This is a genomic window from Rossellomorea sp. H136, assembly GCF_056838065.1.
In genome coordinates, this window is the sequence record NZ_CM166371.1 from 862,961 (window position 1) to 978,303 (window position 115,343).

109 protein-coding genes, 5 pseudogenes and 1 riboswitch (2 of these 115 running past the window's edge) are annotated in these 115,343 nt (G+C 40.4%); of the genes and pseudogenes, 81 read left to right on the plus strand and 33 right to left on the minus strand.

The genetic code is table 11. The features are described from left to right. Window positions 1-172, plus strand: partial view of an McrC family protein gene (locus ACYH0O_RS04325; RefSeq protein ID WP_482631309.1) — the end only. The gene continues 1,100 nt to the left of window position 1, outside the view; 172 of the gene's 1,272 nt are visible here — the last part of the coding sequence; its start codon lies off the left edge, out of view; its stop codon occupies window positions 170-172. A 315-nt stretch (window positions 173-487) separates the two neighbouring features. Here ACYH0O_RS04325 and ACYH0O_RS04330 read toward each other — a convergent pair whose 3' ends face one another. Continuing rightward, window positions 488-742 (minus strand): helix-turn-helix domain-containing protein, encoded by a 255-nt coding sequence (locus ACYH0O_RS04330; RefSeq protein ID WP_482631310.1) that lies wholly within the window; start codon window positions 740-742, stop codon window positions 488-490. 271 nt (window positions 743-1,013) lie between these two features. Here ACYH0O_RS04330 and ACYH0O_RS04335 point away from each other — a divergent pair, with 271 nt between their 5' ends. Next, window positions 1,014-1,337 (plus strand): nucleoside triphosphate pyrophosphohydrolase, encoded by a 324-nt coding sequence (locus tag ACYH0O_RS04335; protein ID WP_482631311.1) that lies wholly within the window; start codon window positions 1,014-1,016, stop codon window positions 1,335-1,337. 454 nt (window positions 1,338-1,791) lie between these two features. Here ACYH0O_RS04335 and ACYH0O_RS04340 read toward each other — a convergent pair whose 3' ends face one another. Continuing rightward, window positions 1,792-3,444 carry a Sau3AI family type II restriction endonuclease gene (locus ACYH0O_RS04340; RefSeq protein ID WP_482631312.1) on the minus strand — a complete coding sequence of 551 codons (1,653 nt, stop codon included), beginning with the start codon at window positions 3,442-3,444 and terminating at the stop codon, window positions 1,792-1,794. A 764-nt stretch (window positions 3,445-4,208) separates the two neighbouring features. Further along, window positions 4,209-4,655 carry a hypothetical protein gene (locus ACYH0O_RS04345; protein ID WP_482631313.1) on the minus strand — a complete coding sequence of 149 codons (447 nt, stop codon included), beginning with the start codon at window positions 4,653-4,655 and terminating at the stop codon, window positions 4,209-4,211. Between the two features lie 433 nt (window positions 4,656-5,088). Here ACYH0O_RS04345 and dcm point away from each other — a divergent pair, with 433 nt between their 5' ends. Further along, window positions 5,089-6,351, plus strand: a complete 1,263-nt coding sequence (gene dcm / locus ACYH0O_RS04350; protein ID WP_482631314.1) for a DNA (cytosine-5-)-methyltransferase — start codon at window positions 5,089-5,091, stop codon at window positions 6,349-6,351. 36 nt (window positions 6,352-6,387) lie between these two features. Here dcm and ACYH0O_RS04355 read toward each other — a convergent pair whose 3' ends face one another. Next, a complete protein-coding gene (locus tag ACYH0O_RS04355; RefSeq protein WP_482631315.1) occupies window positions 6,388-6,810 on the minus strand; it encodes a very short patch repair endonuclease in 423 nt (140 codons plus the stop codon). A 429-nt stretch (window positions 6,811-7,239) separates the two neighbouring features. Further along, a complete protein-coding gene (locus tag ACYH0O_RS04360) occupies window positions 7,240-7,959 on the minus strand; it encodes a hypothetical protein (protein ID WP_482631316.1) in 720 nt (239 codons plus the stop codon). 246 nt (window positions 7,960-8,205) lie between these two features. Between ACYH0O_RS04360 and ACYH0O_RS04365 the strand changes: the two genes are divergently transcribed. The 4 genes and pseudogenes from ACYH0O_RS04365 (at window position 8,206) to ACYH0O_RS04380 (ending at window position 11,824) form a co-directional block, all read left to right on the plus strand. Beyond that, on the plus strand, window positions 8,206-8,703 hold the full coding sequence (locus ACYH0O_RS04365; protein ID WP_482631317.1) for an HNH endonuclease: 498 nt from the start codon (window positions 8,206-8,208) through the stop codon (window positions 8,701-8,703). A 1-nt stretch (window position 8,704) separates the two neighbouring features. After that, window positions 8,705-9,931 carry a DGQHR domain-containing protein gene (locus ACYH0O_RS04370; RefSeq protein WP_482631318.1) on the plus strand — a complete coding sequence of 409 codons (1,227 nt, stop codon included), beginning with the start codon at window positions 8,705-8,707 and terminating at the stop codon, window positions 9,929-9,931. 119 nt (window positions 9,932-10,050) lie between these two features. Next, window positions 10,051-10,544: pseudogene (locus tag ACYH0O_RS04375) on the plus strand (DUF819 family protein); the annotation flags it as partial. A 120-nt stretch (window positions 10,545-10,664) separates the two neighbouring features. Beyond that, a protein-coding gene (locus ACYH0O_RS04380) for an IS3 family transposase (protein ID WP_482629156.1) occupies window positions 10,665-11,824 on the plus strand; the annotation gives its coding sequence in 2 pieces (ribosomal slippage) (window positions 10,665-10,944 and window positions 10,944-11,824; 1,161 coding nt in all). Window positions 11,825-11,922: 98 nt separating this feature from the next. Here the strand turns inward: ACYH0O_RS04380 and ACYH0O_RS04385 are convergent. After that, window positions 11,923-12,060: a hypothetical protein gene (locus ACYH0O_RS04385; RefSeq protein ID WP_482631319.1), complete on the minus strand. Its 138-nt coding sequence runs from the start codon at window positions 12,058-12,060 to the stop codon at window positions 11,923-11,925. A gap of 546 nt (window positions 12,061-12,606) precedes the next feature. Here ACYH0O_RS04385 and ACYH0O_RS04390 point away from each other — a divergent pair. The 5 genes from ACYH0O_RS04390 to ACYH0O_RS04410 all read left to right on the plus strand — a co-directional run bounded on the left by ACYH0O_RS04390 (window position 12,607) and on the right by ACYH0O_RS04410 (window position 17,435). After that, the gene (locus ACYH0O_RS04390) at window positions 12,607-13,731 is read left to right on the plus strand and encodes an AlbA family DNA-binding domain-containing protein (RefSeq protein ID WP_482631320.1); all 1,125 of its coding nucleotides are present in this window, start codon (window positions 12,607-12,609) and stop codon (window positions 13,729-13,731) included. An 885-nt stretch (window positions 13,732-14,616) separates the two neighbouring features. After that, window positions 14,617-15,477: a hypothetical protein gene (locus tag ACYH0O_RS04395; protein WP_482631321.1), complete on the plus strand. Its 861-nt coding sequence runs from the start codon at window positions 14,617-14,619 to the stop codon at window positions 15,475-15,477. Between the two features lie 77 nt (window positions 15,478-15,554). Next, complete coding sequence (locus tag ACYH0O_RS04400) at window positions 15,555-15,788, plus strand: hypothetical protein (RefSeq protein ID WP_482631322.1); 234 nt, start codon at window positions 15,555-15,557, stop codon at window positions 15,786-15,788. Next, complete coding sequence (locus tag ACYH0O_RS04405; protein WP_482631323.1) at window positions 15,739-17,091, plus strand: replicative DNA helicase; 1,353 nt, start codon at window positions 15,739-15,741, stop codon at window positions 17,089-17,091. The genes ACYH0O_RS04400 and ACYH0O_RS04405 overlap by 50 nt, the downstream gene beginning before the upstream one ends. Window positions 17,092-17,153: 62 nt before the next feature. Beyond that, complete coding sequence (locus ACYH0O_RS04410) at window positions 17,154-17,435, plus strand: hypothetical protein (protein ID WP_482631324.1); 282 nt, start codon at window positions 17,154-17,156, stop codon at window positions 17,433-17,435. A 147-nt stretch (window positions 17,436-17,582) separates the two neighbouring features. On the opposite strand, the gene ACYH0O_RS04415 is transcribed toward ACYH0O_RS04410, so the two are convergent. Both ACYH0O_RS04415 and ACYH0O_RS04420 read right to left on the minus strand, forming a co-directional pair. Next, a complete protein-coding gene (locus ACYH0O_RS04415; RefSeq protein WP_482631325.1) occupies window positions 17,583-17,855 on the minus strand; it encodes a DUF3986 family protein in 273 nt (90 codons plus the stop codon). Between the two features lie 788 nt (window positions 17,856-18,643). Continuing rightward, entirely contained in the window at window positions 18,644-20,296 is a 1,653-nt protein-coding gene (locus tag ACYH0O_RS04420; protein WP_482631326.1) for a M14 family metallopeptidase, read from the minus strand. A gap of 760 nt (window positions 20,297-21,056) precedes the next feature. On the opposite strand from ACYH0O_RS04420, the gene ACYH0O_RS04425 reads away from it, so the two are divergent. Further along, window positions 21,057-22,079, plus strand: a complete 1,023-nt coding sequence (locus ACYH0O_RS04425; RefSeq protein WP_482631327.1) for an aldo/keto reductase — start codon at window positions 21,057-21,059, stop codon at window positions 22,077-22,079. Between the two features lie 2 nt (window positions 22,080-22,081). After that, a complete protein-coding gene (locus ACYH0O_RS04430) occupies window positions 22,082-22,492 on the plus strand; it encodes an SRPBCC family protein (RefSeq protein ID WP_201712986.1) in 411 nt (136 codons plus the stop codon). A 180-nt stretch (window positions 22,493-22,672) separates the two neighbouring features. Here the strand turns inward: ACYH0O_RS04430 and ACYH0O_RS04435 are convergent, their stop codons facing one another. Both ACYH0O_RS04435 and ACYH0O_RS04440 read right to left on the minus strand, forming a co-directional pair. Then, on the minus strand, window positions 22,673-23,557 hold the full coding sequence (locus tag ACYH0O_RS04435; RefSeq protein ID WP_482631328.1) for a hydroxymethylglutaryl-CoA lyase: 885 nt from the start codon (window positions 23,555-23,557) through the stop codon (window positions 22,673-22,675). Window positions 23,558-23,576: 19 nt separating this feature from the next. Then, on the minus strand, window positions 23,577-24,224 hold the full coding sequence (locus ACYH0O_RS04440; protein WP_482631329.1) for a GntR family transcriptional regulator: 648 nt from the start codon (window positions 24,222-24,224) through the stop codon (window positions 23,577-23,579). Between the two features lie 162 nt (window positions 24,225-24,386). On the opposite strand from ACYH0O_RS04440, the gene ACYH0O_RS04445 reads away from it, so the two are divergent. The 7 genes from ACYH0O_RS04445 to ACYH0O_RS04475 are packed head-to-tail and all read left to right on the plus strand — an operon-like array spanning window position 24,387 to window position 31,319. Then, window positions 24,387-25,589 carry a CaiB/BaiF CoA transferase family protein gene (locus tag ACYH0O_RS04445; protein WP_482631330.1) on the plus strand — a complete coding sequence of 401 codons (1,203 nt, stop codon included), beginning with the start codon at window positions 24,387-24,389 and terminating at the stop codon, window positions 25,587-25,589. Window positions 25,590-25,600: 11 nt separating this feature from the next. Further along, the gene (gene leuC / locus ACYH0O_RS04450) at window positions 25,601-27,025 is read left to right on the plus strand and encodes a 3-isopropylmalate dehydratase large subunit (RefSeq protein WP_482631331.1); all 1,425 of its coding nucleotides are present in this window, start codon (window positions 25,601-25,603) and stop codon (window positions 27,023-27,025) included. Next, window positions 27,025-27,630, plus strand: a complete 606-nt coding sequence (leuD, locus tag ACYH0O_RS04455; RefSeq protein WP_482632493.1) for a 3-isopropylmalate dehydratase small subunit — start codon at window positions 27,025-27,027, stop codon at window positions 27,628-27,630. The genes leuC and leuD overlap by 1 nt, the downstream gene beginning before the upstream one ends. Before the next feature lie 45 nt (window positions 27,631-27,675). After that, window positions 27,676-27,927 carry a hypothetical protein gene (locus ACYH0O_RS04460; RefSeq protein WP_482631332.1) on the plus strand — a complete coding sequence of 84 codons (252 nt, stop codon included), beginning with the start codon at window positions 27,676-27,678 and terminating at the stop codon, window positions 27,925-27,927. Between the two features lie 3 nt (window positions 27,928-27,930). Beyond that, complete coding sequence (locus ACYH0O_RS04465; protein WP_482631333.1) at window positions 27,931-29,436, plus strand: sodium:solute symporter family protein; 1,506 nt, start codon at window positions 27,931-27,933, stop codon at window positions 29,434-29,436. A gap of 7 nt (window positions 29,437-29,443) precedes the next feature. Further along, a complete protein-coding gene (locus ACYH0O_RS04470) occupies window positions 29,444-30,688 on the plus strand; it encodes an MFS transporter (RefSeq protein ID WP_482631334.1) in 1,245 nt (414 codons plus the stop codon). 34 nt (window positions 30,689-30,722) lie between these two features. Beyond that, window positions 30,723-31,319, plus strand: a complete 597-nt coding sequence (locus ACYH0O_RS04475) for a flavin reductase family protein (RefSeq protein ID WP_482631335.1) — start codon at window positions 30,723-30,725, stop codon at window positions 31,317-31,319. Window positions 31,320-31,518: 199 nt separating this feature from the next. Here ACYH0O_RS04475 and ACYH0O_RS04480 read toward each other — a convergent pair whose 3' ends face one another. Then, complete coding sequence (locus ACYH0O_RS04480) at window positions 31,519-31,800, minus strand: hypothetical protein (protein ID WP_482631336.1); 282 nt, start codon at window positions 31,798-31,800, stop codon at window positions 31,519-31,521. 263 nt (window positions 31,801-32,063) lie between these two features. Between ACYH0O_RS04480 and ACYH0O_RS04485 the strand changes: the two genes are divergently transcribed. From ACYH0O_RS04485 to ACYH0O_RS04565, 17 genes are all read left to right on the plus strand, one after another. Then, entirely contained in the window at window positions 32,064-33,311 is a 1,248-nt protein-coding gene (locus tag ACYH0O_RS04485) for an MFS transporter (RefSeq protein WP_482631337.1), read from the plus strand. A 1,007-nt stretch (window positions 33,312-34,318) separates the two neighbouring features. After that, window positions 34,319-36,106, plus strand: a complete 1,788-nt coding sequence (locus ACYH0O_RS04490; RefSeq protein WP_482631338.1) for a sensor histidine kinase — start codon at window positions 34,319-34,321, stop codon at window positions 36,104-36,106. Next, window positions 36,081-37,673 carry a response regulator transcription factor gene (locus ACYH0O_RS04495; RefSeq protein WP_482631339.1) on the plus strand — a complete coding sequence of 531 codons (1,593 nt, stop codon included), beginning with the start codon at window positions 36,081-36,083 and terminating at the stop codon, window positions 37,671-37,673. The genes ACYH0O_RS04490 and ACYH0O_RS04495 overlap by 26 nt, the downstream gene beginning before the upstream one ends. Beyond that, on the plus strand, window positions 37,670-39,007 hold the full coding sequence (locus ACYH0O_RS04500) for an ABC transporter substrate-binding protein (RefSeq protein WP_482631340.1): 1,338 nt from the start codon (window positions 37,670-37,672) through the stop codon (window positions 39,005-39,007). The genes ACYH0O_RS04495 and ACYH0O_RS04500 overlap by 4 nt, the downstream gene beginning before the upstream one ends. Window positions 39,008-39,194: 187 nt before the next feature. After that, window positions 39,195-40,160, plus strand: a complete 966-nt coding sequence (locus tag ACYH0O_RS04505) for an ABC transporter permease (protein ID WP_395940606.1) — start codon at window positions 39,195-39,197, stop codon at window positions 40,158-40,160. 15 nt (window positions 40,161-40,175) lie between these two features. Further along, window positions 40,176-41,054, plus strand: coding sequence for a carbohydrate ABC transporter permease (locus ACYH0O_RS04510; protein ID WP_148967672.1), 879 nt, complete (start codon window positions 40,176-40,178; stop codon window positions 41,052-41,054). A 29-nt stretch (window positions 41,055-41,083) separates the two neighbouring features. Then, the gene (locus ACYH0O_RS04515) at window positions 41,084-42,697 is read left to right on the plus strand and encodes an ABC transporter substrate-binding protein (protein WP_482631341.1); all 1,614 of its coding nucleotides are present in this window, start codon (window positions 41,084-41,086) and stop codon (window positions 42,695-42,697) included. A 64-nt stretch (window positions 42,698-42,761) separates the two neighbouring features. After that, window positions 42,762-44,267 carry a glycoside hydrolase family 32 protein gene (locus ACYH0O_RS04520; RefSeq protein ID WP_482631342.1) on the plus strand — a complete coding sequence of 502 codons (1,506 nt, stop codon included), beginning with the start codon at window positions 42,762-42,764 and terminating at the stop codon, window positions 44,265-44,267. Window positions 44,268-44,271: 4 nt separating this feature from the next. Continuing rightward, window positions 44,272-45,234, plus strand: coding sequence for a carbohydrate kinase family protein (locus ACYH0O_RS04525; RefSeq protein ID WP_482631343.1), 963 nt, complete (start codon window positions 44,272-44,274; stop codon window positions 45,232-45,234). Between the two features lie 798 nt (window positions 45,235-46,032). Continuing rightward, window positions 46,033-46,506 (plus strand): PTS N-acetylgalactosamine transporter subunit IIB, encoded by a 474-nt coding sequence (gene agaV, locus ACYH0O_RS04530; RefSeq protein ID WP_482631344.1) that lies wholly within the window; start codon window positions 46,033-46,035, stop codon window positions 46,504-46,506. Window positions 46,507-46,514: 8 nt separating this feature from the next. Next, window positions 46,515-47,300 carry a PTS N-acetylgalactosamine transporter subunit IIC gene (agaW, locus tag ACYH0O_RS04535; RefSeq protein ID WP_482631345.1) on the plus strand — a complete coding sequence of 262 codons (786 nt, stop codon included), beginning with the start codon at window positions 46,515-46,517 and terminating at the stop codon, window positions 47,298-47,300. After that, complete coding sequence (locus ACYH0O_RS04540) at window positions 47,290-48,165, plus strand: PTS system mannose/fructose/sorbose family transporter subunit IID (protein WP_482631346.1); 876 nt, start codon at window positions 47,290-47,292, stop codon at window positions 48,163-48,165. The genes agaW and ACYH0O_RS04540 overlap by 11 nt, the downstream gene beginning before the upstream one ends. A gap of 22 nt (window positions 48,166-48,187) precedes the next feature. Next, the gene (gene agaF / locus ACYH0O_RS04545; protein WP_482631347.1) at window positions 48,188-48,610 is read left to right on the plus strand and encodes a PTS galactosamine/N-acetylgalactosamine transporter subunit IIA; all 423 of its coding nucleotides are present in this window, start codon (window positions 48,188-48,190) and stop codon (window positions 48,608-48,610) included. 74 nt (window positions 48,611-48,684) lie between these two features. Further along, window positions 48,685-53,073: a discoidin domain-containing protein gene (locus ACYH0O_RS04550; RefSeq protein ID WP_482631348.1), complete on the plus strand. Its 4,389-nt coding sequence runs from the start codon at window positions 48,685-48,687 to the stop codon at window positions 53,071-53,073. A 345-nt stretch (window positions 53,074-53,418) separates the two neighbouring features. After that, window positions 53,419-54,888, plus strand: a complete 1,470-nt coding sequence (locus ACYH0O_RS04555; RefSeq protein ID WP_482631349.1) for a spore germination protein — start codon at window positions 53,419-53,421, stop codon at window positions 54,886-54,888. A gap of 19 nt (window positions 54,889-54,907) precedes the next feature. Then, window positions 54,908-55,993, plus strand: a complete 1,086-nt coding sequence (locus tag ACYH0O_RS04560) for a GerAB/ArcD/ProY family transporter (RefSeq protein WP_482631350.1) — start codon at window positions 54,908-54,910, stop codon at window positions 55,991-55,993. Then, window positions 55,986-57,071, plus strand: a complete 1,086-nt coding sequence (locus tag ACYH0O_RS04565) for a Ger(x)C family spore germination protein (protein WP_482631351.1) — start codon at window positions 55,986-55,988, stop codon at window positions 57,069-57,071. The genes ACYH0O_RS04560 and ACYH0O_RS04565 overlap by 8 nt, the downstream gene beginning before the upstream one ends. A gap of 448 nt (window positions 57,072-57,519) precedes the next feature. On the opposite strand, the gene ACYH0O_RS04570 is transcribed toward ACYH0O_RS04565, so the two are convergent. Further along, window positions 57,520-58,386 (minus strand): RNA polymerase sigma-70 factor, encoded by an 867-nt coding sequence (locus ACYH0O_RS04570; protein WP_482632494.1) that lies wholly within the window; start codon window positions 58,384-58,386, stop codon window positions 57,520-57,522. Further along, window positions 58,386-59,672 (minus strand): protoporphyrinogen/coproporphyrinogen oxidase, encoded by a 1,287-nt coding sequence (locus tag ACYH0O_RS04575; RefSeq protein WP_482631352.1) that lies wholly within the window; start codon window positions 59,670-59,672, stop codon window positions 58,386-58,388. Before ACYH0O_RS04575 ends, ACYH0O_RS04570 begins: the two co-directional genes overlap by 1 nt. A gap of 445 nt (window positions 59,673-60,117) precedes the next feature. Here ACYH0O_RS04575 and ACYH0O_RS04580 point away from each other — a divergent pair, with 445 nt between their 5' ends. Then, window positions 60,118-60,633: an SRPBCC domain-containing protein gene (locus ACYH0O_RS04580; RefSeq protein WP_149154127.1), complete on the plus strand. Its 516-nt coding sequence runs from the start codon at window positions 60,118-60,120 to the stop codon at window positions 60,631-60,633. Window positions 60,634-61,041: 408 nt separating this feature from the next. Further along, window positions 61,042-61,650, plus strand: a complete 609-nt coding sequence (locus ACYH0O_RS04585) for a hypothetical protein (protein WP_482631353.1) — start codon at window positions 61,042-61,044, stop codon at window positions 61,648-61,650. A 339-nt stretch (window positions 61,651-61,989) separates the two neighbouring features. Here the strand turns inward: ACYH0O_RS04585 and ACYH0O_RS04590 are convergent, their stop codons facing one another. Both ACYH0O_RS04590 and ACYH0O_RS04595 read right to left on the minus strand, forming a co-directional pair. Beyond that, entirely contained in the window at window positions 61,990-62,343 is a 354-nt protein-coding gene (locus ACYH0O_RS04590) for an ABC transporter (protein WP_482631354.1), read from the minus strand. A 10-nt stretch (window positions 62,344-62,353) separates the two neighbouring features. Next, window positions 62,354-62,791, minus strand: a complete 438-nt coding sequence (locus ACYH0O_RS04595) for a hypothetical protein (RefSeq protein ID WP_482631355.1) — start codon at window positions 62,789-62,791, stop codon at window positions 62,354-62,356. Between the two features lie 196 nt (window positions 62,792-62,987). Between ACYH0O_RS04595 and ACYH0O_RS04600 the strand changes: the two genes are divergently transcribed. The 5 genes from ACYH0O_RS04600 (at window position 62,988) to ACYH0O_RS04620 (ending at window position 67,830) form a co-directional block, all read left to right on the plus strand. After that, window positions 62,988-63,683, plus strand: coding sequence for a response regulator transcription factor (locus tag ACYH0O_RS04600; protein ID WP_482631356.1), 696 nt, complete (start codon window positions 62,988-62,990; stop codon window positions 63,681-63,683). Further along, window positions 63,673-65,061: a sensor histidine kinase gene (locus ACYH0O_RS04605; protein ID WP_482631357.1), complete on the plus strand. Its 1,389-nt coding sequence runs from the start codon at window positions 63,673-63,675 to the stop codon at window positions 65,059-65,061. Before ACYH0O_RS04600 ends, ACYH0O_RS04605 begins: the two co-directional genes overlap by 11 nt. A gap of 75 nt (window positions 65,062-65,136) precedes the next feature. Then, window positions 65,137-65,236, plus strand: a riboswitch (purine riboswitch). A gap of 54 nt (window positions 65,237-65,290) precedes the next feature. Then, window positions 65,291-66,286 carry an adenosine deaminase gene (gene add / locus ACYH0O_RS04610; protein ID WP_482631358.1) on the plus strand — a complete coding sequence of 332 codons (996 nt, stop codon included), beginning with the start codon at window positions 65,291-65,293 and terminating at the stop codon, window positions 66,284-66,286. Between the two features lie 219 nt (window positions 66,287-66,505). Next, window positions 66,506-66,847 carry a PadR family transcriptional regulator gene (locus ACYH0O_RS04615; RefSeq protein ID WP_427598305.1) on the plus strand — a complete coding sequence of 114 codons (342 nt, stop codon included), beginning with the start codon at window positions 66,506-66,508 and terminating at the stop codon, window positions 66,845-66,847. Further along, entirely contained in the window at window positions 66,844-67,830 is a 987-nt protein-coding gene (locus ACYH0O_RS04620; protein WP_482631359.1) for an HAAS signaling domain-containing protein, read from the plus strand. Before ACYH0O_RS04615 ends, ACYH0O_RS04620 begins: the two co-directional genes overlap by 4 nt. 101 nt (window positions 67,831-67,931) lie before the next feature. Here the strand turns inward: ACYH0O_RS04620 and ACYH0O_RS04625 are convergent, their stop codons facing one another. The 8 genes and pseudogenes from ACYH0O_RS04625 to ACYH0O_RS04660 all read right to left on the minus strand — a co-directional run bounded on the left by ACYH0O_RS04625 (window position 67,932) and on the right by ACYH0O_RS04660 (window position 75,524). Beyond that, window positions 67,932-68,282 (minus strand): hypothetical protein, encoded by a 351-nt coding sequence (locus tag ACYH0O_RS04625; protein ID WP_482631360.1) that lies wholly within the window; start codon window positions 68,280-68,282, stop codon window positions 67,932-67,934. 322 nt (window positions 68,283-68,604) lie between these two features. After that, complete coding sequence (locus ACYH0O_RS04630; RefSeq protein ID WP_482632495.1) at window positions 68,605-69,273, minus strand: Type 1 glutamine amidotransferase-like domain-containing protein; 669 nt, start codon at window positions 69,271-69,273, stop codon at window positions 68,605-68,607. A gap of 748 nt (window positions 69,274-70,021) precedes the next feature. Next, on the minus strand, window positions 70,022-71,383 hold the full coding sequence (pbp4b, locus tag ACYH0O_RS04635; protein WP_482632496.1) for a penicillin binding protein PBP4B: 1,362 nt from the start codon (window positions 71,381-71,383) through the stop codon (window positions 70,022-70,024). Between the two features lie 99 nt (window positions 71,384-71,482). Continuing rightward, window positions 71,483-71,720: pseudogene (locus ACYH0O_RS04640) on the minus strand (PTS transporter subunit EIIC); the annotation flags it as partial. A gap of 54 nt (window positions 71,721-71,774) precedes the next feature. Then, window positions 71,775-72,806, minus strand: a complete 1,032-nt coding sequence (locus tag ACYH0O_RS04645) for a C40 family peptidase (protein WP_482631361.1) — start codon at window positions 72,804-72,806, stop codon at window positions 71,775-71,777. A 27-nt stretch (window positions 72,807-72,833) separates the two neighbouring features. Further along, window positions 72,834-73,919 (minus strand): dipeptide epimerase, encoded by a 1,086-nt coding sequence (locus ACYH0O_RS04650; protein WP_482631362.1) that lies wholly within the window; start codon window positions 73,917-73,919, stop codon window positions 72,834-72,836. Between the two features lie 15 nt (window positions 73,920-73,934). Then, window positions 73,935-75,101 carry a DUF819 family protein gene (locus tag ACYH0O_RS04655; RefSeq protein ID WP_482631363.1) on the minus strand — a complete coding sequence of 389 codons (1,167 nt, stop codon included), beginning with the start codon at window positions 75,099-75,101 and terminating at the stop codon, window positions 73,935-73,937. Between the two features lie 105 nt (window positions 75,102-75,206). Beyond that, window positions 75,207-75,524, minus strand: a complete 318-nt coding sequence (locus tag ACYH0O_RS04660; protein WP_482631364.1) for a DUF3870 domain-containing protein — start codon at window positions 75,522-75,524, stop codon at window positions 75,207-75,209. Between the two features lie 510 nt (window positions 75,525-76,034). Here ACYH0O_RS04660 and ACYH0O_RS04665 point away from each other — a divergent pair. From ACYH0O_RS04665 to ACYH0O_RS04685, 5 genes and pseudogenes are all read left to right on the plus strand, one after another. Then, window positions 76,035-76,271, plus strand: a complete 237-nt coding sequence (locus tag ACYH0O_RS04665; RefSeq protein WP_482631365.1) for a hypothetical protein — start codon at window positions 76,035-76,037, stop codon at window positions 76,269-76,271. A gap of 125 nt (window positions 76,272-76,396) precedes the next feature. Continuing rightward, entirely contained in the window at window positions 76,397-76,726 is a 330-nt protein-coding gene (locus ACYH0O_RS04670; protein WP_482631366.1) for a hypothetical protein, read from the plus strand. Window positions 76,727-77,494: 768 nt separating this feature from the next. Then, window positions 77,495-78,055 (plus strand): GNAT family N-acetyltransferase, encoded by a 561-nt coding sequence (locus ACYH0O_RS04675; RefSeq protein ID WP_482631367.1) that lies wholly within the window; start codon window positions 77,495-77,497, stop codon window positions 78,053-78,055. A 43-nt stretch (window positions 78,056-78,098) separates the two neighbouring features. After that, window positions 78,099-78,427: pseudogene (locus ACYH0O_RS04680) on the plus strand (M20/M25/M40 family metallo-hydrolase); the annotation flags it as partial. A 481-nt stretch (window positions 78,428-78,908) separates the two neighbouring features. Continuing rightward, window positions 78,909-79,406: a DinB family protein gene (locus ACYH0O_RS04685; protein ID WP_482631368.1), complete on the plus strand. Its 498-nt coding sequence runs from the start codon at window positions 78,909-78,911 to the stop codon at window positions 79,404-79,406. A 538-nt stretch (window positions 79,407-79,944) separates the two neighbouring features. On the opposite strand, the gene ACYH0O_RS04690 is transcribed toward ACYH0O_RS04685, so the two are convergent. The 4 genes from ACYH0O_RS04690 to ACYH0O_RS04705 form a co-directional block, all read right to left on the minus strand. Then, entirely contained in the window at window positions 79,945-81,135 is a 1,191-nt protein-coding gene (locus ACYH0O_RS04690; RefSeq protein ID WP_482631369.1) for an MFS transporter, read from the minus strand. A 222-nt stretch (window positions 81,136-81,357) separates the two neighbouring features. Next, window positions 81,358-81,663, minus strand: coding sequence for a hypothetical protein (locus ACYH0O_RS04695; protein ID WP_482631370.1), 306 nt, complete (start codon window positions 81,661-81,663; stop codon window positions 81,358-81,360). Window positions 81,664-81,677: 14 nt separating this feature from the next. Beyond that, a complete protein-coding gene (locus ACYH0O_RS04700; protein WP_482631371.1) occupies window positions 81,678-82,301 on the minus strand; it encodes an HNH endonuclease family protein in 624 nt (207 codons plus the stop codon). Window positions 82,302-82,924: 623 nt separating this feature from the next. Next, on the minus strand, window positions 82,925-83,200 hold the full coding sequence (locus tag ACYH0O_RS04705) for a hypothetical protein (RefSeq protein WP_482631372.1): 276 nt from the start codon (window positions 83,198-83,200) through the stop codon (window positions 82,925-82,927). Between the two features lie 1,306 nt (window positions 83,201-84,506). Here ACYH0O_RS04705 and ACYH0O_RS04710 point away from each other — a divergent pair. The 13 genes from ACYH0O_RS04710 to ACYH0O_RS04770 all read left to right on the plus strand — a co-directional run bounded on the left by ACYH0O_RS04710 (window position 84,507) and on the right by ACYH0O_RS04770 (window position 93,641). Next, window positions 84,507-85,016, plus strand: a complete 510-nt coding sequence (locus ACYH0O_RS04710; RefSeq protein ID WP_482631373.1) for a MepB family protein — start codon at window positions 84,507-84,509, stop codon at window positions 85,014-85,016. 160 nt (window positions 85,017-85,176) lie between these two features. Further along, window positions 85,177-85,341: a hypothetical protein gene (locus ACYH0O_RS04715; protein ID WP_482632660.1), complete on the plus strand. Its 165-nt coding sequence runs from the start codon at window positions 85,177-85,179 to the stop codon at window positions 85,339-85,341. Window positions 85,342-85,467: 126 nt separating this feature from the next. Then, on the plus strand, window positions 85,468-86,022 hold the full coding sequence (locus ACYH0O_RS04720) for a cysteine hydrolase family protein (protein WP_482631374.1): 555 nt from the start codon (window positions 85,468-85,470) through the stop codon (window positions 86,020-86,022). 125 nt (window positions 86,023-86,147) lie between these two features. Further along, window positions 86,148-86,291 (plus strand): hypothetical protein, encoded by a 144-nt coding sequence (locus tag ACYH0O_RS04725; RefSeq protein ID WP_482631375.1) that lies wholly within the window; start codon window positions 86,148-86,150, stop codon window positions 86,289-86,291. A gap of 259 nt (window positions 86,292-86,550) precedes the next feature. Next, window positions 86,551-87,282, plus strand: coding sequence for a class I SAM-dependent methyltransferase (locus tag ACYH0O_RS04730; RefSeq protein WP_482631376.1), 732 nt, complete (start codon window positions 86,551-86,553; stop codon window positions 87,280-87,282). A 515-nt stretch (window positions 87,283-87,797) separates the two neighbouring features. Continuing rightward, a complete protein-coding gene (locus ACYH0O_RS04735; protein WP_426892513.1) occupies window positions 87,798-88,076 on the plus strand; it encodes an ArsR/SmtB family transcription factor in 279 nt (92 codons plus the stop codon). A gap of 59 nt (window positions 88,077-88,135) precedes the next feature. After that, a complete protein-coding gene (locus ACYH0O_RS04740) occupies window positions 88,136-88,525 on the plus strand; it encodes a VOC family protein (protein ID WP_482632497.1) in 390 nt (129 codons plus the stop codon). A gap of 148 nt (window positions 88,526-88,673) precedes the next feature. Next, complete coding sequence (locus tag ACYH0O_RS04745) at window positions 88,674-89,021, plus strand: hypothetical protein (RefSeq protein ID WP_482631377.1); 348 nt, start codon at window positions 88,674-88,676, stop codon at window positions 89,019-89,021. 422 nt (window positions 89,022-89,443) lie between these two features. Next, a complete protein-coding gene (locus ACYH0O_RS04750) occupies window positions 89,444-89,896 on the plus strand; it encodes a VOC family protein (RefSeq protein ID WP_482631378.1) in 453 nt (150 codons plus the stop codon). Between the two features lie 877 nt (window positions 89,897-90,773). Next, window positions 90,774-90,905 (plus strand): hypothetical protein, encoded by a 132-nt coding sequence (locus ACYH0O_RS04755; protein WP_482631379.1) that lies wholly within the window; start codon window positions 90,774-90,776, stop codon window positions 90,903-90,905. After that, window positions 90,905-91,822 carry a DMT family transporter gene (locus ACYH0O_RS04760; RefSeq protein WP_482631380.1) on the plus strand — a complete coding sequence of 306 codons (918 nt, stop codon included), beginning with the start codon at window positions 90,905-90,907 and terminating at the stop codon, window positions 91,820-91,822. Before ACYH0O_RS04755 ends, ACYH0O_RS04760 begins: the two co-directional genes overlap by 1 nt. Window positions 91,823-92,400: 578 nt before the next feature. Next, on the plus strand, window positions 92,401-92,865 hold the full coding sequence (locus tag ACYH0O_RS04765) for a hypothetical protein (protein WP_482631381.1): 465 nt from the start codon (window positions 92,401-92,403) through the stop codon (window positions 92,863-92,865). After that, window positions 92,778-93,641: an ATP-binding protein gene (locus ACYH0O_RS04770; protein WP_482631382.1), complete on the plus strand. Its 864-nt coding sequence runs from the start codon at window positions 92,778-92,780 to the stop codon at window positions 93,639-93,641. Before ACYH0O_RS04765 ends, ACYH0O_RS04770 begins: the two co-directional genes overlap by 88 nt. Before the next feature lie 435 nt (window positions 93,642-94,076). Here ACYH0O_RS04770 and ACYH0O_RS04775 read toward each other — a convergent pair whose 3' ends face one another. Further along, the gene (locus ACYH0O_RS04775; RefSeq protein WP_482631383.1) at window positions 94,077-95,615 is read right to left on the minus strand and encodes a metal ABC transporter solute-binding protein, Zn/Mn family; all 1,539 of its coding nucleotides are present in this window, start codon (window positions 95,613-95,615) and stop codon (window positions 94,077-94,079) included. A 302-nt stretch (window positions 95,616-95,917) separates the two neighbouring features. Between ACYH0O_RS04775 and ACYH0O_RS04780 the strand changes: the two genes are divergently transcribed. The 3 genes from ACYH0O_RS04780 (at window position 95,918) to ACYH0O_RS04790 (ending at window position 100,066) form a co-directional block, all read left to right on the plus strand. Then, window positions 95,918-96,604, plus strand: a complete 687-nt coding sequence (locus ACYH0O_RS04780) for a response regulator transcription factor (protein ID WP_482631384.1) — start codon at window positions 95,918-95,920, stop codon at window positions 96,602-96,604. After that, on the plus strand, window positions 96,579-98,663 hold the full coding sequence (locus tag ACYH0O_RS04785) for a sensor histidine kinase (protein WP_482631385.1): 2,085 nt from the start codon (window positions 96,579-96,581) through the stop codon (window positions 98,661-98,663). The genes ACYH0O_RS04780 and ACYH0O_RS04785 overlap by 26 nt, the downstream gene beginning before the upstream one ends. Window positions 98,664-99,634: 971 nt before the next feature. Further along, a complete protein-coding gene (locus ACYH0O_RS04790) occupies window positions 99,635-100,066 on the plus strand; it encodes a VOC family protein (protein WP_482632498.1) in 432 nt (143 codons plus the stop codon). A 232-nt stretch (window positions 100,067-100,298) separates the two neighbouring features. On the opposite strand, the gene glpT is transcribed toward ACYH0O_RS04790, so the two are convergent. Next, the gene (gene glpT, locus ACYH0O_RS04795) at window positions 100,299-101,663 is read right to left on the minus strand and encodes a glycerol-3-phosphate transporter (RefSeq protein ID WP_482631386.1); all 1,365 of its coding nucleotides are present in this window, start codon (window positions 101,661-101,663) and stop codon (window positions 100,299-100,301) included. A gap of 433 nt (window positions 101,664-102,096) precedes the next feature. On the opposite strand from glpT, the gene ACYH0O_RS04800 reads away from it, so the two are divergent. The 10 genes from ACYH0O_RS04800 to ACYH0O_RS04845 all read left to right on the plus strand — a co-directional run bounded on the left by ACYH0O_RS04800 (window position 102,097) and on the right by ACYH0O_RS04845 (window position 108,556). Further along, window positions 102,097-102,384 carry a hypothetical protein gene (locus ACYH0O_RS04800; protein ID WP_482631387.1) on the plus strand — a complete coding sequence of 96 codons (288 nt, stop codon included), beginning with the start codon at window positions 102,097-102,099 and terminating at the stop codon, window positions 102,382-102,384. Next, a complete protein-coding gene (locus ACYH0O_RS04805) occupies window positions 102,381-103,418 on the plus strand; it encodes an ATP-binding protein (protein WP_482631388.1) in 1,038 nt (345 codons plus the stop codon). Before ACYH0O_RS04800 ends, ACYH0O_RS04805 begins: the two co-directional genes overlap by 4 nt. A gap of 293 nt (window positions 103,419-103,711) precedes the next feature. Then, complete coding sequence (locus ACYH0O_RS04810) at window positions 103,712-103,888, plus strand: hypothetical protein (protein WP_482631389.1); 177 nt, start codon at window positions 103,712-103,714, stop codon at window positions 103,886-103,888. A 664-nt stretch (window positions 103,889-104,552) separates the two neighbouring features. After that, complete coding sequence (locus tag ACYH0O_RS04815) at window positions 104,553-104,984, plus strand: VOC family protein (protein ID WP_482632499.1); 432 nt, start codon at window positions 104,553-104,555, stop codon at window positions 104,982-104,984. 183 nt (window positions 104,985-105,167) lie between these two features. Next, window positions 105,168-105,413 (plus strand): ArsR/SmtB family transcription factor, encoded by a 246-nt coding sequence (locus tag ACYH0O_RS04820; protein WP_482631390.1) that lies wholly within the window; start codon window positions 105,168-105,170, stop codon window positions 105,411-105,413. Window positions 105,414-105,417: 4 nt separating this feature from the next. Continuing rightward, window positions 105,418-105,900, plus strand: a complete 483-nt coding sequence (locus tag ACYH0O_RS04825; protein WP_482631391.1) for an SRPBCC family protein — start codon at window positions 105,418-105,420, stop codon at window positions 105,898-105,900. Window positions 105,901-106,101: 201 nt separating this feature from the next. After that, window positions 106,102-106,482 carry a glyoxalase superfamily protein gene (locus ACYH0O_RS04830; RefSeq protein WP_482631392.1) on the plus strand — a complete coding sequence of 127 codons (381 nt, stop codon included), beginning with the start codon at window positions 106,102-106,104 and terminating at the stop codon, window positions 106,480-106,482. 22 nt (window positions 106,483-106,504) lie between these two features. Next, window positions 106,505-107,443: a metallophosphoesterase gene (locus ACYH0O_RS04835; protein WP_482631393.1), complete on the plus strand. Its 939-nt coding sequence runs from the start codon at window positions 106,505-106,507 to the stop codon at window positions 107,441-107,443. 353 nt (window positions 107,444-107,796) lie between these two features. Beyond that, a complete protein-coding gene (locus ACYH0O_RS04840; RefSeq protein ID WP_482631394.1) occupies window positions 107,797-108,228 on the plus strand; it encodes an SRPBCC domain-containing protein in 432 nt (143 codons plus the stop codon). A gap of 1 nt (window position 108,229) precedes the next feature. After that, on the plus strand, window positions 108,230-108,556 hold the full coding sequence (locus tag ACYH0O_RS04845) for an ArsR/SmtB family transcription factor (protein WP_482631395.1): 327 nt from the start codon (window positions 108,230-108,232) through the stop codon (window positions 108,554-108,556). A 214-nt stretch (window positions 108,557-108,770) separates the two neighbouring features. Here the strand turns inward: ACYH0O_RS04845 and ACYH0O_RS04850 are convergent, their stop codons facing one another. After that, window positions 108,771-109,187, minus strand: a complete 417-nt coding sequence (locus ACYH0O_RS04850) for a VOC family protein (RefSeq protein ID WP_482631396.1) — start codon at window positions 109,185-109,187, stop codon at window positions 108,771-108,773. A gap of 189 nt (window positions 109,188-109,376) precedes the next feature. Between ACYH0O_RS04850 and ACYH0O_RS04855 the strand changes: the two genes are divergently transcribed. Then, on the plus strand, window positions 109,377-110,090 hold the full coding sequence (locus tag ACYH0O_RS04855; protein ID WP_482631397.1) for a MerR family transcriptional regulator: 714 nt from the start codon (window positions 109,377-109,379) through the stop codon (window positions 110,088-110,090). A 213-nt stretch (window positions 110,091-110,303) separates the two neighbouring features. Here the strand turns inward: ACYH0O_RS04855 and ACYH0O_RS04860 are convergent, their stop codons facing one another. Then, window positions 110,304-110,849, minus strand: coding sequence for a helix-turn-helix domain-containing protein (locus ACYH0O_RS04860; RefSeq protein WP_482631398.1), 546 nt, complete (start codon window positions 110,847-110,849; stop codon window positions 110,304-110,306). Window positions 110,850-110,975: 126 nt separating this feature from the next. Here ACYH0O_RS04860 and ACYH0O_RS04865 point away from each other — a divergent pair, with 126 nt between their 5' ends. The 3 genes and pseudogenes from ACYH0O_RS04865 to ACYH0O_RS04875 all read left to right on the plus strand — a co-directional run bounded on the left by ACYH0O_RS04865 (window position 110,976) and on the right by ACYH0O_RS04875 (window position 112,900). Next, window positions 110,976-111,227: a PLDc N-terminal domain-containing protein gene (locus tag ACYH0O_RS04865; protein ID WP_482631399.1), complete on the plus strand. Its 252-nt coding sequence runs from the start codon at window positions 110,976-110,978 to the stop codon at window positions 111,225-111,227. Next, a pseudogene (locus tag ACYH0O_RS04870) lies at window positions 111,211-112,115 on the plus strand (ABC transporter ATP-binding protein). The gene ACYH0O_RS04865 and the pseudogene ACYH0O_RS04870 overlap by 17 nt, the downstream one beginning before the upstream one ends. Continuing rightward, on the plus strand, window positions 112,112-112,900 hold the full coding sequence (locus ACYH0O_RS04875) for an ABC transporter permease (protein WP_482631400.1): 789 nt from the start codon (window positions 112,112-112,114) through the stop codon (window positions 112,898-112,900). Before ACYH0O_RS04870 ends, ACYH0O_RS04875 begins: the two are co-directional and overlap by 4 nt. A gap of 308 nt (window positions 112,901-113,208) precedes the next feature. On the opposite strand, the gene ACYH0O_RS04880 is transcribed toward ACYH0O_RS04875, so the two are convergent. After that, complete coding sequence (locus tag ACYH0O_RS04880; protein ID WP_482631401.1) at window positions 113,209-114,231, minus strand: DUF3231 family protein; 1,023 nt, start codon at window positions 114,229-114,231, stop codon at window positions 113,209-113,211. A gap of 345 nt (window positions 114,232-114,576) precedes the next feature. Then, window positions 114,577-114,720: pseudogene (locus tag ACYH0O_RS04885) on the minus strand (DUF3231 family protein); the annotation flags it as partial. 613 nt (window positions 114,721-115,333) lie between these two features. Here ACYH0O_RS04885 and ACYH0O_RS04890 point away from each other — a divergent pair. Continuing rightward, a protein-coding gene (locus ACYH0O_RS04890; RefSeq protein ID WP_482631402.1) for a nitrilase-related carbon-nitrogen hydrolase crosses the window boundary here: on the plus strand, window positions 115,334-115,343 show its 5' portion. Its footprint extends 1,829 nt past the window's final position; 10 of the gene's 1,839 nt are visible here — the first part of the coding sequence; it begins with the start codon at window positions 115,334-115,336; its stop codon lies off the right edge, out of view.

Here is a 115,343-nt window from a genome sequence, read left to right on the forward strand (position 1 = left end):
TGCAGAAAGATGTATTCTCCTGTATCCAAAAGTACAAGAGGAATTCACGCCGCCGAAGTGGCAGGTACCGGATGTTTTCCCGGAGAAGTATATTGAGATTGGGATGGTAAGGTTGAATCGGGTGGAGAATACGGTAGCGGATTTAGACGAGATTCTCACAATATATGTATGAAAACGTGGTAGGGGGAGATTAGATAGTAACATGTTTTGGAATCTGTACAATGACATGTGAAGTTAGATGTCTATAGAAAAGAAAGCAGCAGTTTACTAGCGCCGTAAGCTGCTGCTTTCTTTTTTAGCTTCCTTAATAACTTCCTTCACATCAGCTCCTCTGTAAACAGTCGTCCTTCTATTATGATCGGTAAAATAAATCTCCCCATATTCCTGTTCACGGGTAAAGCCGAGAATCATAAAGTTGTAGGTTTGCTTTTCTTTGAATAGAATCAATTCTTTTTTATTGGTGTAAATCCCCCCATATAAAAGTTAATCACTGGTCTTCTGAAGGCATATCCATATGTACATCTATAAGAAGCTGATCTATACTGATTTTTCCTTTTTTTAAAATTTTCGAAAGGGTTCTGCATGTAGGTGATCTTTCTCCATGCTCAATTCTTCCGACTCCTTTTTCAGATAGACCAATTGTCTCAGCAAACTCTGCCTGAGTCATTCCGAGTTCAAGTCTTCTCCGTTTTAAATGTTCTCCAACAAGGTCCTCAAAGGTCCTATCTTTGTTGTTTTCCAAAGGTTTCGCCCCTTTTTTACCCATTATCAAATCGAGGGAAAACGGCTACCGCGCACATATGGTCCTTTTATTCCTTAATATGTAAAAAAACATAAAGTTTTTTTTGACCCAAAACTACTTATAGGAATCTTTCCTTGTTGTTTCGCTAATAAATGATAGAAGTCCGCCTGGAAAATTAGCCAGAAAAGTGAATGGTTTTTACCTTTAATTCATTGACTCCCTATTAAAATGTTAAAATATAGATATATTACAAAAACAGGAGGTCATTAATATGCCGACCTATAACAAGTTAGTCCGAGATAAAATCCCCCAAATCATTCAAAGTGAAGGTAAGAAGTTTTCAGCCAAGGTACTGAACGATGAAGACTACATAAAGTATTTGAAAGTAAAGGCTTATGAGGAACTGGATGAGTTCTGTGCTGCTGAAACGGCTGGTGAAGCAGTGGAAGAGCTTGCTGATTTGTTGGAGGTTATCAGAGCTTTGGCGAAGCAGCATGGATCTTCTATAGAGCAAGTGGAAGCAGTACGGATAGAGAAGGCTGAGAAGCGTGGGGGATTTGAGAAGAAGGTGTTTCTGAATGGGGTAGAGGATTGATTCAATTTAATTTGTAACTTATTTAATATGTATGAAAAAATAATAACTGACTAAGCAAAGTGGAAACCGATGAACAGCTTTGAAGGAAACGAGGGGGCGGTTCTCTTACTTCTGATTGATTGTGTCGGGGGAGATGGGATATATCGTCTCGGCTAAGAACAATTAGAATACCATCAATTGAAATTTCACATTTTCTAAGATTTTTAACCAGTAGAGAATTATAAAAAATGCATCAGCTTATTGACTTGAGCTGATGCTTTCTCTCTTTGCTATCTTAATAACTTCTTTCACATCTGAACCCCTATAAACAGAAGTTCGTCTATTTTCATCAGTAAAATAAATTTCTCCGTATTCGTTTGCACGGGTAAATCCGATAATCATAAAATTGTACGTTTGCTTTTCTTTAAATAATATTAGTTCTTGTCTTTTAATGATAATCCCTCCAATTAATACTTTACAACAACCCCTTGATTTGTTCATAAATATAATCTTTACTTAACCACCAAGCTTGTTTGGTCATATAATCATCTGTAAAATTTTCTTTTTCATTTTCTGGCCGATTTATCCATTTAGCTGGACTGGGCAATTTCCTTGCGTTATTCATTAATTTCTTTTCAGGAATCCCTTTGACTACCACGTTTTTATAGTACTTTGTTTTATATTGAGCTACTTGGGCATCTGGACGAAGATGTAAGATAGCTTCAAGAGAAGGTTTAATGAAGTTATTTTTCACTTTAATTTCACCCTTGTCACTTTTTGAAAAAGTTAATTCAACCCCATTCTTTATTTTTCTTACTTCCGTTTCCCAAATATTCCTTACGGTCCCATCCAAATCGGTAATTGGCATATTCCAAAAGGTAGCGCCTTTAAAAATAATTTTCTCACGGTTAGCTTCGTAAGACTTTCCATCCTTTTTCTTTTTATTGAAATCATTAAAGACAAGGAGTAGAAATTTTTTTCTTTCTAAGAAATCATTTACTGAGGATTCTTCCCAAGACTCGTTAACTAGATTAATAAACGAAGGAATTCCCATGAATTTAAAATGTTCTTTTGGTTTACCATTCCTTAATGTAACCGTTTTTAAGCTAATATCTGCTTTTTTAATTTCTTCTGATGTAACTTCATCTGTAGTGGTTGGCAGATTTAGAATACCACGTATTATCATATTGTTAATATTTTTTTGTGGTTGGTTTTTTCCTATTTTGATTCCAAGTTTTTGTATTAATTCATTTTGGTTCATACCGTAATAGGGTTTGAACCTTGACAAAATTATTTCCTCCAAAGTTTTCGTTTTTAGTTCACTAACATCTTTCACAATACTTACGATTGCATCGGTGTGGTCTTTACCAATAATATGATTATTAATAAGTTCGTTAATGAATTTTGCTTTAAATGAATATGCTCTAGGTTTCGCAGGGACGTTTGAATTCTTTTGTTTTGTAAAAACTGCACTAGTTGTTGATTTTGTACAAGCTCCTAGATAGTTTGTAATCCCTTCAGATATTTGTTCAGCTTTACTGGAGTTTATGAGTTTGGATATTTTATTCCAGTCTTGCTTGATGATTTCTAAATCTTTTTCAGGGATTTTTATTACAGTATCTTTAGGGAAATTAAATTCTTCTAACTCTGTCATTGTAAGAAGGTTAGCATATGAAACTCGAAATTTTGTCTTATCCTCAATCATTTCTCCACTAGAAATCTTTTTCTTATCCGCTACATCACGTCTATAATATTGAATTAATTCAATTAGTTTATTCTTATGCCAGAATGAACTTTGTTCAAATGAATTACCAAATTCATTTTGGTAATTAATCTTATTTAAAACTAGTCTTTCCCCAGCAATGATTTTTGTGATTTTTTTCTTATTGATTATTTTTGTTTGTTTATCAATTGGAGTGACCTTTAATTCTACACCAGCTTCTGGAAAGTCTGGTTCTGCATTATTATCCGCAGGATGGTCAAACCAGATTTGTTCTATTACATTACCTGGATAAGATTTATTATTTATATTCAAGGTTCTTTTAACATCAATTTCTCCCAGGGACTTTCCAATCGCTTCCAATGCTCGTTTATGTACTTTCTCTTTGGTATTATAAACACTACTCAAACTAATCTACCTCTCTTACAAAATTAACAATAAATGTTATATATAGTATATCAATGATTCTAATAACGTGGTAGCTAAGCTTTGATAATCTTTATATAAGAATTAGTATTTGATTTTTCATGCTTTTTTTAAAGAATTCTCTCTTCTTACAACCATTTTTTGGGGAGAATAACTTCACGAACTGCATGATGAATTATAATAAATGATATTAAATAGGGGGAGAGTTACAAGAAAAAATCCAAAAGGGAAGACTATTTATATTATTACATCATTCTCGCTGAAGTGACCTGTAAGTATTGCTGCAGCGAAAGGAGCAGATATTAAAATACTCGCGGGTGCTTAATTGTATTTCAATCAGCCCGATGCCCTGATTAGTTAAATGTCGATCTACCCCATCAATAGTAGTTCGGTTAGGGAAGAGTAATAGTTAGTTTTCAGCGAAAAGCAAATCTATTGAAGCGGCTTATACCTTTCGTTAGTAGAACAGTTCAAATTAATATTTGCTATCTTCATTTACTACTCATCGATTTCTTCTAATTCTGGAAATAAAATATGGTCAATATGTTCTGAAGATGCAATATAAGAAGTTAAATTGAAAATCCTGTTAGCAATTGAATCATATGTCTCCTCATGGATAGAAAGAGGATTTTGATGTCTTTGGTCCCACACCTCATCAGTACCTGAGTATAATAACTTCAAATCTACTATAGGAACTTTACTTAATATATCCAATATATAATCAATGATATCTTCATAGAAAAATCCTAAGTGAGAGTCGTAACCCTCTTGTATAATACACAAAATTCATCCCAATAACTTTGATTCTTATAATCTTCAATACCGGTTATACCGCAGGGGATGGACATTATGTGTTCTAATATTTGTTGAATATAAATGTCATAGATATCATCCGAGTGTAAAGATAGGAGGGTAAGCACTTTTTTATTTGCTAGTTCAATTATTCTATTTGGAATTTCTTGTAAAATAGAATCCTCTTTTGCATATACAGCTTTTCGACTTATTCCCATTGAAAGTAAAGTAAGTTCTTTTATTGGCGTTCTTTCAAGAATAGTATAAGTCATTCTAAAAAGGTGATTTTGAAAAAGTTCATAAAAGTTTTCTTCATACATAAGGATAAAAGTGAGTTCTGCAAAAATATTATCAAAATAAATACCGTAGGATTGGTAACTAAGACCATATGACAGTTTCATTTTTTATGCTAAAAAAGTTCATCACATAATAACTCTAGTTTTTCTTCCATAAAATCATTTAAGAATTCATCTACTTTGTTTATCATATAAAATATTCACCACGTTTGTAGTGTATTAATTCTTCCAACCACTAAAAAAGCAGTTTATAACATTTTACCAAATATTACATATATTTGGCGTGTAATATTTATATGGGATATTGAATATGCAAAGTAACTATATCAATCCCTGTTAAATAATATTTATATACTAGCTATCAGACGTATTCAATATAATCAGCACTATATTGATTAACATTTTTTCTGTTATAATATATTTTTGTGGTAAGTTGATGGATGCCAATAAATTTTAAAATTCTCCAACAAAATAGTTGATCTTTTGTACAACTTTTAATATAATAAGAATAAGTGAAAAACCGAAAGGATGTTCGGTAATGATAAATGTAATAGAATTATTTGCCGGAGTTGGCGGCTTCCGAATCGGCCTTGAAGCTACAGGCGGTTTCGATGTTGTATGGGGGAACCAATGGGAGCCTTCCAAGAAGGCGCAGCATGCATTCGACTGTTATGCACGTCGATTTGAGGGTCAAGGTAAACACTCCAATGAAGATATCAGCAAGGTGGATGGAGAGACTTTCAAGAAACAGGATATCGACATGATTGTTGGTGGATTCCCTTGCCAGGATTATTCAGTGGCGAGGAGTCTGAATGGAGAAAAAGGGCTTCAAGGAAAGAAAGGGGTTCTCTTTTGGGAAATCACCCGGCTGATGAAGGAGACTAGTCCAAGATACGTCTTACTTGAAAATGTTGATCGATTACTGAAGTCACCTTCCAAACAACGTGGAAGGGATTTCTCCATCATGTTGGCAAGCCTCCGTGACTTGGGATATTTGGTGGAATGGAGAGTCATCAATGCGGCTGAATATGGACAAGCCCAGAGAAGAAGGAGGGTATTCATCTTTGCAACTAAGAATGAGACCCCTTATGTTGATAATAGAAGCGGTTTCGATGAAGCCCAGATGATTCATGAGGAAGGCTTCTTTGCGAAAGCATTCCCGGTGAAGGAAGGTATTTCTGAGAAGAAAAAGCCTCAATCCTTCATCATGAAGAAGGATCTTGTGGAGATTTCAGATGAATTTTCAATGAATTACTATAATGCCGGCATCATGAGGGACGATTTGGTCTATACAGAAGAAGTCACACCTGTTGAAGAATCACCGACTCCATTGAAGGATATCCTTCAATCAGATGTTGACGAAAGATATTATTTGTCAGAAGTGGCCGTTGAAAAATTCACATATCTAAAAGGTCCTAAAAGGATTGAAAGGACGTCAGCGACAGGGCATAAATACACTTTTTCCGAAGGTGGCATGTCTTTTCCTGAGCCATTGGACAAGCCTGGAAGAACGATGTTGACGAGCGAAGGCACTGTTAATCGCAGCACTCATGTGGTGGAAGATCCACAGACGAAAAGGCTGCGTATCCTGACACCTGTAGAGTGTGAACGCCTGAATGGATTCCCGGATGAATGGACGGAAGGGATGACTGACAGGATGAGATACTTCTGTATGGGGAATGCATTGGTCGTCGGTTTGATAGAGCGGATGGGTAAACGCATCTCGGAAATCGAGAAAGAAAATATCGAGGGGAATCAAGTTGAACTTGATTTGGTGTTTTCGGATACGGACTCACAATAAATAAAGGACTTTCCTGGATTGGTTCAGGAAAGTCCTTTATTTGTATTCCGCTTTTGCTTCATCGATGAAGTCACATATCTTCTGGATGGTACTTTCAAACTCCCCGCGTATCTCATGTTCCCAGAGGCGTAGGATATTCCAGCCTTTTTCTTTATAAAATTCGGTTATTTCCTTGTCGCGCTCTTGATTCCTGGTTAGTTTTTCCGTCCAGAACTCGACGTTGGATTTAGGTATCTTGCCATGGATCGGACAAAGATGCCAAAAGCAGGAGTCGATGAAAACCACTACTTTATACTTCTTTATGGCGATATCGGGTGTTCCTTTTAATGACCTTACATTTCTCCGGATCCTGTAGCCGCGGCTCCACAATTCTTCGGTCACCATGTTTTCCAATTTCGAGACAGCTTTGATGGACCCCATGATTTTGCTTCTTTCCTCTGTTGTTTTAGGGTTCTTCATATTACTAACTCCTTTTCATGGTATATGTTTATACTACCTAGCTTTTGGGAGAGATAAACATTGTCATACAATACAACGGTTACTACATAGAGATACTACTGAGCTCATAAAAAAAGCCACAAGAAGTGGCTTGCGGCTTACATTTTATGTTTATCAAATATTTTATGTATATACTCTTTATCCAGCCAATAGCCTTGATTAGGTCCATTGACCGTCAGGAAGCAATAAAACCCAATGCTAACACAACTCGCTGACAAAAAATATCCCACTGAAAGTACAACATGACTAAAAATCACTTTTTTAACTTGCTTTTTTTATGGTGGTAGCCAAATACCGCTAGAGGGATAGATATATTTAAAAATCATTTAATATACCTATCCATGAGTAGTAGCAGCATCCCCGTTATGTAAGGGTGCTTTTTGTTTGCAGTTAAGGTTTAGGCAACATGTTTAATTGAAAGTACTTTTCTTTGTGAGGATTTAATCTCTGCAGAGAAACACAATATCTAAATTGATCTACTATAGGCGGTATCATTAATGCTTCAGCATGTAAGTCGTTTTCGAGCACGTCAAAAAAATTTGTTTTGACCCCAGAATTTCCAGGAGGAGGAATGAGTTGACCTATTGAATTTTTATATTGATTAACTGCGACTACAGTTCCATACATGTAAACCATTTTAATGTAACCCATTAATAGATCCCTTGGCCTTTTTAGCCTGGAATTATAAGTATTAGGGCCATAATGAGAATAACGTTGCCAAATTTCATTTCCAAAATTGATTTCTTGTTCAAACATTAATATGGCTAGGGCCCTTAGTATAGACTTCTTTTCGTCTGTAAGATTCTCAGGGAAGTAACCACGCCAAATGGCCTCGCAATCCTCCAAAGTAACTGTACTCAGGAGTTCAGATAACAAGGTTTCGTGGGTGATTTTATACCAATTTCCTGTTATCCCTATAAAATCAAAGAATCCCTGGTGGTTTTTTGCTTGTTCTATGTATTCCGGCTTAATATAAGCCATTCTACCGGAGTAGTTCTGTTTATGATTAAATCCAAATTTCAAGCCATTTTCGTTAGACCATAAGAAAGTCGTCTCTGATGTAGTAACAATGCTTAATAAGCCACTTGCTAATTCTTTATAAATGGACATATGTATTCTATCCTCCATGTATTTTTTCTCTGAGTTCCATAATTGATTATACCTATAAACTGAGTTAATTTTCCATAAAAAGTTATAAATAACAATCTTTTGCTCCTTTTATAATATGGGTATATATTATCAATCAATTACTTTTATTGGTTGACAGGCAAGCGTAGGAGTTTGTATAATGAGCTTAATATATTGAGGTTGTTAACATCAAAAGTTATACATCAGTAAATTTGAAGGGGGCAACTAATGGAACTAATAAAATTAACTGATGATTTTACTGAATTATGGGAAAGAATCGGAAGAGACAAACGGGATATTGAAAAACGAATAATTAGACTTGTAGAAGATGAATTAATAGAGGCGCTGCGACCTAAGGATAATCAATTAATGATTTGGAAGTCATCCGAAGAGGGAAGAAAGTATTTCATAAATCATGTTGTAGATAAATTAGGGTACTATCCCCCGATGGAATCATTGGAATTGCTCTGGAGGTTTTATACTAAAAGGTTTACAAGACAACGCAATAAATACCTTGCATTGAAATTTGCATATGCGGTCGAAAAACGGTGTAAGCATTGTGATTCAGTTTCCGGCCCTTTCCATATAGATCACATTATCCCCTTGGCTAAAGGTGGGAAAGATGAAGCATCAAATTTACAATGCCTATGTAGGAAATGTAATTTAAAAAAAGGTAAAAAATTTGATTATAATAATTATGTATTTTTTGAAGATGGAGGGAATTGAAATGTCTAAAATATATTCTAAAAAAAGAGATGAGTTAGTCTCTTTAATTAATAATGTCATTAATCGAGAAGGCGTAAGTTGGAAATTGCCTATGGTCTCGATTAAGCAGCGTGGAGATTATTCTATGTTTACTACTGTGATTGCGGTAGATGCCTCTCATATACTATTTAGAAGAATTCCCAGAGATTATGATGACACCGAAGGGATTCAGCGAGCCTTAAAGGACAAAAAAGTAGATAATATTGAAAAATTGATGAGGGATGACCCTCGATTTACTTCTCCTAATGCTGTAGTGGCCAATTTGCTTTTGGAAGAAAGAGATTGGGGAGGCACTGTGGAAATAGATCATAATAATCCTAAAATCTACTACCTTACAATTAACTTGAAAGATATTAAGGAGAGGCTAGTTGAGGCAGATGTAGATGTAGAGGGTTTCCTCGTAAATGAAGATGGGGTGATGTTGGGTTATTTAATCGACGCACATCATAGAACTGAAGGTATGTATCAATCTGGAAAGATGAGTTTTGAGTTGCCGCTTACACTGTATTTAAAGCTACCGAAAGAAGACATGGCAAAAGTTTTTGTTGATATCAATCAGTATCAAGAGAAGCCTAGCCAGATTCATACTTTGGCAATGAGAGCCTTGTCTGGGACTCTTTCGAGTATAGAAGAAAAAGCAAATGATATTCTGAAAATGCTTAATACTGAATCGTGGTCAATTTTAAAAGATAGAATTAAAGATGTTGATAGCAAAAGGCCAAAAGGGATGCCTAAAACGTATGTGAATAGTAGCACTTTTCATTTACTTCTTTATCAACAAGTGTTAAAACATATCAAGGACAATCTTTCAGTCCTTAATCAAACCAAGCTACTAAATGATTATTTTAAAGCCTGGAGCGTTGTATTTGAAGAAGCATGGAATGATGAAAAGAAACATGTATTGGTAAAGTCGATGGGCTTTCAAATAATGATGCGCTTATTTTCCAAAATCCATTCGAATGCCGCAATTGAAAATCAGGGGGGGACTCCAGATTTCAAGACCTATAGAACTGTAATTGAAAGAGCTTTAGGCAATAACCAAAAGATTAAGATTGGTGAAGGTGATAACAAAATCGAGCTTCCAATAAATTGGTCAAGCGAATTTTATGGTGGTTATTCAAGTGGAAAAGGAATAAATAGTATAGTGAATGTCCTCACTCAACATATAACAAACAAACTTTATGTCTGACTTGGAAAATCCGGCGCAAATCCGATAAATTTAAGAGGTGAAATAATAAGAGCAATCTTAGAGAAAGGAGCCCTGATTGCTTTATATTTTGTTGGTTAGGGGGAGCTGATTAGAATGATGGGTTGATTTCTTCCGGGGAGGGGAAAATCTTTCTTTTAAATCTGTAGAAAGGATTGTCCGGTGACCAGTACTTATTGTTGACGACATTAACATCCTGACACTTGCCCTATTTCCAAGGTGTTTTGAATTAATTAATGGAAGGCAGGAAATCGGTACGTTCCTCATTTACCTGTTCTTTGTGGTGATTGGGATTCCGGCATCGATCCTACTCATTGTTCAAAATGTTCCGCTGCTGCTCGTATTTGTGTTCATTATTGTCGTCGTGAACCTTTCTGTGTCTTTGACTGCAGGAAAGCTATTAAAGTATGACCTTGAAGAGATCCTCCTAGCGAGCAATGCCGATGTGGGCGGGCCGACAACAGCTGCTGCGATGGTCATTGCGAAAGGTTGGAAGGATTTGATTGGGCCGATACTTGTGGTGGGGACGTTGGGGTATATTATTGGGAATTATATTGGGACGACTTTGGGGTTGTGGTTTTATGGTTTAATGTGATATTTCTTTTCTTAACTAAAAAGATCCACACCTTTGTATTAGAGAGACCTAATAATATGAGACTGAATAAAACACCTTCAAGTAGTAAATAATTCATTTACATTTGGAGGTGTTTTTTCTATGGGTAATAAAATGTCCTATCCAGAAGAAGTTAAGAAAGAAGTTGTCCGTTTAAAATTAGAAGGTAAACATTCAAATCAAGAGTTAATGGAGATGTTCGGGATTAAGAATCGATCTCAGATTAAGACCTGGGTGAAATGGTTCAAGAATGGTGAGGCCCATCGTTTTGCTCAACCTCTTGGTAAACAATATTCTTATGGGAAAGGTCCTAATGATGAAAGTGAACTAGCCCAGTTACGAAAGAAAGTTGCTTATTATGAAATGCGTGAGGAATTGTTGGGAAAGTACAGGGAAATCGAAAGGAAGTGGTCCCAGAAGTATTCGTACAGACCGTAGAGATGTTTAAACATAAATATACCGTTATTGCCCTTTGTGAATGCTTTGGAGTGGCAAAGGCTACTTATTATCGTTGGCGGGGAAAGTCATGGGGCCCATCAGAATTAGAGAAGAAAATCATTGATATTTGCGGGGATTTGAAATTTCGCATCGGGCACCGGATGGTTCGTGATCTCTTGCGTAAAGAGCACAAACTCAAAGTCAATCGGAACACTGTACAACGAATTATGCAGAAATTTAATATTCAGTGCCGTGTTAAACGGAAAAGACAAAACTATATAGCTGGGGAAAGTAAAATCGTGGTGCCGAATTACTTAAACAGAGAATTCCATGCATCTAAGCCAAGTGAAAAATGGGTTACAGATATTACCTATCTTCCTTATGGTGAGAAAATGTTATATTTATCAACGATTATGGACTTGTATAATAACGAAATTCTTGCTTACACCATTAGTGATAAACAAGATAAAGCTCTAGTGCTAGATACGTTAAAGAGAGCGTGTGAAGGTCGTGATGTATCTGGATGCATCCTTCACAGTGATCAAGGGTCTCAATATACATCGTATGATTTTCAGGAAGACGCAAAAAAAAGAGGCATTATCACAAGCATGTCCCGACGAGGAAACTGCTTTGATAATGCCGTCATCGAATCCTTCCACTCCTCTTTAAAGTCAGAAGAATTCAGCCCTCTGGATCGAGGGAAACTAACCAACCATACAGTACGAAAGAAAATAGAATCGTACATGTATTATTATAATTATTGTCGTCCTTTTACAAAATTAAACTGCCAGACTCCGGTAGAATTTAGAGTCATGGCAGCTTAGGTGTTTTATTTAGTCTTATTTGACTGTGTCACTCCAGTATTGAGGTTGTGGATTTTTTTTATATGGTGGTCAGTAATCTTATTTTCATTTATTCCCCATCAACTCTCTAACATCTCCTTGATTTCTTCTTCTGAAATAATCGGATTATCTTCCTCCAGTGCTTTTAATAATTGTTTTGCCTCATCAGGATCTATCACTTGGTAACCATTGTCGTTACGGAATTTTTCTACTTTCATTTATGGATACTTCCTTTCCTGGCTTAGATGTATGAATGCCGCGATTGAATTGCTTTTTTCATCTTGATTAATATTAGAAGTTTTATTTACATCACCAAATTTAAGTTATTTATTTTTTTTAAGTCATCTAATTTAAAGAAAAGCTTAGGAAGATGGCGTTTTGACATTTCAATCCTTGTTTGATTTAAGGTGTATTCGATCTGGGAAACAATGGAAATGTATTGTGGAGTGACTCTCATATTGTTGCTATAAGTCTTACTTTCATATGACTGTTAGAAATAATGAATTATAAGTAACGGTACAGGATTTTTGAACACTTAAATTCGAGATGAAAAAATTTGAGTTTAGTACTTGAAAGTCTTGATTATCAATTTGGTAGTCATTTAAAAAAATTTAAGGAAATTTCATTTTCTTATGAAATTAATGATTGAGTTAGAACTGCCAATTTGAAATAATTGGTATAAGTAAAATGGATTTAAACGGAAATAGTTTTGTTAGTTTAAAGCTGAAAAATTGTTTAGAATTTAAATTCTCGAGGAGGAAAAAATGAGCCAGTTTACATATGCTAGATTTGTTAGGACTCTTAAAGAGCCTGAACATGAATCATTAGACTATAAAATCATGAGTCATGCTTTTGATGATAAGGGGGCAACCGCAGAACTTGTAAAAGATATAATTGCAATGGCAAACAATGGATATAAAAGTAGCTTTCTTGTAATCGGTGTTTCGGATGATCGGAAAGGGTTTAAATCGGTTGAGAATAAAAAGCTAACAGAACTTAATATACAACGATTGTGTACTGACTGGATATTCCCTATTCCATATATAAAAGTGTTTGATGAAGTATGGAATCATAAAACAGTTGATGAAAAACAAAAAAATAAGCGTTTTGTCATCATTCAAATTGGACCAAATCCAAGACAGTGTTTCCGATTTAATAGAGAATATATTGATTGGAAAGAAAAATTCCATTTCAGGAAAAACGAGGTATGGGTTCGAAGAGGGTCATCTTCGGATACCGCCCACCCTGAAGAGATTAAAAGACTTCTAGAAGGTAAAGACTATAATGATAAGGAAGTCGTAAAAGAAGATGTGAATTATCTCGAAATTCCTAAATCAGAACTGCTTGGAACCCTCCGGAATGACTTGGCTGAGATTGTTTCAAAAAATGGAGGAAATCTTGAACCCATCCCATTTAGACGAGAAGATTTTGCCAAACTTGCAAAAATCAGCATTCCTTTTGGTAAGGAGCATATAAATCTATTTGTCTTGTTTGTAGAAGACGACATGAAAGAAAACGTGCATAAAATTTATTTCGAAACTGAAGAAAAAAAACTGCTACCAGAACATGACTTTTATCTTATTATTTCCACGTCTAGTAGTAAAAAAGCATTTGCGAATTCATTTTATCCAGAGCTACAGTTAAAAAAGAGCTGGGGTAACCTCTATGTTCCTGGTGGGATGGCTTACATGTCCTATGCTGTGCGTAGGGGAAACATGGGCAATTCAAGCAAATTAGTTCCAATTATTATCGATATGCATAAAATTACAACCAAATCCATTCTGGACAGACGTTTTTTAGAACTTTACTACTTTTTTAGTAATCCAGAACAAAGCAAAGAAGCAAGGGATATTTCTAGAGAGATGAACAGAACTTATTTTCGAAAGTAATACCATCCTTATCTATGGATGATAGTGCAAAGGAAGAGTAAAAGGATTGTTATTTTAATTCTACAAATTATTTCCGACTTAATTCTTCAGTTAAACAACCGCCTGTTGTTTTAATTGGAACACTTGCTACGTACAACGATTCTTATAACTAAATACAATTTATCAAAGCGAACACTTCTTATGGGGATCGTTCTGTTGTATTAGACTCATACTGTTCAAGAAAATATATTGTATTTTTAGCCTAAAATATACAGTTTTACTTTTTTGTCTATAAATACAATTAATTTAATGGCGAATACACCAAAGCAAGCAAAGGGATCTTGTAGCTGAAATATCCTTAGTTACAGAGGCCGTAAGTACTGTCACTTCGTCTAGCATTTTGTTGGTATTAAAAATATAGAAAGTAAGGGGTGATGAAAAGTGGATGAAAAATATCGAATTAATACAATAGTCAATTAAATAGACCAAGAGATAATCGATTCAAGTGTGAGTGATTCCAGTACAGAAAAAATACTGTGGTGATCACGCACAATCCTATAATTCCAAACAAGTAAACTTTTCTAAAGTAGGGCATGGATTCAAGGGTTAAGGAGCTCATAACATCCGTCATCAGACAGCTTGAATGTGAATGTTTTCATTTGCATATATGGTCCTCCTTTCTTATGGTCATTATTTTAAGTCTAGTTTACATAGATAAAAGTTCAAGTGTTTTCATGCCATTGAATTCTTATTTAATGGCGTATTCATTAAGTTCATATGCCCTCCTTCAAACATTCGGACCCCACCCGAATGTTTTTTTTATAAAAAATTTATCCATAGGGTATCCCTTTCACTCCCATCCCCCTATATAAAGGGTGAAACCAAAACGAATGAGGAGTGATTGTAATGAATGGATGGAGAAAGTTGGAGCAGGATGTGTTGGATAAGGAGACGTTTCATCACCCGGAGGATCTTCGCTTGTTGGTGTTGATTCTGTTGAATGCGACCCATCAAGGGGGAGTTCAGGTTGGCGGTGTGGTGCTTGGGGAGAGGCAGTATGTGCGTTCGCTCCGGAAGCTGCGGGAGGATCTGTGGTTCTACAATGGGAAGAAGATTGATGAGTATTCGCATTCGCGGATTCAGCGTTCGATTAAGCGGTTGGAGAAGTGTGGGTGGTTGAAGGCGGAGAAGTATGAGCATGGGTATGTGTTTACGCTCAGGCCGACGAAGGATTTCGCTTGCGTGGATTATTTGAAGTGGATGGGGATGTCTGTGAAAGAGGATGGGAGTGATGAATCTGGTGGTGACCAGCCTGATGATGGGGCTGGTTCCGGAATGTCTTCGTGCGGCGAAAAGGATGTGAATCAGGTGCGGAGAGAACCTGCAAACAGACTTAAGAACTTAGAGAAAGAAGAGATCTTAGAGAACAACAACATCAAAACCACTGCCACTAGAGACGCTAAGGATGTAGATAGGCTGCAGGCGCTGATCGGCCATTTCGTTGGCAGGAGGGGACGAGGCTTTCTGTTGACACCGATGGATTACGTGGCGATGGAGCGGATCAGCTTGAGCGAATTGTCTACGGATGAGCTGATTGTGTTTATGGATGAGCAGTTTGAGAAGCAGGAGAGCATCAACCCGAAACTGACGATCAACAGCCCGAGGTATTTGGAGAAGGCCCTTGAGGCGTACATCTCTCCCCGGGAATCGATTCAGCACATAGATGACCTGCTGGACGGGCTGGAGAAGATTGTGACGGAGGGATGACGTTCGGGGAGTTCAGGGAGCTGGTGAAGATGATCAAGGGGGCTTATCCTCAGCGGCTGCTCAGTCGTGAGACGGCGATGATCTGGTTTCGGCACCTGGAGAACTGTGATTATCACGTGGTGAAGAGGCGGATCGAAGCTCATATCAAGGTGAACCCGTACATGCCGACGATCTCTGAGCTGTATGAACAGTCGGTTGAGGAAACGACGATACTAGAAACCATGGAAGCGTGGGAAAAAGAAGGAGCGGTACGAATTGAGAATGAACGACGAAACGAGTGGACACGACCTGCACCACCCTGGGCACGATGAACAGCTGCTTCGCGAAGTGCATGAAGCGGAAAGCATGATCATTGGAGCGGTTCTTTTAGAGCCAGGTGTCTTGGATGAACTAACCCTGGAGGAGAAGCATTTCAGTCTGGTGAAGAACCGCCTTATTTTTAAAGCGATGAAGGGGCTTCAGAAGAAGAGGCTTGAGATCAATCTGGTCATGGTGGTGGAGGAGCTTGGGGATGACATTGAGAATGTCGGAGGGGTCCAGTTTCTCCTGGCCCTCGCCAACTACTGCCCGACGACGGTGAACATCGAGCAGTATGAACAGATCGTCCTGAAGTATTACGAACTGAGCCTCATCAAGAATTCGGCCCATCATTTCCTGAACGCCTACACCCCGGAATCCGCACAGGGCCTCTACAAAGCACTCATTGACATGCATACGAACACGAACACAGACGAAGAAACGAAGGACGAGATCATCATGGATCTCTATGAATCTCTTTACATGGAGAGGGACGGACTTCCCGGTGTATCGACGGGATTCGAGAGCCTGAATGCTCTGACGGGAGGGTGGAAGGAAGGGGAGCTTATTATCCTCGCTGCGCGACCATCCATGGGGAAAACCGCCTTCGCCATCCAGCTTGCTTGGGAATGCACCAGGGAGCAGGGAGTGAGCATGGTCTTTTCCCTTGAGATGAGCTCCAGGCAGATTATGCAGCGCCTCCTTTCAAGCCTCACGGATATCAACATGATGAAATGGCAGAATCCTTATAAGTATCTGACGAAGGACGAGATGCCGAGGATGCACGGAGCGATGAACGCCGTGTACAAAGCGAAGCTCGAACTCTCGCAGAATGGGATGATCACTCTGCCGGAGATCAGACAGCGAATCATGAATCTGAAGCGGGAGTACCCGACGGAGCCGTTTCTCGTGGTGATTGATTACCTGCAGCTGATCAATGTGAAGGAGCGGTTTGACCGGCATGATCTTGCGATTGGGCATATTACGAAGCAGCTGAAGGGGATGGCGAAGGAGTTTGGGATTCCGATCATACTGTTGTCCCAGTTATCGAGGGGAGTCGAGTCCCGGGATGACAAGCGTCCGAGGCTGTCGGATCTGCGTGACTCGGGGAATATCGAGCAGGATGCGGATGTGGTGTTGTTTCTGTACCGGGATGACTACTACTATCCGGATTCAAAGAACGGGCAGGAAGTTGAAGTGAAGATTGCGAAGAACCGGAATGGGCCGGTGGGGACGGTGAAGTTGGAGTTTGTGAGGGAATTTGGGCGGTTTCGGGGTGGATGGACGCATGGGGAGGATTCTGTTGCTTCGGTTTGAGTGAGCCGTGGGGACAGGTCACTTGGCTCAGAGTTTTATGATAAAAATGGGGAGGAATTGAGATGTTGGTGACGGAGTATACGAAGAACGTGTCAGAGTTTCAGATTGATAGTTTGAAGGTGTATGGGGTGGTGAAGGGATTGTTGGGTGATGACCGGGTGAGGCGTGAGGATGGGTATGTGTTTGTTAGTTATCGGGAGATGTGGGAGGGGTGTAAGGAGGCTGGGATTTTGTCAGGGGTTGATCAGGCGTTTGCGGTAATGATGGATATGCTGGGTGTGGTGGAGGCTGGGGGATTGATTGGGCGGGAGAGGGTTAGTGGGGGGAGTTGGGTGAAGAGTTAGGCTGGGTTTAAGGTTTGTCTTGATTGGTTTTGACAGCAGTATAAACAAAATGTATTTGCTATGCTGCCTGAAGGTCTAGCATAAAAGGCATTCTCCTCCTCAGAGAAGGATTTTCTGATCATTCAATAAATTCAAATGTTTAATACATCAAACGATATTTTGATTATTCAAAAATTTTTCGAATAGCTCAGAACCTTGTTCTACAGATAAATCTTCACTTTCAATTAAATAAATGCCTATCAATAAGCCAAAATTTTTTATAGCAGGATACTCTTCTTCCGTAAGATTAAGTTTATAAAAATCATTTTCCAAGAACATACACCAAATTTTTTGATCTTTAACTTTTAAGAAAATAGCTTCTAAATCTTTTTGATTTTTATAATATCCTACATGTAAATGATAACGATCATCAAAAATCAATTTGAAATTCAACTCCTAAAAATCATCACTTAATTTAGTGTCTAATGCTTTTGCAACATGTAATTCAATGTAGATTAATACCTTCTACAATTCATTTTCTTTTATACAATCCCCTAATAAAGTAATGTCCACTTAGTTAGTATAGCAGTTCATCATTTACGCTTCCCTTAAATGAACCTTAAATTTTAAGGATGGATGAAGTAATTGTGGTTGATGCACAGGTTAAATACATAAAAAAATTAAAGGATTTAATAAAAAAATTTTGCTAGTGGATTAATTGGTGGCACTGTTGATCCAGTTTCAACTAATACTATAGGAAATGTAGCTCGAAAATTATTCATTGAAGAATCTAATGTAAATAAGTCTTTTAATAATAGCGCTCCTATTATTATTGATATGAAGTAATTTTTTTGGTGGCGGTAAGAAGATGATTTCCTACGAGAGATATTGGATGAAGTGGTGGGACTAAACTAGCGCTTGGAATCCGTACATTTGAAGAGCAGACCAAAGTACCTGTCCCGTGGCTTTCTATGGTTAATAGGTGAAAGTGTTCACCTAGGGGCATATGAATTCCTTTGATGGGCCACAGGATCGCGATAACGGAAAACTGAGAAGGAAAAGAAGACTCCGGCAGCATACCGGAGTCTTCTTTTTTCCCTGCGTAGAAAGTAGGTCTCCTATTATTATGTGAGTCTACTTAATGGGCGCAGTTGATTTTCTTGTCACGGGAGTAAGCTCCAAGTCTAAGACCTTCCCCCCTCATCCGAAGCGGCTGAAAGTAACCGCTATTACCTATTCATAAACTTCTTCATTGCCGATTTCTTCGGATCAATCGTAAACCTATAAATCGGCAATTCCTGGTCAACTTCAGAAGGGACATAGTTAAAGCTTACATAACTGTCTACTGATTCTGGCTCAAGTGATAAGGATAATAGGTTTGTCTGAGGCTGTGCCGTCAAGAATACATAGCTGCCTTTCGGGAAAGTCACTTTCTCTTTTGATACCTTTGTTTCCACGTCCACAAGCTGCCTGTCTTCGTATTCTCCACGATTCTCCTTTTTCGTGACGGTAAAGGACTCGGCAGGCAGTTTTACATCCTTAGGCAACGTGAAGCCTTTTAATCCTTGGTTTTTGAGTTTTTCAGCTATTTCCTGCTGGTCTGGCATGAGCAGGTAGGCAGTCGGTCTTTCTCTTACTAATGTTGGTTCTGCATCAGTCGCGCTGAAATAGTTGACCGGAATGTCTTGAACCGTACCTGAGGCGATGTCTACCATTTCAAGGGTTTGATCGGCAAGCTCTTTATTTTCACTATCGATAATGATAGGATCATTGTCATTTGGAATCAGACCTTTTTTTACTAGATTCAGTCTTTCAGCTTTCACGACATTCTTAATTTGTCTTGCATGATCGGCGGTTTGCGTAAGTATTTTCTCATGTGTAGCAATTTGTGCATTCACTCGTCGGGCAAAGTCTTCACGGCCAATCCCGATCCCGCGGCTTTCTACAAGAAAGGAGAAGGAAGGAGCAAGTCCAAATGAATTGCGGCCTATCCTTGGTTCGGTTGAGCCTTCGACGATTTTGATTTCACCCTGATCATCTAAACCGGCCGTATAATAGGTTTCTCCTGAAATTCCTTTAGATTCCAAGTCTGCTAGAACAGGGTCTTGAAATAATCGATTGGACATGGTTCGAATTTTTTCAGGAATGTTTAAGTTGCGTCCGGATTGGATGAGAATATCATGATACTTCAAAGCACCTTCCTCGCCGACTTGACGAAAGGCACTGCTGTACACGGAATATTCATGGGCATCAATGACGACTTCAGGGGAGTATTTGTTGAATTCTTTATGAATCGCCTGTACCTCTGGTGATTCGAGTTTCATATGATCGCGGTTTCCATCAAGCCCGTTGGCAAGCTGTCTCTTAAAGGCGTAGGAGCCGTCCGGATTCACTCTTGGAACGACAATGACATTGATGTCATCGAGGACGTCCTCACCCAATTCACCCGTAAGCCGATTCGCGATCGCCAGTATGGCTTCACCGCTGGCAGGCTCGTTCCCATGAATTTGGCTTTGGACCCAAACAATTGGCTTTCTTGATAGGAGACCTGTATTGATGTGTTTATCCTTGGTGAAATAAAGGGCTGGGATGCTTCGTCCTTCCTGTGTTTTTCCAATGGTTTTGACGGTCAGATAAGGGCTTTTCTCTTGAAGCTGTTGTATGTAGGAGAGCATTTCTTCCTGAGAAGTAAAAGCTTCTCCCTCCCTAGAAAAGGCAGGTGTGTTGTCCGTTATCGGCAGTTCCGGATAGAGGTGCCGTACCTGATCAGGCTGACTGTATGTCTTCCCGTAGTAGGGAGTTTCTGCCTGTACAGAAGGCGCAAGTAAAAAAGTGGCGGCGAGGAGAGCAGGGAAAGAACGTTTCGTTAACAGTTTTTTCATAGTGGGTTTCCTCCTTTTCTATTCCATTAAATGATAGAGTAGAACGACGAAATAAGTCAAAAAATTCAGAATAGTAATTTCGGAGGAGTTCATTTCTTTTTCTATTAAAGGGGCAGTGAGCTAGGTTGTACGATCTACTTTTCTTCGGTTTACGAAACATTTTTTAATACACGTGTAGAAGAATTTTCCTAAAATGTTAGAGAATCCTTCTGGAAAAACAGTACTTTTGTTGGGAAGCATGGGGACGGTTCTGTTGCTTCGTTGTGAGGCAGCTCAAATTGGGTTGTTGATGACGGAGTATGCAAAGGGGAAAAGTGTAGTTTCAGAGTGAGAGTTTGAAGGTGTGTAGGGTGGTTGGGTTGCGACCGATCCAGGCGTAAGGATGGGGATGCGGTGATCTTGGTGAAGCATTAATTCTATCCATTATCTATAACTGGATTCTCGTTTAGTTAATAAAGTTACCTATAGAGTAGAATACTTGGTATTTTTCTTGTGCAGCTTTGGGAATTCAGCTAAATTAGCTTTCAATAGGTTTTATAAAAATTGGGTTGATTTTCATTATATATAAATTGGGAGTGAACATATTTCCATAGATTACTTATTAGTGCCTACATTACTTTAAAGTACGTACTATTCTTTTCTTTCATTCTGGTTCATGATTACATATGTCAGGCGATGACGAGGCATTGGTCAGTTTAGTTAGAGGTAGCGAATGCCTTATCCATTCAAATGACAAACTAATTTCCAGGAGGTTACAGTAATGAAAGATAGATATCAAGATAAACTTGGTTTTGGAACTGCACCGCTAGGTAATATGTTCCGTGATATACCGGAGGAAGAAGCTTTTGCAACAGTGAATGCTGCTTGGGAAAGCGGTATTCGTTATTTCGACTCAGCTCCATTTTACGGTGCTGGCTTAGCAGAAATGCGATTAGGGGAAGCTCTGTCCAACAGAAATCGTGATGATTACTTTTTAAGCACGAAAGTAGGACGTGTCATTTCAGATGAACTAGAAGACACTTCTGCACGTGATTTAGGTGAGAAAGGTGGACTTTTCGAATTTGGTCGTCAGAATAAGATCATCAATGATTATAGTGCAGATGGAACTAGACGCTCTATCGAGCAAAGCTTGAAGCGTTTGAGAACAGATCGTTTAGACTTTGTTTACATCCACGACATTGCACAAGATTTTTATGGTGATAATTGGCTTTCTCAATTCGAAATTGCCCGTAAAGGGGCATTCCGCGTGCTAACACAAATGCGTGAAGAAGGAGTCATTGAAGGATGGGGACTCGGAGTAAACCGTGTAGAACCCATTGAGCTTATGCTTGATTTAGAAGAAGCGAAGCCAGATATATCCTTGTTAGCTGGTCGTTACACATTATTAGACCACGAGCGTGCTTTACAACGAGTTATGCCTGCAGCTCAAAAACAGGGTATGGACATTGTGGTTGGTGGTCCTTACAGTTCAGGGGTTCTTGCTGGAGGTACCCACTTTGAATATCAAAAAGCTTCATCTGAAATCATTTCAAAAGTAGAGAAAATCAAAAGTATTACAGACCGTTACGAAATCAGCATTAAAGCTGCTGCTTTACAATTTTCACTTGCTAACCCGGCTGTTACTTCTGTTATTCCCGGCGCTAGTCGCCCAGAACGTATAGCAGAAGATAAAGCTGCGCTTAACACTGTGATCCCAGCATCGTTCTGGGAAGAAATGCAAGAACAACACCTGGTAGCACCTCATGCACCACTACCAACTACTATCAAAAAAGGAGAGTTATAAACGTGGCACATACAACTGCATCCGTTAAAATCCCAGCTTCACCCGATCAAGTTTGGCAACTAATGGGAGGTTTTGACTCGCTTCCAGACTGGTTACCTTATATTCCTAATAGTGAAGTTAGCGAAGGTGGGCGCATACGTCGGTTGGCTAATCCGGATGGAGAAGCGATTGTAGAGCGATTGGAAGAATTTAATAATAAGGAGCGTTACTATTCCTATTCAATTATTAAAGCACCATTTCCGATTACTGATTATTTGGCTACTCTTCACGTTAAAGAAGATACTGATGGTGAATCATCGTTGGTAGAATGGTCCGGAAGATTTACACCTGTGGATGTTAGTGAAAAGGAAGCAATCGATCTCTTTTACGGCATCTTTAAGGATGGTTTAGAATCATTAAAAAAACGTTTCTAAATTCTATTAGAAACTTGTAGATGTAAAAATAACAAAGCAGTTTTTTGAAGTTGATTATTAACTTCAAAAAACTGCTTATCTTATATGTGGAAGCATAGGGAAGCATGGGGACGGTTCTGCTGCTTCTTCTTGACGAAAAGGAAGCACGAGAACCGTCCCCTTGCTTCTATACCCTTGCTTCTACGAGATTCCTGCTTTCATTAGCATGCCGTCGAGTGGGCGGCCCATGATGTTTTCTAGCCAGTTGGATGTTTGGAGAAGTTTTGGGAGGTCGGTATTGGTTTGGATGCTCATGCCATGAAACATATTGACCATATCTTCCGTACACACATTCCCGACTGCTTTAGGTGCGAATGGGCATCCACCCATTCCGGCAATGGAAGAGTCAAATCGTCGAATGCCAGCTTGATAGCCTGCAAGCGTATTGGCTAATCCGAGTCCCCGCGTATTATGAAAGTGAAGACCTAGGGATAGATCGTGACCAAATCTATCTTTGCATGCCTGAACCACAGTCTTTACCTGGTTAGGGTTTGCCATGCCCGTTGTATCTGCTAGAGTAAGCTCTGTACAACCAGCTTTTAAGAATTCTTCTGCTACGAATAGTACTTTATCGAGAGGGACTTCTCCTTCGAATGGACAGCCGAATACAGTTCCCAGGACACCGGCTGTCTTTTTATCTGCTTGGACTCCTTCTTTGATGACGTCTGTTAGTTCAGTGACAGCCTGGTCAACCGTTCGTTTCGCATTGCGCAGATTGAATGTGTCGCTTGTTGTGGTGACAACGTGTAAATAATCGATATCTGTTTGAAGAGCCCGATTGAGACCTGATCGACTGAGCACCAGGCCGCCATATCGAATACCCTTATCCTTCGGGAGTTGGAGGAGAACTTCTTCTGCGTCAGCCATTTGGGGAACGACTTTAGGGTTCACAAATGAAACGGCTTCAATGTATGTTATTCCTGCTTCAATCAATCGATTAATCAGCTCTACTTTGTCTTGTGTTGAAACCAGTTTACACTCATTTTGCAGACCATCCCGTGGACCAACCTCACAAATCTCAATCATTTCTCTTCCTCCTCTTATTTCAACTATTTTTAATGTTTTCCAAATGCTTTAACACATGGTCACGACCTTGATAGATATGTTCGTGCATAGCGATTTTCGCCCGCTCTGGTTCCTTGTTTCTGATGGCTTGCAGAATCGTTTTGTGAACCTCTAATGATTGCTTAAGCTGGTAGTCGTTATACCAATAAAATGATCTGTACACAATCGGAACAACTACAACTTTTGATAGATGAAAATGGATATGAGCATTGTTCGCTGCTTGGATGATGACTTCGTGGAATCGTTGATTGACGGCTACGATTTCTTTAATACTATCCATATCTGACTGCACGTGTTCATCAATGACTTGTTCATAGACGATGTTCGCTGCTTCCATTTGTTCTATGTCTGCTTCCGTTCTGTAGATGGCTGCTTGACTGGCTGCATACCCCTCCAGAATGGTACGCAGATCATAAATTTGCCGGATGTCTTCTGTTGTGAAGTTCCTTACACTGACTCCCCGTTTTAACGGTACGACCAGACCATCTGCCTCCAGATGCTTAATGGCTTCCCGTATGGGGGTTCTGCTCAAGCTTAATTCCTTTGCGAGAAATTCTTCCCCTAATCTCATACCAGGTTCAAATTTCCCATCGATAATGGCTCCTTTGATGTATTCGTATGCATCCATAACAACACCTCACACTTATTGTATACAAACTTAAAAATAAATACAATATTTTCCCTTTGAAAGCGTTTTTTTATCGTTTTTTTAATATTATATTGACTTATTGTATACAAGAGTTTAAATTTGTATACAAGATTAAGAAAATTCAAACAGGGGGGGATGGAATTGACAGAACATACGCTACCCTTAGAAGGTTTGCGAGTCATCGAACTTGGAACATTGCTGGCAGGACCTTTCAGTGGAAGGTTGCTTGCTGACTTTGGAGCTGAAGTCATTAAAGTGGAACCACCCGGGAAAGCCGATCCGATGAGGAATTGGGGGAAATCAAAAGATGGAGTAGGTCTCTGGTGGCCGATCCAGTCCAGGAATAAAAAATCTGTGACCTTAAATCTAAGAGAAGAGAAGGGTCAGAATCTGCTGAAGGAGTTGGTCAAACAGGCAGACATCGTGATAGAGAATTTCAGACCGGGAACGATGGAAAAATGGAATCTTTCTTATGAAATCTTATCTGAAATCAATCCTAAATTGATCATGGTTCGGACTTCGGGATTTGGACAGACCGGCCCTTACAAGGACCGGGCAGGGTTCGGAAGTGTAGGGGAAGCGATGGGAGGCTTACGGAATGTAACAGGTTTCAAAGACCGTCCGCCATCTAGAATCGGGGTCTCGGTCGGGGATACGCTTACTGCTTTGTTTGCCACTATCGGATGCCTAGTGGCTGTCCATGAAAGAACGAAATCTGGGAAGGGTCAGGTGGTAGATACGGCTCTTTATGAATCAGTCTTTTCCATTATGGAAAGCTTGATCCCTGATTACTTGCTGGCAGGTTATATCCGGGAGAGGATGGGAAATATTTTGCCAGGTGTCGCTCCGTCTAATATTTATTTCACATTGGATAAAACATACATCGTCATTGGAGCCAACGCCGATGGAGTGTTTAAACGCTTATGTGAGGCGATGGGTCAACCTGAATTGAGTGAGGATCCGAAGTTTGCAACTCATCATGCAAGGGGTGAGAACATGAAACTCCTTGATTCTTTAATCGAAGAATGGACCAAATCCCTGAAAGCACAGGATGCCCTTCAGATATTGGAAGAGAAGGGGGTGCCATCAGGCTTGATCTACACAGCCAAGGAAATATTGGAAGACCCTCACTATAAAGAAAGAGAAATGATCATCAATGTGGATCACCCGGAGCTTGGTGAATTTCCGATGCCAGGCATTGTACCAAAACTGAGCCGTACTCCAGGTAAGGTGAAGGAGCCGGGTGCAGAAAGGATGGGTAAGCACAATGAAGAAATCTATATTCAGTTATTAGGATTGGAGGAAGAACATTTAAGAGAGTTAGAGAATGAGAATATCGTATAGGGGGTAGAAAGGTGGCTAAAACGTTATATGAAAAGGTTTGGAATAAGCATGTCGTGAAGGAAGAACGGGGTTTCCCATGCCTCTTGTACATCGACTTTCATTTATTGAATGAGGTGACTTCTCCCCAAGCTTTCGAAGGATTAAGGTTGAAGAACCGATCTGTGCGGAGACCGGATTTAACACTTGCGACGATGGATCATGCGATACCGACGACAAATCGCTCCGCCCCCTTTCAAGACAAACTGGCGAAAAAACAGGTAGAGGCTTTAGTGAATAATTGTAAACAATTTGGGATTAAGCTTTTCGATTTGCAAAGTGAATTCCAGGGGATTGTTCATGTTATCGCACCAGAGCTTGGACTGACCCAGCCCGGTCAAACGATTGTGTGTGGAGATAGTCATACGTCCACTCACGGTGCTTTTGGGGCGTTGGCCTTCGGAATTGGAACAAGTGAGGTCGAGCATGTGTTGGCTACTCAGACGTTAAAGCAGTATAAATCCAAGACGCTTGAAATTAATGTAAGCGGTTCCTTGCCGAGTGGAACGACCGCCAAAGACCTTATTCTCACTATTATAGGGAAATTCGGTCACGATTTCGCCACAGGGTATGTGATTGAATACCGAGGAGAAGCGATTCGCAGTCTTTCGATGGAAGAAAGAATGACTGTTTGTAATATGTCCATTGAAATGGGAGGGAGAGCAGGACTCATCCAACCGGATCAAAAAACGTTTGATTATCTAAAAGGAAAGAAATATACCCCGACTGACGGTGAGTGGGAAGAGGCTCTTACGGAATGGAAGGATCTTTATACAGATCCGGATGCTGTTTTTGACTTGTCGATTGAAATGGATGCTTCAGAGGTCGTACCTCAGGTGACATGGGGTACCAACCCCGGCCAGGTTACCGGTATCAACAGCCACATTCCTATGTTGGAACAGGTACCTGCAGAGCAACGAAAATCTTCAGAAAAAGCCATGAAATATATGGGGGTGAGTCCCGGGGTGCCGATTAGCTCCATTTCAATCAATAAAGTGTTTATCGGTTCGTGTACCAATAGTCGTATAGAAGATCTCCGAAAAGCTGCCCGCATTGTAAAGGGATATAAAGTAGCCCACTCTGTGACCGCATTAGTGGTCCCAGGATCTCAACAGGTGAAGCGACAAGCAGAACAGGAGGGCCTTGATTCCATCTTTATTCAAGCCGGCTTTCAATGGCGTGAATCAGGCTGCAGTATGTGTCTTGGGATGAACGATGATATTGTTCTCCCAGGTGAACGATGTGCCTCGACGTCTAACCGGAATTTTGAAGGGAGACAGGGTAGAAATGCCAGGACTCATTTAGTGAGCCCTGAAATGGCCGCAGCTGCTGCCATCAAGGGGCATTTTACCGATGTGCGAGCGTGGAAATCACAATCAAAAGAGCAGGTGAAGCCATGATGAAAGCCTTTACTGAAATGACGGGAAAAGTTGTCCCTCTGGATGCGATCAATGTGGATACAGATGCCATCCTTCCCAAACAGTTTCTGAAACGAATAGAACGAACAGGATTTGGAGAATTTCTTTTTTATGATTGGCGGTATGAAAATGGAAAAGAGGTTCAGGAGTTCGTTCTGAATCAGGACATGTACCGGGATGCGACAATCTTATTAACCAGAAAGAATTTTGGCTGCGGCTCTTCAAGAGAACATGCTCCGTGGGCACTCACTGATTTCGGAATACGAGTGATTATCGCTCCGTCTTTTGCAGACATTTTCTATAACAATGCGTTTAAAAATGGTCTGCTGCCGATTGTACTGGAAGGAGGGGAGGTCGAGAATCTATTCCGACATTCGGAGGACATACCGGGTTACAAGTTGACAGTTGACCTTGTCAATCAAACCGTTTCAGATGACAGTGGCTTCAACAGTATTTTCTCTGTTGAACCTTACCGTAAGGAACTGCTCCTAAAGGGACTGGATGAAATCGATTCTACTCTGGCATACCAAGAGATCATTGACTCCTTTGAAAAAAATCACAGCATACATTTTCGACTGAAATCTTAGTCTGGAAAAAGTGATTAAATTGAAAAAAGTGATAGGAGGAAAATCATGAAACCGAATCAAATCAAGGAACCGATCCGGAAGGTGTGGATCTGGGTAGGTTTAATATTGCTTGTTCTTGCGATTGTCCCTTGGTATTTTCCATCTGGTGCCGTTGAACCCATCATTCTTGGATTTCCGTTATGGGCTTTTATTTCTACTATTTTTTCCATCGTGCTGTGCGGTTACTTGAGCTGGTTATGTGTGAGTCAATGGAACATTGTTGAGGATGAAGAAGAGCAGATGAAAAGGGGAGAGTAGAATATGAATCTAACGTTTGCAGGATTGGATGGCATTATCATCCTGTCGGCATTTGCCATTATCATGCTGGTTATTGGGTATTTTTCTGGGAGAGGGGAAAAGGACTTACATCAAAGTTTGTCCGGATATTACTTAGCCGGGAGAAATTTAGGGTTTATTGCTTTGTTCTTTACCCTTTATGCCACTCAGTATAGTGGCAATACCATTGTAGGGTATGCTCCGTCTGCCTATCGAACAGGATTTTCCTGGCTTCAGTCGATTTCATTCATGACCATCATCATCGGTGTTTATCTATTATTCGCCCCCAGGCTCTATGTCATCGCCAAACGAAAGAACTTTGTCACACCGACAGATTGGATTCAACACCGATTTAACTCGAAGGCGGTCACACTTCTTAGCATTTTCCTCATGCTATGGGGACTTGGTAACTATTTGTTAGAACAACTGGTCGCCATCGGTCAGGCTGTATCCGGTATGACAGGGGGAACGATTCCTTATCAGATTGCGGTACTCGTATTTATTTTCGTGATGCTTGCGTATGAGTGGATGGGAGGAATGAAAGCGGTTGCCTTTACAGACGTCATGCAAGGCCTGATCCTGATGGTGGGGATCATTGTGTTCCTAATCGGGGGATTGTACCTCGTTGGAGGGAACTTTGGAGATGTGACTCGCTACATCAATGAGATGGAACCTGTTAAAACCGCGGTTCCTTCAACGGATGTTTCCATTAACTGGTTCAGTATGCTCCTGCTTGTCGGGTTAGGTGCAAGTATTTATCCACATGCCGTTCAGAGGATTTACTCTGCCCAGAGTGAGAAGACATTGAAGAAGTCCTTTTCACGGATGGCATGGATGCCGCCTATTACGACAGGTTTGGTATTCGTCATCGGTATTATAGGAATCATGCTTTATCCTGGTTTAGATACAGGGGGTTCTGAACAAATTGTGGGGTTGATGGCTAATGATATTGCTGCGATTAATCCATTCTTCTATTGGGTAATGATTATTTTCTTCGGTGGGATTGTCGCAGCCATTGTTTCTACTGCCGATTCCGTATTATTAAGTTTCTCTTCTATGCTGTCTAATGATGTGTATGGAAAGTTTATCAGTCCTGGTGCCTCAGAACATAGAAAGGTAATGGTCGGAAAAGTGGGCGGAATCATCGCCGTATTTCTGCTTCTATGGATCGCATGGAATCCACCAGGGACGTTATATGAAATCTTTGTCTTGAAATTTGAGCTATTGGTCCAAGTATTCCCTGCGTTTGTTCTTGGACTTTATTGGAAACGATTGGAGAAACGATCGGTGTTTTGGGGGATGTTGATTGGAGCCGTGCTTGCAGGGTTATTAACCTTCACTGGGCATAAAACAGTGTATGGAATTCATGGGGGAGTCATAGGGCTATCCTTGAACTTCCTGATTTGTGTGGCAGGATCTCTTCTCGTTCCCGTTTCGAAAAAGCGCATGGTTGTTGAGGATGAACCTTTGTCATTCAATGTGAAAGCATAACTGACCAATGAATGCATCTCATCCACAAATGAAAAGGACGGTCTTTCAGGAACCTTGGAAAATGCTTGCCTGTCTCCTCCTTGCCCAATTATTAGTGGCTTTTATTGGTCGAAGTGTGGGGCCGTTGGGTGTATTAATCGGGGAAGATCTGGAGTTAAGTAAGTCCCAAATTGGCATGTTGCCTGCCGCCCTTTTTTTGGGGCAGGCACTTGCTTCCATTCCAGTCGGATTCGTCGTCGATCAAACCGGTTCTAAAACCTTACTCCTTCTTATTTCTTTATGCGTAGGCAGCAGCTTCATCCTCATGACATTTTCCCATCAATTTGGGTTCGTCCTCCTCCTTGTCGTCATTGGCGGATTGGGGTATGGGGCGATGCATCCTGTTACAAACAAGGGAATCATTCACTGGTTCCAACAGACTCAACGTGGATTTGCCATGGGGATTAAGCAGACGGGCATCACGACAGGCTCAGCTCTTGCAGGACTGGTCCTGCTTCCGCTTTCCGCCATGTATGGGTGGAGGCATGTGGTCGCGGTTGCCTGTCTTCTGTTGATCATTGGGGGAGTCGTCTCTTTTACCCTTTATCATGATTCAATTAAAGAATCTACTAATCGAATAAATGAGAACCGCTCCTCATTTCTCCATTCCATGCAAAACATGATGAAGAATAAACCGTTGATGCTAGTCAGCATTAGTGCGATGGGATTGAGTGGTTCCCAATTATGCCTGGTCACTTATATTGTCATCTATTGCTATGAATACTTGCATATCTCCCTCTTTTTGTCAGGTGTACTTCTAGTCATTTCAGAAGTATGTGGATCCATCGGCAGAATCGTCTGGGGAGTCATCAGTGATAGGTTATTTAAAGGGAAACGTGTCATCATCCTGATGGTTATTTCGGGAATAGCCGGGATCTCAAGCATGACCCTGGCATTCCTGCCTCCCTTTACGGCATTTGAGGTGATGATCCCTGTCACGATGGTGTTTGGGTTTGCCATATCCGGTTTTAATGCAATCTGGATGAATGTGGCCAGTGAGGTTGTGGACACTAAGTTCTCTGGACTATCCAGTGGTTTTAGTATCACCCTTGGCTCCTTAGGAGTGATCACATTACCACCGCTTTTTGGTTTTATCGTCGATTTCTTCGGAAGTTTTACAGCTGGATGGTTCATGATTGTAGGCGTGATGATCATTGTGTTTGCATTGTTACTACTATTATTAAAAGAAATGAAAACAAGGATGGCCTACTAGAGGTGCGAGTTACAAATGAAAGGAGAAGGGAATAGTGGAATTTAATCCTGCTGAGTTAGAAGAGAAACAAGTATATAAGCTACTAAGTGGATCCGTTGTCCCAAGACCCATCGCATGGGTTTCAACCATATCCAAATCGGGTGAACTAAATTTGGCACCATTCAGCTTTTTTTCGGTTGCCTCTAGAAATCCTCCTATGCTCTCAATTTCCGTTGGGCCAGGTGTTGGAGAGAGGGAGGGAACCGAAAAGGATACGCTCGTCAATATTCGAGGACAAAAAGAATTCGTCATCAATGTCGTTCCCACATTCCTTGGAAACGAAATGCAAAAAAGTGCAGAAAACCTTCCCAGCAGCGTCAATGAGTTTGAAGCGGCAGGAGTCACACCCATTGACAGTGTCATCGTCCAACCAAAACGAGTAAAAGAAGCACCGATTCAAATGGAATGTAAGCTCGAACAAATCCTTGCACTTGGAAGTGACCACTTAATTATCGGTAGAATGGTCCGTTACCATATAGAAGATGATTACTATCTAGGAAACTACAAAATCAACTTGGATCGACTTCAACCACTCGGGAGACTTGCGGGAAATTATAGTGAAATGAGCTCGTTTTTTCATCTGCCAAGGTGAGAGGAAGCATGGGGACGGTTCTGTTGCGTTGTGTATTTTTAAGAAATGGTGCCTGACCCCTAGAAGGTCAGGCACCGTTTTTGGGTTTACTGGAAAGTCTAACAAAAGAAAAATCGAAGAAATGGAGTGTGGATCATGGTGAGAGGAAACGAAGAGTAGTAAAAGGTAATCGTCATAACTTTGTATCGAGGAATGACAATTAACCTTCAGATCGATTCTCAAGGGTGAAAATCCGTTTATCAATATCTGTGATTCTTGTATTCAGATAATGAAAGTCCGTTTCAGAACGTTGGTTGCCTATTTTTAACATATCAATGACATCTTTTGTTTGAGATGCTTCGATTCTATTAACCGTTTCCTTTATCTCTTTTAAATCACTTCCGAATTCCTTCAGGTTACGATCAAATTTCTTCAGGTTACGGTCGAATGCCTTCATGTTCTGTTGAATATCAGATAACATGTTCACGATTTGCTTGTCCATTTATCTCACCTCCTTCCTACTATTATAGTTGAAGTGAATCAATGATACTACCTTGATATTGTGTGAACTGGCAAGCGGAGGGGACAGGTACCTGAGTCCAGATATAGACGGAAGCAGGAGAACCGACCCCGTACTTCGTTTTTACATGTTACTAATAAGGGCAGGTTTCAAATCTTCAGCCAAAGAACTCTTAGTAAATTATGTTACTACATTATAAAGTCCTCCATATATATAGGAATAAAAGCAAACAGGGGTAGATTGCAATGGACATACACACTAACAGATTCAGATGGGTTATCTTTGCTTCCGTATTGTTTACTTACTTAATCATATCGAGTCAACGGACGGCTCCGGGTTTGATTACAGACAAATTAATGGCTGATTTTAGTGTGAGGGCTTCCACGATCGGATTGGTGGCAAGTATTCAGTTTTTTGTATACACTGGCTTACAAATTCCAATGGGTATTTTGGTTGATCGATATGGACCGAATCTTTTTCTTATTTCCGGTGCGGCACTTACTGGTATAGGTACAATCCTTTATAGTTTGGGCACACATGCCTTTATCCTATTTTTTGCCCGAATCCTAACGGGAATCGGGGATGCGACCATCTGGGTAAGTATGGTGTTAATACTGAGTCTGTGGTTTGGCAAGGGGGAATTCCCACGATTAATTGGTTTGGCCGGGATGACAGGAAGCCTGGGCTTCCTATTGGCGACCGTTCCTTTCTCTGCAGTGATCGTCTCGTTTGGATGGAGGGGATCATTTCTATCAACGGGGATTCTTTTGTGTGTATGGAGTTTTTTTCTTTTTTTGATACTTGTCAAAAAACCAAAACAGCCGTTACTTGTGAAAAGTACATTACAACATGAAAAAATACCAGTGTTACTGCGAAGAATTTTCTTAAATCGACAGGCCTGGGCATTATTCTTGTGTCACTTTGGGATTGTAGGAGGATATATAGGGTTTATCGGTTCATGGGCGGTTCCCTATGCAATGGATGTATATGGAATGACACGTATAGAAGCAAGCCAGGTCATTATGATCAGCCTAATTGGAGCACTAGTTGGAGCACCGCTTATAGGATGGGTTTCAAGCTATTTAGGAAAAATTAAACGGCCCTATGTTGTTTTTCATATCACGGTTTTAATGTGTTGGACTGCCTTTTTATTATTTAAAGGGCAACCGCCACTTTTCCTGGTGATAATCCTATTCTTTATCATAGGATTTGGATTCGGGGCAAATTCATTGACATTTGCCGCAGTTCGTAAATCTTTTCCTGTAACGGAATCCGGCAGCGTTTCAGGGTTTGCGAATACGGGTGGATTTCTAAGTGCCGTATTACTGCCCGGCGTTTTTGGCTCCATATTGGAAAGTGTTCAGTCGTCATCGGGCAGTATCAGTGATGGATACTTCTACGGTTTCTTCACCCCGATGATATTCTCAATGGTTGGCTTGATCGGTGTGATGTTTTTAAACGAGGAGCAGGGTGCAATTGGTAAGCAGGGGTAGGGCAGGGGTCTTGTCCGCCTCCCCGGCTTTATTTCCTGAGACAGAGTACTGTCTCTATGGAGTAATAAGCTCCTCGTCAAAGCCACGTTATTCATTAGTGCTAAAAATGGTGATTAAACCACCTTTAAGAATCTTTGTTGATTTTAGAAACCAAGGACGAGGCTGGGACAAAACTAAAAAACTACGAAGAAATAAAGGCGAACAATAGAAGTGTAGGTTCTTCATACCGCTAATGATTTCCGTGCAAGACTACGCTTTCCGCGGGTAGCCCGTGAGCCTCCTCGGCAAGCCTGCGGGGTCTCACATAAGCTACTTTTCCCGCAGGAGTCTTCGTCTTGCACTCCAATCAACCGCTGGAAACAGCTAAAATCAAATGTACCGAAAATAAATAATAAACCCGAACAAATCTGCTTACTAGCAAGCAGATTTGTTCGGGTTTTACTTAGACTAAGCACTTTTTCCCAGCCTCGTCCTTATTCCCTTTACATTCTAGCTTGGTATCGGATGCACCGAATAATCACTGACTACAGATTCAGAGCGGATCAGTCTTTCTTGAAGGGCAGCTCTGCTTATCTCTGCACCTATCCCGGTTTCTGATGGTACCTGAATATAGCCGTAGATGCCTTTATTGTTGATCTGGAATCTTTCTTACAATAGGGGTTTTGATGAACTGGGGGCCATTTTAAGGTTCATTACAATGTAATAGTTTTGGGACGTGTGTAGAAATATGTAAGATAATATTCGATTAAACTAAAAAAGGTTTGATAGAATGCCAGTAGGCAAAATCTATCAAACCTTTTATTAACATTTAACATTTAAGATACTCACCCCTATTTCACTTTTAACGATTTAGGTGTCTTTGAAAAAAGCGGGCACCCTCTAAATATCTATAATCATATTCCAACCTCCCCATATCTCTCTGTCTTTTTCCCACCCTCATTCTATGGTAGATTTAAAAGAATAATAGTTTTACTTTTCAAATAATAAGCATCGACCATGGAGGCACTATGTTTTTCTCACTTCGCAACCGATTATTTATGATTTTCACCTTGCTACTGACCTTTCCTTTTCTAGTTCTTTCGATTCTCATTCCCAACTGGTTTACGTCCATAATGGAAGAGCGTACGACGAGTTCGACGATTGAAATGATGGAGCAGTATTCGCTGTATATTGATTCAATCACGTCACAGGCAGAGGATTTAGGAAAACAGGTACTGGTGAACCCTACGACTCAGGAATGGATCAAGTCAGAGGAGGATGACAGGGAGGTAACAGATGCCGAACGTCTTCTGATGAAGAACCAGTTAAAGGCGGAGTTATCTTCAATGATGATCAACAATTCCAAGTCGATGTCCGTATCCGTTTACCTGAGCGATGGGACTGGGACCGCCGGGAATCTTCCTCCTCTAGAGAAAACAAATTGGTTCGATGAATTCTATAAAGACGATCAGCGTTGGCTTCGGTCTCATAATGATCTGATGGCGGAACAGGTTAACAGTTACCTTCTGCCACTCTTTGATATCAATACGCTTGATTTATCCGGGGTGATCAAGGTGAATTTTCCATCGTCCCTTCTTGAGAATGCATTAAGCAAGATCAAGCTGGGTGAGAACGGAAGAGTCTATCTACTGGACAGCCTCGGAAGAAATGTGCTGACGGGCAGCATTGATACACCGGAGAGGGTAGTAAAAGAAAGCTTAAAGACGATTAAGATGGAGCCCAAAAGCTCCGGATTAATAGAGGTCCCTTTTGAGAAGGAAGAGTATATGATTTTCTATCAGAAGGCAAGGGTAGGGGAATGGGTGCTGGTCAGTGAAATTACCAAGTCAGAATTGTTCTCTCAGATCAACGAGCTTCAAAGGAACCTCCTTTTGACGAGTGGGTGGATTTTCTTATTGACGATCATGGCGTCTTATCTCCTTTCTTCTACCATCGTAAAGCCTTTAGGGAAATTGACCGGTGCCATGAAGCTTGTTGAAAAGGGAGAATTTAAGAATGCGAAGCAATTGATTCCTTCCATTAAGACAGCAAATGATGAGATTGGTTATGTGGTGGATGTGTTCGGCCAGACGACCAACCGCCTCGACACCCTGATTGAAACGGAATATGAAGCCAATATACGCAGACGGGATGCGGAATACAAGGCGCTGCTCCTGCAAATCAATCCTCATTTCCTCAATAATACCCTGGAGACCATCGGTGGGCTCGCAGCTCAAGGGAAGAACAAAGAGGTGATTGATGTCACGATCCATTTAGGGAGAATCATGAGATATTCCCTCAATACGGAATCGGACATGGTGACCCTCGGGGAAGAAATGACCTATATACGGAGGTTTATGGAAATCCTGAAGCTGCGATATGAAGAGGCGCTCTCTGTTTCTATTGAGGAGGATCCTGCAGCCTCTACGCTCCCGATCATTAAGTTTGTCATCCAGCCACTCGTGGAGAATTCGGTTAAATATAGTTTCATAGAGAAAACGGAGGCCGTTCTTCGAATTTCGACGAAGAAAGTGAATGACTGGGTTGAGATTGTGATTGAGGACAATGGAATCGGAATCCCTGAGTCTATTGTAGAAGAATTGAAGCGTGACCTGGGTCGTCATGAATCGCGGCAGGTATTGGAAAGCAAAGGGCGCAGCATCGGGCTTAAAAATGTCCTGGGGCGTTTGAAACTATATTACGGAGAGAATTTTACCTATCACATTACATCAGAAAAGAATCTAGGCACAACTATTGTCTTACGAATAAAAAGTGGAGAGGGGGATCTTCATGCTGAAGGTGATTCTGGTCGATGATGAAATTCAAATCCGAAGAGGGTTGAAGTGGAAAGTGGACTGGGAAGAAGAAGGCTTTGTTATTGCCGGTGAAGCCTCCAATGGCAAGGAAGCGTTACAGGTTATCGAAGAGGTGATGCCTGATCTTGTCCTGACCGATGTCAGGATGCCGGTCTTGGATGGGATGCAGCTTGTGAAAGCGTTATCGGGTAAGTATCCTGATATCAAGGTGATCGTCCTGTCGGGATACTCGGATTTCGAGTATGTACGTTCCTCTTTGGTCGAAGGAGTGAAGGATTATCTGCTTAAGCCCGTTGATCCGGAGGAATTGACGGCTGCCCTCAGAAAGAGCAGGGGCGAGGTTGAAGCGGAGAAGCAGAGAAGAATGGAAACGGTCAGAATGAACCAATTCCACGCCGAGGAAATGAGAGAGCAGTATCTGCTTCATTTGGTGAAGGATGAATGGGCAGGGAAGAATATTTCCGGGGAGAGACTGAGTCAGCTGAAGCTTGATGTTCTGGCAGGTGAGGACACGGTCGTCCAGTTCATCACCGTAGAGATTCGAAGTAGTGACCCCGAACAGGTTAGGGATTTGTTTCTGCCCTTCAAGATGTTGTGCCGGGAATTATCCTACGAGCATGAAGGAATCATGTCCTTCTACGACACGAGCTATCAGAATATGATTCATTTCTTATGTCTACAACACTCGGGGGGAAATTCAATCCATACTTTTGTTCAGGAATTGCAACGGAATGTCAGCAGCTATCTGAATGTTGAAACGGTCACTGGGGTGGGAAAAGTAGTCACGGGTTTATCTCAATTAAAGAACGGATACATATCCTCCCTTCTCTCCTGGAGTCAAAGTTCCGCTGATGCCACGTCCCAATTCATTGACGGGACAACGAGTAAACAGACCGTGGAATTCACTGACGATGTGGAATGGAAGTTGTCAAACAGCATGGAGCAGGGCGATTATGAGACATTCAAGAAACATCTACTGACTACCCTTGCTGAATGCGACCGGCAATCGGTGATGTCTTATTCCTTTGCTGCTAGCCGGGTGCTCTTCATGCTTGGATCCATGGCAAGGAAATATGATCTGTATACCGATGACTTGAAAAAGAAGATGTGGAATTGTCAACTGGGTATATGGGAACTGACTTCCCGGGAGCGGGTCAAAGGAGAACTGCTAGAGTTAGCAAGAATGATTGCGGATAAGGTGAGTGAAACCCGTCATTCTTCTAATGGAATTGCCATCGTGGAAAATGTAAGGCGGTATATGGACAAGCATTACACCAATGAAATTTCACTCACCTCCCTTGCTGATCAATTCCATATCAACTCGGCCTATTTATCGGAGATGTTCAAAGAACTGGTAGGACAGAATTTCAGTGATTATCTCGTCAACCTTCGAATGGACAAAGCCCGTTCCCTGTTGATGGATGAACAGTTAAAGATCATCGAGATTGCCCATCTTGTCGGCTATTCCAATTCCGGCTATTTCAGCACTGTATTCAAGAAGCGATTTGGACAAAAGCCACTTGATTACCGGAAATCCATGACAGTGGATAAGGGGGAGGCACGATGAAGTATAAATTAACCGCCATCTATGTACTGGCTGCGCTACTCATGTTGGCAGCAGGGATCTACAGCATCTTCACTTTTACCTCATTCCAGGAAACCAGCAGAGATAAGGACGGAGAAATGATGGATGAACAAGCCAAGATCCACCTGACATTCTGGAGAAACAAGGGGACAGAACTTGAGAATCAGGCGTATGAAGAACTGGTGGCTGACTTTAATAAGGAGCATCCCACGATCGAAGTGGAGATGGTCCCTATCCCTTATGGGGATTATGAGTTGAAGCTTAGAACTGAGATGGCAGCAGGTGACCCACCTGATATTTTGACGATCGATACGCCGACTCTTGCCCTTTATGCAAGTGCGGGTGGTCTGCTGTCTTTGGATGATTATATGAGACAAGATGGTCATATTGAGGATCTCGCAACCCCTACGTTGAAGGGGATCACATACGAGGATGAAATCTATTTATCACCCATTGCAGAATCAAGTGTGGCTCTTTTTTATAACATCCATTTGTTTGAAAAAGCAGGGGTTCCCCTCCCTTCCAAAAATCCACATGACCCGTTGACTTGGGATGAGGTCCTCGAGGCAGCTAAGAAAATCTCTGCTTTAGCACCTGACATCACGGGAATAGACCCGGCCCAGGGATTTCCGGATGGGGAGTCGCCATCCTACTTCAAGATGCCTATCCTTTGGCAATTTGGAGGAGATGTACTGGATCCGGGCAATCAGACAGCGAGTGGATATTTGAACTCCCCTGCCTCATTGAAAGCCCTCCAGTTTTATAAGGATTTATATCAGAAACACGAGGTGGCAAATGTCGAACTCCCCGAGGAAGCATTGGAGACCGATAGGCTCGGTATGACGGTCCTCGGTTCCTGGATGGTGGAGAGTCTCAGTATGATGAACCCTGATTTCCGGCTGGGTGAGGATTTCGGGATTACCGCCCTGCCGAAAGGGAGCGAACAGGCGGTTCCAAACGGAGGGTGGTCCCTCGGAATTTCGTCTGAAACTGCCTATCCCGATGAAGCATGGGAGTTTATCCGATATGTCACAAGCTTTGAAGGTGCAAAGAAATATGTGGAGATCACCGGGGATGTTCCGGCTCGTTATTCTGTTGCAGAAGCCTTTCCCGAGTTCAATGAGTATCCGAAGAATATTTTCGTGGAACAGGCACAAAAGTACTCAAGGAATCGACCGATCACCCCAGCCTATCCTGTCGTGAGCGAGGCAGTCAAAGCGCTATTTGAAGACGTGGGAATCGGAGGGAAGGACATCAATGCTTCTGCAGAAGAGGCAGTCAACAAGATAAATGAAGAACTGAATGATTTGGACTAGAAACCTTTGGCAGCTGCCAGAGGTTTTTTTTGTGCAGAAAACTTCCAAAAAATTTAAACTGTTTCATCCGAAAATAGTAAACGTTTTCATTCTGGGATTCTAGTAAAGTGAACTCAACAGACATCCTCACCGAAATGGGCAGGGTCATTGTTTCTGAACAAAGTGATTTATAAAGGGGGTCAAAAGATTGCAAGAACTTGCGAAGGCAGATACACCAGTCATAACGGAAACAAAGAAAAATTCGAAACTCAAAACCAAGCTCCATTATATGAAGAAAAACTATATTCTCTATTTGTTTCTTGCACCAGCCATCATTCTTACGATCATTTTCAAGTATGTTCCCATGTATGGGGCATCCATTGCATTTAAGGATTTCAGTCCCATCAGGGGGATCAATGGAAGTGAATGGGTGGGATTCAAGCACTTTACGGACTTTTTATCGTCTCCGAATTTCATGGATATTCTGGTCAATACTCTGAAATTAAGTTCCTTCGAGCTTCTGATCGGGTTTCCGATCCCGATCATACTTGCGCTGATGTTGAATCAGCTCCGGAAAGCAGGGGTGAAGAAGAATATTCAACTCATCCTTTATGCACCACATTTTATCTCAGTCGTCGTCATCTCAGGGATGATCTTTCTCTTCCTATCACCTACGGGACCGATTAATGCGATGCTGTCGGTTTTTACGGATAAGCCGATTTCATTCATGTCTGATCCCGATGCCTTCAGAAGCATCTATATCTGGTCAGGGGTTTGGCAGGGCGCGGGGTGGGCCTCGATCATTTATGTGGCGGCACTCGCCAATGTGGATCCCCAGCTTCACGATGCAGCAACCGTGGATGGGGCGTCCCTGCTGCAACGCATCTGGCATATCGATCTTCCGACGCTGAAGCCTGTAATGGCGGTCCTGTTCATCCTGGCTGCAGGAGGCATCATGGCGATTGGATTTGAGAAAGCCTATCTGTTACAGACGTCTATGAACCTTCCAACCTCGGAAATCATTTCGACCTATGTATACAAGCGAGGGCTGCAGGCAGGTGACTATTCATTCGCCACGGCGGTAGGACTGTTCAATGCTGTCATCAATGTCATCTTATTGGTTTTCGTAAACCGTGTGGTCAAGAAATTAAACGAAGGCGAAGGTCTTTTATAGAAAGGGGGAAACGGGATGTACCAATACACCAGGAGTGACAAACTCATTCTTTTCATTAACAAAATCCTGCTTGGGGGAATTGTAATCATTGTTCTGTTCCCTTTGATATACGTTCTACTTTCCTCGGTTCTTGAGCCGAATGTTCTGGTGAAAAAAGGATTTCTCATCAGCGGTTCGGATTGGACGCTCGAGGGATATAAACGAATCTTCGAGGACGGTACCATCGTCAAAGGATTCATCAACTCGATTCTCTATTCTGTCGGATTTACGCTCATCACTGTGAGTGTCTGCATCTTTGCCGGCTATTCCCTCTCGGCTGAAGGGCTTGTCGGACGAAAGTTCATCATGGTGTTCTTTCTCATCACCATGTTCTTCAACGGAGGGTTAATCCCGACGTATATGGTGGTGAAGGACTTAGGGATGCTAAACACGATTTGGGCGATCATCCTTCCCAATGCCATCAACGTTTGGTTCATTATCCTGGCAAGAACGTATTTCAAATCGATTCCGAATGAATTGAAGGAAGCAGCAAGGATCGACGGGGCATCGGAGTTCAAGATTTTCTTGAATATCGTGTTTCCGTTGTCAAAGCCGATCATCTTTGTCATCGCGCTCTATGCGTTCATCGCACAATGGAATTCATATTTCGATGCGATGATCTACCTTGAAGACCGGGATTTATACCCGTTACAGCTCGTCCTGCGATCGATCCTTATCCAGAATGAGGTGCAGCCGGGAATGATCGCTGACCAGCAGGCGGCAGCGGAACTCCAAAGAATTTCAGAGATGATCAAGTATTCATCCATCGTATTAGCAAGCTTGCCGCTGATCATTATGTATCCATTCTTCCAGAAATACTTTGAAAAAGGTGTTATGGTGGGATCTTTAAAATAATCTATATTTTTATCAATGGGGGTTTAACAATGGGGAAAAAGACGAAGACAATGTCGGTACTTCTGATGTCAGGCATGCTGCTTGCAGCCGGGTGCAGCAACAACAGTGAAAGTGCTTCTTCTGAGAATTATGAACTGGAAAATGTGAAGTTTCCGTTAGAGGAGCAGGTGACGCTTAAGATGATGACATCCAGCTCACCACTTGCTCCGGATGATCCAAATGAAAAGCTGATCTTCAAAAGGCTCCAGGAAGAAACGGGAGTGAAGATCGACTGGACCAATTATACAGCGGGGGAAACCTTCAATGAAAAACGGAATCTGGCTGTCGCGAGCGGCGAGCTTCCAGACGCGATCATGAATGCGGGATACAGTGATTATGAGCTGTTGAAGCTTGCGAAGGATGGAGCGATCGTTCCTGTTGAGGATCTGATCGATGAGCATATACCCAACCTGAAAAAGGTCTTGGAAGATGCGCCTGAATATCGCTCGATGATGACGGCACCGGATGGACATATTTATTCCTTCCCTTGGATTGAAGAGCTGGGATCAGGGAAGGAAAGCATCCACTCCGTCGATGACTTCCCATGGATCAACGTCGAATGGCTGAATAAACTGGACCTTGAAATGCCGAAAACGACGGATGAACTGAAAGAAGTTCTCAGGGCATTCAAGACTCAGGATCCAAACGGGAACGGAGAGGCCGATGAAATCCCGATGTCCTTCATCATTAATCATGGAGGGGAAGATGTGTCCTTCTTGTTCGGTTCATTCGGACTCGGTGAGAACTGGGATCACACCGTCGTCACAAATGACGGGGAAGTGAAGCTGACGGCAGCCGACGAAGGGTATAAGGATGCCATCAATTATTTGAATGAATTATATAAAGAAGATTTGATTGACGTAGAAGCTTTTGAACAGGACTGGAACACCTACCTGTCGAAAGGGAAAGAAGGACGTTACGGCATGTATTTCACATGGGATAAAGCCAACATCACGGGTATGAACGATCAATACGACCTCATGCCTGCCCTTGAAGGACCTGATGGAACGAAGAATGTGGCGAGAACGAACGGCATGGGATTTGACCGGAATAAAATGGTCATCACGAGTGCTAACGAGAACCTTGAATTAACGGCGAAATGGATCGATCAATTCTATAACCCGCTTCAATCGGTTCAAAATAACTGGGGAACATACGGGGATGACAAACAGCAAAACATCTTCGAAATGGATAGTGCCAGTCATTCATTAAAACACCTTCCATTAGAAGGAACGGCTCCTGTTGAGCTCAGAGAAAAGACATCCGTCGGCGGTCCACTGGCAATCTTGGACGAATACTATGGAACCGTGACGACGAAACCGGATGATGCTGCCTGGAGACTGGGACTCATGAAGGATGTCATGGTACCGGATATGAAGGCAGAAAACATCTATCCAAAAGTATTCTTCTCCCTTGAGGAATTAGATAAGCTTTCAAAGATCGAGACCGATTTGCTTGCTTATGTGAAGCGTAAAAAGGCGGAATGGATCACCAACGGGAAAGCTGATGAAGAATGGGCGGATTACTTGAAAGAACTCGATCGCCTCGGGTTACAGGAATGGCTTAAAATCAAGCAGGATGGATATGACCGTAACCAATCATAATCAAATTCAGGCTGTACCTTGCTTAGGCGATCGTGCAGCCTTTCGAATGCAAAGGAGAATTCTTATGACGAATCATTATCAAGAAAAAACGAGCCTTTATTCAGAAACCTATCGTCCGCAATTTCATTTTTCCCCGAAGGAAAAGTGGCTGAATGATCCGAATGGGATGGTCTATTTCGAAGGGGAATATCATCTATTCTTTCAATATCATCCACAAGGAACCACGTGGGGACCGATGCACTGGGGGCATGCGGTTAGTCGTGATTTGATCCATTGGGAGGAGCTGCCGATTGCTCTTTATCCTGACGAGCATGGTGCTATTTTCTCTGGAAGCGCCGTGGTGGATTGGAAGAATACATCGGGCTTCTTTGAAAAGGGAAATGGGGGGCTGGTCGCCATTTATACAAGTGCGGACTCATATCCGGATTCCGATCGTCCAAGACAGAGGCAAAGTCTTGCCTATAGTCATGATCATGGCAGGACGTGGAAGAAATACGACGGGAATCCTGTCCTGTCAGATGAAGACATTACCGATTACCGGGACCCCAAAGTGTTTTGGCATGAGGAATCTGAACGTTGGGTCATGGTGCTGGCGACGGGTCAGACGATTACCATTTATACGTCCCCTAACTTGATCGACTGGGAGTTTGCCAGTGAATTCGGTCAGGACGAAGGGGCCCATTCCGGAGTATGGGAATGCCCGGATCTGTTTCCACTCATGGTCGACGGAAATCCCGATCATGTGAAATGGGTGATGCTCGTGAGCATCGGTGACAATCCCGATTTCAAAGAAGGTTCAAGGACCCAGTACTTTGTTGGGGACTTTGACGGCAAGACGTTTATAAACAATCAAGCTGCGGACACCATCCTCTGGCTTGATCACGGAAGGGACAATTATGCGGGAGTGAGCTGGTCCGATATCCCTGAAAAGGACGGAAGACGTATCTATCTTGGATGGATGAACAACTGGAGATATGCAAACCAGGTTCCGACTGAAACGTGGAGAGGAGCCATGACGTTGCCTAGAGAAATGACCTTGATTTCTACTACAGATGGAGTTCAGCTTTTACAAAAACCTGTATCCGAGATGAATAGAATCAGAAAAGAATCAAAGGTCAGCAAGGCAATAGTACTAACGGAAGAAGCATACTTAATGGAAGTGAATCATGAATTAATGGAAGTGAATCTCGTTGTAGCGTTGGATGAGGCAAAGGAATTCAGCTTGGCTATCCACCATTCATCCGATGAGAAAACCAGTATTCGGTACGATCGAATCACCCACTTGTTATCCGTCGATCGGACTCATTCAGGAGAAAACGGGTTTTCGGATTCGTTTCCCGGAATATCCGAATGCCTTGTGGAATTAATGGAAGATAAGCTTATCCTTCAGCTATTCTTGGACGCTTCTTCCTTGGAGGTATTCGCACAGGGAGGCCGGAGAGCATTAACCAGCCTGATTTTCCCACAGGGAACGAATCACACCCTTTCCCTCACTGCCCTTGGAGAGGGTGTCCAGGTTGAAGTACTCTCGGTTACGGAACTTTCATCTATCTGGGAAAAGGGAGTTTGAGATTATGAATGAACCATCGATCTTGTGCATCGGTGAACTGCTCATTGATTTCTTTTGTACCGATATCAATACAGACTTGGCTCAAGGACAACACTTCTCAAAGCAAGCGGGAGGGGCTCCTGCCAATGTGTGCGCCACCATTACCACCCTTGGGGGGCACGCCAGATTTCTGAGTAAGGTAGGAAATGACCCGTTCGGCCTTTTCTTGAAACAGACAATGAAGGATCTTACTATTGATGGATCTTCCATTCTTCTTGATCAGCATCATCCTACAACTCTTGCATTTGTATCATTGAAAGAAGATGGGGAAAGAGATTTCGTGTTTAATCGTGGGGCGGACGCTCATCTGAACAGTAAAGAGCTTCATGAAAGCAGCTGGAGAGAATCTTCAATCATACACTTTGGATCCGCCACTGCCTTACTGGAAGATCCCTTCATGTCCGCGTATGTATCCTTCATCCAAACGGTCAAAGAAGCAGGGAAATTCATCTCCTTTGATCCGAACTTTCGAAGCGATTTATGGAAAGGGAGAGAGAGGGACTTTATTGGATTGGCAGAGCATTGCATCAGTCAAGCTGACTTCGTCAAAGTAAGCGAAGAGGAATGTAAGATCATTTCGGGATTCTCCCATCTATCAGATGGAGTCGAACGTTTTCATAGACTGGGAGCAAATACCGTAGCCGTCACCATTGGGAAGGATGGAACACTGATTTCAAATGGAGAAGAATCGTGTATCGTCCCAAGCATTCCCGTTCATTCCATTGATTCAACGGGGGCAGGCGATGCATTTGTTGGGGCGACACTGCATCAATTCAATCACTATCAAGATCCGAAAGCCCTCCTGGAGGATTTCGCAGAATTAAAGAACGTCATTTCAATCAGCAATCGCGTGGGGGCAACTGTTTGTACAAAAATAGGGGCGATCAGCGCGATTAGGGAATTAGAGGGACGGACCTCTAAATGGTGATAGTTATACATTAGCACACTAAATTGGTGCCTGATGCCCAGCACGGTAAAGCTTTAGCATGTTGGGGGTCAGGCACCGTTTTTATACTTTTAATAGATAAGGAGATGATTCATATGTCAAATGATAATAGCGAAACTAAAAAACCGCTCTTATCAAAAAGAAATTTATTATTGCATAATTTAGAAAATTCAATATTCCGTATTGACAATGTATGCGATTACATTTATACTCCAAAGTGAAATACATGTTGTCAGTTATGATAAAAGACAAGTGAAATAAAGATGGATTCTTTTTATCAAAACTAACTGGTAATGACCTCCCTACCACTAAAACTTCTACTTAGGCAAGAAAACCAAAAAGTTCCCACTGAGTGTAACATCTTTAAACCTAATTCCTTTTGATGACAACAAGTAGACTTGACTTGAATGAATAAGGCGGGGCTCGTGTAAAAGGGCTTTTGTGCATCAACGAACGAGGGATCACGTTATGCTTTATCCCATCCGCATCTTTATGTCATTTCATTCCACTATGAAATGGATTTTCACACTAATTAACTGGTAATGATGTCATAACGTAACGATATTATTTCATAAGATGAAAGGGATAGAAGGGCTGAATAGGGATCCTCTAATAATTTCCTTGATTAAGAGAGTGAAAGGGAACATTTGTGGATGCTGTTCAAGTGAGATGAATGGTTTACAGAAAGTGGTAGGTTTTGAGGTTACGGTCACCTGATCACCCTATCCTGGTGAAAGGGGTTTGAAAAATACAATGTTAATAATGGAGGGGGAAAAGATCATGCCGAATATTTTATTGACCAGGATTGACAATCGTCTTGTGCATGGGCAGGTTGGTGTGACGTGGGTCAACCATCTTGGGGCGAATCTGATTGTTGTGGCGAATGATGAGGTGGCAGAGGATGAAGTGCAGCAAGATTTGATGGAGATGGTCGTTCCGGAAGCGATAGGGATCCGCTTTTTTTCGGTTCAGACAACCATTGATGTTATCCATGATGCATCGGATGACCAACATATTTTCTTAGTCGTCAAAACACCACAGGATGTAAATCGTCTTGTTAAAGGAGGTGTCCCGATCGATAAGGTGAATATCGGAAATATGCATTTCTCGGAAGGCAAAACGCAAGTGTTCTCTACTGTTTCTGTTGATGAATCTGATAAAGAAGCTTTCCGTGAATTGAAGGAACAGGGTGTGAAGCTTGAAGTGCGGCGTGTTCCTGATGAAAGGCCAGATGATATTTATACCATTTTATAAGGGAAGGTGTGATCTTGTTGGACCAGGAAATCTTGCTTCAGGCATTATTGATTGCCATATGGGCAGGTATCGCAGGGATTGATTTGTTTAATGGTTTGTTTCATATCCATCGCCCCATTGTAACGGGGGTCATTATTGGACTTATTCTTGGAGATTTGAAGACAGGTGTCATTACTGGTGCTGCCATTGAATTAGTATGGGCAGGAATGGTTCCACTTGCAGGGGCACAACCACCGAACGTGGTGATAGGGGGGATAATTGGAACGGCATTTGCTATCTTGACAGGCCAGGATCCACAGGTGGCCATTGGAATCGCTGTACCGTTTGCCGTTGCCGTCCAGGCTTGTATCACCTTGATGTTTACAGCGTTTTCACCTGTTATGCACAAAGCAGACCGATATGCAGAGGCTGCCAATACAAAAGGGATCGACAGAATTAACTACATGGGGATCCTTACCTTGTTCGTCTTTTACTTTGTTGTTGCCTTCCTTCCTATCTATTTTGGGGCGGAAGCGGCGAGAAATGTTGTCGAGACGATGCCGGAATGGCTGATCACAGGTCTTGGGACAGCGGGTGGCATGATGGCGGCAATCGGTTTTGCCATGCTCTTGAAAATCATGCTGAAAAAGCAGTATGTAGCTTATCTCATCGTAGGTTTCATCCTTGTCACGTATTTGGAAATGCCGATTATCGCAGTCGCACTGATTGGCCTGGCGATTGCTATGTATGACTTTTACAAGACATCCGGCGGCCAGGGAGCTGCTGTGAGAGGGGGAAGAGGTCGTGGCATCTGAACAAGCGGCTGTTGATCAACAGCATCAAGTACACGCTGAGGATACTGAATATTATGAAGATCATTCTGTTGAGCAGGTTATGACGAAGAAAGATCTCAATAAAATGGTGTGGCGTTCTTTGTTGCTCCAGGCGTCTTTCAACTACGAAAGGATGCAGGCAGCAGGCTGGCTTTATTCCATCCTTCCAGGGTTGAAAAAGATCCACAAGAATAAGCATGACCTTAGTAAGTCGATGAAGAGCCATATGGAATTCTTCAATACCCATCCTTTCCTGGTGAATATCATTATGGGAATTGTGCTTGCCATGGAAGAGAAGAAGCAGAATCGAAATACTATCAGGTCGATCCGTGTGGCTATGATGGGGCCGTTGGGAGGAATTGGGGATGCGCTGTTCTGGCTCACTCTCCTGCCGATTTGTATCGGAATCGGTGCGTCCCTTGGAGCAGACGGCAATCCGATGGGGGCTCTTGTGTTCCTTGTGATCTTCAACATCGTTCACTTTGCCCTGCGTTTCGGACTTATGCGATATGGATACAAAACGGGAACCAATGCCATTAGTTCCTTAAAAGAAAATACGAAAAAAGTTTCCCATGCGGCTTCTATCGTTGGATTGACCGTAGTGGGCGGACTGATCGCTTCTTTTGTCAACGTATCTGCCAATCTGGTCATTCATGCGGGAAAAGCAGAAATCGCGATCCAGGAAGATTTACTGGATAAGGTCATGCCTAATATTCTGCCTTTGGGCTATACCTTATTGATGTACTATTTATTGAAACGCGGTTTGTCACCGGTACTACTCATTTTGATTACGGTGATCATTGGCATTATTGGTGAAATACCATTCCCGTTCGGTACCATTCTGTAAGTGGGGGACAGGAGGAGAAATAATGAACGGTTTACTTGTATCAGGTCATGGACTCTTTGCATCTGGTCTTCGTTCTTCAGTGAAATTGATTGCAGGGGAGCAGTCGCACATAGAGTATGTGGATTTCCAAGAAATAGACTCGATGACAGATTTGGAAGATAAGCTGAAGTCGGCATTTGATAGATTGAAAGAGTGTGAAGGAGTGTTGGTTCTTTGTGACCTCGTTGGAGGCTCCCCTTTTAAAACGGCTGTTTCACTTACAAGGGAAAGGGATGACGCTATGATCATCGGAGGAGCCAATCTATCCATGATTTTGGAAACAGCGATCATGAAAGACACTGTTCCCATAGATGAATTAAAGGATAGAGCCTTGTCCTCAGGGAAAGAAGCCATCAAATGCTTCCAGAAGTCCGGACGCCTCAAACGTGATGGGGCAGGCATCTAAAGGCATTGCTTACAGCAATAGATCTCGGTCAGTCAATTGGGAAGGAATCTAGTTAACAATTGTGGAGGTGCAGGATGTTGTTTAGAAAAGCAAATAAGCGTAAAAGATTTGCCTCACTGTTATTGACACTCATGATGGTCCTATCGTTTATTCCGACTAATATAACGAAAGCTAGTGAAGATGCCGGTGGTCCTTCCATCGGGAAAGTAAGCGGGATAGATAAGAAAGGTAGTGATGTCTTCATTGAACTGTCAACCGGTGAAGGAATCAAAATGAGCTTTCTAAAAGAAAATGTGTTCAGGTTACATCTTGATCCCGACGGAAAATTCCCAGAATATCCGACGCCTAATAAACCGGATCATGAAACCAAAATCGTGGATAAAGATCAAGAGGAATACAACAAGGAGTATGGGGCAACACGCATAAGAATAAAGGAAGATTCCCATTTTTATCGAATCACGACGAAAGTATTGGAATTGAAGATTTCAAAAGCAGACTCTAAGATGAGCCTAATGGATAAAAAAAGAAACAAGATCCTTTGGAGCGAAAAAGAGCCACTTACTCTGGCAGAGGATCAAACGGTTCAGACATTGAACACCAAAGGAGAAGAATATTTCTATGGAGGAGGACAGCAGAACGGTTATTATTCTCATAAAAATACAAAAATCAACATTGCCATTGGCGGCGGTTGGGATGCGGGTTCTGCTTCAAGTCCCGTTCCCTTTTACTTGAGTACAGAAGGATACGGTGTGATGAGGAATACGTTTAAGCCTGGAGTCTATGATTTCTCCGAAACGGCCACCTTCTCGCATCAGGAAAACAGGTTTGATGCCTACTACTTCATAGATGATTCCATCCCGGAGATCATTGACGAATATACCGAACTGACCGGAAAAGCAGCATTGATGCCGGAGTATGCGTTTTACCTTGGGCATGCGGACTGCTTTAATGGGGTCCATAATGGCCATAAGGATAAGAGAACCCTTCTTGGCAAGGGGATGGACACATTGAATGAGTACGTGAACAAGGATATGCCGATAGGCTGGTTTTTGCCGAATGATGGATATGGATGTGGCTATAATGGCTTGGACAATCTGAATACCTTTGTGGATGAAGCAAATGATCAGAATGTTGAAGTCGGTCTCTGGACACAAAGTAACCTGTACCCTGATCCGAATCTCCCTGAAGACAGTCCATTGCAAAGGGATCTTGATGGCGAAGTTCAGGCAGGAGTAAGAGCCATCAAAACCGATGTTGCTTGGGTTGGGCAGGGCTATTCTATGGCCCTAAACGCCACGCGCCAGGCAGCAGAAGGAATCGAGAAGCAGGAGAATTCAGGTGGTGCACGTCCGTTTGTCATTAGTCTTGACGGCTGGGCAGGCACCCAGCGTTACGCTACCCTTTGGTCAGGCGACCAATATGGAGGCGAGTGGGAATATATCCGCATGCATATCCCCACTTATATCGGAGCAGGGTTGTCCGGTAATCCGAATGTCGGATCCGATATGGACGGTATTTTCGGAGGGGATCCTGTCATCCAGACAAGAGATTTTCAGTGGAAAGCCTTTTCACCTATCCAAATTGATATGGACGGCTGGGCATCTTCAGGAAATGATTACAGCAAATCAAAGAATCCATGGAATTATGGCGAACCTTACACATCAATTAACCGCATGTATTTAAAGCTGAAGTCTCAAATGATGCCGTATATTTACACCATTGCCGAGGAATCGACTTCGACATCGATGCCATCGGTCAGAGGGATGATGCTTGAGTATCCGGAAGATCCATTTACGTATGGCACTGAAACACAGTATCAGTATATGTGGGGTCCCAATTTATTGGTAGCTCCTGTATACAATGAAAAGGATCAGGAGGCGGGTGTACGCAACGGTATCTACCTGCCGGATAAGGAACAGATTTGGATTGACTATTTTACAGGGGAACAACATAAAGGTGGAGCCGTAGTCAATCATATCGATGCTCCATTATGGAAAACACCTGTATTCGTCAAGAATGGTGCGATCATCCCGATGGCTCCGGCCAATAACTCGATTAATGAGCTAGATGGTTCCGAGAATAGAATATTTGACATCTATCCATCAGGGAAATCAGAGTTTACCCTTTATGAAGATGACGGAAAGACAGTTGACTATAAATCCGGAAAGAATACAAAGACCAAAATTACATCCGTTGTTGCAAATGATAAAGCGAAAATCACCGTCCATAAAGCCAAAGGAAAGGGCTACGATGGGATGGTGAAAGATAGGGGAACAGAATTCCTCATCAACACCCGCAAACAGCCTGAATCCGTCACCGTAAAAGTCGGGGGCAAGAATGTGAAGCTGAAGAAAGCCGGGTCAGAGAAGGAATACAATCAGTCAGAAAATGTGTACTTCTATAATGAAAGTCCGAACTTGAATACCTATGCAACGGAAGGATCCGAGTTTGCCGAAACCAAGATTACAACGGCACCGAAACTTTATGTGAAGGTTGGGAAGACGGATATTACGAAGAAAGCCGTGCGACTTACTGTGAATGGGTTCGATAATACCCAAGTGAAGGAAATCATTGATGAAGAAGTCCCTGCTGAACCTGCAGGACTTGGAGCAGATGATGAAATGATCACGGATAAAAGCATTACCCTTCACTGGGATGAGGTCGAAGGAGAAAATATTTCCTATGATCTTAAAATTGGTGGAATGATCTATAGAAACGTGTTTGTGAAAAAAGAGGGAGAGAATCAGCCGTATTTCGAGCATGAAGATTTGGATTTCGATACGGAATACAGCTATCAAATCCGGGCAGTCAATTCCAAAGGTGCTTCGGAATGGAGTGACGAGGTCACTATTAAAACCAAGCTCGATCCGTTCCGGAATGTACCGGAAAACATGACCGCCACAGCTTCGAGTCATCAACCCGGAAGTGAAGCATCGAAAGCGGTGGATGGGGATGCAGGTACACAATGGCACACACAATGGTTCTCTGGGAATGTCCCTCCTCATACGTTTGAAATCGATATGAAGCTTGCGTATCAATTAAATCAGTTTGAGTATGTACCAAGGCCAGACGCAGGGAATGGTACAATCCTGAAATATGACCTTGAAGTCAGCCTTGACGGAAAAGCATATAAGAAGATAGTGACCGATGGAACGTTTGAGAGAAGCAAAGACATAAAGACCATTCCATTCAATGAGGATGTAACGGCACGTTATATCAAATTGACGATAAAGGATGCGGTCGGAGGGTTTGGTTCCGCCCAAGAATTCAGGCCATACAAAAAGGATAAAACGGAAGGGATGGTTGTAGGCGAAAACATCCCGAATGGTGCCATCGATGAGGAGGATCTCCTGTTCTTTGCGAGTTATATGGGCGTGGACAGTACAGATACATCCTGGGATCAGGTTTCAAAGGTAGACATTAATTATAATGAAGTGATCGACGCATACGATCTAATGTATGTAGCAGGTCAGCTGGGTGAGACAAAACTTGAGGACACCGGGCGTCCAGTGGCCGGAATGTTGAGCATTCGTCCCGATAAACAAGAACTAAAGGCAGGAGAAGAAGTGACAGTGGAGGTCATCGGTGCAGGGATGAAGGATATCAATGCATTTAATCTTGAGATGGAAATTGACCCGAACAAATATGAAATCATCACAAGTTGCGAATCCGAAGACGGCTGCGGGGATAGAGTTGCTGCTCCTACAGACGCCACGAAGGAAATGTTGAATTATTCCATTCTAGCAGGAATCGGTAACGATAAGCAAAGGGTCATGACCGCCTTTTCCAATAAAGGCTCACAAGCTACACTGGAAGGTACATCCACCCTCGCTGTCATTAAATTGAAAGCGAAGCAAGATGGGACGTTCGATGTTCCGATTACAAGATCATTGCTTGTGAATACTGACTTTGACACTATTGATCAGATAGGGGATGTCTTACAGCCCGGTGAAGAACCTGGAGAAGTCGAGCAGCCTGAAGAACCAGAGGAGCTGCTCCTGACAGCAAGGGATATGACCGTGACAGGCGAAGCAGATAAGATGCAGGATGGAGCGGCAGCGTTTCCCCGATTGATAGACGGAGAGATCAGCGAATCATCCCTTGCCGAATTGAAGTGGAGCATTACGGAAGCAGACGGAATTTCCCTGCCACTGACAGTCGACTTTACCTTCAATGACCCACAGGAGCTGTCAACATTTGAAGTCTTTAACAGACCGCTCTACACCAATGGGAAAATCAAAAAGCTTCGCGCAATTGGAACAGATGAAGAAGGGAATGAGTACGACCTCGGAACGAAGGAAGTACTCACCACCGATCAAAAGGTCACATTTGAATTAACAGAAGAAAGTACAAAGCTGAAAAAAGTGACCATTGTATTCGAAGAATCACATAGCGGTCCGCTCATGCTATCCGTTGCAGAAGTGCAATTCCGGACCAAAAACAGCGCTTACCAGGGAGAATAGCGAACAAAATAGTTTAGAATGAGGCTGGGACAAAAGTTTTTTATCCTAAGTCAAACCCGAACAAACCTGCTTCTTAGTGGGCAGATTTGTTCGGGTTTATTATTTATTTTCGAATCATTTGATTTTTGCTGTTTCCAGCGATTGATTGGAGTGCAAGACGAAGACTCCTGCGGGAAAATCAGCTTATGTGAGACCCCGCAGGCTTTTTCGAGAGGCTCACGGGCTACCCGCGGAAAGCGTAGTCCGGTTTACAGAAGTCCCCGTCTAAGCTCTTTAACTAACTTAGTTTTGCATAAATTCTCCAGCTTCACACACAATAAGAAAAATCGATGTAGGGGGGGTTTTATGAAGGTAAAAAGTGACGATAACAACAATCAAAATTGGGTTGAAATTCTTTCTGACTCAAATGACTTTGTCCATTACCATACATCAATAACAGATGGAGAACCATATTGGATTTCATATTATCGTACGCTTAGTTCTTCAGACATCTTACATCAAGATGTTCTTCCCTATTTACAGGATCAGATTTCATTAAAAGAGTTAATGAGAAAAATCCCGGTTCAAAAAAGTATTCTTACTAAGGATTCAGATGAAATTATCCAGAACATTATGAATGGATATATGGCTATTCAAATACATCCCCATAATGAAGATTGTTTATTAGTGAATATTGCAAACAGTAAATTTCGCGATATCGGCATGCCGACATTGGAATCCTCTGCAATAGGACCGCAGGCTGGGTTTATAGAGGAAATCGATACGAATATTAATCTTATCCGCAAAAGATTGCCTATACCAGAACTTATCGTCAAGGAATTGAAGGTCGGAAAATTATCGAATACGAAAGTAGCTGTCTTATATGTGAATGGGATTGCTGATAAGGAAAATGTAAACACCGTAATCCAAAGGATCAATGATATACAATATGATCATATTCAGGACAGTTCCTATGTCTCATCCATGATTGAGGACAATTCAAATTCCTTGTTTCCACAGTCAATTTCAACGGAAAGAGCAGATAGGGTGGCTGCTGGTCTTACTGAAGGAAAGATAATCATTGCGGTTGACGGATCTCCAAACCTGGTTATCCTCCCAGTAACTTTAATGGAATCCTTTATAGCCATGGAAGATTATAGCTATTCTTGGATTATTAGCAACTTTTTTCGGCTATTGCGAGTTTCTGCCATTTTCATCTCATTTTTTATCACTCCGATGTACGTGGCAATCATGACCTATCATTACGAACTGATTCCAGCTCGATTACTTGAGCCCCTTGTAGGGTCACGGGCAACGGTCCCCTTTCCTCCATTTATGGAGGCACTGTTTTTAGAGCTAATGATTGAAATGGTAAAGGAGGCAGGGATTCGTTTACCACTAAAAATTGGGCAATCACTTGGTGTTGTTGGTGGGATTGTCATTGGACAAGCCGTTGTGGAAGCCGGGTTAACCAGTAATGTATTGTTAATTATCGTGGGACTCGGAACATTAGCATCATACACATCTCCTGTGTATAAGTTTAGTAACACCATCCGTTTTATTAAGTTTCCGGTCATTTTTCTTGCTGCTTGGATGGGCTTATTAGGTGTCTTTCTATGCTTAATTTTTACATTGATCCATTTGCTAAGGTTGACGTCACTTGGACGACCTTATTTAAGCCAGTTTCCTTTACGGATCACTTCATTTCAAGATTTATGGATAAGACTCCCTTTTTCCATGCAAAAAGATAATCCAAAAACCTTACGACCACAACAAAAGAAAAAATTTGTAGACAGCAAGAAACATCCTGAGCCATTGAATGACTTTTATGAATAATTTTATAGGGTGATTACTTTTGAAAGTAGATCTAAGGCACCAAGTTTCTCCTTATTTAGTCTTCTTTATCATTTACAATTCCCAGGTCGGTGTTGGAATTTTAAGTTTTCAAAGAACGATTGCAGAGAAAGCAGGATATGATGCATGGATTAGTGTCTTAGCCGCAGGATGCTTGGTCCAGGCTTTCATTTGGGTTATGTTTAAACTTTTAGGAAAAGCAGATGGGGATATTATTGACGTACATACCGCTGCCTTCGGTAAGTTTCTTGGGAGATTCTTAAGTTTTTTCATTATCATTTACTACGGTTTAGCCAGCATTTCAGTCCTGCTTGCATACATCGAAATTATTCAAGTGTGGATGTTTCCAGCGTTACCATCCTGGGTTATCTCCACCTTGATTCTAATGTTAGTCTACTATTGTATTTCTGGAGGATTCCGCGTCGTTGTAGGCTTATCTTTCTTGTCTTTTATATTTCCGCAAGTATGGATAATGATATTGTATCTTTTTCCTTTGAAAATTGCTCAGTTTTCAAACCTGCTGCCAATGATGAATCACTCTTTAATGGACATGTTGGACTCTATTAAGAGCTCGGTGTACACCATAGCTGGTACAGAGGTGTTATTAATGTTCTATCCATTTATTAGAAACCCTGATAAATCCAAAAAGTTTGCACACCTTGGTGTCCTTTTTACTACAGTACTTTATACCATTTCTTGTATTGTTTCTTTCACATTTTATAGTGAAGATCAGTTAAAGACGACTATTTGGCCTGAGCTTTCGATTACCAAAATAATAAAGTTCTCTTATTTGGAACGATTTGAATACTTGTATATCTCTATGTATTCAGTCATTGTTACGGCATTGATTTCACTTTTGTTATGGTGCTCATGTCGAGGGTTAAAGAAAATTTTCAATATGAAACAGAAGTATGCATTACTGATTCTAAGCCTAGTAAGTGTATTGATTTGTCAATTATCAAACGAGACTGTCAAGGAGATAATTGATACTTCTGTCACTCAAATGAATCTATACATCTTTTACATCTATATCCCTTTGCTCCTGCTTTATTTTACTTTGCTTAAAAGGGGGAATCAAAGTGGTTAATCGTGCTGCCATTTCATTGTTCATTATTTTACTATTATCAGGTTGTTCCTTACTCCCCACCAATATTGTGAATGAGGTTGGTATGATACAAGGAGTCGGCTATGACTTGGCCGAAGAAGGAGGAGTAATGGGAACCGTGGTATTCCCAATTATTAAGAAAGACCAACCTTCCAATACTGAAATCAAATCCTCCATCGGACAATCCAGTAAAGAAATACGGACAAATATAAATAATGAATCACAAATTCGCTTAGTAAGCGGACAACTCAGGTTTGCTCTATATGGGAAGGAACTAGCAGAAAATGGTATAAATGATTTTATAGATACCCTAAACCGTGATCCATCTATCGGAAGTTTGGTACAATTGGCCATTGTTGATGGTAATACTAAAGAGTTATTAAACTTGAATAAATATAAAAAGGAGAATATCTCCATTTATCTTCAAGAATTGCTGGATCAAAACATGGAATCCGGGCAGCTTCCCCCCACCAATTTACAAACATTCTTATTTCAATTATTTCAAATAGGCCAGGATCCGTATTTACCTATGATAAAAAATGTAAATGGCAGTATTAAAATTACAGGAATGGCCATTTTTAATTATGATAAATATATTACTTCAATACCAATGGAAGATATTTATATATTCAAGTCATTAGTTGATAAAAACACAAGTGACGGTTTCCAAAGATTCACATTTGAAAATGGAGACAAAGTTGTTCTAGAAACTCTTTATTCAAATCCACAATATAAGGTCAAAATTGTGCAGGGTAGACCGGAGTTTACCATTAATCTTAAAATGAGAACAAAACTACAAGAATTTTCATCCTCTAAGAGAAAAAGGCAGTCTTTTAATAAACAGAAGTATCAAAAGGAGATAGAGCAACAAATAGAAAAAAAGGCTGACAAAATCATCACGCAACTAAAAGAGGAGAAAGTTGATCCACTAGGTTTAGGTGTAAAATATAAGGAACATTATCGTAAATTTAACAAAGAACAATGGGAAACGTATTATCCAAACGTAAATGTTTCTGTTAAGGTGAATTTGGAAATCCAACAAACAGGAACCATCGATTAATCAGTTTCTTCCCTTAAGAAATTGTGTTTAAGTGATCAAAATGTCTTGAAGAATTAGCTCAAGAGAAATCTTGCATTTCTTCAAGGCTGGGGGAATAAACTTACTAACTGAATAATCAATAAATGGTAAAAAAACAGCTGGCTTAGACGTGAGGGCCAGCTGTCTCTTTGCGTTTGATTGATAGAGTGAGGACAAAGGGTGCTCTGACTACATAAAAAAACCAATTTAAGCTTCCCTTAACCTTCCCTTAAGTTTCCTATAAGGGAAATATTGTATCCTCACTAAACAGACACGTTTGGTGCCCGCCCCCGGCACGGTAAAGCTTTAGCGGATGGGGGTCAGACACTGTTATGAAAAAAACGGTCAGAAGCTTTGAGGCTTTTCACCGTTTTTTATTGTATTAAAAGGGGGATTTGTATGCGTTGCTATTTCTAAAGAGAACTGCAATCTATTGCAAATGTCGCAGTTTATCCGGATTAGCAACCGTATAGATCGTCTGTATTTGATTGCCACTGAAGGTAAAGGAGTACACATATTGTAAGTGGTCATCAATTGTTAATATCAGTCCTGGAAGACTGTTGACAGATGTATAGTTGATAGTGAACTTGCCTGCATACAGTTTCATTAGGTTTTGGAGCAATTGAACGACTCTGTTAGCACCGAAAATAGGAAATTGTGCAGCTTTTACTTTGCCGCCGCCATCCGAGTACATAGCGACATCTTCGCTGACAAGGTCCAATAATTGATTTACGTTTCCATTTAGGATGGACTGTACAAACTCTTTGACTGTAGATTCGGCTATGGAAATCGAAGGCTGTTTCTTAAGGTCGTACTCCATGCTTTTTTTCGCACGGTGGAAAATTTGCCGGCAGTTCGCATTGCTTTTTCCAAGAATCTCAGCGATATCATCATAAGAGTATTGAAAAACTTCTCGAAGCAAAAAGACGGCTCGTTCTATCGCGTTTAGCTGTTGTAATAATAGTAAATAGGCTGTAGAGATGGATTCTTGTTGAAGGAAGGCATGGGTAGGATCGTTACGTGAATTCTCTCCTTCAAGCAATGGTTCCGGAAGCCACGGTCCGACATATACCTCACGTTTTTTGGCGGATGACCGTATTAGATCCAGACAGCGATTGGTGACGATCTTACATAGATACGCTTTTTTGTTTTCAATTTGTTCGCGGTTGGGAAGCTGATCAAAGGTTATAAACGCTTCTTGGACAATATCCTCTGAATCCATCACGCTGCCTAACATACGGTAGGCTAATGAAAAAAGCAAAGGTTGATAGGTTTGATAAAGTCCTTCCATACTCATCATTTGATTTCCTCTCTAGTGTTTAGTAAATGTGAAATGGCTCGCTTAGCGCTAGCTACGGATGCATCAACGAGAAGCTCGCCATGTGAAGCCCAGTCACCAGCAACATATAGCCCCTCAATTTCAGGGACAGCAGGGCCAGGATCTTCCGTTCTTTTCATATGAGGAAAATCGTGGACTACCGTCATTTTCGGTAGGAACTGTCTTATCACTAATTCATTCCGCCAGCCGGGTTGAACCACATCTAACATTTGTTCCAACTCAGCCTCATCCTTTGCTGCATCAGTTTGCGGCCCTTGATATTTAAAAAGCGATATCAGTTGTGTCCCATCATCACTCAAGATAGCTGGCCTTGGTTTACCTTCCCGTGATTGGTTGGTAAGGAAGATGGGCTGATCCAATCCATAGATGAATTGGTGTCTTGGCTTAGGCAGCTGGCGCAAACCAACATCCAGACAGGCAACCGTAACAGGAATCGATTGATTGTGCCACGTGTGAAGGGCGGTTTGATCTGCATGAGGAACTAGCTTGTGAGAAATAGAGGGTGGAGTAGTTAGTATGACATTCAATGCTTCTATTCTAGTACCATCTTGACATAAAATCGAGTGTACTTTTTGATCTTGATGTTCGATTACCCCCACCTTACGATCACTAACCAGTTCCACTCCCAGTTGGACAGCAAGTTCACGCAGTTCTTCTACAAGTGTCCCCCATCCTTTATCGAGATACAGGACCCCTTGAAGAGCACGCTGCAGTTGCTTTAAGGCAGGACCAGCAGCGTGTAATTCAGGTGCAAGAACATAAGTGGATGTTCGAAGCAGTGAATAGAACACGTTGCGCAACATGGGATCATGCAACTGAGTTTCAATCCAATCCCGGATACTGATTTGGTCCCAAGCACTTGTATCCATTTTCCCTAATTTAATGAACCATTTTGCCAATTCGACCTTTCCTGAAAAGCTTAGGAGCGGCGTTTGAAAAAAGGAGGAGGTGTTCGTTGGTAAAGGGACGATTTGTTCTTTCCACATCCCGTGAGCGTTAATAGAGGGTGAGCTTCCCTCAAGTCGTAACCCGAGTTCGCGGAAAGCTTCATACGCTTCCCCTTTATACAGTGCATGGCCGCCCAAGTTAAAATATAGCCCCTGCTTTTTATTGGTGATGGCTCTGCCTCCAAATCGCTTTTGCTGTTCCAATACAAGGGTTCGTTTTCCTGCTTTTGCTGCATAGACGGCAGCCGTTAATCCAGCGATTCCTCCACCTACAATAGCCACTTCATATTTTACCATCTTCATCATCCTTTTCGGTTATTTACTGATATAACGGATGAGGGAATGATTCTGTGACAAAATGGAGGAGAAAGGGAAGGATGGAAGCATGGGGACGGTTCTGGTGCTTCCTCTTAATGTGAAAAGAAGCACCAGAACCGTCCCAGTGCTTCCTCCTTCTGTTGAAAATCAGAATCTTATCAAGAATCTCAAAACCAAAGAAGGAAATAAGGAATCTTTGAAGAATAGTAAAAGCGGATACTGGTTTCTTACAGGCTGTTGATCCCATTCGTGCTTTTAGGTTCTTTTCCAGATATGTATTCTCTATCGCAATGGGTGATCCTTGGGTATTTTTCATCATAGGGTATATGTTGATTGCAGTGTCCAAGTTTTTCGCCGTAAAAACGAAATACCGTTTTATGATGTGATTCGAATCAAAATACTCTAATGTTCGGGAGGAAATGAAATGACCAGCAATACGTTGACTTCAAGGGTGGAGAATGATCGGGTACTTGTGCTTGAGCGAGATTTTGATGCGCCGCGTGAGCTAGTGTTTACTATGTTTAAAGACTCTGAACATCTCAAACAGTGGTGGGGACCAAGAGGCTGGGAGCTTCCCGTATGTAACGTGGATTTCCGGCCGGGAGGTGTGTGGCACTTCTGCATGAAGTGCGCTGATCAAAATCAAGGAGAATACTTCGGTATGGAATCCTGGGGAAAAGGAGTTTACAAGGAGATCATCGAGCCGGAGAAGATCATCTACGTCGATTCCTTCTCAGATCCGGAAGGCAATACGAATGAAGACATGCCATCGACTACTAATACATTGGAATTCATCGATTTGGGTGGCAGGACGAAGTTGATCAACCGTGCTGAATATGATTCGGCAGAGTCTCTCAAGACCGTTACCGACATGGGTGTGATAGAAGGCATCTCCGAAACGTGGGACCGCTTGGAGGAAGCCCTTCAGAAGTTGAAATAAAGAAGTTAAGGACGGACTGGTGACTGACCCCCAATACGGTAATGCTTTAGCGTTGGGAGGGTCAGGCACCGTTTTTAAAATGTCTTGAAGAATTAGCTCAATATCCATTAGAGAAATCTTGCATTTCTTCAAAACTGGAGGAACAAATTTACTAATTGAATGATCGATAAATAGTAAAAAAACAGCTGGCTTAGACGTGAGGGCCAGCTGTTTCTTTGCGTCTGATTGATAGAATGAGAACAAAGGGTATTTTTCATTATATCAGGTCACATATAAAATAATTTAAGGTTCCTTTAAGCTTTCCCATTAGGTAAATAATGTATACTCTATCTATGAACCTTCCAACGCTTAGCTTATACAGAGTGAGAAAAGTTCAGAGATATCATACATAGAGAGGAGAAGGGACTCATGAAACAAATTTGTAGAAACACATTACTATCGTTATTAGCACTGATGTTAGTATTTGGGACGGTTGGACCATCTGTTAGTGCTGCACCTATGACTTCGGAAGAAGAAGTGGAGGAGTTGGCGGCTGACCTTGAATTTTTGATGGAGGAAGCTGCTATCTTTGATGCAGAAGGTAGTGTCATAGGGTTTGATTTTGATAAATTAGAAGCAAAGTTTGGAAAGGTGAAAGAGTTTGATATGCTGGAACAAGAGATCAACTCTGCAAGTAGTGAAGATCTTAGACCGATAATGGCAGCTCAATCGATCCAGCCATTGGCCGCCAAGAAGACGTGGAAGGGCTGTATGATTGGTGCGTTGAAGGATCATTTCGGGGTGGCTATCATTGAAGTGGCGATGACAGGCGGGTTATGGGCTTATTTAGAGAAAAAGGCTTATAAAGAAGCTGCGAAATTATTAATCAAGATTGGCGTCGGTGGAAATGCCATTGGAATGGTCGCGTTCTTGACGTATTATTCTGCTAAGTGTCTGGAAGGTGTCGGTCCTTGGGCCAGCAAAACGGTTGAATCGGACCATTCCATATTAAACAGACACGTTTATACTATAGTGTAAGAAATCCATTACCTAGATAAGGATGATGATGATGGAGAAACCAAAAGAGAAACTATACTTCCTGGGATACTTTCTTGTATTCCCACTCCTATTTATCACGAGCTTCTTGTTATGGGGATTTGTGATACAAGGAAATGATCTATGGACCGTGTTAACAGATGCATTATCGATCATAGGAATTTATTATATCCTTACGAGTTTTATCTTTAGCTTTGTTATAAGAAAAGAAGTTAAGATGAAAAGATAATGAGATAAGGGTGCCCCCGACCGTGGTTGTCGGGGGCAGCATGATTATAGTTTAAGGAAGTACCTCCTACTTTAGCGAGGTCCGTCCCTCTTTCAATTCCATCTCAACGATTTCTTAAACCCACTAAACGCCTGCTGAGAGTACTCATCCCCAAACTTTCGAATGACTCCTTCAATGTTGTCTTTTTCCTGAATTAAGATTGGATGTATCTCCGTTGTATTGGCCACTTCATAGACGGAATGAAGAAAGTCGACCATTTCTCCTATTAAGAAGGCATTCCGACATTTCGCTAATTCCTGTATGACGATAGGTGTGTACTGAAAAGCTTCCTCTGAAGACATGTTTTCAATGATCTCATCAAAAGAATGGCTGAAATACCATTCATCCTGATCGAGTTTCTCCTGCCAATTATGGAATACTTTATGTAATGGTTTGATGGAATTCATCCCTTACTTATTAACGTTTCTTCAAAAATTCTTTAGCAAGTACATTATCAGCATCTAATGACAGCATCCTTTTCGCCGTATCATATGCTTCCTCTTCACTGACTACTTTGTCGGGGATATGATGCAAAAATAACAGATTGGATAAGTACCTGATATCTTGTTGATCTGTTAATTCCACACATCGTCTTGCATGATAAAGGGCAGCGTAATAAGCACCGTCCAGGTAACTTAGTGGAATCACCATCAATCTAAACGCCATCTCATGTAACTCAACGTTTTCCTCTTCGACTAGTAAACTCATAATGAATGCGTAATTCGTTATACTTGAATCCTTGAAGGCCATTTCCATCAGTTCTCCATCAAGTTCTGAATAGGAAAGTTCATTCGTCATTTCTTTTGCCTCTTCAAAATGTCCTTTTATGATGAACTCATTTAGTTTGTTTGTCATGTTCATTACCCACCAATTACTCCTTTTTATAAAATGGCCACTTATATTTTAAGGACCATTAACTAATTCATTGTACACGACTTCCTTAACCCCAACCTTAAAGCAACCTTAAATTAACCATAAATCTCAAAAACCGTTGCCAATTTCATGGTAAAATAGGATGAAAATTTGATTTTACAAGACTGGGAGTAAGGGTATGGCAGAGTTGATTTATATAGCAGAAGATGATGTGGAAATTAACCAATTGATCAGCCTTCATTTGCGGAATGAAGGGTATCGTGTAGAGCAGACTTATGATGGAGATGAAGTGATCCGTAAGTGCAGGGAGAAGCGACCGAGCCTTCTCATCCTGGACTTGATGATGCCGAAAGTAGACGGGTTTCAGGTGATCAAGGAAGTACGGAAAAGCTGTAAGGTGCCGATCATGCTGCTGACAGCGAGGGCGGATGATGCAGACAAAGTACTGGGATTCGGACTGGGGGCAGATGACTATGTGGTGAAGCCCTTCAGTATGGTTGAGCTCGTATCGAGAGTGAATGCCCAAATTCGAAGGTATACGGATTATAGTGTGGTGGAGGAAGAAGGGGTCATTCGAAATGGATCCCTTGAATATCACCCCATCAATCAAACGGTGACCAAAGATGGGGAGCGGCTCTTATTGACCCCGAAGGAGACGAAGCTGGTATCGATTTTCATGAAGAATGTGAACCGGTTGTATACGAAGGCTCAATTGTATGAGCTCGTTTGGAATACGGACTACATCGGTGACAGCAATACGATCATGGTTCATATCAGTCGAATCAGAGAACAAATTGAATTAGATCCTAAATCCCCGAACTATATCACGACAGTCAAAGGACTCGGTTATCGGATGGAGGACCATGAAGACTAATCCAATCCTCCTTAAAAAGCCCATATCTATCACCAAACAGTTTTTTATAAATTATGCTTTATTGTTTATCATTCTACTCGGAGTAGGGACGTTCACCCTGGTGGCAAACTTTGTGTATGTCGAGACCGTGTATGAGGACTTGGATCAGGAATTCCTTAAAGGGACGTATGAAGATGCGAAGAAACTGGGGATGAAAGCGGCATTCAAGAAGAATGAACTGCCGGATCATGCCTACCTTGAAATCGTCAGTCCCGATTATAAGGTGATCGATCAATTCAATAGCCCTCACAAGATCGGGTTTAACTATGGATTGAATGAATTTCTGAAGAATACCGATACGTATGATACGGATTTATATATACCTGAACAGGGTGAAGAGTATCTATTACTCTATTTTCCCGCAGATGACTATTTCCAAATGGATGATGTGTTCTTCTTCACCATCTTCTTTTTCATGGTGTGCTTGATCGTCATCCTGTATTGGTATGTGAAGAGAACATCCGTCCAGCTCATTCAGCCAATTCAAAAGCTTCTTAAGGGGATCGATTCGATTTCAACAGGAAACTATGGAGAGAAAATCGAGTTCGAGGCGAATCTAGAATTGAACCAGTTGAAGAATAACATTAACCAAATGGCGCAGACGATCGGCACGGAAATCGCATTAAAGGAAAGGTCCGAGAACTTGAGGAAACAGCTGATCCTGGATATTTCTCACGATCTGAAAACACCATTGACCAATATACAGGGGTACGCTGAAACGTTGACCAGCTTGACGAATCTGAGTCGAGCAGATCAGAAGAAGTATACCGATATCATCGTGTCCAACAGCAAGAGAGCAAACAGGCTCATCCATGACCTGTTCGACCTGTCGCATATGGATATAGACAGGGACTCGGTTTCGCTTAAGGAATATGATATGGCCGAATGGCTCCGTACCATGCTGTCTTCTTATGTAGAAGAGTTCGAAGAGAATGGGATGGAGTATCATCTGGATATTACAGAGGAAACTCTGATGGTGAAATTCGATCCTTCGAAGCTTGAGAGGGCGATTACGAACATTATCCATAATGGGATGGCGTACAGTGATGGATATCTGTTCATTTCACTAAAGGAGAAACAGAATCAGGCCGTGATGATCATTGAGGATAGGGGAATAGGGATACCCGCCGACTTCCATGACAAGATATTCGAACCGTTTGTGCGGATGGATGAATCCCGGAATGGTGAGACCGGGGGAACGGGTTTGGGACTTGCTATTGCGAAGAAAATCATCGAGCAAAGTGGTGGATCCATTGAATTGGATGGGAGTTATGACGACGGTTGCCGGTATGTGGTGAGGTTTGCGGATCATGGGGACGGTTCTGCAACTGCGTCCTGACCTGAAAGGAAGCACGAGAACCGTCCCCGCGCTTCCCCTTGACAACGAATAAAAATTTTATTATCGTAATAAACAACCTAATACGATTCACACATTCGTATAACTCCAATAATATGGTTTGGAGGTCTCTACCAGGAACCAATAAATCCTGATTACGAAGAAGATACTTTTATTTGTATTTTCTTCGTAATCAGGATTTTTTTTATTGAAAAATTGAGGAGGTACAACAATGAATTATTCTATTATGCCCAAAATTGAACTGCACTGCCATTTGGATGGAAGTGTCCGACCCGAGACGATTATTGATATCGCAAAGAGGGAGGGCATCCATATCCCTTCCTTTGATATAGAAGAGATGAAAGAAGAGCTCATTGCCCCATTAGACTGCGAATCATTGGATGAATACTTAGAGAAATTCTCGATCCCTAATGCCGTTATGCAGTCAAAAGAAAATTTAAAGAGAATTACCTTTGAGCTGTATGAAGATGCGGCAAAAGAAAATGTGAAATATATGGAGGTTCGGTTCGCCCCATTACTTCATACACGAAAGGGATTATCTATTGAAGAAATTATTGGAAGTGTGATAGAGGGAATGAAAGAAGCAGAAGGACAATTTGATATTAAAGGGAATATCATTTTGTCTTGTATGAGAACGATGTCGGCGGAAAGTGCCTTTGAGGTCGTCGAACAGGGTAAGATCTTCCTTGGAAAAGGAGTCGTCGCGATTGATTTATGTGCTTCTGAAGAGGAAGGGTTCTGCGGGAAGTTCATTGAACCCGTCGCACTGGCAAGAGAATATGGCTACAGAGTCACGATCCACGCCGGTGAAACGGGAATCGGAAAAAATGTGCTAGAGGCTGTTGAATGGTTGGGGGCAGAAAGAATCGGACACGGTGTGTATATTAAAGACTGTGAAGAAGCATATCAGATTGTAAAGGAAAAACAGATCGTGCTTGAAATCTGCCCAACGAGTAATGTTCAAACGAAAGCCGTAAACCAATTCCGTGATCACCCATTATACGATTTTCACAGGGACGGGATCATAATCACCATCAATACAGACAACAGAACGGTATCGGATACAACGATGACGAAGGAATGTGATTTAGTCTGGAATGAATTTGCGATGAGTGATGAGGATTATATGGAGATTTATATGAATAGTGTGGAGGCTGCTTTTGCGAGTGATGAGGTGAAGGTAGGTTTGAAGAAGGATTTGTTGTGAGCAATAGGGACAAGTTCCCTGGCCCCGTTTTGTATGAGAGCCACGGTACCTGTCCCCATGGCTAGGAATAAGAAGGATCAAAGAACAACCCAACGTTCTTTGATCCTTCTTTACTTTTAAAAAAAAATCGTTCTATTACGCACCTCTATAGTGTATGATACATAGTATAAACTATATAGTGTACGATACACAGTATAATTCAATCAAAGAGGTGAACATATGGATAAGTCACTGCTGACATCTCTGACGACGGAACTGCGGAGGGGGACATTGACCCTGGCAGTATTAAGTCAATTGCGGACACCGCAGTATGGATATTCACTTGTCCAATTACTGGAGAAAAGCGGAATTTCGATGGAGCAGAGTACACTCTATCCACTGCTGCGCCGTTTAGAGAAGCAAGAACTGGTCACAAGCAGCTGGGACCGGTCGGAAAGCAGGCCAAGGAGATATTATGTGCTGAGCGAATACGGCACTGAGATCCTGGGACAGTTACAGACCGAATGGGAAAAGATGTCTGGGGAATTGGCCATTTTATTAAAAGGGGATGAGGAAGGATGAAGCTTGTTGAACTCTATATTCAGGAAGTGATGAGAAGGCTGCCGGAGAAGAATCGGGAGGATATTGCCCTTGAATTGAATTCTACGATTGAAGACATGCTGCCGGAGGATTATACAGAGGATGATGTACGGGAGGTACTGACTTCACTCGGGAATCCTGCTGTTCTTGCCTCGAACTATCAAGACCGGCCGATGCACCTGATCGGGCCAAGATATTATGATCTGTATATGACGCTCTTGAAGATCATTCTTCCGATTTCTGCTGCTATTACGTTCATCGTGTTAGCCGTATCATCTGTGTTGAGCTACTCAGGGGAATCAAGTCCGATTGAGATATTTCTGTCCATCGCAGGAAATGGGGTTGTCGAAGTCATAGGAACAGGAATGCAGGTCTTCTTTTGGCTGACCCTCACCTTTGCCATCATCGAACGGACCGTTTCCTCGGACAGTCAGCTTCCAATCACCATGAAAGGAACAGAGTGGACGCCTGATGACTTGAAAGACATCCCCTATATCCCGAAAGAAAAACGAATTTCCAAGCTGGAGATTTTCGGAGGTCTGATTTGGACGGTCATCTGGTCAACCTGTTACTTTAAAGCTTCAAGTATCGTCGGATTGTATGAAAAGAGTGACAACGAAAGAATGTTCACTCCTTTCTTTGATGGGGATGTGCTCATCGGGTATTGGCCGTTGGTCGTATTCCTAATTGGCTTGGAACTTCTCCTGCTGCTTAGAAAATGGAAAGCGGGGGTCTGGACCAGGAAGCTTGCGATCGTGAATGCAGTATATCAGTTCATTCCTGTTCTAGCTTTTATGTTTGTTTTCAGGAACATGGAGGTGCTGAATGCAGATTTCATAGATAGGGTACAGGAACTGTTCGACGCCTCTTTCAATTTTCAGTGGCTTTACCTGACCGTATCGGTTGGCTTATTGGTCACTGCGGTGATCAACAGCTATGATGGGTTTAAAAAAGCTTATAAATGAATGGGACGCATGGAAGCATGGAAGCATGGGGACGGTTCTGCTGCTTCATCTATACGAAAAGGAAGCACGAGAACCGTCCCAGTGCTTCCAGTGCTTCTTCACTAATACCTCTTTTGTGAAAATATAACTGCTCCAACTAGAAATATCAAAGGAATCAAAGCAAAGGGGTACCTAATAAATTTATAAAATAAAAAATATACCATACTAAGCCAAAAAAGCAGGACAAAAATATTAGAATATAGGCTGAGTTTCCAAATCTCCATAGTCTTTGTTCCATATTTAATTCTAAGTATATTTAAGTAGCCGAGTAACACCAAGGTTATTCCTCCATTAAAAAACCAAAAAGCTGGTTCTTCTATTACTTTGAAAAAAACTGGCGTTCCTATAAATTGCAAAATACCTGTAGCAATTATTAAATACGAGTTGTAAAAATCAAACTTTCTAATGGTCAATTTTTCATTCTCCTATATGTAATTGTATTTCGCATCACCATCAACTAAACAGTGGAGGCTTTTTTTCTATTCATTTATTTTATCACTCATTTTTATAAAAAGTATAAAATATATCTCTTTTTGAAGCATGGGGACGGTTCTGCTGCTTCATCTTTACAAAAAGGAAGCACGAGAACCGTCCCAGTGCTTCTCCAACGTTAATGAAAACTCAAAATGAAAAAGCCTAATTTCTCAATTTAAGTGACGAAATCAGGCTTTTTTCAATACTCCATTAATGCAACTTGCCTAAATGAACCGAGCTAGTAGGCGGACCGTCTCGGTATTAAGGGGTGAATAGCTTCCATTGCCCCTCGGAAACAACTTCAACGGCCCCATCGGTCACTTTGATGGCAGTATGATCGTCAATCGCGTACCCTGCTACTGAGACTCCGGCGGCCCACTTTTCTGCATTGGCCAGGGTATTGTCCGGTAACATCTCGTGGTCTAGGTGAGGAAACAACGCAAAATCCACCAGACCCAGTGCTTTATCTCCCCCTGTGGGCGGACGCCAGCCTACGAATTCTTCGCCGATATTCGGGGCCATCACCATGCTTCCTGCGCTCATTCCCACATAGACTGCATCCAGTGATGGTAAAAGGTCTGCAAGCCCCGATTGCCGCATCCAGTGGTACAGGTAGAGCGCGTCGCCTCCAGACACAAGAAGGACGTCCGTCTCCCGGACAAGAGGCACCCAGCGGTCTTCGTCGATGCTTGGCAGCGCTGTGAGCTCTAGAACGCCGACAGACTTCCAGCCCAGGTCGACCATGGGATTCTCGGAATTCCCGCTGATGAACTGCCAGGCTTTGTCTCCAGGACCGACCCAGGGGTGTCCGTACATCGCGGTGGGAATGCACAGAGCGTTGGAGTCGGCGATCGGCTTGTCCAGCATATCAACCAGCGCTTTGTGGATAGTCGAGTTATTGACACCCGCGGAAGTTAGCAGAAGTTTCATTCCCAACGTTCTTGAGGACTTGGAATCCTCTAAATAATTATGCGACATATGTTTTTCCTCCTTAGGGTACGAACTTTTTCGCGTAAACCTTTAATTCCTAACTACCATATCCTGAAAGGTCGTGCATAGAAATAACTTCTTGGATGGTTAAATATCTCCTATTCATTTTATCATGTTCCCTTCATATGTTTTTGTGTATTTACGATAAATACAAAGGAGAGGAGAACTTTGGATATAAGGATTTTCTATCGCATACTTCAAATTATTAGTATTATCGGTATTTTAATAATTTCTTATTTTTGGGTGTGGGATGAACAACTGGTAAAAGTTATTACTTTTTTTGTTATGATAGTAGTCATAACACTCCTTGTTTACTATTTTTTTAATAAAAAGTTCAAACGGGATAATAAAGATGAATAAAGGCTTCTTTTGCTAATGGGGGCGATATCTGAAGAATGGGTGGTTGGTGGGTTATTAGGTACGGGAATTATGGATAATTATTGATGTGTTGGAGCTTCACTTTCAGGAAATTTATACTGTAATCGGGCGCGATTCTTGAGTAATAAAAAGCCAAATTTCTCAATTCTTATGCTGAGAAATTTGGCTTTTTATATCCTTAACATTGTAACCGCCACGATAGCGACTAATAATGTTTTTGAGAAGTGTTGGCAAGGAGATCCGTGAACAATCATCTCTCGAGTGAGAGTTCCGAAAACCTTCCGATGTAATGAATGGGATTCTTGTCTTATTATTTATTTGATTCTAACGCTTCATAAATAGCTGTTACCACACTTCCGTATCTTCCTGTTGCGAAAAGGTCACCGAAAAATTGATTAGAGTTATCAGCAGGATTCACAAGCGGCGAATGCTTTTTATTAGTGAGCAGGACGATTCCTAAGTCCTGTTCAGGGTCAATAATTGTTACCGTTCCTGTCCAGCCTGTATGGCCGTATGCACTTTCGCTTGCGTATTTGCTGAACATCCAGTCCATGCTGTCATCGCCGTTTAATCTCCAGCCGAGACCGTATGTTGAGTTCATCTCAGAAGGCGCAACGAATTCTTCTATGGTTTCATTATCAAAGAGTGATTCATTACCATAACCGCCACCGTTCAGCATGACCTGCAATAGAACTGCGAGATCACTAGTTGTCGAGAATAAGCCGGCATGTCCTGAAACACCTTCCATTGAATAAAATGCTTTCTCATCATGCACTTCTCCTTGAAGCGTGTACGTTCGGATGTTCGGGAAGTTAATAACTCCATCACGTGTGTTACCTAATAGCTCGGTTGCCGCAAAGTCTTTTGACTTGAAGCCTTTTTGCAGCGGATTAAATACCGTATCTTTTAACTTCAAAGGCTTGTACAATTCATTTTCAACGTATTCATCAAGTTTTTGGCCAGTGATTTTTTCCACAATGGTGCCAAGCAGCATATAGTCAACATCACTGTAGACATTTTTTGTCCCAGGCTCATATGTTAGGGGGGTGTTATTAATGTTTTCAATCGTTTTTTCGCGATCCTGAGAATAAAGCTCTTTTGACACGGCGGGATTATGGTATTGCGGGTCTGGTGTAAATCCAGCAGTGTGATGAAGTACATCAATGATCCGCATCGTATCTTTGCCTTTAATCACGTCTACTTCTGTATCTTTAAAATCAGGTATGTAATCCTGAACTTTTGCATGAATATCAAGCTTTCCCTCGCTCGCAAGTTTCTGGAGGGCAAAATTCACTGCATACATCTTAGTATTTGAAGCAAGATCAAACAGGGTGTCGTTTTCCATTTTCAAAAACTTCTTAAGCGGTGTATGTCCGTCAAACTTTTGCCTATAGCCGTAACTTTCATTCTTCACGATTTTCCCGTCTTTTATGACAATCAGGGCTGCTCCAGGAAAACCGGCGGCCACTTCTTTTTCAATCAACTGATCCACTTTTTCAAGTTTTTTAGAGGAAAATCCGACTTCCTCCGGCATTTTTGCTTTTGTTAAAACAGGATACTCAACGTGTGCTTGAGGTGATGCTTTTTCATTTGATTCTGCAAAAGAAGCAGAAGGTGCAAGTAGTGAGATAGCCAGAACAGAAATTAGTGCACAGCTTGTCCAATTTTTCATCATGTTTCTCCTTTGAAATCATATTTTTATAGCTTATTAAATTAAACAACCAATTTGTTGACCAGGCAGTGTAAGCTTTAGTAGATAAGAGGTGATCCTCCAATTTTTTTCTGCGTTTATTCCGACTAAGAATCCAAGGTAAGAAAACAGACCAGATTGTATAACAGTTTATATAATAGCTAATTATGAATCTGCTACAATCCAGTCTGCTTGAACAATCGTTTTTGTAATACCGGTTATTAATCTGATGCTACAAGGGCAGGATCAGTGGAATGAAGATGCTTGCGATTCTGCGTAAAAACAGTTTAAAAGGTTTTGTATTCTTTTTATCAATCTCGCATTATAATAATGTTTTCCGAGTTTTGTTAGCTAGAATCTATAGTTTTCTCTATTATTCTTCCCAGTAGCGACGGGCACCTGAGAATTCTTCAATATATCCGGGAGTGTTCAAAGGGATAATTTCGACGTTCTTAGATGCGTTAGGAGCATGAATCATCAGACCGTCACCGATATACATGGAGACGTGATGAACGGATCCAGTTCCGTTGTTGCTTGCAAAGAATAATAGGTCGCCGGGTTGAATTTCATCCTTGTTGACTTCTTTACCACTCTGAGATTGGGGAGAAGAATCCCGTGGAAGCGTGATGCCAAAAGCCTTGTGAATCGAGTAGGTGAATCCTGAGCAATCGAACCCGAATCCGGATACACCGGCCCACAAATAGCGTAGACCAAGGAACTTCTTCGCTGTTTCAAGTAAACCTTCTTGTGTTGCCTTTGGGATATCTGCTTCTGATTGATAAATCGCAACATCCTCTTTCTTCATAAATTTGTTTCCATCATTAGGAGTTGCGACCATGACGACATCCCCATGCTCTTTCAGCACAGGCAGGCGGGTATTAAAGCTAATTTCCATAAATGAATTTTTTAGCTCTTTACCGTCATATAACCACGCTGTAGGACTGGTTACCATCATAAACGGAGAATTGGTGAAATTGTCTAAGCGCTTTTCCAATGTCAATTGTTCCTTTGGCATCCAGCCCGGATAACCTAAAGGATTGCGTGGAGTAGGCTGACCGTCTATCGCCACTTGCACCCAGTCACCGTCCTCTTGTAAGATTGTGACTTTCGTTCCATAGACGGCTTGTGTTTCAAGCTTCCCTGTCAGCCAGCGCCGAACCTCGCTGTCCTCCATATTGGCTGACCATTGCCACGGATCAACTGGATTGCTTAAAGAAGGGGCATCAATATCTCTGACAAGGTGCCTTCCATTCGTTGTCCATTGGGTCGATACGGATACATCGACATAGGCGGTCTTACCTGGTTTAAATGTTTCAGGGGCTTTTGCGGATACTTGGAATGCCAATGTTGTTAATAGTAGCGTGGCCGTAATAAAACCCAGCACCCATCTTTTTGTCTTTTTCATGATAAAACTCCTCTCATATTTTTATTTTCACGAAGACACATTAAGTGATCTTCGGTGTAGCCCGAGGCCTGGTAGGGATGTTAAATGGACCTCATCCCCGATAAATTCGATTCCATCAAAATCCTGGTTAGCTAACCAGAGCGGTGCATCCAAGTCGATTTTTTGAATGTTTGGATGAGCTGTCGCAATATGGGCGGCTGCAAGTACAGAAATAGAAGATTCCATCATACTGCCGATCATGCAAGGGATGTTCGCTCTTTCCGCCATATCGGCAATTTGCATTGCTCTTCTGATTCCGCCCGTTTTCATTAGCTTAATATTCAGAAAGTCCACCGCATCTTCTTTTATCAGGCGCCAGGCATCCTGTGGAGAAAATAGACTTTCATCTGCCATGATCGGTGTATTGACATGCTGTCTGATAAATTTCAATCCATCAATATCACTGGCATGAACCGGCTGTTCAATTAATTCCAATCTCGTATCAGCCTGTTCTAAAGCTTGAATGATCGAGACAGCCTGCCGTGGCGTCCAGCCTTGGTTGGCATCCACACGAATCGAAACGCCTTTTCCCACTTCTTCTCGGATGGACATGATTCGTTCTACGTCCTTGATCCAGTCTTTTCCGACTTTAATTTTCAAGGTAGAAAAACCATCCTTGATGATTTGGCGCGCATCCTCACGCATTTCTTCCACCGTTCCAACACTAACGGTCATATCGTTTGTCAACCTATTCGTTCTTCCGCCAAGATATTGGTAGAGTGGTAGATGAAGATGCTGGCATAAGGCATCATACAGCGCAATTTCCAATGCAGCTTTTGCGCTCGTATTCGCCACACAAGAGCGTTCGATCATGAGTGAAAGCTGATGGATATTTCTGATGTCCTGTCCCAATAATAGCGGGGTAAGCACCGTCTTCAAGATTGTTTCAATGCTTTCTTTTGATTCTCCCGTAATGGCGAGTGTCGGTGCAGCAGCTCCAACTCCGATGAGTCCATCCTCCAATCGGACATAGACAAAGACGTTCTCAACTTCCGTGGCGGTCCTAAGCGCTGTTTTAAATGGCTTTTTTAAAGGCAATGATTCTGATTGTACTTGAATGGATTGAATATTCATCGTTATGCTCCTTTCTTATAAGGCAGATAAAATGCTGCTTGCCAAAATACCGAAATACGTCCCTAGTAAACTTCCAAATACACCCATCAAAATACCAACAGGGATGAGTGAACGATGGTAGGTGCCTGCAAGGATGGGAGCAGATGCGACGCCCCCAATATTCGCTAAAGAGGCAATTCCCATTGTAAAAAGGTCAAGCTTGAATAATTTAGCCAAAATGACCATGATCAAGCCATGGAAGAACAGAATCATAAAGCCCGAAATGATATAAATAGGTGCTTGGAATAACTGTGAGAAATCGGCATGAGAGGCAATCAGTGCAATGACAATATAGAGCATCACTTTTGAAAGCTCAAAAGAGCCGGGAACACGTCCGATTTTTGTCATCGCTAATATTAACCCAACAGCTGATGCGATGATGATCGTCCACGTGGTCGCATTAACAGCAGCACCTAACACAGGTAACATGCCGCCTATCTTTGTTGACATAGCGGAAATGAATAATCCCAAACCTATGAAAGAGAGTAATTCTACAAATCCAAAGCTTTTTGCTTCCGTTTCTTCTGAGGTAGCTGCTAGTTCAGTTGTAATCCCCTTCATGTAGCTGGTATCTGTTTTCGTCCACTTATTGAAAACGGCTGAAAATGGAACGAGCCAGAACATGAACATGACCCAGAACGAGTAATTCACGGTATCCATAATGAGTGCATAGCCGAAAATATTTTCCGGAACTTCGAGGATCCCTTGCAAAATCACCATATTCGCAGATCCGCCGGTCCAGCTTGCCGTCAAGGCCGCAAAAGCTTTCCATGTTCCTTCTGCGTAGAAACCTTTTAATAGAGCATACGTAATCGTGAATCCTGCCACGATACTCAGTGATGCTGCTAAGAAAGTTAAGATCATTTTCGGCCCTAAGCGTATGATTTTCCGCAAATCACATTGCAGAAGCATTAACATCAGCATTGCAGGTAAGAGCAACCCCCTGACCGTACTGTAAGTTGTTTCGACAGAGTCACTTGTCGAAAAGACATCAAACGTTTTTAAGAGCGCACAACCAATGTAAATCAGCACAATTCCAGGTACATATTTGAAAAATTTTCCCCCAATCTGTTTTTCTGCAAGAGCAATAATGGCAACAAATGCTATTAACAAGCTAATATAAATCACGCCATCTTGAATCATTTTGTTTCCCCCTTTTTAAAATGTTAAAAATAAAAAATCCAGCTATTAGAAAGGGAATACCTTTCTAATAGCTGGATTTAATCTACAAAAATAGAAAAAGCAGCATTAAGTTTCAATGATTTTCATGTATTTGATATGCGCGTTTTTGAAGGCTACGGCCAAAGCCTTTTGGGATGCACCAAAATAACGTGTCTCAATTTCATTTATGACTCTATCCATATTCATCATTGATTGTCCGAAGAATAATTGCTTCACAAAGGATGAAGTCAAAGAAAGGGTACTTGAACAATCGGTATCAACGATCAAATGAGTCGTCCTATCGATGACCAATCCGATATAAAAAGCATTATATTGCTGCATAATCGGATTATTGGATGTGGTCTTTGAGTCCCCAATAATATAAATAGTATCCTTACTGTACACTTTATTTCCTCCTGCGAAATCAAGTATTCCGTTCGATATTCAATCCGAAAAGGAAGGAATGGGTAACGGCATATGCTTCCGCTCACAAATAATATAATACTGCACTCATATACATTTGACAACACAATTTTGAACATTTTGTGAATATACATTTTCTGGTCCCTTTTTGGTGCCAGGTAACGTTTCTGGACATTGTCCATATTAACCGTTGGGTCGATATTGTCTTCGTTGAACTTCGACAAGTTTTTTGGCCAGGTCTCAGGGTAGTTGTTGCAGACCGCAAAGTAGAATGATAGAAAGTTACGAATACGAGCGGGTCATTCTATGTTCCTGAACCTATTGGACAGGTATTTCTCAATCTCAATAGACTTTCTGACGTTGAAGAAGACGGCACTACCAACCGCCACTGGGGTATCCTCAACTCTCATTCTGGATCGGGTCGATTAAACCTCTTTTGTATTGATTTTTCGAATCGCCTTTTCTGATCCCAGGGAAAAGGGGGCCTTTAATTTGGGGAAACGTAAATATATAGCTATTCTTTTCTTTTATGAAATCCAGCTAATTTCCCCATGTGAAGTAGCTAGGTTTTTAAGGTGGATGTACAAAATAAAACTTAGAGTATATGAAAATTTTATTAATATTCTTATGATTATCTTGAAAACGAACCTTCCAGAATTGGGCGCTATCCTGGAACAAGGATTGCGCTCATTTTCCATTTTAGGGCTAGTTAATAAAATAAGGAGTTGAATAAACGCTGTACTGGTTGAAGCAAATTAATTAGGCTAGAACAGGTTTATTATTTCTTTCCTAGAGATTAATAGGGTTTTTTATTACAATTAAAGTTGACTAAATCAACAGGGGATGAAAAAATAATGTACAAATTGATTACTACATTAATTGTAGTTGCAACAATGCTAACAGCTTGTAACAGTAATGGAGCAGATAAAAATAACCAAACTAAAGAAAGTGTCAACCATGAAGAATGGAGTTCATTTCCTGAATATAAAAATATTATTGAGCAAATTAATAATAAAGATTATAGCTTTCAAACTGTAACAGATAACGAAGGTGAACGGGTTCTTCTTCTCATTGATAAGAACGGTGTAGAACAATACAAAACCATATTTATCAAAAACACCAGTCGACTTAAGATAATTAAAATAAATGAAGGTCAAATTTTTAATGAAATCTTGGATGAATAATATAAAGTTTCCAAGGTTTTATATTAGAATTAATATGGATTAGGGTTAAATGTGAGGCTTTAAAAATGTGTCAGAGTGTAAGATCGAGTATAAATTTAATTGTTTAGCAAACGAGCGCGATTATTTAACATCGCGCTTTTTTTGCGGAATAAAATCATTGTAAGGATTAAATATTTTTGAAATAATTGGTATTAAGTTAAAGGGCAGGATAACGAAGTTGAGAAACTTTTTTCTTTCTATTTCGTATGTAAAGGGAGCGTCCGTAAGATACATAAAAATTTGTTAAGGGTGGTATAAAAATGCCAGTAATTCTAACAAGTATTTTTTCAGCTATAATAATTTTTGTTACTGTTTTTTTTATGATTAAAGTATTAAGTATAGCTTATCAAAGAAAGGAAATTTCGATTTTAAAATACAGAGTTCTAGCAACTTCTTTTATAGTAGTAAGTGTGTTAATTGCTTCGATCCTACCTTTTGGTTATCAAAAAATATTTGAAATAATCCTCTAATCATTTAATACCAATACTCGTTTATATACCAATTATTGAATATGAGAAAAGAAATACACTTAAATTCAAGGAGGCTTATCCGGAATAAGGATGAGCTTCTTTTTTGTTTAAAGTTTTTCTTGAGTAAACTGCTCGATATTGAAATAATTGGTATTAAGTTAAAGAGCAGGTTACTTGAAGAACAACGATGTTCATCTTATATCCAAGTAATGGCGTGGGGTACTACTGAAAATGAATAATATTTAGGGAGAGGTTTATTGTGGTAGAAGTAAGTGATTTTCCTATACTTGAAACTAATAGGTTGATTTTAAGACAAGTAACACAAGATGATGCAAACAGCCTTCTAAAGTATTTGTCCGATAAAGACGTAATGAAGTACGTTGGTTTAGAACCATTTAAGTCCATTGATGACGCATTGGATGAGATTTCGTGGTATAAATCAATATTCGAAAAGAGAACAGGAATAAGATGGGGGATTACGTTGAAGGATCAAGGGGAGGTAATTGGTAGTTGTGGATTTCTTAACTTGGTTCCACAGCATTATCGTTCTGAAATTGGTGTTGAGTTAAGTGGAGAACACTGGGGGAAAGGAATAGCAAGTGAGGCTTTTGAAGCTGTTATTAGATATGGATTTGAACAGATGAATTTACAACGGATAGAAGCGTTAATAGAACCTCCTAATAAACAGTCACAAAAATTAGCTGAAAAACAAGGGTTTTTTAGAGAAGGACTTTTGAGAAATTATGAGTTTACCTGCGGAAAATTTGATAATTTATATATGTATTCATTGTTAAAGCAAGACTTCAATATAAAACAATAATTTTAAATTGTGAGTTATTACACTTAAACTAACGGGGGTTTATCATTCCATTGAAGTGATCACGAAAAAAGCAGTGACCTGCCATTTTACAATCGCTGATGCGCAACAATTCTCTACACATTATATCCCTGCCGATCATCCAATGATCAAAACTCTACAATCAGCTTATCAATCACAGGGGATGAGCCTACACTTTTAACATCGGGCGGGGGAACATATGCAGCGTTAATGAAAAATGCAATGGCTTACGGTGCTCTTTTCCCTGGTAAGGTAGATAGCTCTCACCAAGTTGATGAATTTATAGAAATCGATGATTTAATCAAAGTGACAGCTATCTATGCCAAAGCATTATATGAACTAAGCTACTTATAAAGTCAAAGGCAAGGTTTGTCGTTTGGCCAATAGGTCAACCAGAAAAATAATATGTACCCTATAGAGTAGACGCTTAAAATGATCTGCCCTATAGGGTACATTATTTGTCATGATGAAGGAATAAAAGCTGGATGAGCCGAATAAGTCATAGTGATCATGGTTTTGTTGTATTCTCAAAATAAAAGAATGGAGTATTTCATTGAGAATATTCTTTCGTTATATGGCCGACAGTCGAGAATGAAGGTTATTTTATGCGTATGAATGGCTTTTTTCGAGGATTATTGTTGTCGTCACCCGAAAATTTCTGATTACCCTGCCATGTTGGAGAGAATTAGAGGTTGGTGAGAAAGGTATGTCCAATATGGAAGGGACCACTTGGATTTGGTTTTTACCTTTTTAGGACCGATTAATTTATACTAGATTCAGATTTCTTGTCTTTTAACTTTGAAAGATTACACTAAACAGTGAGGAGATTGATTGTATGCAAGTTGTAAGCAAAATGTTTTTAGAACAACTCGACATGCATTGCCATGAGAATGATTGGTTTGCATCCATGGATCAGGCGCTTCATGGAGTCATCGCAGCTGAGGCAGCATGGACAAGTTCGGAAATCAGCAATTCGATTTGGCAGATTGTCAACCACTTGATATTTTGGAATGAAGACGTAATCCATCGAATTAAGGGCACAGAGAATCCGCATAAGGCAGAAGACAATGAAGAAACCTTTGGAAATCCAGGGGATCCAGAAGACGAAATTGGGTGGGCCCAGACAGTGCAGCGCTTTAATGACGTCATGAATAAATTAAAAACGGTCATTGCGGACCTTGACGATGAAAAGTTAAAAGCTCCGTATGCAGCTAACAGGTACTCTATTGAGCGTTTACTCAGCAATATCATGATGCACGATACGTATCATCTCGGTCAAATTGTTCTGTTGCGAAAGTTGCAATCCTCTTGGGGTGGCGTTGATTGGTCCTAAAGCACTATAATTCTGCAACATTCCTCGCCCAGCCGTAGAAGCAGCATTGACGGTGTGAAGCCCTTTTCCTTCTCTATGGTGAAGCGGTTGATTTTCCTACTTTATGGATGGCTAACGGGTGTGTTAGTCAAAAAAATTAGAACGTATTTACAGAGCGATCTTTCACATATTTCATTGTTCAACAGTCGGGCGCATTTCTTAAATAAGAAGGCGCCTTTTTGCATACACAACATTTAGGATATAGTTTAATGAGGTGTAAAAAAAAGATTGTGAAGTCCGGTACATAAAGTAAAAGGGGCTTTAATGGAATGGAAGAAAGTCTCCCGAAGATAGAAAAGCTCAGAGCAGTAATGATATGCTCCCCTTAAAGTAGACAGGTCAAAAAATCTAACTTGTTAATCTTAGGGGGCATATCAAAACTCTGAGCTTTTTTGCGTACTAATTACCGTGGGAATTAACCTTTGAATCGTTATCTAGCTTGTTACAATAAGATTTCTCCACAATAACTGAACTACTTAACACTTTTCTATAAAGCCAATTACGCTAATCTCTCATGCTTCCGATCTAATCGATAACTCAAGAAAGTCAACAGACTCGCACAAAGCGCAACTACACCACCGACAAGTGACACATTCATCAATGGCCCTTGATGGTAGACAAGGCCTCCGAGTGCCGATCCCATGGCGATACCGACATTGCTTGCAACGGGCATCAAGGAAGCGGCGAGTCCTGTCGCTTTTGGTTGATACACACCGGCAAGGTCAATCAAGTATAGCTGGGTTGAGGTGGTTAGCAGGATCGCCATCAAGGACATCAGGCCAATGTTGATTAAGCCGATGATAAAATGGCCGGTCGTAAAGTACAATCCAATCAGGACAAATGCCTGGATAAGGAAAACGAATCTGAGGCGTCCGATGGCATTGTGACTGGCAATCTTTCCGGCCAGTATGTTACTAAATATCGAGATGAATCCGTAGGCAAACAGGATTAAGCTAATGGAGTTGCCTGGTGCTCCCATCATGTCCAGAATCGGGACAAGATACGTAAAGACCGCATAGGTTGCACCGAATCCCAGAGCTGGAATGAAGAAAGCCATCAAGATCCGTGGATGAGTCAATAAAGAAAACTGATCACGCATGGAACTGCGGTATTGACTGAGCTTACTGGGCAAATTCATAAAAGATGCCAAAAAGGCAACCACTCCAAGAATCGTCGTCAAAAGGAATGTGGCATGCCAGTCATACCACTCCGCGATGACGGTGCCGATGGGAACTCCGATCACGTTTGCCAGAGTGAATCCACCGAAAACGAAGGAAATGGCCACTCCGCGTTTTGTCACTGGAATTGCTTCGCTCGCAATGGTCATGGCAAGGGAAATCGAAACGCCTGTGACGATGGCTGTCAGCATTCGGAGTACCAGGAGCATGATGTAACTTGTCGAAATCACGCACAAAGCATTAAGAATGATAAATGACCCTATCAAAAACAACATCCATTTGCGCTTTGGAAAATGGCTTGTTGCGGACATGACGATCGGGGTGGCGATGGCAAAGGTAATGGCAAACGCTGATACAAGCGTACCTGCCGTTGCGTTCGTTATATGAAGGCTTGAGGAAATCTCCGTTAAGATCCCGACGATGACAAATTCGCTTGTCCCGAGAACAAATGTCAGTAACGAAAGTGTGAAGATGAGAAACCAATGTTGTTTGGATAATACAGTCTCTTGCATAAGTACCTCTTTTCTAAGATGAATATACATAAGTATTTGTTTTGGCAAACAATTTAATCATCATACCATACATTTTTTTAATGAAGCATCCCTCACAGTAAAAACAAAACACAAATAAGGCAGGACTCAACGATGTTGTCCTGCCACGTGTAATCATCCGGATTGATGTATTTTCTTCTACTCAAGTGCCAGGGGGAAAGGGTTTTGCTGTGTCCCTCTGTTTCAAGGACGCTCCAACACTTTCACAAGCATTTCATGAACCACTTCATGATCACGCACATCATGCAAACGATACTCCTCACCCGGCAGCGAATACCACTCCTCAGCCCCAACATATGTCACTGCAAGAGTCAGCACGCCATCATTATCGCAGGTGGTGACAAGTTCAAGCTCACCGCTGATCACGCCGACCTCAGAGGTCATGACACCATGGGTTGCGATAAAAATCGTTGATATCTTATCCATATGTATTCCTCCACTCTTGTGTTTGGTATGAACAATGCCCGTACGAGCCAGTCGTACGGGCATTGCTGTTATTCCAATCAGTAAACGCAGCTGTTCAGCATGCCCTGAAGTGCGGTTTTCTCTGAAGATTGCAGGCTTAAACCCCATTTGTACTTGGTACTGATCCACCACTTAGAGTACCCACAGTCTGCGCCGGAACGCGGTGGCTGCCACGTCGATGGATCCTGGTCGCCTTTGGAGCGGTTGGAGCTGGCACTCACCGCAATTAGTTGCGGGCCGCTCAGGTCATTGGCGAAGTCTTCGCGCTTCTGTGTCGACCAACTGCTGGCACCGGAACGCCATGCTTCAGCAAGGGGGACGACGTGATCGATGTCAAGGTCGGACGGATCGTAAAATGTGACGCCATCGTAGTAGCTGTACCATTTGCCGGACGTGACAGGGCAGCTGCCGCTGTAGTAATCGGCGTCACGCTGGAGCACTAACTGGCGGGTGTCGCAGCCACTTCCCTGCCCGATCCAGTGTGGAAATTTGTCCCGGGAGTAGCCGGTCATGGAGCCTTCGGACTTCACAGTTAACGAATTCAACTGGGACTGGGCCGTAGACTTAGACGGTGTACCGGGTGGAAACGCAAAGGCGGTCGGCAGGAATAAAGCGAACGATAGAACCAGTGCAAAAACAAACAACATCGATTTCTTCAACATGGAAATGCCTCCTGTATGTAATTTTATATATCAACCCCTTATTCTTAGAGAATGAGAGATTAATAGTAAGACAAAGTTGGCAATCAAAGTGAAATATGGCACGGTCACGATTCAGAGCGTTTAGGGACTGTTTATAAGCAAGATTGGTTGAAATAGTTTTCAGTGGGGATTGGCAATTAGTTGAATATGCCTCTACTTGCAATGATAGTGTACGGAGTAATTATTTCTCAAGTTAATTTCTTGTAAAGAATCTGTCGGAAAATGTTAATAAATGTAGTCATCAAAGCAGATGTTGGAATGGTGCTTGGGTATGAATGATGGTTAATTCTAAGTTCGATAGCGGTGTCAATTTTAAGTATGATGGTACTGTTCAAAAAAGACAATGGGGCATAAGTACATATTTGTTAGGGAAGGTACTTCTGGTTTTATACTAGGTGAAATTTTCTGCAATCGGGTCACCAAATTGAAGATCAATCCAGAGTTGATAAATGGCTAGACCATATTATTTCTTTTGTCTATATTCGGAAGTGAGAAAAGAGCCACCCCCATATTTTTTAAAAGGATTGGCTCTTTTACTTTTTTAGTTCTACTATCAATTTATATTACTTTGCAATTAATCGGAATTAGTTTTCTTCTGGGTTGGGATCATTTTCGTCTATTCCATCACCGTCTGGATCTTCAAACGGCTCTTCTATGTCTTCTTCAAGCTCTTCTGCAGGATTTTCTCCTGGGTCTGGATCTTGCTCTTCTTCGGGTGCCGGATTCGTTTCTGGTTGTTGATCTTGATCTCCATTTTGTTCTGTTTCAGGAGGTGGTGGGTCCTGATCCCCAAAGTTACATCCAACTAACATAGCAGAAATGAACATACTTGTTAGCAAGAGAAGCCACTTTTTATTCACATTCATTCTCCTTTCTAAATTTAAATTAGACCTTTCAGATCTATAGTTATTGTTTCCCCGAAGTATGAAATTATTATGAGAACTTTATCTAAAAAGGAGTTTACTTGAAAAATCTCTATTGGGATAAAATTGAGTTATACAAAAATTAGATTTGGTGAATTAAGAAAACCAAAAATAAAGATACCCCCAAATTAATATTTGAAGGTATCCATTTTAGAAAGGAGCATGAGCTAATTGCTTCCCGTTTATTAGTTTGTTCATTTGGTTTGAATGTATTCCCGTAGTTTAAAATTAAATCGCTGACTCCAAAGTCTGTTAAACTCTATCAGGATAACATAACCAAAACGTAAATAAAGTTTGTAAAAACCCCACCACCTTCTCTAACTTTGGTGTTTTATCGTTATTTGTCATTTTTGAATGACTATAGATCATGGAAGAATCCATGTTTCAGCTTCCGACGAAGTAGTTGGATTTGCGATATACAAATATGTGCGGTTTGGAACTATAGATGGAGGAGCGGTATTCTTTAGTTTTATTGCCTTAACCTATTTTTTAATTGGCTAAATTGGGGAGACCACGATAGCGGTGGAGAGAAAGATGAATTAGACAAACATATTGAAACCCAAAGTGATTTTAGCTGGTTTAATTCTATTCATATCTGAAGGTGTATCTAATTTGAATGATATTTTAGAATTACCCTTTACTGATTGTAGTTGGACTTACTTTTGTTACACTTCCGATTATAGAATTCATATTTGCAAAGAAGTTTAAATAATATGATACTACCTCAAAGAGTTAAATCGTTTTTCAATTAAAGAGGGCAAAAAGCTGACGTTTGAGTAGCAGATTATTCTATATTCCGTTATTGGACTGTTATAGAAATAATGGAAATATACGCCAGGAATTTTTAAAAAAAGGAGGAGTTGACGTATTATTTTAGAAACGTTCTTTGGTATCATAATTATCTTGATCGTATTTGGACTATGCATTTTAATGGTTTATTGGGGTGTCAATCAAATCTATAGATATTCAGAAAAGTCAAAAAATAAAGATGATAGCGAAATGATAAAGGAAATAAACTCTTTAAAACAACGAGTGGAATTGCTCGAAAAAAAATTAGATGAAAACGGGTAATAGCTTGCCCGGACATTCGCTTTCTTTAGGATTATTGGGGTCTGACCCTCAACACGTTCTTTATGCCATTAAAAGGGGGCTTATCGAGAACACGGTAAGCTCATTTTTTGTGAAAACTTATTTTGAGTATGATGATTATATTTGAAAAAATTAAAAGGTTAGGAGTGAAGATGTGAACAATTTTATTAAAGCGTTAACTCATGTAAACAAATTAGTTTATGAACCCAATCAATTAAACGTAAAATCGATTCAAGAAGAAAAACAAAATTCACATTACGGAGCTGGTACATTTCAATTAGCTTCATGCTCAGTTCGATTTAGAGTCGCAAAAAAAACACCTAATAAGGTAGGGCAGTTTGTTGCTTTTTGGGAAAAAGATGAAAATGATAAAAATCAACCATATACATATGAAAAGGCACCCGATTTGTTGGTTATTAATACCTTTTTGAGTAATGATGAATGGGGACAATTTATTTTCCCGAAAGACATTCTTGCCAAACAAAATATTCTTAAAACGAGTGCTACAAAAGGGAAAATGGCCATGAGAGTTTACCCTAGTTGGGATACCCCAACTAGCAAACAAGCGATAAAAACTCAAAAATGGCAGTTACCCTATTTTGTTGATCTGAGTGATACAACTAAATTACCCATAAAAAAAATAGTAGAACTGTATTCGCAGTAAATTAGTAGGTTTAAATTTATTACCAGATAACTTAAATTTCTCCCATTTAAAAGGGCTTACCCGAGAACACGGTAAGCTTTTTTATTGTGAAAATTTGACTTGAGTAGGATAATGGGATTTGAAATAATTGGTATTGATTTGAAGAACATATGGGGGACAGATGATGGATAATCAATATTTTGTAGATTGGGGTACATTGGCATTGATAAATGCTGCACTTGCACAAGGGAAAAATAGGAAGGGGTTAAACTGGTTTCTGCTTTCACTTGTAATGGGTCCTTTGGCGACGTTAATTTTGTTATTTGTTGAAAAGAGGGAACGGTAGCATATTAATGTGGGCTCTCGCTTCTTCAACTATTGAGCGCGTTTTATTGAAAAGGTTTAACTCTCTTTTTGTTGGATCTTAAAATAAATAAAATGACTATCCGAATTTCATAGAGGAGGAAGGATCGTGAATAATAACAGTGCATTGATTATAGTGGATGTTCAGAAAGCATTTGATGACCCAAAATGGGGAGAACGAAATAATGTAAATGCAGAAGAGAATATTAGTGAAATACTAAAGGTTTGGAGGGCGAAAGGAGGACAAGTCATTCATATTCAACACAAGTCTGATCATCCGGATTCTGTATTTTATCCCGACAATAAAGGTTTCACCATAAAGGAATTGGTTAGTCCTCTTGAAGAAGAAGTGGTTATTACCAAGAAAGTGAATAGTAGTTTTATTGGCACCAATTTAGAAGAACTTTTAAATGCAAATCATATTAAAACGGTGATAATAACAGGATTAACCACTCCTCATTGCGTCTCAACAACTACGAGAATGAGCGGGAATTTTGGTTTTGAAACATACCTTATATCCGATGCCACAGCGGCATTTGGAATGGAAGATCAAGATGGAAATTATTATGATCCGGAAATTATACATAATGTGTCTTTGGCTACCTTGAATGATGAATTCGCCACCATACTTTCAACAGAACAATTGCTAACTATGTTGAGTTAATATTTTATCCCTTAATGCTTTAATTGAAGAGGTAAAAGGTCTAATTATAAATCGGGAAGCCAAATGGTTAGGGCGATCAATAGTGGCAATGACAGCTATTCTTGCAAAGAATGGAGTGACCATTAATGGAAGAAGATTGGACGAGTAAGGCGATCATAACTCCAATAGTCAAGTATGAGTATGTGAGGTTTGATATCCATAATAAAATGGCGGCACTGGACGGTTCTCTCGCTTCAAAATATAAAATTCTTAACAAGAAGTACTTGTAACGTCCTGGTACTTCTCCAAAAGAAGAAATCTTCGTTGGCAGAAGTGAGGATTTAAACGTTGTAGAGTTGTGTGGTAGATTGTTTGTGTAATTGGAGTAACGGTTACACATATAAGAAAGGAATCCTTTTTAATGGAAGGGGTTCCGTTTGGGGAGAGAAAATTCCAAATAGCTTTAAAAATAGCAGGCAAATTCACAATTGAATTGGACCTGCTTTATTTGTTTGGAGGCTAACTAAATATACAGGAGTTGTAAAGATTATGAAGCAAAATAAGTATGATGATGAAAAATTTTTTTCTGCATATAAAAATATGGAACGTTCAGTCAAAGGACTCGAAAGCGCGGGAGAATGGCACGTATTAAAAGAGCTTTTACCCGAACTCCAAAATAAAAGTGTGCTTGATTTGGGATGCGGTTTTGGCTGGCATTGTCGTTATGCTCGTGAACAGCAAGCAAGGTCTGTTATTGGAGTAGATATATCTGAAAAAATGCTTCAACAAGCTCGTGAAATGACTAATGATTCCTTCATTTCATACTATAAGATGCCTATTGAAGACATTGATTTTTCTAAATCGCAATTTGATGTTGTGATCAGTTCATTGGCTTTTCACTATATAGAGTCCTTTGAAACCATCTGTAAAAAGATCTATGACTGTCTAAAGCCAGGTGGTTCTTTTATATTTTCCGTTGAACATCCAATGTTCACTTCTCGAAATGAACAGGATTGGTATTATGATGACAAAGGGAATCGTTTGCATTGGGCAATTGACAATTATCAATTAGAAGGATTACGTGAAACAACGTTCCTAACTGAAAATGTTATAAAATATCATCGTACATTTTCAACTTATGTCAACGACTTACTTATTGCAGGTTTTAACCTAAGGAAAATTAAAGAACCGATTCCCTCTAACGAAATGTTAGAAAGTATGCCTGAAATGAAAGACGAACTCCGTAGACCTATGTTCTTGATAATCTCAGCTGAAAAGTAAATGCGTATCATCGCTCCTACGAAATGTAAGGGCTATTTTCATCTTCCACTAAAGGGTGCTTTAATGGAACAAGACGATAAAAAGATGAAGAGGCTGGGACAAAAGATTTTTATCCTAAGTCAAACCCGATCAAACCTGTTTCTAATGCAGATTTGTTCGGGTTTATTATTTATTTTCGAAACTTGATTTTAGCTGTTTCCAGCGGTTGATTGGAGTGCAAGACGAAGACTCCTGCGGGAAGAGTAGCTTATGTGAGACCCCGCAGGCTTGCCGAGGAGGCTAACGGGCTACCCGCGGAAAGCGTAGTCTTGCACGGAAATCATTAGCGGTATGAAGAACCTACACTTCTATTGTTCGTCTTTTTATCGTGGTTTATTAGTTTTGTCCCAGCTCTTCTATGTCCATATAATTCTCTGAACCTTAAAAGGGGATTCTTCTTATTATAGCCGAATCTCGAGCAACCAAATAGTTGCTTATACTTTACAGGCAACTATTAAGTTGCATATAATGAATATATGACTTGGGACAAAGATACTATATTCAAGGCACTTGGCGACTCGACTAGGCGACTTATCCTAGATGAGCTTTCCGACCGCAACGCTCTGACGTTGTATGAACTTACGGCACGCCTCGTTATGAAACACAACCTTTCCATTTCCCGACAAGCGATCACTAAACACCTTAATCTATTGGAAGATGCAGGACTCGTCATTTCAGAACGGAAGGGAAAATATCGAGTACTTATGTTTAACAAAGAACCACTTAATGACTTATTGAAAGGATGGGTAGACTAATTTATCACAAATCGGCAGAAGAGAATCTGCCATCGCTACGATTAAAGGAGGCAATTATGATGAAAATTATTATTACCAGTATATTCGTTCAAGATCAAGAAAAAGCATTAGCGTTTTATACGAACACGCTGGACTTTGTGAAAAAGCATGACGTTCCCACAGGAGCACACAGGTGGATTACGCTTGTTTCACCTGATGAACAAGACGGGACCGAGCTTTTACTTGAACCAAATGAGCACCCGGCTGCGAAAGAGTATCAAGAGAAATTATTCGCAGACGGCATCCCTGTAACTATGTTTGGGGTTTCGGATATTCGCAAAGAGCACAAGCGATTAGTAGAAAAAGGTGTAACGTTTACGATGGAGCCGACCGCAATGGGCGACATCACAATAGCTGTCTTCGACGATACATGTGGAAACCTTATTCAGATGATTGAACAGAAGTCTTAAAATCGTGGCCATCCCTCTACGTGCTGTATTCAGCGTGAAGGGGGATGGCCATTTTCTTTCAATAGGGATTGGCCAGTTGAAAAAATATCGGTTTATTCTATGAGATATTGGGGATTCTTCTTAATAGTAACGAAAGAGGAGTGGACCTATGGAGTTAGATGGCAGTAAATTAAAAGACAGGGCTATGGCCGCAATGAGTAAGTTAAAAGACAATATGAAGGGGACGTACTATTCTATCGCTGAAATCCCTTCATCTTCCGTACAGGAGCTGGCGGATTTTATTCAGATACACCCTGACACACATGAAATCAGGAAGAACCTGCTCGGCAACACCTATTCCTTTTTCAGACTAAAAATGAACAACTATCAGTTCTACTTAGAGACCACCGATGAACGCATTTTACAACTGGATGGTTCTTTAAATGGAAAGGGATTGGTTTCCTATCGATCCTATCGGGATTCTGGTGAAAAACATTCACCAGTGAAATTGAGTTAAGAATAGGAAAATGGGCTTTCTTTTAGAAGAGAGCCTGTTTTTTCGTACGGGGGGTCTTCTGACATCGTTTAATGGGGAAAAACTTTACATGCTTGAGTGGTTTCTGCCGAAATAAGAGCCTACAAAGGACAATTGGAATTCTCAATACATACAGTTGAAAACACTAGGTCCGTCCCCGCGCTTCTCGAATAGCAACTACGGTATCGAATTTTTGAAGCTATTTGAATATGATGGCATTACGAAAAAAGGTTTACGAAGTGTTGTTCGTTAACAAATACCCGAATTTTCCTATACGGTGACTTTTCATTGTTATCATGAACTGTGACAAGGTGTTTTTGGTTAGGAAGGAATTTGTAACTTTTTAATAGAATTATTATGAAGATGATAAGATAATAAATCTTTACACATAAGGAGATAAAACGATGGAAAAAAACAAATTACTAAGAATGGACAATGTCGGCATCGTTGTAGAATCCCTTGATGAAGCAATCTCTTTCTTCGAGGAGATTGGCTTGATCCTCGAAGGGCGAGCCACTGTCGAAGGTGAATGGGCTGGTCGAGTAACAGGATTGGGTTCTCAGTGCGTAGAGATTGCTATGATGGTTACCCCAGATGGCCACAGCCGAATTGAACTTTCGCGTTTTCTCAACCCACCTACTATATCAGATCACCGGACTGCTCCTGTAAATGCCCTCGGTTATCTACGCGCCATGTTCACCGTGGAAGACATTGACGAAATGGTATCCAGACTCACTAAGCATGGTGCTCAGCTCGTTGGCGAAGTGGTTCAGTACGAGGACTCGTATCGGCTCTGCTACATTCGTGGAACCGAAGGACTTCTAATCGGTTTGGCGGAACAACTCGGTAACAAATAAGGTTAGTGACGAATTGAGCCTTTACTGTTGGAAAGGAATTGGTTTCCTATCGAGCATATTGGATTCTGATGATATACATTCACCAATTAAATTGAGTTAAGAATAGGAAAACGGGCTTTCTTTTAGAAGAGAGCCCGTTTTTTTGTACTGGGAGTCTGTCAGCGTAAAGGGGAAAAGTGTAACATGCTTGAGCGGTTTCTGCTGTAATTTGAGCTTACAAAGGACAATTGGAATTCTCAATACATACAGATGAAAACGTTAGGTCCGTCCCCGCGCTTCCCTGATAAATAATAGAGTACCGGGGGAGAGGTAAGTTTTTGGTACTCACAAAAAAGAAAATTCGACACGCCGGCATGAATATCGAATTTCTCGCATGATTAATCTGAAAGCCGCACGATTATTCCGAGAGCCGCATGATTATTCCGAAACTAGCACGATTATTTTAATTCCCGCATGATTCTTGATAATACTCCTTTTCCAGGGTGTGGATTGAATGTTTGAAAAATGCTATTTAGATCAAAAACTGTATGGAAAAAGTCCCTTGGCTTGTCATGGGACGTTTATTTCTTACGTAATAGGAAAAAGCGCTCATCGGTAACCTTGTCCAACATTGGTTCCTGACCCCAAGCACGTTAAATTTTAGCGTACCGGCGGTCAGGCACCCGTATTTTCCGTACTTTATTCGAGTGTACTTATATTCAGATATTTAGTGGTATATTCCTTTGAAATAGTAAAAAATATTATTTTTATATATTTTCTTAATATAGCATTGTGGTTGATAAAAATGTCTGGTAATGTTTAGTTGCTTCAAATTTTTTACATATATCAAAGGTTATGTTCACGAAGTTGAGCCGTATTGATTGGGGGAAGTTAGACAATGTACAATGAAATCTTAGAAAGCGGGCAGTACCGGAAATTCGTTACTGGCAATAAATTAAATGAGAAGGATCCTTTAGCTTGTTTAACTGGAGGATCACGCGATGAACCGGTTGTAGGATGGTGTCATTAATGAGAACCTTTATGTATATCTTTTGTTTGATGGTTTGGGGGTTAAATTTTATTGCAGTGAAAATCCAGGGTACTCCTGTTAGTCTGGAGGTTTCATTGACATACAGATTGTTCGGAGCTGCACTTCTTTTCATTATTTTAGCTATTTTCACGCGACCAAAAGGATTTCCTAAAAGGAAAGATCTTTTTCCAATCATCACGTTTGGAATCTGTAATTTTGCACTAAGTTATTTGTTTTTGTATTATGGAACCATTTGGAGTAATGCAGCATTAGTTACCTTGATTTTTTCACTTAAAACGGTCCTGACACCAATCTCATTAAAGATATTCCTGAAAGAAAAGCTGGAACCACGGATCTTGATTGGTGGGATTATCGGATTGATGGGTGTTGTGGTCATGGTCTATCCTATCCTGGCTCATGACTTTGCGATTAATTACATAAAAGGAATCTGTATCGCACTACTGGGAACGATGTTAACCTCCATTGGTGATGCAAGTTCAGCACGTAATGCGAAACATAACCTAAATCCAGTCTATTCAAACAGTTTGGGGGGGGCAGTAGCAGCCGTGCAATTACTTATTATTTCGATATTTCAAGGACAGGAATTTTATTTACCTACTACCCCTTCATATTTAGGAGCTCTTCTATATCTTACAGTGGTCGCTTCATTTGCGGCCTGGATGTTCTATCTGAATTTAGTCAAACAAATTGGAGCAGCTTTAAGTAGCTACATGGTGGCATTGTTCCCGGCAATAGGTGGGGTTGCTTCAGTGCTTATTGGGGAATCGGAACCTTCTATTTACCTGGTGTTCGGGTGTTTATTAGGATGTTTAGGGGCTGCCGTAGCACTCAACTTCTTTCAATACATTACTAGACTTGGGATGAATAAAAGAGTCGCTGAAGGCGGTACACGATGAAGTAAACGAGGGCATGCGGATGGTTCTTTTGCTTGCTCTGGACTTTCTCGGAGATGCAAATAAGGAATTGCGGAGGACGTTGCCTTTAAGGCAGCGTTCTTTTTTGGGCTGGGGTCAGCATAAAAATGCCCCAGGCAGATAGATACATGTATTCAGAAAAGAATATCAGTGAATAAATAAGAAAATTCGACACGGCGGCATGATTATCGGTTTTTCTCGCATGATTTATCTGAAATCCGCACGGTTATTCCGGTAACCGCATGATTATTCCAAAACCCGCACGATAAAATTAATTCCCGCATGAATCTAGGTCATAGCCCTTTCCAAAGGTATGGATGATTGGATGGAACGTTCGAAAAATGCTATGTAGATCAAAAAATGTATAGAAAACGGCCCTTGGGTTGCCATGGGACGTTTTTTTCTGACATATTAGGAATAAGCGCCTATCGGTGAGGTGCAAGGAGTTCCCTCATCCAAAGGTCCTGATTTTTGTCGAATGTTCGTGCTAAATGGAAAGGATTTCCGATAAGGATGTCGAAGAATTAGATTAGACGCTTTTTTCTTAAAGGAGACCTTGTATGTTAGAGACTGTCCATCATTTAATTTTGCATGTGGTATTTATTCTCTTCACGATTCTTCTTTTTCAAATGGTTACGAGTGAATCGGACAGCGGAACAAAAGGGTTTACCCTTAAGTTCTTTCTCATGATTCTCGCTATTTTAGTGTTTACCATGATCTTCCCCGTTGTTTACTCAAGCGGATATGTGTACGATTTCAAAGTGATTCCCATCATCCTTGCCTTTATCTATGGCGGGAAGAGAATGGGGTTCAGTGCGTTCACCGCCATGCTGTTGATTGGTTTATTTACCAACCATGTAATGACCTTTTTGATCGTGAATTATTTAATCTATGGTGTGTTGCTGATCCCTTTATCGAAATGGTATAAAAGGTTGACTTGGAAGAACAAGATGCTCCTGATTTCGGTCTTTTATTTCTTCATTCCGGTTACAAGATCCCTTTATTTAATCCAAAAAATGAATTAGGGCAGCTTCCGCTTGTCGCAAGCTCTACCCTGATCATATGGATCACGCTGATCCTGACCATTTATCTGATTGAAAACCGACTGGAACAAAACAGGATTAAAAAAGAGCTCATGAAAGCTGAAAAGTTTAATATAGTCAGCCAATTGGCGGCTTCCGTTGCCCACGAAATCCGAAATCCCATGACGACCGTAAGAGGGTTCATGCAGCTCCTACAAAGAGAAACGTTAACTAATAAACAAAAGGGCTTTATCGACATATCCATACAGGAATTAGATCACGCACAAGACGTCATCAATCAATATCTTTCCCTTGCCAAGCCGCAAACGGAGGAATACGAGGTGTTCAGTTTGACCGACACCATGAATGAATCCATTGACGTGATGTCTACTTATGCTGTCATGAACAGCATTCAAATCAATCGAAATATTGAAAATGATCTGATGATCAAAGGGATAAAGATTGAGGTGAAGCAAGTATTGCTCAATCTTTTGAAAAATGCCATCGAGGCAGTAAAAGAAAATGGAGAAATCACGGCGGCAGCCAATGTACATAAAGACGGAAGAATTATGATCGTCATTCAAGATAATGGAGTGGGAATACCTCCGGAACAACTCAAAGTATTGGGCAGACCCTATTATTCGACCAAGGAAAAAGGGACGGGACTTGGACTCACGGTCTGCTATCAAATTGTCAAACGGATGAAGGGTGAAATACAGGTGGAGAGTGAGCAGGGTGAGGGGACAATGTTTCGGATTTTTTTGCCTGGGAATCCATAAGAGAGCACCGGATTAATGTGGTTGAGGAATGAAAGCTTGTATTGACTGTTAGGATTATTCGTTGAAAAGACGGAACAAGCGATAAAACAAATTTGGGTAGAATTGAGTGAACCTCATTTTCATTCTTTTCTGAGGAAGTGAAGGATGCCAGACCTCTTTTGACTTTCGGTAGTAAGATTACGTAAAACAAAAGTGAAAATATTACGATGAATGATCACTATTATAATGATACATATCTTTTATCAGAGGTGTTTTTTTGTTATTAGATATTGCATTTATGTTCATTATTGTACTATTATCAACTATTACTTTCTCCCTCTACAATAATCAACAAACTTTACTAAAAGAGCCATATATAAATATCCGGTACCCCAAAGAAGGGATCACCGGATATTATTGATATTATTGATTTGTACTTATCTAAAGGAGGGGTAATCAATGCATCATCATTTCATGAGCTATTTCCTCGCCGCTAATGTCAGAAGGGTAATAAGTTGGCCAGTTAACGACTTCCTCCAGCAACGCTTCCCGGTCATCTCCCCAATACAAGTGATAGTGATGTGAATCGGTTGGGGCAATACTGTGATCACTAAACTGGATATAGTTTGGCATCTTTCCTTCCTCCTCGTCAGCAAGCTTGAAGATATAGCGCACTCCACGATTTCCCGCTTCATAGTTTAGAATTTCATACCCGTCATAGGTATAGCTTCCAGACGATTTTTTTCCATCTTCATAGAAGGTGAACGTATCCTCATCAATAATGATACGCTCGACGCCTGTTTTGTATCCTATTGTATAGTAATCTTTATACTCTTCGGCAGTCTTATCTCCGTCTTCTGCTTTGTGAGCAAATACTTCATCGAGGGTACCATCCAGTAAATAAGGGTAAACTGACTGCCAGTCACCTTCCCAGTCAGATAACTCACGATCTTTAACTTGATCATCTTCAAAGTAACCATCATAAATCTTCTGCGCTTCTTCATCTAATTCATGGCTGTGTTCATGGTCTTCCGGTTCTATAGCAGGTGCTTGTTCCAATGCTGTATGCAACTGTGTCAGGTTATGTCTCATCAGTGTAAAATAGTCTTCATCATTTTCAATATCTTCATCTGTTAGTACAGACAGGTTATGAAGTCTGAGTGTTTCTGCACCTATTTCATCCCTTACGACTCCAGCTATTTTCGTCGTGATGTTCTGTTCAAAAAAGACATACTTTAATCCATATTCTTTAGCTGTCTCTACAATTGTCTGGAGTTCTTTCTGAGACGGTTCCTGTGTCGGGCTCAATCCGGAAACAGCAATCTGATGTACACCATAAGCTTCTTCCCAATAGCCATAGGCGGCATGAGAGACGATAAAGTGATTGCCTGATGTTGCTTCCAGTTCAGTGGCAAACTCCTGATCAAGAGCTTCAAGGTCAGCCTTGAGTGTTTCAAAGTTTTCATTAAATAGTGCCTCTTCTTCAGGCTTCAATTCTACTAATACATTCTTAATGTTCTCTGCTAATTCAATGGAGCGGATTGGATCCAGCCATACGTGAGGATCATGATCTCCGTGGTCATGATCCTCTCCATGATCGTGGTCATGTGCTCCCTCATTAAGCTCAATCCCTTCGGCTGCTTCAACAACTGTCACATCTTCAGCCTCTACAGCCTCAGCGATTTTTTCAGCATACGCCTCCAGCCCCGCGCCATTCATAATAAATGCATTTGCTTCAGCAATGGCCATTACGTCTTTAGAAGTGGGCTCGTATGTATGTGAGTCCGATCCGGGAGGTAAAAGTGATTCAACTTCAGCTTCTTCACCTGCAATCCGTTCTGCAAAAAACTGCAGGGGATATACCGTAGTGAAAATTTTCACCGGATCAGTTGAAGACGCTTCCTGTTCCTCACTGTTATTCTCATTTTCTTCTCCGCATGCAGCAAGGGAGAGGACAATTAATAAACTAAATAAAGCCAACCATTTTTTCCCCATTTGTATCCTCCTCATTATTTCTTTAAATAATATATCGTAACTATTACGATTTGTAAATAGTAATGGTTCTGATTTATGAGTAACAGTAATAATTTTAGTTGATTAAAAACGCCAAACTAATATATTAGATTGGCGTTTGGCATATTTCTACAGCTTGACGGTTAATTGTTGATCTTTTGAAACACTAAGAAAATCTTAAGAATTGCATAATGTGTTTATTAAGATTTGATTGGTATGATTCTCTTAGTACAAAATACTTAAGAGGTGATAAATGTTGAAAATACATTTAGGAGTGAATTTCCGTGAACATATTAGTTTGTGATGATGATATAGCAATTGTCGATGCGATAGAAATCTATTTAGAAAATGAAGGTTATCAAATATTTAAAGCTTTTAATGGAATAGAAGCCATAGAAGTAATTAGGGATTATGAGATACATCTTATTATTATGGATATTATGATGCCAAAGATGGATGGGATCAGAGCTACCATGAAGATTAGGGAAGAAAATAATATTCCCTTGATTATGCTTTCTGCCAAGTCAGAGGATTCGGATAAAATTATCGGGTTGAATTTAGGGGCTGATGACTATATTACAAAGCCGTTTAATCCTTTGGAATTGATTGCAAGGATTAAATCGCAACTGAGAAGATATACAACCTTTGGAGGTCTTGAAACGAAGAGCCATGTATATAAGACGGGGGGACTTATGATCGATGATGAAAGTAAAACGATCACAGTCGATGGGGAGGAAGTCCATCTTACCCCCGTACAGTATAAGATAGTAAAGCTTCTGATTTCAAACGCTGGTAGAGTTTTCTCCATTGAGGAAATCTATGAGAAGGTATGGAATGAAGCAGCCCATAGTCCAGAAAATACTGTAACTGTTCATATAAGAAAAATCAGAGAGAAAATAGAAATTAATCCAAAGGAGCCAAAATATTTGAAGGTGGTGTGGGGAGTTGGATATAAAGTTGAAAAAATATAGTCATTCCATCATAACAAAAATAGTTGTTTTTATTATTGCAATTTTATGTGTTACGGGTATTATAAAATCATTTGTAGAGGTAGAAATCGTAAATGATGGAGACTTTAGCAGTGTAGTTGACAACGATTATTTGGAAAGTCGGGCGTTTATTCAGGAAAGTGAATATCTCATTGATAACCTCACAACCTTAGTAGAGGTATATAAAAATGAGGAATATATTAAAAGTGGTGAATCAATTGATGAGAGTGAATGGAAAAATGAAGAAGAAAACTTATTTTTAGATTTTCAACACCAATCTAGAAGTTATAATCCTGAGTTAAGCAGAGAAGAGAATGATAAAACATTCAAACAAGAATATGCTGATAAAATTTCTCAGGCAAAGGATATGATGATTAAGGAGGATCTAAAAGAATTTCACTTGCTTATGCAAAAGCTAGAAGATTATGAAGCACCGTTGTTTTATGCCAGTGATGGCAAAAATATGTTTACAAACACAACGATGACAGATAAAGAACAGTTTGAAAGCTATCCTTCTTATATGATATTTGAAGATTATAAACGCGAATTTTTTCCAAATAAAGTGAAACAAAATGAATACTTATATCGGATAATAAATCACCTAGAAGATTTGGATCCAGAAAATAGGGTTATTTATATTGCTTTTACAGAAGAATTCTTAAATTCTCAAGTAAAAGAATGGGAAAGCAATAAAGCCATAGCTACAAAAAACTTATATAATATAGCAGGATTTTTGTTAGGTTTTATGCTTTCATTTGTCTATCTTGTACTTGTGACAGGAAGAAAATCATTTAAGGATCAAGAGGTACACCTTCATACATCAGATAAATTATATAATGATTTAAATATAGTGATTTGTATATTGCTTATATTGCTTTGGGGCGCATGGGTGGATGAAGTGTCTAATAAAATTGATTTATTTTTCTTTCCTATAACGTTTCCCGTTGCTACAGTAGGATTGCTGCTGATACTGTCACTCGTGAAACATTATAAAAATAAAACACTCATCAAACATACATTAATCTTCAGAGTGATCTATAGGTTAGTTAAATTTGTAGGTGATGTATATAGAAGCGGAAGTATCGGTGTAAAGACGGTACTAATCGTAATTGGCTATCCGATATTGGTTGCTTTAACGTTCTTCATGTTCCCGATAACCATTGGTATAGCAGCCTGGTTTGCCTATAAAAAAATCAAGTCCTTTAAAGCTTTAAAGGACGGGGTAGAGATAATAAAGGATGGAAATATACATCATCGGATCGAAGTGGATGGCCAAGGGGAGTTTGAAGCACTCGCTTCTAATATTAACAGCATCACTGATGGTTTGAAAAATGCAGTGGAGAGTGAACTCAAAAGTGAGCGGTTAAAAACGGAGCTGATCACCAATGTGTCACATGATATAAGAACTCCTTTAACATCTATTATCACTTATGTTGATCTGTTGAAAAATGAAAAGGACTCATCAAAGACAGAAGATTATATTGAAGTATTAGATCAAAAATCCAAAAGGCTAAAAATATTAACAGATGATTTATTTGAAGCAGCTAAGGCCTCTAGCGGAAATATACCAGTGGCTTTTGAGAAAATTGATATAGTGTCCTTAATTACTCAGGGGCTAGGGGAAGTAAATGACAAAATAGTATCCAATGCTTTAGATTTTAAAATGAATCATCCTAAAGACAAGATCTATGTTACAGCAGATGGTAAATTATTGTGGAGGTCCATTGAGAACTTATTATCTAATATATTTAATTATGCTCTCGAGGGATCAAGAGTATATATAGATATTGAGGATTTAGGCAATGAAATACTTCTCACTTTCAAAAACATCTCAGCTACTGAGTTAAATATTTCAGCAGACGAATTAATGGAGCGTTTTAAAAGAGGTGATGAATCCAGAACGAGTCAAGGCAGTGGGTTAGGATTATCGATTGCGGGGAACTTAATTGAAATACAAAGAGGAAAATTCAATATACATGTTGACGGAGATTTGTTTAAGGCTAGGATCTATCTACCTAAGCATAAATTTAGTAATGAGTGAAGATAAAGGCACTTGGTTGTGTTTTTGATGTATCATTTGGGGGATTAGATTGATTTGATTCAATCAATGCTTTCAACATTTAAATATCCTCTTTAGTAGCATAGTGCTTATCAGATTTCAGCAAATAACCTAACTGACGTGATTTCCTCTTTTTCAAATGCTTCTCAATCTATGGGTGAAATAACAATTTACCCAACTAACTAAACAGATGAAAAACGCCAAGGATCCTTGATATGGAAGGAACCCTGGCGTTTTTTGTTCTTATATACGTTACCTAGAAAATTCCCAATAACGACAAAACGAATGACATTTTAGCTGTCTAAAAGCTAAGGAGGTCAATCACTCACTTCTATTCAATTGTAGGGCCATTTAATGAACTTGTACATATCATTATTTCGTAATTGATGTATATTCTTTATGCTTTTGTATAAGGGTAAAATACATTGATTTAACCACAGAAGTTGCCTGACGGGAAATCGATAGCCATTTAATGTAGCAATTGGGCTTTATGGTTCAATAAACGCTTGCAAGATTCAAAAGTATTAAATATTATCGAGATCTTCAGCATTCTGGCGCTATCCTTGAATGAAAGGGGGAGTGCTCTTTTACTTTTAGATGGCCAGATTCTTGGTGCGAAAGTTCCTGACTCAAATGAAATGTGGTCACACGATTTCGGTAAAGGTCAGGCAGTATTAAAGTTTAATACTGAAGGGATATGTCGAGAAGTAGAATAGCGTGGTTATAAGCTCGTCTAATGGACGTGAGACTTTACCGTAAAAGTCCAGCTGACGAAAAGCTACCCGATGGGGTATAAAACATTAAAAATTGTTAGTAGTCAATTATGTTTTTGTTGACGAACATATGTTCTGTGATATAAAGTATATTTATGGGTAATAATGGTTGGCGGTTACTGCCAATTGGAAATTACTTAAGCATTGTAAAGATAATCAAAACTAAGGAGCTGTTGAATGATGTCAATTAGTTTGAACCCGTATTTGATTTTTGACGGTAACACGAGAGAAGCGGTCCATTTTTACGAGAAAGCGCTTGGCGGGAAAGTGATGGGAATCATGACGTTTGGAGATATGCCGGCGGACCCGGATCATCCGTTGACAGATGATATGAAGGATCGAGTTATGCATGCACACTTGAAAGTTGGCGACACGGATCTCATGTTCTCCGACACGTTCGCAGGCATGCCTTATCAACCAGGCGATTCGATTCAGATTGCCCTCCATCCCAAAGAAGAGGAAAAAGCTAGAGAAATCTTCGCGGCTTTGGAAGACGGCGGACAAGTCATTATGCCCCTTCAGAAGACGGATTGGAGCCCCTTGTACGGGCAAGTAAAGGACAAGTTCGGCGTTACTTTCCAAGTGAATGTCCCAGGAGAGCAACCGCAGTAACTTTACCATTCTCCACATCCATTGGTTCAATGAAAGCACCGGAAGTAGACCAATCATCTGTAATCCTCCTTTGCTTCCGATTAGTTAACCATCTCGGTTTATAGCAAACACTCAATTAACATTGTTGTCAGTATCGCATGACTCCTTTGTTCTAGTGAGCTGCCCCGCCACGTTGTCACTTTGACGTGGCGCAAGGGACAGTCCTTTTTTGAATCGAATATCCAGTGCTTACTTAGGCTTCCTTAACAACCTCTTGTCCACGAACATTCCAAGTGAATGCGAATAGAATGGTTGCCAGTAAACATGAACCCACTAGAAGCATAAATCCTGCGTCCCATCCAGCTCCTTCTACTATGAATCCCATGAGTGCATTGGCCATTACGGCACCACCCAAGTATCCGAAGAGTCCTGTAAGTCCGGCTGCAGTACCAGCGGCTTTCTTTGGTACATAATCCAGTGCTTGTAAGCCTATCAACATGACGGGACCATAAATGAGGAAACCGATCGCGATTAATGCCATGTTGTCAATCAGAGGGTTTCCAGCAGGGTTTAACCAATAAACCATCACAGCAACTAATACCCCCAGCATAAACACGAATCCAGCAGGTCCACGGCGACCCTTGAACATTTTGTCAGAAAGATAACCACAAAGTAATGTACCGGGAATTCCTGCCCATTCATAGAGGAAGTAGGCGACACTTGATGATTCCATGTCAAATCCTTTTTCTTCGCTTAGGTATGTGGGAGCCCAGTCAAGAACCCCGTAACGGACAAAGTAAACAAATACATTGGCAATTGCGATGATCCAAACCCATTTATTGTTAAGAACATATTTAAATAGGATTTCTTTGGTTGTTAATTCTTTTTCAAGTGATACTTTTGATTTAGTAGGATAGTCATCACGATATTCCTCAATGGGTGGGAGTCCAACTGATTGAGGTGTGTCGCGAATAAGCATGAATGCAGCCCCGGCCACAACAAGGGCTACCAGGGCAGGAAGAATAAATACTCCTTCATAACCTGAGTAAATCGCCCCGAAGTAAGTCCCAATAATGGAAACGCCGGCAATGGCGAGTGGTGCCATCAATCCTCCACCTACATTATGAGCAACATTCCAAATAGCTGTTTTTCCACCCCGTTCACTTACACTGAACCAGTGGACAAGTGTACGTCCCGATGGAGGCCAGCCCATTCCTTGGAACCATCCATTCAAAAATAACATAACAAACATGATGGTCACCGAAGAAGTAAAGAATGGGATTAATCCCATAGCTAAACTAATCAAGGCTGACAGGACCAACCCTGCAGTCAAGAAATACCTGGCGTTACTCCTGTCTGAAACGGTCCCCATGATAAATTTACTGATCCCATATGAAATGGAAATCGCAGATAATGCAAGTCCAAGTTCTCCTTTTGAAAAACCTTCTTCTGTCAGATATGGCATGGCTAAAGAAAAGTTTTTACGAATTAAATAATAGGCCGCATAGCCGATGAAAATACCTATGAATACTTGTAATCTTAGTTTCTTGTATTCAGCATCGACCTTTTCTACCGGCAGTCTTTCAATGGATGGTGCCGGTTTAAATAATTTCAGCATCCAATTCCTCCTTCTATAGATCGTATTTCAGGACGGCAAAATAAAAAGACCCGCACACTTAAACATACTTTTCAAACGAAAAGCATTCAAGTAGCGCGAGTCTCTGATTCTCCTGCCCTATTTTTAACTTGTATAAAAAGATACATGAATATGAAAGCGGTGTCAATAAAGAATTGGAAATTACTAGATTAGCTGTTTATAGAGATATGAGATATGTAATCTGACCCTCTTTAATTTATATTCTCTCACCGAAAAAAGGAAGGCATTCATAGAGAGTATTTGAAAGGATCATATACTTCTTCATAAGGGCTATTTGTTTCCATTGGGGGAAATAGTAAATATTTTTTGTGCTACAAAATGAGTTAGATTCGGTTATAATAAGATAATAGAGTGATTTTTAAAAATATTACAAATGTTTATAAGGGGGAAGGCAATGTCGATGATTCATTCTGAGTTACTGACAGGTTTACTGATCAACCTCCTTGTCATTATCATCATTATTTTACTTGTAAACTTTAATTATCTTTCCAAGAATAAAGTACATAAGTTTCACATTAAACCTCTCTCGATTTATATGGTCAGTTCGCTTCTTATTTTTCTCAGTCTCGTTTTGTCCGTTCAATTGGATGATGGATTTGTCTATGATTTACGATTCATCCCTTTTCTATTAGGGGGAATATACGGTGGGAACCGGGTCTACCTTGGGTTGCTGTCACGATGATCGCGATTCGAGTGCCGCTTTTAGGTTCTGGATTGGTGATTACAATTATTATGGCGGTTCTCTTCACGTTTGTGATTTTATCTATGCGTCCGAGATTGGAGAACAAAGCATGGAAGACGAGGGTATACTGGTATACGTTATTTTCGTTAGGTTATTCGGTTCTTTCATTATGGATTCCATCCATGATCTTTGATTTTGGTCAAACGAGCTCGTTATTTATCTATTCGGCTGTCCTGTGCGGATCGACCTTCTTTGTTTTTTACTTATGTGAAATCATCAGGACAATCTATGTTCTTCAATTGGAAGCGATTAAATATGAGAAAATGCAGGTGGTCAGTCACTTGGCTGCGAGCATGAGTCATGAAGTACGAAACCCTTTGACAACCGTAAAGGGATTTCTTCAGCTGATCAATGAAGACCCTTCCAATGTAACCTCCAATAGCGAACTTTCGAAGGTCGCTGTCAGCGAAATTGACCGTGCCACGGAGGTGATCAACCAATATTTAAACTATGCCAGGCCCCACCCGGAGCTGGAAATGGAAGTAGAGATACGGGATGAGATCAACCGATCGAAAGAAATCATCATGCCACTTGCGATCAAGAAAGGAATCGACCTAAAGGCGAGCACCTTACATAACCAGTCGATTATAGGTGACCCCAACAAGCTGCAGCAGGTCCTCATCAACGTGATGAAAAATGGACTTGAGGCAATGGATGCAGGTGGTACGTTACGAATCTTCAGCTATCTTGAAGATGGCAAGGTGTTCATTGTCATAAACGATACGGGAATTGGGATGACAAAGGAACAACTCATGCGACTTGGGGAACCTTACTTTTCAATGAAAGGCAAGAATGGAACGGGTCTTGGAATGATGACCGTCTTTCAATTGGTTAAAAGAATGAAAGGGACCATCAAAGTCTTAAGCAAGATCAACAATGGAACCTCGGTCATCCTTTCCTTTCCTGTATATAAAGGAGAAGGAAAGCACAATAACCTTCACCAACCATCAGAAGTCCGTCCCTCACTGCGTTAGTAGGAAGAGGGACGGACCTTGTTATAGTACGGTGGGAAATGTTATCCTACATCTCATCAAGAAACGGATACGGGCCCTTTACGATGAAGATTTCATCCGTCGAGGGCTCTTTTTATTGCAATCAATGGATTGAAACTTTGGGTAAAGGATTCTCAACCGGTACTGATCCCAATATTAATTCAGTAGAATATAGTAACCCAACTATTTGGAGATATTAAGTTGATAGTTTAATAGATGTATTTTTTTTTCGATAAATGGAAATTATAGAGATGAAATAGAAAGGAGGTATTAGGGTGGAAACAAGTATGAGCTTGGAAGAAGTAAAGAACCATATCACAGAACTTATTGAAAATGAAGAACAACCACTCCGTAAGAAACAAGTAAAGAAGTCAAATCCAGAACTGATGAAAAATGCTTTGTATTATTTTCCTAGTTGGGATATGGCAGTAGAACAGAGCGTAGGGTCTTAACCATCAAAATGTACATATCATTTTTTCGTAATTGATGTATATTCTTTATGTTTCTGTGTAAATGTAAAATACTTGATTTAACCACAGAGGTTGCCTGACGGGAAAGGGCGGTTTTTGTGGTTTTAAATTTATATATAATCGACAGCCTTTTAATGTAGCTACTGGGCTTTATGGTTCAATAAATGCGAGCAAGATTCAAAAGTGTTAATTTATCGAGATCTTCAGCATTCTGGCGCTATCCTTGAATGAAAGGGTAGTGCTCTTTTCCTTTTAGGTGGCTAAATTCTTGGTGCGAAATGTTCCTGACTCAAATGGAATGTGGTCACACAATTTCGGTGAAAGTCACGTTTTAGAGTTTGAAAACGGAAGGATTATGTCGAGGAGGCGAATGAGGAGGTAACGCTCCAAAAGGCACCTCCTGCGTCTAATCGCACAGAATTGCGTGGTTATAAGCTCGGCTAATAGACGTGAGAATTTACTGTAACAGCCGGATGATGAAAACGTATCCGATGGGGTGGAAAACGTTAAATTGTTAGTATTCAATGTTTTTATTTACGAACATACGTTCTGTTATATAGAGTATATTTATGGGTAATAATGGTTGGTAGTTACTTGTGATTGGGAAATACTGTAATAATAATCAGAACTAAGGAGCTGTTGAATGATATCAATTAGTTTGAACCCGTATTTGATTTTTGACGGTAATACGAGAGAAGCGGTCCATTTTTACGAGAAAGCGCTTGGCGGGAAAGTGATGGGAATCATGACGTTTGGAGATATGCCGGCGGACCCGGATCATCCGTTGACAGATGATATGAAGGATCGAGTTATGCATGCACACTTGAAAGTTGGCGACACGGATCTCATGTTCTCCGACACGTTCGCAGGCATGTCTTATCAGCCAGGCGATACGATTCAGATTGCCCTCCATCCCAAAGAAGAGGCAAGAGCTAGAGAAATCTTCGTGGCTTTGGAAGAAGGCGGACAAGTCATTATGCCCCTTCAGAAGACGGATTGGAGCCCCTTGTACGGGCAAGTAAAGGACAGGTTCGACGTTACTTTCCAAGTGAATATCCCAGGAGATCAACTGCAATGATAGCAAACAGACTTCCGCACCACCAACAAACAAAGCCTCCTGTTCGCGAATGGACAGGAGGCTTACTCCGTGAAGGAATATAATTGATAGGTATGTGATCATTATGGGTGAGAAAAAGTATACGACATACTTGTTTGAAGTGTTAGCTGAGGAAAACCGTAGAAAGATTATTGATCTTTTTTAATGACACGACCCAGGTCTGTAGGGGAATTAGTGGAGCTTACACAATTAAGCCAACCAGGCGTTTCCAAGCATCTTAGAAAATTACATGAAGCTGAGCTGGTTACGATTAGTAAAGAATCACAAAAACGTATATACCACTTGAATGCAAAGCCCCTTGCAGAAATTGATAACTGGTTGGACCCTTATAGAAATTACTGGTCAGACAGATTAGATGCTCTAGAACAATTTTTGGATGAGGAGGAGTAATGTTATGTTAGCGGTTGTAGAGAAGATTGAGGGTGGCTATATAGCCAAGTATAATCGTCCACTAAATCATTCACTTGAAAAGGTTTGGGTAGCATTAACTGAAAATAATAAATTAGAAAAATGGATGCCTAACCTTCATGTAGAAGACCTGAGAAAAGGTGGGGCGATAACATTCAATATGAACGATGGGACAGGTGATTCTTTTAACATTAAAATAATAGACTTCAAAGAACATAGCTTCCTGCAGTACGAATGGGGGGAAGGTTGGGTACGCTTTGAATTATATCCAAAGGATAATGGTTGTTTATTAATATTAAAGGAATATATTCCGACCCTAAGTGATCATACTTCAAAAGATTTAGCCGGATGGCATGTATGTCTCGATGTATTTAGTGCTTTACTGGAGGATCAATATATGGACTTTCCAAAAGGCGAATGGGAAAAATGGCACGAGAATTACGCAAGAGTAATCAATCAGTTAGAGTGAATTCAATATTCAACAAGAGGGCGCGTTTATAGAGCAACGCGTCTTTTTTTGTAGTATAGGGTTTGATTGTTGAACAAGAGAAGGAATTTTTCATTAGAACTCGAATCTTAAAAAGAAACGTTATATTGGTCTACTTATTACAAACAGTTTTTGAGTAATTTCTAAAGAGGCTACAATCATAAAATGAGGGGAGAAGAATGGATGATCAGTGATAATAATGTGTCTATGATGCCCGCTGTCCCAATATTACGGAGCTTCGACGAACAGAAAGCAAAAGCGTTTTATGTTGATTGGCTCGGATTCAACATTGATGAGGAGCATCGGTTTGATGAAGGAATGCCGCTATATTTGATGCTTTCCAGGGACGGGTGCATCCTTCATGTGTCAGAGCATGCAGGCGATTGCCAGCCGGGTGGAGCGATCCGTATCGAAACGACTAGGTTGAACGACTATTATGAGGAGTTACTCGCTAGCTGTTCAGGAAAATCAAGGCCTCGTATGGAGGAAGTACCTAGGGGGTTTATGGAAATGTGCCTCAAAGACCCATTTGGCAACCGGATTATTTTCTGTGAGCCACTCTAGGGATAGGAGGAGGGGACGCAATATGTCGATCAATGATAAAGAATTTTCGATAGTTATTATTCCGGATACACAAGTTTTATCCTGGAAACAGCCATCCATCTTTCAGAACATGACGAAATGGATTAAAAATCATGCTGAGGAATTGAATCTGCAAATGATTCTCCATGTCGGAGATGTTGTCGACAGTGGAGCGAGGGAAGAAGAACAGTTCAAGGTTGCGGAGAAGGCGTTTGAGGAAATATATAACGCCAATCTACCGATCCTTATGGCAGCAGGTAATCACGACTATGATAATTTGCTTTCCAAAGATCGTAGCTTGACGATGTTTAATCGCTATTTCGGGATACACCGGTATGATGAATGTTCGTGGTTCAGAGGGACATTTGAAGAAGGGCAGATAGAAAATTGCTATGTGACATTGGACATTGGAGGCAGAAAATTTCTCTTCCTGTCGCTTGAGTTTGGACCGAGAGATGAAGTACTTAAATGGGCAGACAAGATTTTGACGTCACATCGTAATCATACAGCTATCATTATAACCCATTGTTATATGTATATGTACGGAAACCGAACAAAAAGGGGAGATCAGCATAATCCAAAAGATTATCCAGGAGCTACCGGAGCAAATGATGGGGAAGATCTGTGGCAAAAGTCATTTAAGAAACATAGCAATCTGCTTGCTGTGTTCTCCGGTCATCAAATAACCGAGAACGTAAGCTACAGAACTGATTTAGGGGAACAGGGAAATCTGGTTTTTCAATCATTTCAGAACTGGCAATGTGCGGAAAATTGTGGCGAAGGTCGTATCCGAATTTTAAAAATTCGCCCGTCTGACAATGAAATGAGATTGTGCGTTTTCAACACTTATAAGGGGGAATACGAGGATAATGAGGGGTACCAGGTTGCTGTCCCATTTAATCAAAGATTTGTTGACAATCTCTGTTATCCGAAAGTATTTTAAATCCTTAGGTCATCAATGTCTCAATTAAGGGATTGAGACATTGATTTATTCAATAAAAGGGTGTTTCTGGAGTAACGAAAAGAGCCCATTTCTCAATTTAACGCTGAGAAATTGGGCTTTTTAACATATTTATAAAGTTTACCAATAGCAGTGGAAGATTAGAAGAGGGAAAACGTATCCGTTGGGAATGTGGGGTGTACGGTGTTTCTGCCTAGCTTGAAGTAAAACAATTGGAAGAAAACAAAAGAATTCTCATCAAATTTGACGATGACACTAATGTGCAACACCATGGTTGCGCCTAGGTGTTAATATGTGCTACACTTTGGTTGCACTTATGAAAAGGAGGAGTAGTAATGGATAATGATCAAATTGAAAGAGAGATTTTTATTAACGCACCTATCCAAACAGTATGGGAGTTAATTAGTCAACCGGCATGGTGGGTGGGTGATGCACCTGGTCCGGACAAGGTTCAGATAGATGGATCACGTGTGGTGGCAGACACGAAGTACGGACAATTCCCGGTGTTGATTGAACAATCAGAACCGCCAAATTACCTTGCATGTCGGTGGGCAAGTTCATTTCCCGGAGAGGAACCAAAAGGAGAAAACTCTACGCTAGTTGAATTTAAGTTGACTTCAAAAGATGGGGGAACTTTACTTAGAGTAGTTGAAAGCGGATTTTCACACCTTGCAGTATCCAAACAAGAGCAGAGGAAGTTCTTTAAAGGGAATGTTCATGGCTGGGAGATGCAAATGGAAGTACTGCGGAAGCGTGCTGAGCAATAAATTGGCAACTACAGATAGTAGTAATTTCGAAAATGTCTTGATCGCCTTAGCAGACCCCACACGTCGAGAGTTACTTGACCTAATCGCTTTAAGGGGACAAGCTACAGCAACAACATTAGCAACTATGGTAACTGTATCTCGTCAGGCAGTGGTTAAACACCTAACAATCTTAAAAGATGCTAGGCTTGTATCCAGCAATCGTGTTGGGCGGGAAGTCAGATATAACGTTTGTCCAGAGCAACTGTCTTCAACAATAGAGTGGATGGCAAATCTTGCTGCGGATTGGGATAGAAAGTTAGAATGGATTAAGCGTATAGCAGAAGAATAATAAATGAAAGTTAAATAACCTATTTAAGGCAAGTTTTGATCAATCTGTGTAATAAACTATGCAATTGAATAAAGAAAGATCGAGTTATTTTACATAACTCGCTCTTTTTATTTCGTTTATCAAGGTTTTATTATTGGAAATTTAAGATTATTTTACAAAAAATGGAACTAGCTTCCCCCAGTTCCATGCAAAATCTAATTACTTCTTTACTGATTTACTTTTTTGAATGAACCCACCATAAATGACTAAATGGATCTACAAAACCTGCCATGTAGCCACCATCTTCATCTTCCATGACTTCCATAATTGATGTTGCTCCTGCTTTGATTGCCTTCACATAAGTGTCCTCAACGTTTTCAACATATATATACATTTGTATAGGGACTAAACCGTCATTCATTAAATCTCCACATACTCCTGGACCACAACTTCCATCATGTGATGTATCAGCAAAATAAATGGTGCTTTCACCGATTTTCATTTCTGCATGGATTACGCCATCTGTATCTTCTAACTTGTTAACATTTACTACTTCTGATCGAAAAACCTTCTCGGTAAATTCAATAAATTGTGATGCACTTAGTACCATGAAATAAGGTACGATTGTTTGAGTCACTTGATGATTTTGCATAGGTATTCGCTCCTTTTGAATTAGATTTATCGTAAGGTGATTTTCAATTTCACCTTATATTTTTATAGTACAATATTAATGCAAATGCTAAGGTTTAGTATCTTCACCTCTGAAATTAATGTACTCTATAATAGAAACCCGTCATGAGGTTTAATTATCAATTGTAGACTTAAATGAAGGAGGTTTTTCATGAAAGGTATTGAGATTGCCAAGAAATTGAATATAAGCACCAGTGCATTAAGGCATTATGAATCATGGGGGCTGATTCCTGCGGTCGAAAGAGCAGAAAATGGATACCGAATTTATAACAATGAGCATGAGGCCTATTTTCAATGTATTCGTACTCTATTACCTGGCTTTGGTATGGATTTGGTTAAAGAAGTTATGCCACTTATCAGAAATGGGAAAGCCTTAGAGGCATTATGGCTAATTAATAAGGCACAAGTAGGTCTCCATACGGAAAAGGAAACCGTACAAAGAACAGTAGAAATACTTGATTTAAAAGAGTTAATGGAAATTCCTAAATACTATAACAAAAATTTTTTTACAATTGGAGAAGTAGCAAGAGAAGCGAATGTATCTGCCTCAGCGATTCGCCATTGGGAAAAGGAAGGATTAATAAATCCTGAGCGGCATAAAGAGAGTGGATTCCGTATATATAGTCCATCAGATATTCGAAGGGTACTGATTATCCGAACTGTCCAAAGAGTAGCTTATTCGTTGGATATTGTTCGTGAAGTATTGTCAGATCTCGAAAAAAATAACGTTGCTCAGGCTAAGGAAATGGCTTTAAAGTCACTGGAATACATTGATTATGCATTAATAGAGCAAGTACGAGGAATAGCATCTGTACAGAATCTTTTGGATATTGTCATACAAGGAGAGAGAGAAGGAGTAAGGTAGGTACCATGCGTGGAACTACTTAAAATCAATTACCTACAAATAAAAAAATCAACACATAAGTTAAGCAAAACCCGACGAAAAGAAAGCCGATTTTTCCTACGCTAAGGAATCATCGGCCTATATTTTTATAGGATTCAAAGCTACAGTAATCGATCAATGGACTATCGAGCAATTAATAAGTACTTGTCCAGTACTCCAATCACCAACTTTTCCTTAAGTATTTGGAATAATTGTAATTGCGATGGTCCGAACTGGGGGTTCTTTTTTGTTGCCCTTACTCTGGGCATGGTAGTATTTAGTCATTAATTCGTTTAATTCGTTTTGAAATTGTATAAAGTGTTCCTCATCTATCTTTAATTCCACTACAGAAAAAGTAGCACCGTCCTCTTGACTGTTTTGTTCACCTAATTTCTTAAGGTAATTTTGATACTGTGTCATAAGCGATAACTGGTAATAGGAAATATAGTCTAACTTTTCCTTACTCGATAATTCTTTCCATTCACTTCCGTCAATTTTGGCCTCTTCTTCATTTATAGCATAATATTTCTCAGAAACAGACTTTACCTTTTTTTCTTTAATCACACGGGCAATACCAGAATCAACCAAAGTTTGTAGATGTCTATATAGAGTGGCTTGAGGTACATCATTAAGGGTTTTAACCATTTCTAAGGGTGTTAACCCATTTTCTCTATTTCTCATTAACGCTTGGCAAATTTTAATTCTTACCGGATGCATCAATATTTCAATTTTAGTACTCATCCTATCACCTTTTTATTAGTTAAATTTAATTCTCATTATAAATAATGAGAATAATGATTGCAACATATCCACACTTGAATTATCATTATTAATAATGATAATGAGTTTTGGGAAGGGATGATGGGAATGCAACTACATTATGGATTAAATGACCTTAAAGACGTTGATTTTATGGCTCTTCTGCCCATAATATTGCCGATTATTGTAGTGGGTACGCTTTTGATTTTAATTGCATTAATTGATTTGTATCTACATAGAAAGACGAGAAAAAATGTGCTTATATGGACGCTAATTATTCTTTTTGCTAATACACTTGGACCTATTCTGTACTTTGTTATAGGGAGAAAGGATAGTGGAAATCTTGAAATTAGAGATTAGAAATGTAACAAAATCATTTAAAGGGAAAATGGCAGTCAATAATTTCTCAATGGAACTACAATCGGGGGAATGTGTCGGCTTAATTGGACCCAATGGAGCAGGCAAATCCACATTAATAAAAATGATTTCAGATATTATGAATCCAAATGCAGGTGAAGTCTTATTGAACGGAAAAAAAATATCAAAAATGAAAAGAGAAATTGGTTACCTACCACAGTATCCTAATTTTTTTCATTGGATGACAGCAAGAGAAAACCTTACGTTTATGGGGCAACTTTCGGGATTGAAAAAAGAAGTATTAACAAACTCGATACCGGAAATTCTGACAAACGTTGGACTTAGGGACGAAGGAAACTCAAAGGTTGGTACATTTTCTGGTGGAATGAAACAACGACTCGGTATTGCACAGTCATTACTACATAAACCCTCGCTTATTGTCATGGATGAACCGGTATCCGCACTAGATCCAATCGGTCGAAGGGAAGTATTAAACCTGATTGAAGAAATAAGAAAAGATACAACCATTTTATTATCAACCCATATATTAAGCGATGCGGAAGAAATCTGTGAACGATTTGTCATTATAAAAGATGGAACAAAAATAGAAGATACAACGATTACTGAGCTTTTAAACCGCAATAGCGAAGATAAGTTAATCGTTGAAATCACAGCGAAGGATCAAAAATGGATTGACGTTGTTAAAAAATTGCCTTATGTGAAGGACGTAGAAGTTATTGGACTTAAGGTTAAAGTAAAGGTTGAAAATCTCGAAATAAACAAAAATTTATTACCCAAAATGCACTTGAACATAAAGTAAACATCGTTAAATTTGAAATGAATAACGATACTTTGGAAGAAATATTCTTAAAATTGGTGGTGCAGAAATGAATACCTTAATTGTACTGATAAAAAAAGAATATGTTCAAATGTTACGTGATTATAAGGTGATTTGGCTACCAGTTGTTTTTGTATTTTTAGGGGCAACTCAGCCGGTAGTAACTCATTACTTACCATCAATTCTAGAAGCATTAGGCGGTGGTCAGGGAATTACCATTGATCCAAGTATGACAGCACAAAAAGGAGGCGAAGTACTAGCAGGTACTTTAGGATCTCAGTTTGATCAGCTTGGGCTAATGATTCTTGCGATTTCAATGATGGGTATCATTCAAACAGATAAAGCCAACGGTATGCTAGCCTTTATTTTAACAAGGCCCGTTACCGTTACCTCTTATATAGGTGGAAAAATGGTATCAAATTATTTGATGGCAGCCTTTAGTGTAACGATGGGATACTTTACTTCTTACCTATATGTAAAATATCTTTTTACTGCTGTTCCATTTTCACACATGATAACTGGATTATTTTTTTATCTAGTATGGGTTCTTTTTATCGTATCTTTCACAACAATGATAAGTGCTATTTTTCACAGTCAAGGTATTATCGCTTTAATTTCAATTATTTTTCTCATAGGTTGTAGGATTTTCGTCGGTTTGAGTCCAATAATGGATCAAGTAAACCCAGCCAGTATGAGTAAGCATGCAATGGAAACGCTAATCACGGGAAACGTAAATACAAGCGCAATAGGCAATGTACTACTAACAATCGTTTGGATTTTGTTGGCACTCTTCGTTACGAATTATTGGATTGCTTATAAAAAGTTTAATCATGAATAAAAATATCTTATTATTTCATTAAATCAGCTAGCCTTCCATTTTGCTTGTTATGGAAGGTTTTGTATTAATTGGATAGATTTCTAGGGTATATTTCGGAAAACTGCTTTGCTTGTTAAAATCGCAAGGATCCATTTTCTGCGAATGCTACCTCTCAAAAGAGATGGGCTTTTTGTCTAAAAGGTTATTTGAATCGACTCGTTTTATGCTAAAATACCCAGAAATTCACAACTCCTGCAACCACAAATACTCCGGCCTCTTTGAATCAAAGGAGAGGTTTTAATAATCGTCAAAGTAAAAGAATTATTACCTTACTCAGAATCTTTCGATTTAGACAACTTTTCTTTATCAATTGTGCCTGGTGGTTCTTCTAACCATTCATTCTTAATCATTAAATTTGCACCATCTTTTGCATACTGTCCTATTTCCACCGATAGTCTCTCATAATTAAAAACTAAATCACTTCTCTGACTTGCAGCAGCTGCTGTGGAATAATTACCCACTCCAAATGCGCTTAAAAAACTCATAAGAAATAGTGCTAATTTATCTGAAAAAGGAGGTGTCGTCTCATTTGTAATAGCTACATCTGAAGACATAGGAGATTGTATATTATTATCTAGTAGTTTTTTTGAAAAAATCTCAATATGCTTTTTTGAAATATCGCTTCCTCGCAACATCCATTTTTGAACATCCTCACGCGGCGAGGTTTGAGCAAAACTTAATGCGAGCTTTGTTCCAAGTAAGTTGGTTTTAATGTTCATAAATAAATATGATATCTCAATAGCATTTAAAGGGCGTTCCTTATTAAAAAAGGAAAAACCATTGAAATAGGATTTATTGTCGACAAAATCATTTCTAGTTGGATATTCAATATAAGGTGCTTTAACAATTAGACCCTTAATGAGAGCAGCATCCGTGCATGCGTCAAACAATTTTGTAGTCTCATGTAATCCTTCAATAAAATAAGTTCTAATGTCTTTGCGAGAACTCATTGCAATAAATCCACTATAGGCAAGTAACCCTGATTTTGACATAAGGTCTAAGAAAGTTAACATGAATTCATCCGAATATAACCTAGGTGCATTTAAATTAACGTCCTTTTCAATATTGAATCCAACAGGTATGGCCAGTCCTTCATCGTTAAAAATTTGAGTCATTTTCTCAATATGTGTTTTTGTAAGGGTTCTTGCATATCCAACAAGCGGACGTATTTCACTATCCTTTGCATGGACCAAAAAATATTCTAAGATGCAGTGAGCCATGGTGTCGTTCATATAAGCAGACCAAAGTGTGGCAATTTCAGCTGAAGTTAATTTGATTTTGTCTGTTGACATGTTAATCCTCCGTTGGGAATGGTTAAGTAAATATATTCTTTACATATAGGAAGAATATTATTAGAAGGAGGTTTACATTAAATCCTGTTTTTAAACAGGTATTTTATATTTCAGAAGGAATACTGAAAGGATTGTCGTATTTTTTTATTTTCCAATATATCAGTGAGCTGGTCCATTCGGATCGAAACCTAAACTAGCCCCGACTCCTAAATATGTACATGACACCGTGCCGATGCCTCCAATGATGAAATAATTCCATTCCATATGTACCTAAAAAAAGATTCTCATGTTGACTGGAAATGCAGTAGCAACCTGAGAATCTTTCCTATTCAGGAATCACTCACATTTAGCACCCATTTGGGCTTTTTGCATATGAAATTGGCCGAACATCATCGCCATATCTTCACGGATGATTTGTCCCATGATTGTGCTGCATGCAACTAAACCTGAAGCGATATTAGCTGATAACCTTGCAGCAACGGCGTGGTCAAATCGGCAAGTTTCAATAGCTTTGCTGTAATAATTTTGGCGTTTTTTTCATGAACATGGGCTCCGTCATAAAAATTACTGTCGTTACCATTATATTTTATCGGTTAGTCATAGTCCTCATATGTGAGTTCACACTTGTAATACAAGTATACGGAAAATTTAGAATATTACAATTAAATATTGAAAAAATAAAGAATGGTAGTATACTTGTATTACAAGTTTAGGGTAAGCGCTTTCGTTTGTAGACTTAATTGAATGATTATAAGAGGTGAAAAAAATGAAAGAAAAAAGTAGAGTTTTATAGTGATGGAATAACGTTAAAAGGAAGCTACTAAATACCAGATCAATTTAATGAAAGTAAACAAAATCCTGCTGTCATCATTAACTCAGGATATCAAATCTTTAATGAATTCTATCCAAAGTTATTCGCTGTAAAGCTAACACTAAAAGGGTTCCTTTACTGGGGTTTTGATTATCGTGGTTTTGCAGATATTGAAGAAGAGAAAGGAGGAGTCGTATTAGAGGGGCAAGTCAGAGATATTCAACAGGGAATCATATTGAATAGACATTTATTCGTGTAAACTCTAATCATGCAAAGGAGTAGAAGCTGTCGATGAAAAAAT

Excerpts from the sequence above, each read along its gene's own strand:
- ACYH0O_RS04370 (WP_482631318.1), top strand. The coding sequence starts at position 8,705 with ATGTCTAAAATATATTCTAAAAAAAGAGATGAGTTAGTCTCTTTAATT.
- ACYH0O_RS04860 (WP_482631398.1), bottom strand. The coding sequence starts at position 110,849 with ATGAGTACTAAAATTGAAATATTGATGCATCCGGTAAGAATTAAAATT.
- ACYH0O_RS04725 (WP_482631375.1), top strand. The coding sequence starts at position 86,148 with ATGGAAGAAGATTGGACGAGTAAGGCGATCATAACTCCAATAGTCAAG.
- ACYH0O_RS04765 (WP_482631381.1), top strand. The coding sequence starts at position 92,401 with ATGTTAGAGACTGTCCATCATTTAATTTTGCATGTGGTATTTATTCTC.
- ACYH0O_RS04525 (WP_482631343.1), top strand. The coding sequence starts at position 44,272 with ATGAATGAACCATCGATCTTGTGCATCGGTGAACTGCTCATTGATTTC.
- ACYH0O_RS04605 (WP_482631357.1), top strand. The coding sequence starts at position 63,673 with ATGAAGACTAATCCAATCCTCCTTAAAAAGCCCATATCTATCACCAAA.
- ACYH0O_RS04510 (WP_148967672.1), top strand. The coding sequence starts at position 40,176 with ATGTACCAATACACCAGGAGTGACAAACTCATTCTTTTCATTAACAAA.
- ACYH0O_RS04440 (WP_482631329.1), bottom strand. The coding sequence starts at position 24,224 with ATGGATGCATACGAATACATCAAAGGAGCCATTATCGATGGGAAATTT.
- ACYH0O_RS04390 (WP_482631320.1), top strand. The coding sequence starts at position 12,607 with ATGAGCCAGTTTACATATGCTAGATTTGTTAGGACTCTTAAAGAGCCT.
- ACYH0O_RS04645 (WP_482631361.1), bottom strand. The coding sequence starts at position 72,806 with ATGAAAAAGACAAAAAGATGGGTGCTGGGTTTTATTACGGCCACGCTA.
- ACYH0O_RS04520 (WP_482631342.1), top strand. The coding sequence starts at position 42,762 with ATGACGAATCATTATCAAGAAAAAACGAGCCTTTATTCAGAAACCTAT.
- ACYH0O_RS04465 (WP_482631333.1), top strand. The coding sequence starts at position 27,931 with ATGAATCTAACGTTTGCAGGATTGGATGGCATTATCATCCTGTCGGCA.
- dcm (WP_482631314.1), top strand. The coding sequence starts at position 5,089 with ATGATAAATGTAATAGAATTATTTGCCGGAGTTGGCGGCTTCCGAATC.
- ACYH0O_RS04855 (WP_482631397.1), top strand. The coding sequence starts at position 109,377 with ATGAAAGGTATTGAGATTGCCAAGAAATTGAATATAAGCACCAGTGCA.
- ACYH0O_RS04700 (WP_482631371.1), bottom strand. The coding sequence starts at position 82,301 with ATGTTGAAGAAATCGATGTTGTTTGTTTTTGCACTGGTTCTATCGTTC.
- ACYH0O_RS04595 (WP_482631355.1), bottom strand. The coding sequence starts at position 62,791 with ATGACAAACAAACTAAATGAGTTCATCATAAAAGGACATTTTGAAGAG.
- ACYH0O_RS04405 (WP_482631323.1), top strand. The coding sequence starts at position 15,739 with ATGAACGACGAAACGAGTGGACACGACCTGCACCACCCTGGGCACGAT.
- ACYH0O_RS04690 (WP_482631369.1), bottom strand. The coding sequence starts at position 81,135 with ATGCAAGAGACTGTATTATCCAAACAACATTGGTTTCTCATCTTCACA.
- ACYH0O_RS04750 (WP_482631378.1), top strand. The coding sequence starts at position 89,444 with ATGGAAAAAAACAAATTACTAAGAATGGACAATGTCGGCATCGTTGTA.
- agaF (WP_482631347.1), top strand. The coding sequence starts at position 48,188 with ATGAACGGTTTACTTGTATCAGGTCATGGACTCTTTGCATCTGGTCTT.
- ACYH0O_RS04805 (WP_482631388.1), top strand. The coding sequence starts at position 102,381 with ATGATCGCGATTCGAGTGCCGCTTTTAGGTTCTGGATTGGTGATTACA.
- ACYH0O_RS04820 (WP_482631390.1), top strand. The coding sequence starts at position 105,168 with ATGACACGACCCAGGTCTGTAGGGGAATTAGTGGAGCTTACACAATTA.
- ACYH0O_RS04730 (WP_482631376.1), top strand. The coding sequence starts at position 86,551 with ATGAAGCAAAATAAGTATGATGATGAAAAATTTTTTTCTGCATATAAA.
- ACYH0O_RS04620 (WP_482631359.1), top strand. The coding sequence starts at position 66,844 with ATGAAGCTTGTTGAACTCTATATTCAGGAAGTGATGAGAAGGCTGCCG.
- ACYH0O_RS04400 (WP_482631322.1), top strand. The coding sequence starts at position 15,555 with ATGATCTGGTTTCGGCACCTGGAGAACTGTGATTATCACGTGGTGAAG.
- ACYH0O_RS04485 (WP_482631337.1), top strand. The coding sequence starts at position 32,064 with ATGGACATACACACTAACAGATTCAGATGGGTTATCTTTGCTTCCGTA.
- ACYH0O_RS04745 (WP_482631377.1), top strand. The coding sequence starts at position 88,674 with ATGGAGTTAGATGGCAGTAAATTAAAAGACAGGGCTATGGCCGCAATG.
- ACYH0O_RS04345 (WP_482631313.1), bottom strand. The coding sequence starts at position 4,655 with ATGAAACTGTCATATGGTCTTAGTTACCAATCCTACGGTATTTATTTT.
- ACYH0O_RS04825 (WP_482631391.1), top strand. The coding sequence starts at position 105,418 with ATGTTAGCGGTTGTAGAGAAGATTGAGGGTGGCTATATAGCCAAGTAT.
- ACYH0O_RS04365 (WP_482631317.1), top strand. The coding sequence starts at position 8,206 with ATGGAACTAATAAAATTAACTGATGATTTTACTGAATTATGGGAAAGA.
- ACYH0O_RS04570 (WP_482632494.1), bottom strand. The coding sequence starts at position 58,386 with ATGAGTATGGAAGGACTTTATCAAACCTATCAACCTTTGCTTTTTTCA.
- ACYH0O_RS04650 (WP_482631362.1), bottom strand. The coding sequence starts at position 73,919 with ATGAATATTCAATCCATTCAAGTACAATCAGAATCATTGCCTTTAAAA.
- ACYH0O_RS04360 (WP_482631316.1), bottom strand. The coding sequence starts at position 7,959 with ATGTCCATTTATAAAGAATTAGCAAGTGGCTTATTAAGCATTGTTACT.
- ACYH0O_RS04850 (WP_482631396.1), bottom strand. The coding sequence starts at position 109,187 with ATGCAAAATCATCAAGTGACTCAAACAATCGTACCTTATTTCATGGTA.
- ACYH0O_RS04590 (WP_482631354.1), bottom strand. The coding sequence starts at position 62,343 with ATGAATTCCATCAAACCATTACATAAAGTATTCCATAATTGGCAGGAG.
- ACYH0O_RS04550 (WP_482631348.1), top strand. The coding sequence starts at position 48,685 with ATGTTGTTTAGAAAAGCAAATAAGCGTAAAAGATTTGCCTCACTGTTA.
- ACYH0O_RS04470 (WP_482631334.1), top strand. The coding sequence starts at position 29,444 with ATGAATGCATCTCATCCACAAATGAAAAGGACGGTCTTTCAGGAACCT.
- ACYH0O_RS04555 (WP_482631349.1), top strand. The coding sequence starts at position 53,419 with ATGAAGGTAAAAAGTGACGATAACAACAATCAAAATTGGGTTGAAATT.
- ACYH0O_RS04755 (WP_482631379.1), top strand. The coding sequence starts at position 90,774 with ATGTACAATGAAATCTTAGAAAGCGGGCAGTACCGGAAATTCGTTACT.
- ACYH0O_RS04615 (WP_427598305.1), top strand. The coding sequence starts at position 66,506 with ATGGATAAGTCACTGCTGACATCTCTGACGACGGAACTGCGGAGGGGG.
- ACYH0O_RS04575 (WP_482631352.1), bottom strand. The coding sequence starts at position 59,672 with ATGGTAAAATATGAAGTGGCTATTGTAGGTGGAGGAATCGCTGGATTA.
- ACYH0O_RS04760 (WP_482631380.1), top strand. The coding sequence starts at position 90,905 with ATGAGAACCTTTATGTATATCTTTTGTTTGATGGTTTGGGGGTTAAAT.
- ACYH0O_RS04515 (WP_482631341.1), top strand. The coding sequence starts at position 41,084 with ATGGGGAAAAAGACGAAGACAATGTCGGTACTTCTGATGTCAGGCATG.
- ACYH0O_RS04655 (WP_482631363.1), bottom strand. The coding sequence starts at position 75,101 with ATGATTCAAGATGGCGTGATTTATATTAGCTTGTTAATAGCATTTGTT.
- ACYH0O_RS04735 (WP_426892513.1), top strand. The coding sequence starts at position 87,798 with ATGACTTGGGACAAAGATACTATATTCAAGGCACTTGGCGACTCGACT.
- ACYH0O_RS04775 (WP_482631383.1), bottom strand. The coding sequence starts at position 95,615 with ATGGGGAAAAAATGGTTGGCTTTATTTAGTTTATTAATTGTCCTCTCC.
- ACYH0O_RS04630 (WP_482632495.1), bottom strand. The coding sequence starts at position 69,273 with ATGAAACTTCTGCTAACTTCCGCGGGTGTCAATAACTCGACTATCCAC.
- ACYH0O_RS04585 (WP_482631353.1), top strand. The coding sequence starts at position 61,042 with ATGAAACAAATTTGTAGAAACACATTACTATCGTTATTAGCACTGATG.
- ACYH0O_RS04335 (WP_482631311.1), top strand. The coding sequence starts at position 1,014 with ATGCCGACCTATAACAAGTTAGTCCGAGATAAAATCCCCCAAATCATT.
- ACYH0O_RS04495 (WP_482631339.1), top strand. The coding sequence starts at position 36,081 with ATGCTGAAGGTGATTCTGGTCGATGATGAAATTCAAATCCGAAGAGGG.
- ACYH0O_RS04425 (WP_482631327.1), top strand. The coding sequence starts at position 21,057 with ATGAAAGATAGATATCAAGATAAACTTGGTTTTGGAACTGCACCGCTA.
- ACYH0O_RS04685 (WP_482631368.1), top strand. The coding sequence starts at position 78,909 with ATGCAAGTTGTAAGCAAAATGTTTTTAGAACAACTCGACATGCATTGC.
- ACYH0O_RS04670 (WP_482631366.1), top strand. The coding sequence starts at position 76,397 with ATGTACAAATTGATTACTACATTAATTGTAGTTGCAACAATGCTAACA.
- ACYH0O_RS04840 (WP_482631394.1), top strand. The coding sequence starts at position 107,797 with ATGGATAATGATCAAATTGAAAGAGAGATTTTTATTAACGCACCTATC.
- ACYH0O_RS04740 (WP_482632497.1), top strand. The coding sequence starts at position 88,136 with ATGAAAATTATTATTACCAGTATATTCGTTCAAGATCAAGAAAAAGCA.
- add (WP_482631358.1), top strand. The coding sequence starts at position 65,291 with ATGAATTATTCTATTATGCCCAAAATTGAACTGCACTGCCATTTGGAT.
- ACYH0O_RS04880 (WP_482631401.1), bottom strand. The coding sequence starts at position 114,231 with ATGTCAACAGACAAAATCAAATTAACTTCAGCTGAAATTGCCACACTT.
- agaV (WP_482631344.1), top strand. The coding sequence starts at position 46,033 with ATGCCGAATATTTTATTGACCAGGATTGACAATCGTCTTGTGCATGGG.
- ACYH0O_RS04355 (WP_482631315.1), bottom strand. The coding sequence starts at position 6,810 with ATGAAGAACCCTAAAACAACAGAGGAAAGAAGCAAAATCATGGGGTCC.
- ACYH0O_RS04695 (WP_482631370.1), bottom strand. The coding sequence starts at position 81,663 with ATGCCCGTACGACTGGCTCGTACGGGCATTGTTCATACCAAACACAAG.
- ACYH0O_RS04500 (WP_482631340.1), top strand. The coding sequence starts at position 37,670 with ATGAAGTATAAATTAACCGCCATCTATGTACTGGCTGCGCTACTCATG.
- pbp4b (WP_482632496.1), bottom strand. The coding sequence starts at position 71,383 with ATGAAAAATTGGACAAGCTGTGCACTAATTTCTGTTCTGGCTATCTCA.
- ACYH0O_RS04420 (WP_482631326.1), bottom strand. The coding sequence starts at position 20,296 with ATGAAAAAACTGTTAACGAAACGTTCTTTCCCTGCTCTCCTCGCCGCC.
- ACYH0O_RS04790 (WP_482632498.1), top strand. The coding sequence starts at position 99,635 with ATGTCAATTAGTTTGAACCCGTATTTGATTTTTGACGGTAACACGAGA.
- ACYH0O_RS04875 (WP_482631400.1), top strand. The coding sequence starts at position 112,112 with ATGAATACCTTAATTGTACTGATAAAAAAAGAATATGTTCAAATGTTA.
- ACYH0O_RS04460 (WP_482631332.1), top strand. The coding sequence starts at position 27,676 with ATGAAACCGAATCAAATCAAGGAACCGATCCGGAAGGTGTGGATCTGG.
- ACYH0O_RS04480 (WP_482631336.1), bottom strand. The coding sequence starts at position 31,800 with ATGGACAAGCAAATCGTGAACATGTTATCTGATATTCAACAGAACATG.
- ACYH0O_RS04410 (WP_482631324.1), top strand. The coding sequence starts at position 17,154 with ATGTTGGTGACGGAGTATACGAAGAACGTGTCAGAGTTTCAGATTGAT.
- ACYH0O_RS04435 (WP_482631328.1), bottom strand. The coding sequence starts at position 23,557 with ATGATTGAGATTTGTGAGGTTGGTCCACGGGATGGTCTGCAAAATGAG.
- ACYH0O_RS04835 (WP_482631393.1), top strand. The coding sequence starts at position 106,505 with ATGTCGATCAATGATAAAGAATTTTCGATAGTTATTATTCCGGATACA.
- ACYH0O_RS04830 (WP_482631392.1), top strand. The coding sequence starts at position 106,102 with ATGATCAGTGATAATAATGTGTCTATGATGCCCGCTGTCCCAATATTA.
- ACYH0O_RS04580 (WP_149154127.1), top strand. The coding sequence starts at position 60,118 with ATGACCAGCAATACGTTGACTTCAAGGGTGGAGAATGATCGGGTACTT.
- ACYH0O_RS04715 (WP_482632660.1), top strand. The coding sequence starts at position 85,177 with ATGATGGATAATCAATATTTTGTAGATTGGGGTACATTGGCATTGATA.
- ACYH0O_RS04490 (WP_482631338.1), top strand. The coding sequence starts at position 34,319 with ATGTTTTTCTCACTTCGCAACCGATTATTTATGATTTTCACCTTGCTA.
- ACYH0O_RS04395 (WP_482631321.1), top strand. The coding sequence starts at position 14,617 with ATGAATGGATGGAGAAAGTTGGAGCAGGATGTGTTGGATAAGGAGACG.
- ACYH0O_RS04800 (WP_482631387.1), top strand. The coding sequence starts at position 102,097 with ATGTCGATGATTCATTCTGAGTTACTGACAGGTTTACTGATCAACCTC.
- ACYH0O_RS04865 (WP_482631399.1), top strand. The coding sequence starts at position 110,976 with ATGCAACTACATTATGGATTAAATGACCTTAAAGACGTTGATTTTATG.
- ACYH0O_RS04600 (WP_482631356.1), top strand. The coding sequence starts at position 62,988 with ATGGCAGAGTTGATTTATATAGCAGAAGATGATGTGGAAATTAACCAA.
- ACYH0O_RS04385 (WP_482631319.1), bottom strand. The coding sequence starts at position 12,060 with ATGAAAGTAGAAAAATTCCGTAACGACAATGGTTACCAAGTGATAGAT.
- leuD (WP_482632493.1), top strand. The coding sequence starts at position 27,025 with ATGAAAGCCTTTACTGAAATGACGGGAAAAGTTGTCCCTCTGGATGCG.
- glpT (WP_482631386.1), bottom strand. The coding sequence starts at position 101,663 with ATGCTGAAATTATTTAAACCGGCACCATCCATTGAAAGACTGCCGGTA.